This window comes from Ramlibacter sp. (assembly GCA_019635435.1).
Taxonomy (GTDB): domain Bacteria; phylum Pseudomonadota; class Gammaproteobacteria; order Burkholderiales; family Burkholderiaceae_C; genus JAHBZM01.
In genome coordinates this window covers 2758695-2872629 of record JAHBZM010000001.1, presented here as the reverse complement: position 1 = coordinate 2872629, position 113935 = coordinate 2758695, and the positions used below count along the sequence as shown (strand labels likewise).

The following is a 113935-nucleotide window of genomic DNA, read 5'->3' as shown; positions in this document are numbered from 1 at the left end:
GCCGAAGACCGCCTCAAGTTCAAGGACGCCATGACCCGCATCGGGCTGGGCTCGGCGCGCTCGGGCATCGCGCACAGCATGGACGAAGCCTGGGCCGTGCAGAAGACCGTGGGTTTCCCCACGGTGATCCGCCCCAGCTTCACGCTGGGCGGCACCGGCGGCGGCATTGCCTACAACCCCGAAGAGTTCGAGACCATCTGCAAGCGCGGCCTTGAAGCCTCGCCCACCAACGAGCTGCTGATCGAAGAGTCGCTGCTGGGCTGGAAAGAGTACGAGATGGAAGTGGTGCGCGACAAGGCGGACAACTGCATCATCGTTTGCTCGATCGAGAACCTGGACCCCATGGGCGTGCACACCGGGGACTCCATTACCGTGGCGCCGGCGCAGACGCTGACCGACAAGGAATACCAGATCATGCGCAATGCCTCTTTGGCGGTGCTGCGCGAGATTGGTGTGGACACGGGCGGCTCCAACGTGCAGTTCTCGGTCAACCCGAAGGACGGCCGCATGATCGTGATCGAGATGAATCCGCGTGTCTCGCGGTCCTCGGCACTCGCGTCCAAGGCCACGGGTTTCCCGATTGCCAAGGTCGCGGCCAAGCTGGCCGTGGGCTACACGCTCGATGAACTGCGCAACGAGATCACCGGTGGCGCCACGCCGGCGAGCTTCGAGCCCAGCATTGACTACGTGGTTACCAAGATCCCGCGCTTTGCGTTCGAGAAGTTCCCCCAGGCCGACAGCCGCCTGACCACCCAGATGAAGTCGGTGGGCGAAGTGATGGCCATGGGCCGCACCTTCCAGGAGTCTTTCCAGAAAGCCCTGCGCGGCCTGGAAGTGGGCGTGGACGGCCTGAACGAAAAAACCCAGGACCGCGAAGTGCTGGAAAAAGAGCTGGGCGAGCCCGGCCCCGAGCGCATCTGGTACGTGGGCGACGCCTTTGCCATGGGCTTGTCGGTGGACGAGGTGTTCGAGCTCACCAAGATCGACCGCTGGTTCCTGGTGCAGATCGAGGAAATCGTCAAGATCGAGCTCGAGCTGGAAGCCAAAACGCTGGATGACATCGACGAGCCCACCCTGCGCGTCCTCAAGAAAAAGGGCTTCTCCGACCGCCGCCTGGCGCGCCAGCTCAAGACCACCGAACAGGTGATCCGCGACAAGCGCCATGCGCTGGGCGTGCGCCCGGTCTACAAGCGCGTGGACACCTGCGCCGCCGAATTCGCGACCAACACCGCCTACATGTACTCGACCTATGAAGACGAGTGCGAGGCCGAGCCCACCAGCAACAAGAAGATCATGGTGCTGGGCGGCGGCCCCAACCGCATCGGTCAGGGCATCGAGTTTGACTACTGCTGCGTGCACGCGGCGCTGGCCATGCGCGAGGACGGCTACGAGACCATCATGGTCAACTGCAACCCCGAGACCGTGTCCACCGATTACGACACTTCCGACCGTTTGTACTTCGAACCTGTGACGCTCGAAGACGTGCTGGAGATCGTGGACAAGGAAAAGCCCGTGGGCGTGATCGTCCAGTACGGCGGCCAGACGCCGCTCAAGCTGGCTTTGGGCCTGGAGGCCGCCGGCGTGCCCATCATCGGCACCAGCCCCGACATGATCGATGCGGCTGAAGACCGCGAGCGCTTCCAGAAACTGCTGCACGAGCTGAAGCTGCTGCAGCCGCCCAATGCCACGGCCCGCACCGAGGCTGAAGCGCTGGAAAAAGCCGCCGCGCTGGGCTACCCGCTGGTGGTGCGCCCCAGCTATGTGCTGGGCGGCCGCGCGATGGAAATCGTGCACGAGCAGCGCGACCTGGAGCGCTACATGCGCGAAGCCGTCAAGGTCAGCCACGACTCCCCCGTGCTGCTGGACCGCTTCCTCAACGATGCCATCGAATGCGATGTGGACTGCCTGCGTGACCCCACGGGCAAGACCTTCATTGGCGGCGTGATGGAACACATCGAGCAGGCGGGCGTGCACAGCGGCGACTCGGCCTGCTCGCTGCCCCCGTACTACCTGTCCAAGGCCACGGTGGACGAACTCAAGCGCCAGTCCGCCGCCATGGCCGAAGCCCTGAACGTGGTGGGCCTGATGAACGTGCAGTTCGCCATCCAGGAAGTGGACGGAAAGGACGTGATCTACGTGCTGGAAGTGAACCCCCGCGCCAGCCGCACCGTGCCGTTCGTCAGCAAGGCCACGGGCATCCAGCTGGCCAAGGTGGCGGCGCGCTGCATGGCCGGCCAGTCGCTGGCCGCGCAGGGCATCACCAAGGAGGTGACGCCGCCGTATTTCAGCGTGAAGGAGGCCGTGTTCCCCTTCGTCAAGTTCCCGGGCGTGGACACCATCCTGGGCCCCGAGATGAAGTCCACGGGCGAGGTCATGGGCGTGGGCAAGACCTTTGGCGAGGCTTTCGTCAAGAGCCAGCTCGGCGCCGGTACCAAACTGCCGCGCCCCCTGGACGCCGAAGGCCGGTCCACCGGCAAGGTCTTCCTCACGGTCAAGAACAGTGACAAGCCGCGGGCCGTGGAGCTGGCGCGCCAGCTTGCGGCCATGGGCTTTGAACTGGTGGCAACCAAGGGCACGGCGGCGGCAATCAGCGCGGCCGGCATTGAGGTGCAGACGGTCAACAAGGTCACCGAAGGCCGGCCCCATGTGGTCGACATGATCAAGAACAACGAGATCGTGCTGGTCATCAACACGGTGGAGGAGCGGCGCAATGCCATTGCCGACTCGGGCGCGATTCGCAAGTCGGCCCTGCTGGCGCGCGTGACCACCTTCACCACCATCGCCGGTGCCGAGGCCGCGGTCGAGGGCATGCAGTACCTGGACCACCTGGACGTGATCTCGGTGCAGGAAATGCACGCACAACTGCTCGCCTGAGCCGGGAGGCGGGTGGCCGCCCTCGGGCGGGTCCGCTTGTCAGGCCACGTGTGCTCACGTTAAATGGCGGCCATGGATCTGGCCGCCATTTCTTCTTCTGCGCCCGCGCCGGCCTTGCGCCGCTGGTCCACCGACGCCGTGGCGCCAGCGCAGCGGCTGGACTACTGGGTGGGCGCGATCTGCGAGGCCTTCCTGGAAATGGACTGCAGCTCGCGCGAGGCAGGCTCATTTGACGGATCGTTGACCAGCCTGGCGCTGGACACCATCAGCTTCAACCGCGTGGTGGCCTCGACCCAGGATGTGTACCGTACGCCAGGCGCCATCGCGCGGGGCCGCCAGCATCCGTTCTACCTCATCACGCAACTGGAAACGGCCTGGCATGTGCGCCAGGGTGGGCACCTTGCCCAGCTGCGGCCCGGCGACGCGGTGCTGGTCGATGCGGCCCAGGCCTACGAGCTGCATTTCCCGCACTCGGTGGCTTGCCTGTCGGTCCAGATGCCACGCGCCTGGGTCGGCCGCTGGCTGGCCCGGCTCGATCACCGGGCGCCGCGCGTGGTGGCGCGTGACCAGGGCTGGGGCCGGGCGCTGTCGGCGCTGTGCCTGCAGCTGGGCGACGACCCGGGCCTGGCCGTTCAGTACCCCCAGGCCGTGCTGGCCGACCAGATCGGCGCCATGCTGTCCTCGGCGCTGGAGCCGGGGGCGCCTGAGCGCCAGACGGCCAGCGACGGGCTGACTGCCAGAGCCCTGAAGCTGCTGCGCGAGCAATTGGCCCAGCCCGGCCTCACCGCCGACCGCGTGGCGCAAGAGCTGGGCGTCTCGGCGCGAACGCTGCACCGCGCCTTCGCAAGCCAGGACACGACCTTCGCAGGCCACCTGAGGGCGTTGCGCGTGGCCGAGGCCGCCCAGTTGCTGGCGCAGCCGCGCCTGGCCCGGCTCACGGTGGCCGAAGTGGGGCGGCGCAGTGGTTTTGCCGACGCCTCGCACTTTGTGCGGGAGTTCCAGCGCGCCCACGGGGTCACCCCGGCGCGCTGGCGGCGCCTTCGCCTCGGCGGCTGACCGGCCGCTCCCACCCCCTCACCGGCCCGCTGGCACAAACCGGCCATCAGGGCGGCGCGAACGCGCCATTTGTCTTGCCAGGTGGCGCCTAACCTTGGTTGCCGTCCGCCGTTGCGGGGGCCGATTTCAAACCAAGGAGACATTGATGGCAGATACCTATGTTCTGGTTCACGGTGCCTGGCACACCGGTGAACTGATGGAGCCCGTGGCCAGCCACATGCGCGCCATGGGGCACACCGTGCACTGCCCCACGCTGGCCGGCAACCGGCCCGGGGATGACCGCGCCACGTCCGGCCTGAGCGAGGCCGTCCAGTCGCTGGTGGACTTTCTGGAGAAGAACGACCTGCGCGACGTGCGGCTGGTGGGGCACAGCTACGGCGGCATGGTCATCAGCCAGGCGGCCGTGCGGGTGGCGGCCCGCCTGCGCCGGCTGGTGTACTGGAATGCCTTTGTTCCGCTGGATGGCGAATGCCTCAATGACATGGTGCCGCCACACTACAAGGCGCTGTTCGATGGCGTGGCCGCGGCCGGCGGCAATGCCGTGATGCTGCCTTACCCGGTCTGGCGCGAGGCCTTCATCAACGATGCCGATGCCGCGCTGGCCCAAAGCAGCTTTGACCGCCTGAACCCCCAACCCTACCGGACCTTTACCGAGCCGGTGGCGCTCGCGGGCGAACTGGCGGCGCTGGAGCTCGGCAAGAGCTACCTCAATTTCCAGCAGGACGCCGCCATGCCCCACAGCCTGCCCTGGCATCCCCGGCTGTCGGAGCGCCTGGGCCTGTTCCGGCTCGTGGAGGGGGAGGGCAGCCACGAGGTCTGCTTCACCAACCCGGCGCTGGCCGCCCGGAAAGTGGTCGAGGCCGGCCGCGACTGAACCCCCGGGGAGCTTGCCGGGCGGGGGCTTGAAGCCCGAGCCAATCGCGGCATAATTGATGCCTACACACACCGCCGAGCGGAAACGCCCGGCGGTTTGCTTTTGGAGAGCGAGAAACATGGCCACCATCCCCATCACGAAACGCGGCGCCGAGAAACTCAAGGCCGAACTGCATGAGCTCAAGACCGTCCAGCGCCCCTGGGTGATCAACGCGATCGCCGAGGCGCGGGCCCAGGGCGACCTGAGCGAAAACGCCGAATACGAGGCTGCCAAGGACCGCCAGGGCTTCATCGAAGGCCGCATCCAGGAAGTGGAGGGCAAGCTGTCGGCAGCCCAGATCATCGACCCCGCGGCGCTGGACGCCGGTGGCAAGGTGGTGTTTGGCGCCACCGTGGAACTCGAGGAAGAAAGCACGGGCGAGGCCGTCAGGTACCAGATCGTGGGCGAGGACGAGGCCGACCTCAAACAGGGCCTGATCAACATCTCCAGCCCGATCGCCCGCGCGCTGATCGGCAAGGAAGAGGGCGACACCGCCGAGGTGCAGGCGCCCGGTGGCATCAAGCGCTACGAGATCGTGGCCGTCCACTACCTCTGAACTGGCGCCTGGCCGTGAACGTCCGTGAACGCCTGCCGGTCCTGCTGGCGGCCCTGTGGTGGGGCAGCCTGAGCACCGTGGGGTTTCTGGTGGTTCCTCTGCTGTTCGCCCACCTGCCCACGCCGGCCATGGCCGGCGGCATGGCCGCCAGGCTCTTCACCGCCCAGACCTGGGTTTCGGTGGCCTGTGGCCTGGTCCTGCTGCTGGCTTTGAAGCCAAAAGATGCGGTAGTCCACGCCAGCTGGGCACAGCGCGCTATGGTTTTCATAGTGGGCGGGCTGCTGCTGGCGCTGCTGGCGGAGTTTGCGGTTGCGCCGCGCATCGTGGCGCGCGAGAACCTCAGGCTGTGGCATGCCGTGGGCAGCGGCATGTACCTGCTGCAGTGGCTGTGCGCGGGCGTGGTGCTGTGGAAGACCAGCGCCCGGGCCAGCTGATCAGTCGGGCCGGACCTTCTTGACCGACTTTTTCTTGGGTTTGGCGCGCTTGATCTGGCCACCCGGCGTCAGGCGCTGGTTGCCCAGCACGCGCAGGGTCTTGATCTCGGGGCGCTGGCCCGGGCGCTTGCTGTATTTGACGACCTTGACGTCGCGCGGGCCGGGCATCCGGTCCTCGTCGTCGGCCCGTTCCCTGGCCGGCTTGGGCCGCCAGAGCACCAGCAGCTTGCCGATGTGCTGGATCGGCGCGGCCTGGAGCTCGTCGGCCAGCGCGAGGTACATGGCTTCGCGCTGGGCCCGGTCGTCACCGAGCACGCGGATCTTGATGAGTCCGTGGGCGTTGAGCGCCGCGTCGGTCTCCTTCTTCACCGCGGCGGTCAGGCCATCGTTGCCGATCATGACCACCGGGTTCAGGTGGTGGGCCTCGGCGCGGTGTTCCTTGCGTTGGGCGATGGTGAGTTGAATGGCAGGCATGGCCGTATTATCCCTGTCAGCGGTAACCCGATGAAAACCAATCCCAAAGGCAAGAAGGTCAACAAGGCGTGGTTGCATGACCACATCAACGACCCGTACGTCAAGCTCGCCACCCGCGAGGGCTACCGCGCACGCGCGGCCTACAAGCTCAAGGAGATCGACGACACCCTGGGGCTGATCCGGCCCGGGCACCTGGTGGTGGACCTGGGCTCGACCCCGGGCGCCTGGAGCCAATACCTGCGGCGCAAGCTGTCGCCCGAGGGGGCCGCGGCGGGCGCGCTCAACGGCACCATCATCGCGCTGGACATCCTGCCCATGGAGCCGATCGAGGGGGTGGATTTCCTGCAGGGCGACTTCCGCGAGCCGCAGGTGCTGGCCCAGCTGGAAGCCATGGTGGCCGGGCGCAAGGCCGATGTGGTGGTGTCCGACATGGCGCCCAACCTCTCGGGCATCGCGTCAGCCGACGCCGCGCGCGTCGAACACCTGGTCGAATTGGCCGTGGATTTTGCCCGCCACCACATGAAACCCGAGGGCGCCCTGGTGGCCAAGGTGTTCCACGGCAGTGGTTACAACCCGGTCGTCAAGCTGTTCAAGGAGGCGTTCCGGGTGGTCAAGCCGATCAAGCCCAAGGCCTCGCGTGACAAGTCTTCCGAGACTTTTCTGGTGGGAATGGGGCTCAAACCGCTGCCATAAGCCGCTGCGATCAGCGCCCATAAGCCTTGCTGGCTCAATGGCCTCCGTAGCGAAAATACATCATGCAGGCGCTTGAAAGACCTAAAATGGGTCGCACGTAGTCCTAGTCTTCCTATCGGAGCCCCAGTTGAACAATCAGTGGTTCTCAAAAATTGCAGTGTGGATGGTGATCGCCCTCGTGCTGTTCACCGTCTTCAAGCAATTCGACACACGCGGTGCAGCCGGCGCCAGCACCATCGGCTATTCGGAGTTCCTGCAGGAAGTCCGCAGCAACCGCATCAAGAGCGCCGTCATCCAGGAAGGCCAGGGTGGCACCGAGATCGTCGCCACCACCACCGATGACCGCCGCATCCGCACCACCGCCACCTACCTGGACCGCGGCCTGGTGGGCGACCTGATCACCTACAACGTCAAGTTCGACGTCAAGCCACGCGAGGAAGGCTCGCTCCTCATGACCCTGCTGGTCAGCTGGGGGCCGATGCTGCTGCTGATTGGCGTGTGGATTTATTTCATGCGCCAGATGCAGGGTGGCGGCAAGGGCGGCGCCTTCAGCTTCGGCAAGAGCAAGGCACGCATGCTCGACGAGAACAACAACCAGGTCACCTTTGCTGACGTGGCGGGCTGCGACGAGGCCAAGGAAGAAGTCAAGGAGGTCGTCGACTTCCTGAAAGACCCGCAGAAATTCCAGAAGCTGGGCGGCCGCATCCCGCGTGGCCTGCTGCTGGTCGGCCCCCCGGGCACCGGCAAGACCCTGCTGGCCAAGGGCATTGCCGGCGAGGCCAAGGTGCCGTTCTTCAGCATCTCGGGTTCTGACTTTGTGGAAATGTTCGTGGGCGTGGGCGCGGCCCGCGTGCGCGACATGTTCGAGAACGCCAAGAAGAACGCCCCCTGCATCATCTTCATCGACGAAATCGACGCCGTGGGCCGCCAGCGTGGCGCGGGCCTGGGCGGCGGCAATGACGAGCGCGAGCAGACGCTGAACCAGATGCTGGTCGAGATGGATGGTTTTGAAACCAACCTCGGCGTGATCGTCGTCGCGGCCACCAACCGGCCCGACATCCTCGATGCCGCCTTGCTGCGGCCCGGCCGCTTTGACCGGCAGGTCTATGTGCAGCTGCCCGACATCCGCGGCCGCGAACAGATTCTCAACGTGCACATGCGCAAGGTGCCGATCGGCCAGGACGTCAACGCCAGCATCATCGCGCGCGGCACGCCCGGCATGTCGGGCGCCGACCTGGCCAACCTGTGCAACGAGGCCGCCCTGATGGCCGCGCGCCGCAATGCGCGCGTGGTCGAGATGCAGGACTTCGAGAAGGCCAAGGACAAGATTTTCATGGGCCCCGAGCGCAAGAGCATGGTCATGCCCGAGGAAGAGCGCCGCAACACGGCCTACCACGAGTCCGGCCACGCCCTGATCGGCAAGATGCTGCCCAAGTGCGACCCGGTCCACAAGGTCACCATCATTCCCCGGGGCCGCGCGCTGGGCGTGACAATGAGCCTGCCCTCGCAGGACCGCTACAGCTACGACCGCGACTACATGCTCAACCAGATCAGCATGCTGTTTGGTGGCCGCATTGCCGAGGAGGTCTTCATGAACCAGATGACCACCGGCGCCAGCAACGATTTCGAGCGCGCCACCTCCATTGCCCGCGACATGGTCATGCGCTACGGCATGACCGACGCGCTGGGCCCCATGGTCTATGCCGAGAACGAGGGCGAGGTGTTCCTGGGCCGCTCGGTCACCAAGACCACCAACATGAGCGAGCAGACCATGCAGAAGGTCGATGCCGAGGTGCGTCGCATCATCGATCAGCAGTACTCGCTGGCCCGCAAGCTGATCGAGGACAACAGCGACAAGATGCATGCCATGGCCAAGGCCCTGCTCGAGTGGGAAACCATCGACAGCGACCAGCTCGACGACATCATGGCCGGCAAGGAGCCGCGCCCGCCCAAGGACTGGACCCCGCGCACGCCGCCCTCGGGCAGCAGCGGTGGCGGTTCGGGTGGCGCGCCCGTGGCCACCGATCCGGCGCCCACGGCCGCCTGATCTCGACCGCGAGCCATCGCGATGCAGGGGGCCTTCGGGCCCCTTTTTCATGCCCGCCGCAGGTGACAATCAGGCCATGCAGCACTGGCAGACCTCCCGCTTTCGCATCGATCTTTCGCAGCCCCAGGTGATGGGCATCGTCAACGTCACGCCCGACTCGTTCTCGGATGGCGGACAGCACGAGGACGCTTCGGCCGCGCTGGCCCATTGCGAGAGGTTGCTCCGGCAAGGCGCGCACATCCTGGACATTGGCGGCGAATCCACCCGCCCCGGCAGCCCGGCCGTGCCGCTGGATGAGGAACTGGCCCGGGTGCTGCCCGTGGTGCGCGGTGCGGTCGCGCTGGGCGTGCCGGTGTCGGTGGACACCTGCAAGCCCGAGGTGATGCAGGCCGTGCTGGACCTGGGCGCCGACATCATCAACGACGTATGGGCGCTGCGCCGCCCCGGAGCGCGCGAGGTCGTGGCGCGCCATGGCCAGTGTGGCGTTTGCCTGATGCACATGCACCGTGATCCCCAGACCATGCAGGTCTCGCCCATGAGCGGCGACGTGGTGCCCCAGGTGCTCTCATTTTTAGAGCAGCAAACGGCCGCCCTGATTGGACTCCAGGCCCAAAGGGACCGGATTGTGTGGGACGCGGGCATTGGCTTCGGCAAGACCGTGGCGCAGAACTTCGCGCTGCTGGCGCGCCAGGACGAACTGCTGGCCGCCGGCTACCCGCTGCTGGCCGGCTGGTCGCGCAAGTCATCCCTGGGCGCGGTGACGGGGCTGGAGGTGCAGGACCGCCTGGTGCCCAGCGTGGCGGCCGCCCTGCTCGCGGTGGACCGCGGCGCGCGCATCGTCCGGGTGCATGACGTGAAGGACACCGTGGCCGCGCTGCAGGTGCTGGCCGCTACAATTTCAGGAGCAGTCAATACAAAAGGGACAAGGCCATGAGCAGGAAGTACTTTGGCACCGATGGCATCCGGGGCACCGTGGGCCAGTTGCCCATCACACCCGATTTCGTGCTGAGGCTGGCCCATGCCGTGGGCCGCGTGCTCAAGCGCACCGAGGACAGGCCGACGGTGCTGATCGGCAAGGACACGCGCATCTCGGGCTACATGCTGGAAAGCGCGCTTGAGTCAGGCTTCAACTCGGCCGGGGTCGATGTGGTGCTGCTCGGGCCCCTGCCCACGCCGGGCGTGGCCTACCTCACGCGGGCCCAGCGCGCCTCGCTGGGCGTGGTCATCAGCGCCAGCCACAACGCCTACCCCGACAACGGCATCAAGTTCTTCAGCGCGCAGGGCACCAAGCTCACCGATGCCTGGGAAGAGGCGGTGGAGGCCGCGCTGGAGGAAGCGCCCGTGTGGGCCGACTCGGCCTCGCTGGGCAAGGCGCGCCGGCTGGACGACGCGGCGGGCCGCTATGTCGAATTCTGCAAGAGCACCTATGCCAGCGACCTCACGCTCAAGGGGCTGAAGATCGTGGTCGATGCCGCGCATGGCGCGGCCTACCAGATCGCGCCCATGGTCTTTCACGAACTGGGCGCCGAGGTGATCTCCATCGGTTGCGCGCCCGATGGCCTGAACATCAACCACGAGGTGGGTGCCACCCATCCCGAGGCGCTGGTGCGCGCGGTCAAGGCCAACCATGCCGACTACGGCGTGGCCCTGGATGGTGACGCCGACCGCCTGCAGGTGGTCGATGGCGCGGGGCGCCTGTACAACGGCGACGAGCTGCTCTACCTCATGGCCAGCGAGCGGCTGGACCGCCAGCCCGCCAACGGCCCGGACGTGAATGGCGGCCTGGGTGGCGTGGTGGGTACGCTCATGACCAACATGGCGGTCGAGGTGGCGCTCAAGGCGCGGGGCCTGCAGTTTGTGCGCGCCAAGGTGGGCGACCGCTATGTGCTGGAAGAACTCGAGAAGAACCGCTGGATCCTGGGCGGCGAAGGCTCGGGCCACCTGCTGGCGCTGGACAAGCACACCACGGGCGATGGCCTGATCAGCGCGCTGCAGGTGCTGCAGGCCTGCGTGCGCAGCGGCCGCACGCTGGCGCAGCTGCTGGCCGACGTGACGCTGTTCCCGCAGACGCTGATCAATGTGCGCCTGCGCCCTGGCCAGGACTGGAAGGCCAACACCTTGCTGGCCAGCGAAACCCGCGCCGTCGAGGCAGAGCTCGGCAACACCGGCCGCGTGCTGATCCGTGCCAGCGGCACCGAACCCCTGCTGCGCGTGATGGTCGAGGCGCGTGACGAAGCCCAGGCCCAGGCCTGTGCGCAGCGGCTGGTGGACGCGGTCAAGGCGGGATGAGCCGACCTGCCGCGACTGTCCTGGCTCTGCATCAGAGTGCGGAGCATGGATTCAGCAAAGCCAGCAGGCCGCAGATCCGTCTGCTGGCTGGCCTGGGGGGGGAGGGGGATGCCCATGCGGGAGTGACCGTGCAGCACCGCTCGCGCGTTGCCCGTGACCCGACGCAGCCGAACCTGCGCCAAGTCCATCTGCTGCATGCCGAACTGCTCGAGGAACTGTCCGGACGGGGTTTCGATGTCGCGCCCGGATCGCTCGGTGAGAACGTCACCACATCCGGCCTGGATTTGCTTGGCCTGCCTGCGGGGACCTTTCTGCGCATCGGTTCCGAAGCGGTGCTCGAAATCACCGGCCTGCGCAATCCCTGCCAGCAGATCAACCGCTTCCGTGCGGGCCTGATGAACGCGGTGCTGGACCGCGATGCGGCGGGTGGTTTGGTGCGCAAGGCGGGGGTGATGGCCGTCGTGCGCATCGGCGGCGACCTTCGCGTGGGAGACAGCATTGACGTGATGCTGCCCGCGCTGCCCCATCAGGCGTTGCAGCCGGTTTAGGCCTGACGCCTCAGCCGCGCCGTGCCAGGCGGTCGCGCAGCCGCCAGGCCTGCAGGCTCGCGAACTCGCCCAGGCCGCGCACCACGGCGAGCGAGAGGGCGGCGATTTGCAGTGGCAACAAGGGCAGGTGCTTCATGGCGGCTTTCAGGGGAACTGGCCCCACCCTAGCGCCTGAACATGACAAAACCATGTCAAGCAAACGCGCCCGCGTGCAGTAAGCTGCGCCCACTTTCGCCGCATGACTGTGCCCCTTGCCCACCCCTGGCCTGCCTGAACTTGACGACCTTGAACGTGCCATCGCGCTGGGCGGTGCTCGCCTTGCCGTGTCCAGTGTGCCCAGCAGCGCGCAGGCCGATGGCAGCCAGCTGCCGATCTACACGGTGATGCTGGGCAACCCCGCGCCGGATGCGCCGGCCGTGGGCTTTTTTGGCGGTGTGCACGGGCTGGAGCGCATCGGCTCGCAGGTGGTGATTGCCTACCTGCACACCTTGCTGATGCGCCTGCGCTGGGACGCCACGCTGCACCACCTGCTGGAACAGGTGCGCCTGGTGTTCATGCCCATCGTCAACCCGGGCGGCATGCTGCGCCACACCCGTGCCAATCCGAACGGCGTGGACCTGATGCGCAACGCGCCGGTGGACGCGCCGGGCCCGGTGCCCTTCCTGGTGGGCGGGCAGCGCCTGAGCGCGGGGCTGCCCTGGTACCGCGGCGCGCGCGGTGCGCCGATGCAGGCCGAGAGCACGGCGCTGTGCAGCCTGGTGACGCGCGAGCTGCAGGGCCGCCCGTTCAGCCTGGTGCTGGACTGCCATTCGGGCTTTGGCCTGCGCGACCGCCTGTGGTTTCCCTATGCCCACCGGCGCAGCCCCATGCCGCATCTGGCCCAGCTGCATGCGCTGCATGAGGTGTTCCTGCAGAGCCACCCGCACCACGCCTACATGTTCGAGCCGCAAAGCCTGCAGTACCTCGCGCATGGCGACCTGTGGGACCACCTGTACCTGCAGGCCTGTGCCCGCGGCGACGGGGTTTTTCTGCCGCTCACCCTGGAGATGGGCTCTTGGCTGTGGGTCAAGAAGAACCCGCGCCAGCTGTTTTCGCGCCGCGGCATCTTCAACCCGCTGATCGCGCACCGCCAGCAGCGGGTGCTGCGCCGGCACCTGCCGCTGCTGGACTTTGCGGCCCGTGCCGCGGCCGGCTGGCGCCACTGGCTGCCCGAGGGCGAGCCGGCGCAGCAGCACCGCCTCGCGGCGCTGGCGCGCTGGTATGCGCCCGATGCAGGGGCGTTCTGACCCCTGACAACCTGAAGCGCGGGGGTGCGCTATCCTTGCGCGCATGCCATCCATGCTTTCGGTGACCCACCTCTCCAAGAACTACGCCTCGGGCTTCAGCGCGCTCAAGAACATCAACCTCGAGATCGAGTCCGGGGAGATTTTCGCGCTGCTGGGCCCCAACGGGGCCGGCAAGACCACGCTGATCAGCATCATCTGCGGCATCGTCAATGCCAGCGAGGGCACGGTCACCGTGGGCGGGCACGACAATGTGCGCGACTACCGCGCCGCGCGCGCCATGATCGGCCTGGTGCCGCAGGAGCTGACCACCGACGCCTTCGAGTCGGTCTGGGACACCGTGAGCTTCAGCCGTGGCCTGTTCGGCAAGCCGGCCAACCCGCAGCACATCGAGAAAGTGCTGAAGTCGCTGTCGCTGTGGGACAAGAAGGACAACAAGATCCGCACGCTGTCGGGCGGCATGAAGCGCCGGCTGCTGATTGCCAAGGCGCTGTCGCATGAGCCGCAGGTGCTGTTCCTGGACGAGCCCACCGCGGGCGTGGACGTGGCGCTGCGTCGTGACATGTGGGAGCTGGTGCGCTCGCTGCGCGACACCGGCGTGACCATCATCCTGACCACGCACTACATCGACGAGGCCGAGGAAATGGCCGACCGCATCGGCGTGATCAGCCACGGCGAGCTGATCCTGGTCGAGGAAAAGGCCGAGCTGATGCGCAAGCTGGGCAAGAAGCAGCTCACGCTGAACCTGCAGCAGCCGCAGACAGCGTTGCCGGCCGCGCTGGCGGGCTACCAGCTGGCGCTGTCGGCCGATGGCAACGAACTCACCTACACCTACGACGCGCACGACCAGCGCGTGGACATCGTGGCGCTGCTCAAGGCCATCAGCGACGCGGGCATCGCGTTCAAGGACCTGCAGACCTCGCAGAGTTCGCTGGAGGACATTTTTGTGGATCTGGTCAAGGACAGGAGCGCCACCGCATGATTTTGGGCCTCAACTGGCACGCCATCCGTGCCATCTACCAGTTCGAGATGGCGCGCACCTTCCGCACGCTCACGCAAAGCATCATCTCGCCCGTGATCTCGACCTCGCTGTACTTCGTGGTGTTCGGCGCGGCCATCGGCTCGCGCATCCCGCATGTGGAGGGCATCAGCTACGGCGCCTTCATCGTGCCGGGCCTGATCATGCTGTCGCTGCTCACGCAGAGCATCTCCAATGCCTCGTTCGGCATCTATTTCCCCAAGTTCACCGGCACCATCTACGAGCTGCTCTCGGCACCGGTGTCGTACCTGGAAATATTGCTGAGCTACGTGGGCGCGGCGGCCACCAAGTCGATGATCGTGGGCCTGATCATCCTGGCCACGGCCGCGCTGTTCGTGCCGCTGCACATTGAGCACCCGCTGTGGATGCTGCTGTTCCTGGTGCTCACGGCCGTGACCTTCAGCCTGATCGGCTTCATCATCGGCATCTGGGCCGACGGCTTCGAGAAGCTGCAGGTGGTGCCGCTGCTGATCATCACGCCGCTGACCTTTCTGGGCGGCAGCTTCTATTCCATCAGCATGCTGCCGCCGGTGTGGCAGACCGTGGCGCTGTTCAATCCCGTGGTCTACCTGATCAGCGGCTTTCGCTGGGCCTTCTATGGCCTGTCCGACGTGAGCCTGGCCCTGAGCCTGGGCATGACCACGCTGTTCCTGGTGGTGGCGCTGGGCATCGTGACCTGGATCCTCAAGACGGGCTACCGCCTCAAGACCTGACCGGTGGCTCCAGCGGCGCCTGGTGCGAGACCGGTGCCAGCCAGCGCGCCAGCAGCGTCCCGGCCACGGCGCCCGCGCACTGGCCCAGCACGAACCCGGGCGCGCTGGACGGCGCGATGCCGGCAAAGCTGTCACTGAGCAGGCGGCCCAGCACGGCGGCCGGGTTGGCGAACGAGGTGCTGGCCGTGAACCAGTAGGCCGCGCCGATGTAGCAGGCCACCAGCCCCGCCACCTTGCCCGGCGGCGAGCGCAGGATGACCAGCACCAGGCCGGCCGTGGCCACGGCTTCGGCCAGCCACTGCGGCGGGCCACTGCGCAGCTTGCTGCTGAGCTGCAGCAGCTCCATGCCGAACATGGCGTGGGCCAGCAGCGCGCCGGCAACCGCGCCTGCGAGCTGGCTTGCTATGAAAACCGTAGCTGAAAGTGCCCGCCGGTCCTGGACTACAGCCTTGTTTGACATCAAAACCAGGGTCACCACGGGGTTGAAGTGCGCGCCACTGACCGGCCCCAGGGTTTCGATCAGCACATACAGCGCGAACACGGTGGCCAGGGTGTTGGCCAGCAGCGCCACGGCCACGTTGCCGCCGGCCAGCCGCTCGGCCATGATGCCCGAGCCGATCACCGCGCACAGCAGGCCGGCCGTGCCCACGAACTCGGCTAGCGCCCGGCGCGCCAGGGGTGCGGGAATGTCTGCCGCGCTCATGGTTTGCAGCAGGCCGGGCTGAACATCGAGAGCACCTGCGCAAAAAACGGCTCGCGCGCAGGGTAGCGGCTCGGGCCGTACAGGCCCACCTGAGCCGGCGCCCCGTGCTGCGGCGCGCGGTAGGTGCCAAACACCTGGTCCCAGATCACCAGTGCGCTGCCAAAGTTGCTGTCGCCCTCGCCGCGCTGGCTGGAATGGTGCCAGCGGTGCAGCGCGTTGGTGCTGAACACGTGGTTGAGCCAGCCGTGGCGCAGGGGCAGGTTGACGTGCTGGAGCATCTGCACCGGCTGGCTGAGCGCGATGTAGCCCAGCAGGGCGTCGGCGGGCGCGCCCAGCCACATCAGCGGCAGCAGGCTGAGCAGGTGCTTGAGGGCGTATTCCAGCGGGTGCACCCGGAAGTTGTTGATGGCGTGCAGCCGCTCGCTGCCGTGGTGCAGGGCGTGCAGCCACCACAGCGCGGGCACGCTGTGATGCCAGCGGTGCGCCCAGTACCTGCCCAGCTCGGCCAGCAGGGTCACCACCAGCACCTGCAGCGCGAAGGGCAGGCCGGCAAGAAAGTCCTGGGGCGGGCCCGTCCAGCGGTACAGCGCCAGCACCGCCAGCGGTGAAGCCCATTTCAGCAGCGGCTGGACCGCGCCCACCAGCACGGCAAAGCTCAGCCAGTCGGTGGTGGTGTCGGTGGGGGAGTCACCCCGGGGCTGGTTCCAGTCGCGGCGGTAGGGCACGCGGCGCTCCAGCCACAGGGCCAGGCCCAGCGCGGCCAGGCTGGGCACCAGGATGGCCAGTTCCATGGGGCCGCCGGTGGCGCGCGCCCAGGCAAAGGCGCCCAGGCTGGCCAGCACCGAGGCCGGCAGTAGAAGGGTCAGCAGCAGGTTCATGGCGCGGGTTCAGACGGTGGCGGGCGTGGCGAGCTCACGCGCACGGGTTTGCAGCGCGAGTTTGTCGATGCCGCCGGCCGGCAGGCTCACCAGCAGGTCGAGCCGGCGGCGGATGGCATGCAGGGTCTGGCGGAAGGCTTCGAGCTTCTGCTCGTCACTGCCCTCCAGCGCCGAAGGGTCGGCGTAGCCCCAGTGGGCCGTGGCCGGCTGGCCGGGCCAGTAGGGGCAGGTTTCGCCCGCCGCGTTGTCACAGACGGTGATGACCAGGTCCATGTGCGGTGCATCGGGCAGGGCAAATTCATCCCAGCTCTTGCTGCGCAGGCCGTCGGTGGCAATGCCCGCGGCCTGCAGGACTTTCAGGCCCAGCGGGTTGGGCTGCTGGTTCTCGCGCGGGCTGCTGCCGGCGGAGAAGCCCCTGAACCGGCCGTGGCCGATGTGGTTGAGCACGGCTTCGGCGAGGATGCTGCGGGCCGAGTTGTGGGTGCACAGGAACAGCACGTTGACGGGGGTCTGGCTCATGGCGTGACCCTCAGCAGCAGGCTTTGGCCGGAGCGCCGGCGGGCGCGCTGGCCCTGGCGGGGCCGGCGCAGCAGGCGGCGGCCGCAGTCGCTGGCCGGGCCTCGCTGAACACGGGAATGGTGTCCAGCGTCTGGAACTGCTCCCAGGCAATGCCTTGCGGGTCGGTCAGCCAGTATTTGTCGCTGCGGGCATAGCAGCAGGTGGTTTCGCCTTCGTCCAGCAAGGCCATGTCGGCGCGCGCGGCCCGGCCCTTGAGAGCCGCCAGTTCCTCGGGCGAACCCACCTGGATGCCCAGATGGTCCACGCCGGGCTTGTCGCCGCGCGTGGAGATGGCAAAGTTCACCGGCGGGTCCTCGAGCATCCATTTGGCGTAATCGTTTTCCGTGCGCGCCGGCGGCTGGTCGAACATGGCTGAATAAAAGGCGATGTTCTTGGCAAGATCGTCCACATGGACGTGAACATGGAAGCGTTTCATCGAAGGGCTCCTCAACAGGTGGAACAGGGGGTGGATTCGGTGACCGCGCAGCTGGCGCCCTGGCAGCAGTGCTCGGTCAGGTAGGCGAGCAGGGCGTTCATCTGCTCGAAGCTCGCGCGGTAGATCAGGTTGCGGCCGCGGGGTTCGCTGCTGACCAGGCCGGCATGGGTCAGCTCCTTGAGGTGAAAGGACAGGGCGCTGGGCGCCACGCCCAGCTGTTCGGCGATGGCGCCGGGCGTCAGGCCGTCCGGCCCGGCCACCACCAGCGCCCGGAACGCCCGCAGCCGCTGGGGCTGCGCCAGCGCGGCCAGCGACTTCACGGTGGTGGCTTCGTCAACGGCGAGTACAGTGCTTGTTATTTCCATATTTCAATAATAGTTGAATTATGGAATCTTCTCAAGCCAGCAACCGATGACCGTCGATGTGCTTCCAATTTCATAGCGAACAGTGCCCGCCAGTCCTGGACTCCAGCCTGTTTTTGTCATGAATCTGCCATGGTTTTGACATGGCGGTGTCACCACGCGATCACACACTTGCCGCATCAACAGCGACAAGGAGAAGCCATGAACGCCCTGATCCAGACGCCCAGGCTGTGCCGCAAGGAGGCCCGCGCATGAACGAACTGCCCAACCCCACGCTGCCGCTGTCGCCCGTGTCCTTGCCCAGGGGGTCACTTCACCGCCGCGATCGTCAAGTCGTCCCTGAAGCTGGGCGCAGCGGTATTTCGGTTTCGTGGGCGCAGCACCAGGACGAAGTCCGCCAGGCGCAGCGCCTGAGGCACCTGGTTTTCGCCCAGGAAATGGGTGCGCGGCTGAACAGCCCGCTGGCCGGCCACGACATTGACCTGTTTGACGACTATTGCGAGCACCTGCTGGTGCGTGACATCGAGACGCTGGAAGTGATCGGCACCTACCGCGTGCTCACGCCCGCGCAGGCCCGCCGCGTGGGCAGCACCTACAGCGACACCGAGTTTGACCTGACCCGCCTGCGCGCGCTGCGCGAGCGCATGGTGGAACTGGGCCGCAGCTGCGTGCACCCTGACCACCGTCACGGCGGCGTGATCCTGGCGCTGTGGGGCGCGCTGGCCGAGTTCATGGTGCGCAACCAGCTGGACACCATGATCGGCTGCGCCAGCATCCCCATGCTGCACAACGGCGTGGTCAGTGGCGACTTTGCCGCCAGCATCTGGCACCAGGTGCGCCAGACCCATCTGGCGCCCATCGAATACCACGTGCGGCCGCGGCTGGCGCTGCCAGTGGAGGTGCTGGACGGTTCGCTCGACATCGAAGCCCCGGCCCTGATCCGCGGCTACCTGCGCCTGGGCGCCAAGGTGCTGGGCCCGCCGGCCTGGGACCCGGACTTCAACACCGCCGACCTGCCCATGCTGATGCGCATTGCCGACCTGCCGCCGCGCTACCGCAAGCATTTCCTGGGGGGGCAATGAGGGCATTGACCGGCCCGATCGCCTTTGACGCCCTGGGCAGCTGGGGCGGCTTTGGCGCCGATGGCGGCGCCGACCGCGACGAAGACTCTGGCCGCCCGCTTTACCGGGCGGTTTTCATATCGGACCTGCATCTGGGCACGCCGGGCTGCCAGGCCGAGGCGCTGCTGGACTTCCTCAAGGCCTACCCGAGTGACTACCTCTACCTGGTGGGCGACATCGTGGACGGCTGGCAGCTGCGCCGGCGCTGGTACTGGCCGCAGGCGCACAACGATGTGGTGCAGAAGCTGCTGCGCCGTGCCCGCAAGGGCTGCCGCGTGGTCTACGTGCCTGGCAACCATGATGAGTTCGCACGGGAATTCATTGGCCATCAGTTTGGCGGCATCGAAGTGATCGACGAGGCCGTGCACCAGACGGCTGACGGCCGCAAGCTCTGGGTCATCCATGGCGATTACTTCGACGGTGTGATCCAGTGCGCCAAGTGGCTGGCCTACGTGGGCGACAACCTCTACGAGTTCACGCTCAAGCTCAACCGCTACCTCAACAACCTGCGCGGCCGCCTGGGCCTGCCGTACTGGTCGCTGTCGGCCTACCTCAAGCACAAGGTCAAGAAGGCGCTGAACTACGTGACCGACTTCGAGGTGGCGGTGGCCAGCGAGGCGCGCAAGCGCGGCCACCAGGGCGTGGTCTGCGGCCACATCCACCGTGCCGAGATGCGCGAGATCCACGGCACGCTGTACTGCAACGACGGCGACTGGGTGGAAAGCCGCACCGCGCTGGTCGAGCACCTGGACGGCCGGCTCGAGCTGGTGCACTGGGAAACTCCCCAGCCCGCGCGGCAGGCCGTGGCGCGGGCGGTGGCGTCATGAAGATCGCGCTGGTCACCGATGCCTGGCAACCCCAGGTCAATGGCGTGGTCACCACGCTGGTGGAACTGGTGCGCGAGCTCCAGCGGGCCGGGCATGAGGTGACGGTGATCCACCCGGGCCTGTTCCGCACGCGGCCCTGCCCGGGCTATGCCGGCATTGACCTGGCCGTGCGGCCCCGCCGTGCGCTGGCCGAGCAACTGGACCGCCTGCAGCCCGAGGCCGTGCACCTGGCCACCGAGGGCCCGCTGGGCTGGGCCGGGCGGGCGCACTGCCTGGCGCGCGGGTGGCGCTTCACCACGGCCTTTCATACCAAATTCCCGGAAATCCTGAATGCGGCGCTCAAGGTGCCGCTGGCCTGGGGCTACGCGCTGTTCCGCCATTTTCACCGGCCCTCCGCCGGCGTGATGGTTCCCACCCACGGCGTGCTGCGCATGCTGGAGGCACGCGGCTTCCGCAACCTGAGGGCCTGGACCCATGGCGTGGACACCCAGCTGTTCCGCTACGAGTCCCTGCCTCAGGAGCACGAGCTCATGGGCAGGCTGCCGCGCCCCGTGGCCTTGTTTGTGGGGCGGGTGTCGTATGAGAAAAACATCGAGGCCTTCCTGCAACTGGAGTTTCCGGGCACCAAGGTGGTGTGCGGGGTGGGGCCGCTGGAGGCCCAGCTCAAGCAGCGCTTTCCCAAGGTGCGCTGGCTGGGGCTGTTGCCGCGCGATGAGCTGGCCCGCGTTTACGCGGCGGCCGACCTGTTCGTGTTCCCCAGCCGCTCCGAGACCTTTGGCCTGGTGATGCTGGAAGCCATGGCCACGGGCACGCCGGTGGCCGCCTACCCCGTGGACGGGCCGCTGGAGGTGCTGGGCGAAACCCCGCAACAGGGCGGTGTCCTGCACGAAGACCTGCTGCACGCCTGTTACGCTACGCTGGCCGTCCCGCGCCACGAGGCCCGGGCCCGGGCGCTGGCGTTCAGCTGGGAACAGGCCACGCAACTGTTTGCCAGTTACCTTGTGCCGGTGTCACAGAGCTGTCATCAAACCACGGAACACTGTCAAAAAACAGTCATCCCACTGTCACCGTAATGTCTCAAGTCCCCGGCGTTCCGTTTCTGGACCGCGACCACAGCATCCTGGCTTTCAACGAGCGCGTGTTCGACTGGGCACGCCGGCCGGATGTCCCGCTGCTCGAGCGGCTGCGCTACCTGTGCATCGTGTCGTCCAACCTCGATGAGTTCTTCGAGGTGCGGGCCGCGCCGCACCTGACGGCGGCCCAGTCGGGCGCGCTCAAGGGCCTGTACACGGTGGGGACGTACACCGAGCTGTCGCGGGCCGCCCACGACCTGGTGGCGCGCCAGTATGCGCTGTACAACGACGAGCTGATGCCCACATTCAAGAAGCATGGCATCGAGATCGTCTCGCATGGCGACCGCGACCCGGCCCAGAAGAAGTGGGTGGACGACTATTTTGAGCGCGAAGTGCGCCCGCTGCTGATTCCCGTGGGGCTGGACCCGGCCCACCCGTTCCCCCAGGTGGCCAACAAGTCGCTGAACTTCATTGTGCGGCTGGGCGGCAAGGACGCCTTTGGCCGCCACAACGAGATCGCCATCGTCAAGGTGCCTCGGGTGCTGCCGCGCCTGATCCGCATGCCGGCGCGGGTGTCGGGCAAGAAAACCCTGTTTGTCTCGCTGTCCAGCGTGATCCGCGCGCACTTGCACAACCTCTTCCCGGGGCGCGATGTGGGCGAGTTCTCGCAGTTCCGCGTGACACGCCATTCGGATCTGGCCGTGGACGAAGATGACGTGCGCAACCTGCGAACCGCCTTGCGCCAGGGGCTGCAGCAGCGGCACTATGGCCAGGCGGTGCGGCTCGAGGTCTCGGCCGGCTGCTCGGAATACCTTTCGGCCTTCCTGCTGCGCCAGTTCAGTCTGCCCGAGGCGGCGCTGTACCGCGTGCACGGACCGGTGAACCTGGTGCGCCTGACCCAGCTGGTGGACCTGGTCAACGACCCGAAGCTGCTGTTTCCGGCCTACGCCGCCGCATACCCTGTCCAGCTGCTCGACGGGGCCAGCTTTTTCGAGCGGCTCAAGCAGGGCGATGTGCTGATCCACCAGCCCTATGAAAGTTTTGACGGTGTGCTGGATTTCCTGCGCGAGGCCGTGAACGACCCGCAGGTGCTGGCCATCAAGCAAACCATCTACCGCACGGGCACCGACCCGGTGCTGATCGACCTGCTGCGCGAGGCCGTGCGCCTGGGCAAGGAAGTGACCGCGGTGGTGGAGCTCAAGGCCCGCTTTGACGAAGAGGCCAATATCAACTGGGCGGAGTCGCTCGAGGCCGTGGGCGCGCAGGTGGTGTACGGCGTGGTGGGCCTCAAGACCCACGCCAAGATGCTGCTGGTGACGCGGCGCGAGGGCGCCCAGTTGCGCCGCTATGGCCACCTGTCCACCGGCAACTACAACCCGCGCACGGCGCGCCTGTACACCGACCTGAGCTACCTCACGGCCGACGCCCAGCTCACGGCCGACATGGACGCGTTGTTTGTCCACCTGGCCAGCCAGAGCCGCCTGCCCCGACTGCACAAGCTGTGGCTGGCGCCGTTTTACCTGCACAAGCGGCTGATCGAGAAGATCGACGCGCTGGCGGCAGCGGCGGCGCAGGGTCAGGGCGCGCGCATCGTGGCCAAGATGAACGCGCTGACCGACGAGGCCCTGATGAACGCGCTGGTGCGCGCCGGGCAGCAGGGCGTGAAAATCGACCTGATCGTGCGCGGCGCCTGCATGCTGCCGGCCCAGGTGCCCGGGGTGACCGACAACATCCGGGTGCGCTCCATCATCGGGCGCTTCCTGGAGCATTCGCGGGTCTTCTATTTCCGCTGCGGTGAGGAAGAAGACCTGTACCTGGCCAGCGCCGACTGGATGAACCGCAACATGCTGCGCCGCATCGAGCTGGCCTGGCCCGTGACCGACCCGGCGCTGCGCCAGCGCGTCATCGACGAATGCCTGGTGGCCGGTCTGCACGATGGCCGCGATGCCTGGGACCTGGGGCCCGACGGGAGCTACCGGCGGGTGGACCCGGATGTGCCGGGCCATGGCTCGCAGGCCGCGCTGATGGCACGCTACACCGCGCGGGCGCGCACGACGGGCGCATGATCATGGACCTGATTTTGTGGCGCCACGCGGAAGCTGAAGACTGGGTGGAAGGCTGCAATGACCTGGAGCGCTCGCTGACCTCGCGTGGCGAGAAGCAGGCCCTGCGCATGGCGCAATGGCTGGACCGGCAGCTGCCCGAAGGCACGCGCATTCTCTGCAGCCCGGCGCGCCGCTGCGAGCAGACGGTGCTGGCGCTGGGGCGCAAATACAAGCTGCGGCCCGAGCTGGCGCCCGAAGGCTCGGCCGCGCAACTGCTGGACGTGGCGCAATGGCCCGCCTCGCGCGTGCCGGTGCTGGTGGTGGGGCATCAGCCCACGCTGGGGGAGGCCGTCGCGCAGCTGCTGGCCATGAAGCACGGGACCTGCCCGGTGCGCAAGGGCGCGGCCTGGTGGATCCGCAACCGTGAGCGCGATGGCCACGCGCAGACCATGGTGGTGGCCGTGCAGTCGCCCGACGCGCTCTGAGCCACGGTGCAGCCCCGGACGGATCCGGGGCCGTCTTTCAGGCCGACTTGGGACGGCCCGTCTTGATGGCTGGCACGGCCGAGAGCGCGGCCTTGAACGCCACATCCGACATGGCGGCCAGCGCCTTGATGCCGGCACGCAGCAACTCGCTCTTCTTGGCCGGCGTGCCCAGCTTGGCGGCCCGCTGCTTCAGATCGTCCAGCACCGTGAACTCGGCCTTGGGGATGGTGAAGCTGTCACGCACCAGCTTGGGCTTCTTGGGCTTTTCCGGCTTGACGGGTTTGGCGGCCTTGGGCTGCGTCGCCTTGGGCGTGGCTGCGGGCTTGGCCGCCGGCTTGGTCGCCGGCTTTGGCGCAATGGCCTTGGCCTTCTTGGCGGGCGCCTTGGGTGCCGGCGCCTTCGCGACGGGGGCCTTCACCGCGGGCGCTGCCGCGGGCTGAACCGGCGCTTTGACCGGGGAGGGGGTGGGTTTTTTCGCAGTTGCCATGGGTGCTGTTCTCGGAGATTAAACGGTATATACAGTTTATATTGTTTTCATTCCGGCAGGCAACCGCGAGGGCCGTCAGCCCAGCGCCAGCGTCCACGGCATCTTCTGCCAGGCCACCACTTCCTCGCGCAGCAGGTGGGCCGACTGCGGGAAGGCCGTGGTCCAGTCGGACCGGCAGGCGAGCCGGACGCGGCGCGCCGCCCGGTCGCTTTGCAGCTGCATGCCTTTGAGGTCGGGCTCGCGCCGGGCGTGGCACAGCAGCACTGCCAGGCGCAGCGCCAGCAGCTGGTGGACGAACACTTCGTCTTCAAAGTCAGCGTCGAGCTTGCGTAATTTGCCGCGGTGCCCGAGCACCAGCAGGCCCAGGCGGTGCAGCTCGGGCAGGGCAAAGCCCGGCGCATCGGCGTTGTCAAGAATGTAGGCGCCGTGCTTGTGGTAGTCGCTGTGCGAGATCTGGCTGCCGATCTCGTGCAGCTGGGCTGCCCATTGCAGCTTGCGCTGGCAGCGCTCCAGCTCCTCCGCGCTGTCGCCGGCGCGCAGCTGGCGCAGCAGCAGGGCAGCGGCCTTGCCAACGCGCTGGGCCTGGGCCGCGTCCACGTCGAACTTGAGGGACAGGCGCTGCACGGTGTTGGAGCGCACGTCGGTCTCGCCGTGCTGGCGGTCCAGCAGGTCGTACAGCACGCCATGTCGCAACGCGCCCTGCGCGGCCTGCATCTCGACGATGCCCAGCAGCTCGAACACCGCGCGCAGCACGCTCAGCCCGCCGCCGATCACGGCGCGGCGGTCTTCCTTGAGGCCGTCCAGCCGCACCCGTTCGGCGCTGCGGGCCTCCAGCAGGCGGGCCAGCAGCCAGTCCAGGCCGTCGAGCGTGACGGTGCCGGCAGGCCAGCCGGCCGCCGCGAGCACATCGCCGACCGCCCCGATGGTGCCTGACGATCCGTAGGCCACCTCCCAGGTGTCCGGTCGGTAGGCATTGAGTGCCTCGTCCAGCACCGCCTTGGCGGCGATCTCGGCCATCTGGAAGGCATGGGGGGTGAACTGGCCGTCGGCAAAGTACTTCATGGACCAGGCGACGCTGCCCACGCGAAACGATTCCATGACCCTGGCGTCCAGGCCCTGGCCCAGGATGAGCTCGGTGGACCGGCCGCCGATGTCCACCACCAGCCGCCGTTCATCTGACTGGGGCAGCAGGTGGGCCACGCCCTGGTAGATCAGCCGCGCTTCCTCGCGGCCCGAGACCACGTCGATCGGGAAACCGAGGACCTGGCGCGCCCGGGCCAGAAACTCGTCGCGGTTGCGCGCCTCGCGCAGGGTCTGCGTGGCCACCGCGCGCACCTGGGCCTTGCGAAAGCCCGCCAGGCGCTCGCCAAAACGGGCCAGGCAGTCCCAGCCACGCTGCATGGCCTGGGGGGTGAGGTTGCGCTCCGCATCCAGGCCATTGCCCTGGCGTACGGTTTCCTTGAGGTATTCGGTCCGGTGGATCTGCCCGTGGTCGAGGCGGCCGATTTCGAGGCGGAAGCTGTTGGAGCCCAAGTCCACAGCGGCGAGGCGGGTACCGTTTTGCATGTTGGCTGTTGTCGTTGCCGGGCCAGCATAGCAAACGTGGCGGGCAGGCGCGGCGCGGCGGGCGCGCCGCGTGTCCATCTTCACCGGCTTATCCGATCACGCGGCCGTCGGAAGTCAGCATGCTCTGGGTGACATAGGTGGCGCTGCGCCGCTGCGGGTTGAAGACCACGCGGTAGCCGCCCACATCCACGGTCTCGCGCCGCTGGAAAGCGGTCAGCGCGGTCTGGCGGGTGAGGTTGCCCTCGAGGTCATTCAGTACTTCATAGGTGTAGCGCGCGGCGATGAAGCCGGCCAGGCTGAGCGAGACCGGGGGCTCGTCAAACAGGCGGCCCATGGTCTCGCGGTAGGCGCGCACCACCGGGAGGCTGGCGTTGGTCAGCGGCACGGCCTGCGTGGCTATGACCGGGGTGCTGCGCGCGCCGCCCATCTGGATCATGGTCTGCAGGTTCACGTCGGCCAGCGCCACCACATAACGCTGGCGCTGCTGCTTGTCCAGGCCCTGGGTGAACTGGACCAGCTCAGGGGTGCCCCCCACGAACAGCAGGATGGCCGGGGTGCCCGGGGTCAGCACCTGGCCCAGACGCGAAAGATCGCCGTTGGCGCGATAGGACTGCAGCCGCAGGCTCATCCCGCTGGCAATGCGCTCCAGGTCCTCGTGGTATTGCGCATGGTCCTGGGGCGTGCCATAAATGGCCCCCAGCTCCTTGACGCCCATGACGGTGAGCGACTTGAGCGCATGGCCAATCTGCTCCTGGCGAGCCGCGAAGATCGGGAAGGTGCGCTCATCAACCTCCACGCTCGAGTTCTGCAGCCAGGGCGCGACGTGGGCGATGCCGGCGTTCTGCCGGCGCAGTTCGGCCACCACCTGCGCCGCGGCGGGGTCGCCGGCGGTGCCGGACAGCACCACGCAGGCCGGGTTGTCGAGCAATGGCTTGAGCGCCGCGCGCACGCCCTCGGGCGTGCCGTCCACTTCCACGGACACATGCTGCACCAGCCGCCCGCGCACGCCGCCTCGGGCATTGATGTCCTGCCAGGCCGCGCGCGAGCCGATCAGGAAGTCCTTGGACACATCCTGTTGCGCGGCCGAGGTGTCAAACAGCTGGGCCACGATCAGGTTGCGCGTGCCGGCGCCGGCTTTGCCTGGCTGGGCCCAGGAGATGGCCGGCGCCGCAGCCAGTGCGGTCAGTGCCTGCAAAGTGCGGCGGCGGCTTGCAGAAAGGGGTAGGTCAGTCATGGGGGGCGATGGGGGGCGCGTCACTTCTTGGGCGGCATCAGCACGCGGTCCACGGTGTGCACCACGCCGTTGCTGGCGTTTTTGTCGGCGGTTTGCACCATCGCGTCTTCCACCGTGACGAAGTCACCCGCACGGGCCAAGTGCACGTCCGCGCCATTGGCCGTTTTGGCCTTGCCCAGCTGGATGTCCCTGGCCATGACCTTGCCCGGAACCACATGGTAGGCCAGCAGGGCTTTCAGGTGCTCGGGGTGCCGGGCCAGATCGTCCATGGTTTTGGCCGGCACCGCCTTGAAGGCCTCGTTGGTCGGCGCGAACACGGTGTAGGGGCCCTGGGCCTTGAGCATGTCGCTCAGGCCGGCCTTGACCACCAGACCGTTGAGGGTGCTCAAGGAGGGGTCGTGCGAGAGGGTGTCAGCCACCGACATGGGGGCCTGGTCTGGCGTGGCGCAGGCGGTGACCAGGGCGGTGAGGGCGACGGCGGCGAGTGTGCGGCGATGAAACATCTGGTTTTCCCGGAGTAGTAAGAAGTTCACAGGCTATGCGGGCCTTATGACGCCCAAATGACGGAAATTTGACTTTTCCGTGACGCTTTTTCGGGGTTTTCGGGGGAGCGGCGCTGTCATGGATGTCATATCAATGTCACAAAAGCTTCTTACAGTCCGCTCAAACCTTCCTCAACCCTTGTTCTCAAAGGTACTTCCATGAACATGAAATTCCGCTTCGCCACCCTTGCTCTTGTCGCTGCGGCGACGATGTCCTACGCCGGTATCGCCGGTGCGCAATCCAAGGAAGTGACCGGCGCCGGCGCCAGCTTCCCCGCACCCCTGTATTCCAAGTGGGCGGCCGACTACAACAAGGCCACGGGCGTGCGCATCAACTACCAATCCGTGGGTTCTGGCGCCGGCATCAAGCAGATCGACGCCAAGACGGTCGATTTCGGCGCTTCCGACATGCCCCTGAAGGACGAAGACCTGACCAGCAAGGGCCTGATGCAGTTCCCCACCGTGATCGGCGGCGTGATCCCCGTGGTCAACATCAAGGGCATCGCCCCCGGCCAGCTCAAGCTCAATGGCCAGGTGCTGGGCGACATCTACCTGGGCAAGATCACCAAGTGGAATGACCCGGCCATCAAGGCCCTGAATGGCTCGCTGGCCCTGCCGGATGCCGCCATTGCCCCCGTGCGCCGCGCTGACGGCTCGGGCACCAGCTTCATCTTCACCAACTACCTGAGCAAGGTGAACAAGGAGTGGAGCGAGAAGGTGGGCGTGGGCACCGCCGTGAACTGGCCCGTGGGTGCGGGTGGCAAGGGCAATGAAGGCGTGGCCGCGTTTGTCGGTCGCCTGCCCAACTCCATCGGCTACCTCGAATACGCGTACGTCAAGCAGAACAAGCTGACCTACGCACAGCTGCAGAACGCCGAAGGCAACTTCGTGTCGCCTGACGACAAGGCCTTCAAGGCCGCCGCTGCCGGTGCCGACTGGGCCAAGAGCTTCTACCAGATCCTCACCAACCAGCCCGGCAAGGATTCCTGGCCCATCACCGGTGCCACCTTCATCCTGATGCACAAGACCCAGGACAAGCCGGCCCAGGCCACCGCTTCGCTGAAGTTCTTCGAGTGGGCCTACAAGAATGGCGACAAGACCGCCGACGACCTTGACTACGTGCCGATGCCCGACGTGGTGAAGGCCCAGATCGCCAAGGCCTGGGATGGCATCAAGGACGGCTCGGGCAAGACCGTCGCCTACAAGTAAGCCACTTTCGCCAACCGACCTGAAGGGCCTCCAGCGTGTCCTCTACACTTCCCGCCAAAGAGGCTCCTTTTCACCTCGCCGGCACGGTTGCCGGCAAGGGGCCGGTGCGCGACATGACCACTCCTCCTCCTGTTAGGCCCGCGCGGGCCGGCTCCCTGGCTGACCGGCTCTTTGGCTGGGCCGCCAAGGGGGCCGCCCTGGTGACCCTGGGCCTCCTGATCGGCATTCTGCTGTCACTGATCACGGGGGCCTGGCCGGCCATTGCCAAGTATGGGTTGGGTTTCCTGACCAGCAGCGTCTGGGATCCGGTCAAGGACGAGTATGGCGGGCTGGTGATGATTTACGGCACGCTGGCGACGTCCTTCATCGCGTTGCTGATTGCCGTGCCAGTGAGCTTTGGCATTGCGTTGTTCCTGACGGAACTGTCCCCGGCCTGGCTCAAGCGGCCGCTGGGAACGGCGATTGAGCTGCTGGCCGCGGTCCCTTCCATCGTCTATGGCATGTGGGGCCTGCTGGTGTTTGGCCCCATCCTGGCCACCTATGTGCAGCAACCGCTGCAAAGTCTTTTTGCCGGCGTGCCTTATCTGGGCGCGCTGGTGTCGGGCCCACCCGTGGGCATCGGCATTCTCTCGGCCGGCATCATCCTGGCCATCATGGTGATTCCGTTCATTGCCTCGGTGATGCGCGATGTCTTCGAGGTCACGCCCGTGCTGCTCAAGGAGTCTGCCTACGGGCTGGGCGCCACCACCTGGGAAGTGGTTTTCAAGGTGGTGCTGCCTTACACCAAGGCGGGCGTGGTGGGCGGCATCATGCTGGGCCTGGGCCGCGCGCTGGGCGAAACCATGGCAGTCACCTTCGTCATTGGCAATTTCAACCAGTTGGACACCCTGTCGCTGTTCCAGGCGGCCAACAGCATCACCTCGGCGCTGGCCAACGAGTTCGCCGAGGCGGGCGAGGGCCTGCACCAGTCGGCCCTGATCTACCTGGGCCTGGTGCTGTTCTTCATCACCTTCGTGGTGCTGACTTTCTCCAAGCTGCTGCTGGCCCAGCTGCGCAAGAACGAAGGGGCCAAGTCATGAGCACCGGTACCGGACAACGGCTTCTGGCGGCGGCCGATCTGGCCGCCACCCGCCAGACCAAATACAACGCGCGCAAACGCGTCAACCAGATCGCGTTGACCCTGTCGCTGATGGCCATGGCCTTCGGCCTGTTCTGGCTGGCGTGGATCCTGTTTGAGACCGTGCGCCTGGGGATTGGCGGCATTGCCATCGCCACCTTCACCCAGTCGACGCCGCCACCCAACGAGGTGGGCGGGATCGCCAACTCGCTGTACGGCTCGTTCCTGATGGTGTCGCTGGCCACCTGTGTGGGAACCCCGGTGGGCATCATGGCGGGCATTTACCTGGCCGAATACGACCCGAAGGGCTGGCTCGCCGAGGTGACCCGCTTTGTCAACGACATCCTGCTGTCGGCGCCGTCCATCGTGATCGGCCTGTTTGTCTATGCGGTGATCGTGACGCGGTTCAAGACCTTCTCGGGCTGGGCCGGTGTGATCGCGCTGGCGCTGATCGTGATTCCCGTGGTGATCCGCACCACCGAGAACATGCTGAACCTCGTGCCGCCCGGCCTGCGCGAGGCCGCCTACGCTCTGGGCGCGCCCAAATGGAAAGTCATTATCAGCATCACCTTGCGCGCGGCGCGCGCGGGGGTGGTGACCGGGGTGCTGCTGGCCGTGGCCCGCGTGGCGGGCGAAACCGCGCCGCTGCTGTTCACCGCGCTGAACAACCAGTTCTGGACTTCCAACCTCGGTGAGCCGATGTCCAGCCTGCCGGTGACGATCTTCAAGTTTGCAATGAGCCCTTACGAGAACTGGCAGCAGCTGGCCTGGGCCGGTGTGTTCCTGATCACGCTGGCGGTCCTGGGGCTGAACATCCTCGCGCGGGTGCTGACCCGCAACAAGACCTGATGCGCGTGGCGCGACCGAAAGAAACGACATGAATACCCTGACCACCCACGCAGAAACATCCAAGATATCGGTCCAGAACCTGGACTTCTATTACGGGAAGTTCCATGCCCTCAAGGGCATCAACCTCGAAATCCCAGAGAAGAAGGTGACGGCCTTCATCGGCCCGTCGGGTTGCGGCAAATCCACGCTGCTGCGCATCTTCAACCGCATGTACGAGCTGTACCCCGAACAGCGCGCGGAGGGCAAGGTGGTGCTGGACGGCGAGAACCTTCTGACCTCCAAGCAGGACGTGGCCCTGATCCGCGCCAAGGTCGGCATGGTGTTCCAGAAGCCCACGCCGTTCCCGATGTCGATCTACGACAACATCACCTTTGGCGTGCGCCTGTTCGAGGACCTCAGCGCGACCGACATGGAGGAGCGCGTGGAATGGGCGCTGCGCAAGGCCGCGCTGTGGACCGAGGTCAAGGACAAGCTGCACCAGAGTGGCGCCAGCCTGTCGGGCGGTCAGCAGCAGCGGCTGTGCATCGCTCGCGGCATTGCGATCAAGCCCGAAGTCCTGCTGCTTGACGAACCCTGCTCGGCGCTGGACCCGATCTCCACCGCCAAGATCGAGGAACTGATTGCCGAGCTCAAGAGCGACTACACCGTGGTCATCGTGACGCACAACATGCAGCAGGCCGCTCGCTGCAGCGACTACACCGCCTACATGTACCTGGGCGACCTGGTCGAATTTGGCGAGACAGAACAGATGTTCTTCAAGCCCAAGCGCAAGGAAACCGAAGACTACATCACCGGAAGATTCGGATGACAGCCCCGAAGCGGCCTGCGGCCGCCTCCCCCTTGAGGGGGCAGCACCAACTGCCTGGCAAAGCCGGTCCCGACGTGTTGCCCGGAAAGTCATTTTGGAAAATCATCAGGAGCAACCATGCCCGATAAGCATTTGTCCACCCAGTTCGACAGCGAGCTCAACGGCGTTTCCTCGCGCGTGATGGAGCTGGGCGGCCTGGTGGAGTCCCAGATCCGCCAGGCCATCTACGCGCTGTCGCAGTTCAGCGCCGAGGTGGCCGGCCAGGTCATGGAAACCGAGGCCCGCGTCAATGCCATGGAAGTGGACATTGACCGCGAGCTGTCATCCATCATCGCGCGGCGCCAGCCGACGGCGCGCGATCTGCGCCTGCTGATCGCCATCTCCAAGACAACGGCCAACCTCGAGCGGGTGGGCGACGAGGCTGAAAAGATCGCGCGCATGGTCAAATCGATCATCGAGAGTGGTTCTTCGCGGTCGCTGCCATCATCCGAGCTGCGCGTCGCGGCCGACATGGCTTCGGCCCTGCTGCGCAAGGCGCTGGACGCGTTCGCGCGCCTTGACACCACCACGGCCGTGTCCATCCTCAAGGAAGATGACCTGATCGACAAGGAGTTCGACGGCTTCGTGCGCAAGCTCATCACCTACATGATGGAAGACCCGCGCACCATCTCCGCCAGCCTGGACCTGTTGTTCCTGGCCAAGGCCATCGAGCGCATTGGCGACCACGCCAAAAACATTGCAGAATTCATCATCTACATCGTCAAGGGCGCCGATGTGCGTCACACGACCATGGAAAACGTTGAATCCGCGGTTCAATGAGTTTGTTCCCTGTTTCCCAATGAGCCTGCAGCCCCGCGTCCTGATTGTTGAAGACGAATCGCCCATTGCCGAGCTGATTGCCGTCAACCTGCGCCACAACGGCTTCCAGCCGGTCTGGGCCGAAGATGGCGTCTCGGCCCAGCGCGAAATGGACGCCGTGCTGCCCGACGTGATCCTGCTGGACTGGATGCTGCCGGGCCAGAGCGGCATTGTGCTGGCCAAGAAATGGCGTGCCGACGCGCGCACCCGTGGCATTCCCATCCTGATGCTGACCGCGCGTGGCGACGAACCCGACCGCGTTGCGGGCCTGGATGCCGGCGCGGATGACTACATCACCAAGCCGTTCTCCACCCAGGAAATGCTGGCGCGCATCCGCGCCGTGCTGCGCCGCCGCGCGCCGGAGCAGGTGAGTGACAGCGTGGCCATTGGCGCGCTCACGCTGGACGCGGCCACCCACCGCGTGTCCTGGCAGGGCCAGGCCCTCAAGGTCGGCCCGACGGAATTCAAGTTGCTGCACTACCTCATGAAGCACTCCGAGCGCGTGCACAGCCGCTCCCAGCTGCTGGACAAGATCTGGGGTGACCATGTCTTTATCGAGGAGCGCACGGTTGACGTGCATGTCAAGCGGCTGCGCGAGTCCCTGGGGGCCGCGGGCACCATGGTGGAGACCGTGCGCGGAGCGGGTTACCGGCTGACCGCCCAGGTGTGAGGGTGTGGCCGGGAGGCCGTGCTAACGTAGGGCCATGATCATCCGCTTTGCTCTTCTTTTGATAGCGGCCTGTGCAGTTGCGGCGGGGGCCTGGCAGATTTTTGGTGTTGAATACGCGGCGCTGGGCGCGCTTGTGGTGGTGGTGGCCCGGCTGGCATTCGACTACTGGCGGGCCCATCGCCTGATGGCCGCCTTGCGGGCCGACGCCGTGCCGTCACTGGCCTCCCCGGGCGGCGGCCTGTGGGGGGAACTGGTTCAGCGGATCGCCCGGCTGCTGCGCGAGCGCGAAAGCCGCGCGCGGTTGAGCGAGGCGCGTTTGCAGGAGTTTCTGGTGGCACTGGAAAATTCACCCAACGGCGTGGTGCTGCTGGACGAGAAGGCCCGCATCGAATGGTGCAACCAGACCGCGGCCACGCATTTCGGCATTGACGCCCAACGTGACCATCTTCAGTACATCGGCAACCTGGTGCGCGAGCCGGCATTCGCGGCCTACCTGGCCTCCTGGAACTACAGCCGCGACGTGGTGCTCAGCGGCGCCGCGGCGGCGTCGTCGCCGGTGCGGCTGTCGGTGCAGGTCCACCCCTACGAAGGCAACCGCCGGCTCCTGCTCAGCCGTGATGTGACGGCCGTGGAGCAGGCGGAAGCCATGCGGCGTGACTTTGTGGCCAATGTGTCGCATGAGATCCGCACGCCGCTGACGGTGCTCGCGGGTTTCGTGGAAACGCTGCAGAACCTGCCGCTGGATGAGGACGACAGGCGGCGCTATCTGGGCCTGATGGCGCAGCAGGCCCACCGCATGCAGACCCTGGTCAATGACCTGCTGACGCTTTCGCGGCTGGAGGGCAGCCCGCCCCCGGGCAGTGCCGAATGGACGCCCCTGGCGGTGCTGCTCAGCCAGTGCGAGCAGGAGGGGCGCTCTCTGTCTGCCCTGCTCGCGCCCACCCGGCCGCACGAGATGCATTTCACCAAGGCGCCCGCTGCCGAACTGGCGGGTTCGCCCAGCGAGCTGCTCAGCGCCATGTCCAACCTGCTGAGCAACGCCATCCGCTATACGCCCGCGGGCGGGCGGATCGAGGCGGGCTGGCAGATTCTGGGCGACGGTCGGGGAGAGTTCACGGTGCGCGACACGGGCCCCGGCATTGCGGCCGAGCACCTCTCGCGCCTGACCGAGCGCTTCTACCGCGTGGACCGCAGCCGCTCGCGCGAGACCGGTGGCACCGGCCTGGGCCTGGCCATCGTCAAGCACGTGATGCAGCGCCATGGCGCCGAACTGAAGGTCAGCAGCACCCCGGGTTCAGGGTCCACCTTCACACTGCTGTTTCCGGCCAGCCGTGTGCGCGCCGTGGTGGCGCCGGCCCCGCCTGCTGCGGTGGAGGCCGGGGTCAGCGCGTCGTGATCACCTCGACATCATTGTCGTAGACGTCGATCCGCTTGTCATACAGCGGGATGGTGGTGCCGTTGACGCGGTTGCTGATGAGCTTGCCCAGGTCCACGTCGGCAATCACGATCTGCTCCATGTTGGGCACGCCCTCGGCGGCGATGCCGTCCCGCGCGAACGGAAAATCCGAGGGAGTGATGATGGCGGCCTGGCCGAAATGCAGGCCCAGACCTTCCACGGCCAGGTTGCCCACGGTGCCCGTCACCGCCACGTAGACCTGATTTTCAATCGCGCGCGCATGGCAGCAGTAGCGCACCCGCCAGAAGCCCTGGCGGTCGTCGGTGCATGACGGCACGAAGATGATGTCGGCCCCTTGTTCGCAGACCTTGCGCGAGAGTTCGGGGAACTCGATGTCATAGCAGATCAGGATGCTGATGCGCCCGTGCGGGGTGTCGAACACGCGCAGGTGGTGCCCCGGGTCGCCTTTCCATTTCTCCTTTTCCCAGCGGGTCAGGTGGATCTTGTCCTGGGTGAACACCTTGCCACCGGGGGTGAACAGGTAGGCGGTGTTGAGCAACTGGCCATCGGTGATGGTGGGGTGGCTGCCGCCGACAATGTGAACCCCCCAGTGCGCGGCCAGCTCGGTGAACAGGTCCACGTACCGCGAGGTGTAGTCGTTCATGTTGCGCACCGCGCGGCGCAGATCGCTGGTGTCCATGAAGGACAGCAACTGGGTCGTGAAGATCTCGGGAAACACCACGAACTGCGGCTTGTAGTCGCCCGCGGCCTTCATGACGAAGCGCACCTGGTTCTCGAAACCGTTCCAGTCGTTGATGGAGCGAAGGAGGTACTGCACCGCCGCGATGCGCACCGTGTTCTGGGTGGGCTTGTGCGCCGGGTCCTTGGCAAGGTCGGGGTGTTGCTGGCTCATGGGGGCGACTCCGTTGCGCCGCTTGCAGCGCGTTGAAGCGCGGTGCCCTGCGACGGGTCATAGTCCGGATTGATCCAGACGATCAGTGACGCATGGCCACTGGATTCATGGTCATCCGGCAGATAGTTTTTCATGATACCGCAGTACCTGAATCCCTCGCGTAACTGGAAGCTCAGCACGGGGTCGAACAGATCGCCCCACAGCACCTTCCTGGCGTACAGCTCGATCGACATCTGGTCGGCCACGGCCGCATAGCCGGGCAGGCGGCCGCAGGCGATGATGCGCCGCAGGTTCAGCTGCTTGCACAGTTTGCGGCGCCCCTCATACAGCATGTGGCCCACGCGTTTGCCACGCAGGCGCGGGTCGACGAAGACCTCGGCGCCGTAGAGCGTGAGTCCCTGGGGGGTGTGGGTGTCGAACGTGCCCGAGGCGGTGATTTCACTCCAGGTGTGTTCGTCGGCCCATTCATCCCAGAGGATCACCAGCGAACTGGCGCAGCCGACGATCCGGCCATCGAGCTCGGCGACCAGCTGGCCCTCGGGAAAGAGTTCGATCTGATGGGCGAGCTGGTCCTGTTTCCAGGGAGCGATGCTCGGGTAGACATGCGCCTGCAGACGCAGCAGTGGCGCAATGTCGGCTGACGCCGTGGGGCGGACGATCAATTTGGCCATGCAGTCATTATCACGGGCTGTTGCGCCTGAACAGCAGGACGTTGTCGGCCGCGTCGGCCGGAGGGTGCAGGTTGGCCTGCAGCGCCCAGCGCCGCATGTCCAGGGCAAGGGTCAATGCGTCAAGGGAACTGGCGCCCACCACGAGCCAGGAACAGGTGGGCGTCAGTCCGACGGGGCGTAACTTGAGCCGGCTGTGGTACTGCAGGGCGGCGATCTGGCCACGGCTCAGGCCATGGACTTCAAGGCAGTCGGCCCCGCCCGTCTGCCGGACCACCTGCCTGACAAGCGGCGTGTAGCCACGCGCGTAGTCCAGCAATGGCATCCACAGCGTCATCAGCAGCAGCCAGCACAGCGCCGCGCCGCCGGCCGGCAGCACCAGGCTTTTCCAGATCGCGGCGCGATGCCGGCCAGCCCGCCAGTGCACCAGCCACGCCCAGCAGAGGGTGGCCGCGAGCGCGACCACGAAGGCCAGCATGGAGAAACTGGGCACGAAGCCCGGGGCCAGCCGGGCAACATTGGCGGCCGGCTTGGCGGGCACGCCCGTCTGCATGGCGATCCAGACCACCCAGATCACCAGCGCGCAGCCGCTGAAGAACAGCAGGGTGAACCAGTCGATCAAGGCGGCGACGCTGCGTTGTAGCGTGGGCAGCGCGAAGGCGGCCAGCGCGGCCAGCGCGGGCAGGCCCAGCAGCAGGGAGCGGTCGGACGACGGCGTGACCAGCGTGGTGATCAGGGAGGCCGCGACAAAGACCAGTGGCAGGGCCACGTGCCGGCTGCCGAGCTGGCGGCGCCAGCGCCACAGGGTCCAGCAGGCCAGGGGCCAGGCAGGCCAGGTGAACCACAGCAGCAGCCGCGCCAGGCTGCGCCAGTCGCCCGATGGCTGGCCGACGCGCCAGTGGAAGGCATCGAGCGTCCAGGCCAGTGCGGCCACGCCAACGGCCACGAGCAGGACGAAGCCGGCCCAGCGGCGGCTGCGCGCCCTCACGTCGGCCTCGGGCGATGGGTCCAGCAGCGACAGCGTGGCTCCTCCCGCGGCAAACAGCAGGGCCATGGTGGGGGCGCCGCTGAGCGCCAGCCCCGCGAGGCCGGCCACCAGGCCCACCGCGGGTTGCCAGGTTCGCCAGGGGGTGGCGGCCAGCGCATAGAAACTCAGCGCGGTGAACCCCACCTGTGCCAGCGCGGGCGTGGTTTCGTGGGAGAGCTGTGCCAGGCCCAGGCAGGCAATCAGCGCCAGCAGCCCGCCGTCGGCCATGGCGCGGGCATAGTCGGTCGGTTGGGCTTCGCCGCCAAATGCAAAGGTGACGGGCTGGGCCTGGGGGCTGCGGGCGAGGTAGTAGACGCCATACCAGGTCGCCACCAGGGTCAGTGCCAGCAACAGCGCAAACGGGATGCGTGCCGCGAAATCACCCGGTACCCAAGGGGGGGCGAGCTGAATCGCCCAGGCGCCGAGCCAGTAGGGCAGCAGCGCGTCGAACTCAGGGGGTTGGCCCAACAGCGTGGGGCTGAGCCAGTGGGCCGCGCCAGAGGCCAGTTCGGCCATGTAGCCAAACGCCGTCATGTCGGCATTTTTCCAGGGCTCGCGGCCGATGAAGCCGGGCAAGACGTAGGCAAGGCAGAACAGCACCAGGGCCAGCCGCGGCAATCGGCGCACGGCGGTCTGGGTCACGATGGCAGGGGTAGGCTGGTTCACGCGGGGAATTATGAGCCCCTGTATCGGGGGGCGATCCACCGGCGGCGGGCGCGACGGACCAACAAAAAGGGCAGCGCGGTGACCCGGGCTGCCCTGGCTCTGGCGGAGCGCGGCCTATCAGGCAGCGGTCTTGCCGGCTTCTTCGGTCTTGCCCGCGGGCTTGCCGAACTTCTTGAAGAACTTGTCGACGCGGCCACCCATGTCGTTGACCGACTTCTGCGTGCCGGTGTAGAACGGATGCGATTCGCTGGAGGTGTCCAGCTTGAACAGCGGCAGCTCGCGGCCGTCGTCCGTCTTGCCCATTTCCTTGGTGTTCACGCAGGAACGGGTCACGAACTTGAAACCGTTGGACAGGTCCACGAAGAGCACTTCGCGGTAATTGGGGTGAATGCCTTCTTTCATGATCTTCCTTGAGTCAGCTGCGGGAGCCGGGCCGGACCGTCCAGCCTACTTTCCGCAAAAAGCCCTCGATTATACAATTAAATCAAGGACTTGGAGCCGGATCAGCCGCCGCGGCGCATCATGTCGAAGAACTCGACGTTGGTCTTGGTGGCGCGCATGCTCTTGAGCACCATTTCCATGGACTCGATCTCGTCCATGTTGTACATGAACTGGCGCAGGATGCGGGTCTTTTGCAGGATCTCGGGGGCCAGCAGCAGTTCCTCGCGGCGGGTGCCGCTGCGGTTGAGCTGGATCGAGGGGAACACGCGCTTTTCGTACAGGCGGCGGTCTAGGTGGATTTCACTGTTGCCCGTGCCCTTGAACTCTTCAAAGATCACTTCGTCCATGCGGCTGCCGGTGTCGACCAGCGCGGTGGCGATGATGGTCAGCGAGCCGCCTTCTTCCACGTTGCGGGCCGCGCCCAGGAAGCGCTTGGGGCGCTGCAGGGCATTGGAGTCCACGCCGCCGGTCAGCACCTTGCCCGACGACGGCACCACGTTGTTGTAGGCGCGGGCCAGGCGGGTGATGGAGTCCAGCAGGATCACCACGTCTTTTTTCAGCTCGACCAGGCGCTTGGCGCGCTCGATCACCATTTCGGCCACGTGCACGTGGCGGGCGGCGGGCTCATCAAAGGTGGAGGCAATCACCTCGGCCTTGACCGAGCGCTGCATTTCGGTCACTTCCTCGGGCCGCTCGTCCACCAGCAGAACCATCATGTAGCTGTCGGGGTAATTGGCCGCGATGGCGTGGGCGATGTGCTGCATCATCACCGTCTTGCCGCTCTTGGGCGGGGCCACCAGCAGGGCACGCTGGCCCTTGCCGATGGGAGCGATGATGTCGATCACTCGGCTGGTGATGTTTTCCTCGCCCTTGAAGTTGTCACGCTCCAGCTTCATCTGCTCCTTGGGGAACAGCGGGGTCAGGTTCTCGAACATGACCTTGTGCTTGTTCTGCTCCGGAGGCCCGCCGTTGACCATGTCCAGCTTGGTCAGCGCGAAATAGCGCTCGCCGTCCTTGGGGATGCGCACTTCGCCCTCGATCATGTCGCCGGTGTGCAGGTTGAAGCGGCGCACCTGGCTGGGCGAGATGTAGATGTCGTCGGTGCTGGCCGTGTAGCTGGTGTCGGGGCTGCGCAGGAAGCCGAAGCCGTCGGGCAGGATTTCGAGCACGCCGTCGGCAAACACCTGTTCGCCGGCCTTGGCGCGTTTCTTGATGATGGCGAACATCAGCTCCTGCTTGCGCATGCGGCCGGTGTTTTCGATCTCAAGCTCTTCGGCCTGCTTGAGGACTTCAGACACGTGCAGTGCCTTGAGTTCGTTTAAGTGCATGGAGTGACCCCTTTGGGGGAGTTCTGGGAAAGTCTTGGGGGAGGGGGGATGTGAGGCAAGAGGAGCCTCACAGACCTGGAACTCGAACCAGCCGCCCGGGGCGCGCTGGTGAACTGAGAACAATTATGACAGGAAAATCACGTGAAAACGGGGCCGCGAGGGCCCCGTCATTTTTTGTGTCGCAATGCGTTCAGGCCAGTTGCTGGTCGATGAACGCGGTCAGTTGCGCCTTGCTCATGGCGCCCACCTTGGTGGCGGCCAACTGGCCATCCTTGAACAGCATCAGCGTGGGGATGCCGCGGATGCCGAACTTGGCGGGGATGTCGCGGTTCTCGTCCACGTTCATCTTGGCGATCTGCAGCTTGTCACCGTAGGTGCCGGCCACTTCGTCGAGGATGGGCGCGATCATCTTGCAGGGGCCGCACCACTCGGCCCAGTAGTCCACCAGCACGGGTTTGCCGGCCTGCAGCACATCGGCCTCGAAGCTGGTGTCGGAGATATGTTTGATGAGGTCGCTGGCCATGGTGGTTCCTTGGATGTCAGTTGGCGGTACAGCTAAAGTGGGGGAATTGTGACAGAAACCAAGTCCCCCTACAGGCCGTGCAAGAGGCCCCGCGTGCTATGGATGCGATAGCGCAAAACCATCAGGCGCAGGGCTCGCTGGCCGCCCTGATGGGGCATGTGGCGCAGCTGCTGCGCGGGCGTGGCGCGCATCCCGCCCGCACGGTGGTGCTGGTCCCGTATGCCCAGTTGATGGGGCAGGCACGCAAGGCCTGGGCCTGCGCGGTGCCCGATGGCTTCGCCCCGCGTTTTGAGACCACCATGAACTGGACCCGCAGCCGCGGCGGCTTCCTGCCAGGCCCGCAGGACCTGTGCTTTGACACCGCGCGTGACCTGCTCACCGCCCAGGGGCTTCTTGAACAGGCCGGCCTGGCGGCCCAGCGCGAACTGCTCGCGGGCCGCCTGGTCGAAGCCGCGTGCCAGCTTGCGGGCCGCGTCGCGGCCGTGCCGCCGGCGCAGCGGCCGGCGTGGGCCCATCGGGCCCGCGGCGCGGTGGTGGCCGGGCTGGAGGCGCCGGCGCTCGCCCTGGAGGCGGCCGTGGCCCGCATCGCGCTGGAATGGGCCTTGGCGTCAAGCTATGCCACCGACGCGTTGCTGACCGATGACCTGGATGCCGAGCTTGATTGCCTGGTGGTGCTCGAGGGTTTCCAGGCCGAGCCCCTGGTTGATCAGATCCGCGCGCGGCTGGCGCACAAGGCGGTGGCTCTGCCGCTCATGGGCACGCCGCCTGCGGGCCAGGTGGCCTGGCATGAAGCGCAGGGCCCTGAGGACGAAGCGGAACGCGCCGCCGCCTGCGTGCTGCGGCACCTGGAGGCAGGCCGCGCGCCGGTGGCGCTGGCCGCCACCGACCGGGCCCTGACCCGCCGCATCCGCGCCATGCTGGGCGCCCAGGGGGTGCGGCTGCGTGACGAGACCGGCTGGAAGCTGTCGACCACCCGCGCTGCCGCCCACCTCATGACGGCGCTGCAGGCCTGTGCCTGGCAGGCGTCCAGCGACACGGTGCTGGACTGGCTCAAACATGCCCCGGCGTTCGACGCCGGCGCCGTGCGGGCGCTTGAGAAAGCCCTGCGCGACGCCGGTCTGCGCGACTGGGCGTCGGCCTCGGCCCGGCTCGGCCCTCTGCCGCGCCATGCCACGCTGGTTCCTGCGCTGGACCTGCTGCGCGAAGGCCTGCAACGCCCGCGCGCCCTCGTGCACTGGTTGCAGGGCCTGCGCGAACTGCTGCAGGCCGGTGGCCAGTGGCCGCTGCTGCAGGGGGACGCGGCCGGCGACGCGGTGCTGGCCGCGCTCGGACTGGCCGAGGACGGTCAGGCCCTGTGGGCCAGCCTGCCGCAGGGCGGGTGCCGCATGGGCCTGGCGGACTTCAGCGCCTGGGTCCGCGACGCGCTGGAGGCGGCCAGCTTCAAGCCCCGTCACCCGCGCGACGAGCAGGTCGTGGTGCTGCCGCTGGAGCAGATGCTGGCCCAGCCGTTCGCGGCCGCCGTGCTGCCGGGCTGCGACGAGGCGAACCTGCCCGCGTCGCCCGAGCCGCCCGGGCCCTGGACGACAGCCCAGCGCGAGGCGCTGGGCTTTGATTCGCGCGCCACCCTCGAAGCCGCGCAGCGCGCTGCCTGGCAGCAGGCGCTGGGCATGGCCCACTGCGACGTGCTGTGGCGCCGTGGCGATGCCGCGGGCGAACCGCTGCTGCCCAGTGCCCTGGTTCAGCAGATGCAACTGGCCGGGCTGGGCCAGGCCGGGGCCGACCCCCGCGCGCTGCGACCGGTGGCGCCATGCCCGACGCCGCGGCCGCAGCCGCGCGCGCCGCAACTGCCCGTGCCGGTGCTCTCGGCCAGCGCCTATGAGGACCTGCGCCGCTGCCCCTACCGGTTCTTCGCGCTGCGCCAGCTCGGTTTGCGGGAGTCGGATGAGCTGGACGCCGACATCGACAAGCGCGACTTTGGCAACTGGCTGCATGCCGTGCTGCGCGACTTTCACCGGGCCCTGGCGGCCGGGCCCTTGCCGCCCGGCCCGGCGCGCCAGGCCTTGCTCGACGCCGTGGCCGAGGCCCAGACGCGAGAGGCCGGCCTGCCCGAGGATGAGTTTTTGCCTTTTTCCGCCGGCTGGCCGGGCCTGCGCGATGGCTACCTGGCCTGGCTGGAGAGCCATGAGGCCCAGGGGCTGCAGTTCAGCCAGGCCGAGAGCGAGGCGCGGGTCCAGCTTGGCCCGGTCCAGCTCATGGGCCGCATTGACCGGGTGGACAGTGATGCAGCCGGGCTGCGCATGGTGGTGGACTACAAAACCGAGAATCTTCAGGTTTCGCGCGACCGCGTCAAGGCGCCCACCGAGGACACCCAGCTCGCGTTCTACGCCGCGCTGCTCGAAGACGACACGCTGCGCGCCGCCTATGTGAACGTGGGCGAGCGCGAGACCCGGACCGTGGAGCAGCCCGAGGTGGTGGCCGCCCGCGACGCGCTGGTCGAGGGCATGCTGCACGACCTGGCGGCCATCGGCGATGGCGCGGCGTTGCCGGCGCTGGGCGAGGGCCGGGTCTGCGACTTCTGCGCGGCGCGCGGCCTGTGCCGCAAGGACTTCTGGGCATGAGCGGCGAAACCTCCTTGCAGGCCGGCGGGGCGCCGACGGGTGCCCCCCAGGGCCTGGCCTACGAGCTCAACGGTCGGCCGGTGAGCCGGGCCGAGTTTTACGCCGTGGCCTGTGACCCACGCCGCAGTGTGGCCGTGGAAGCCTGCGCGGGCGCGGGCAAGACCTGGATGCTGGTCTCGCGCATCCTGCGCGCCCTGCTGGACGGTGCCCAGCCCCAGGAAATCCTGGCCATCACCTTCACACGCAAGGCCGCGGGCGAGATGCGCCAGCGCCTGCAGGAGTGGTTGGCCCGGTTTGCCCAGGCCTCGCCCGATCAGCTCGAGCAGGAGCTGCTGATGCGCGGAATCGCCCCGCAGCCCGCACGGGACCTGCGCGAGCCGCTATCCAATCTGTATCAAACCCTGCTCGCATCGGGCCGGCCGGTACAGGTGCGGACCTTTCACGGCTGGTTTGCGGCCCTGCTGCGCAATGCACCGCTGGCCATGCTGCAGCAACTGGGCCTGCCGGCCCAGTACGAGCTGCTGGAGGACGACAGTGAGGCTGTCGATGCGATCTGGCGCCGCTTTCATGGCGCGGTGGTGCGCACGCCCGAAGCCCGGCAGGACTACCTGCACGCCGTGGCGGAGCACGGGCGTTTCCAGACGCAGAAGGCGCTGCTGGCAGCCCTGTCCAAGCGCGTGGAGTTTGCCCTGGCCGATGCGCAGGGCGTGGTGGACCGGTCGATCCAGCCTTTTGACGGCCCGTTTCCCGAATTCGCGGGCCTGGCAACGCCTGAGGAAGCGGTGCTGGCGCAGGGGGCGCTGGCCGCGGTGGCCTGGGACGCGGCGCGGGCCCTGGGGCGGGCCTCGGCACCCACCTTCGCGGCCAAGGGCAGCGAGCTCGAGCAGGCACTGACGGCTGGCGATGCACCGGCCGCGCTGGCGGCGCTGCTCACGCAAAAGGGCGAGCCGCGCAAGTTCAGCGACAAGCTCGCGGGCATCGAGCAGGTCCGGGCCGCGCAGGCCGTGGCACTGCGGCTGCTGGGCGCGCGCGAGCAGCATCTGGCCTGGCAGCACCAGCAGCGCATGGCGCGGCTGTCGCGGCTTCTGATCGACGAGTTCTCGGTGCTCAAGCGCGAGCGTGGCTGGATCGACATGAACGACGTGGAGCGGGCCGCGCTCACCATGCTGTGCGACCCGGTGCTCAGCGGCTGGGTGCAGGAGCGGCTGGACGCGCGGGTGCGCCACTTGCTGATCGACGAGTTCCAGGACACCAACCCGCTGCAGTGGCAGGCGCTGGGCGCCTGGCTCTCGGGCTATGCCGGCGCCGGCGCGGCGCCCAGTGTGTTCATTGTGGGCGACCCCAAGCAGAGCATTTACCGCTTTCGACGCGCCGAACCCCAGGTGTTCCGGGCGGCGCAGCAGTTCGTGGTCCAGGGCCTGGGCGGCGACCTGCTGAGTTGCGATCACACCCACCGCAACGCGCAGCGGGTGATGGCCGTGGTCAACGAGGTCATGGCCCAGGCGCAGGAGGCCGGCGAGTACACCGGCTTTCGCCGCCACACCACCGAATCGGCCGAGCCGGGCGCCGTGGCCCGGCTGCCGCCCATCACGCGCGAAGCCGTCGCCACCGACGCCAGCCCTGCCGACCCGCTGGCCTGGCGTGACAGCCTGAGCGTGCCCAGGGAACTGCCCGAGGACACCCTGCGCACCCTGGAATGCCGGCAGGCCGCGCACTGGGTGGCCGCGCAGCTGTCCGCCGGCCGGCCAGCCGGCGACATCATGGTACTGGCGCGCAAGCGCGACCGGCTGTCCCTGATGCAGGACGAGTTGCGGGCCCTGCAGGTCGCGGCCCAGCAGCCCGAGAAAAACGATCTGGCCGACGCCCCCGAGGTGCAGGACATCGTGGCCCTGCTCGACGTGCTGGTGTCGCCGGCCCACGATCTCTCGCTGGCGCGGGCCCTGCGCTCGCCGCTGTGGAGCGTGGCCGATGCCGACCTCGTGCAACTGGCCCTGCGCCGGCGCGACGCGCAGGCCGCGGGCCGCTCGCCCGGCTGGTTCGATTTGCTACAAAAAGAAGAGCAGCTACCGCCCGCCCTGATTGGACTCGGGGCCATTTTGACCCGATGGCAGGGCTGGGTCGCGGCCTTGCCGCCGCATGATGCGCTGGACGCGATCTACCACGATGGCGATGTGCTGGCCCGCTTTGCCGCGGCGGCGCCCGGGCCGCTGCGCGCGGGGGTGCTGGCCAACCTGCGCGCGGTGCTGGGCGCGGCCCTGCAGATCGACGGGGCGAGGTTTCTCACGCCTTACGCCTTGGTGCGTGCGCTGCGCGCGGGCGGGGTGCGCGCGCCCCGGCTGGCCCAGACCGATGCCGTGAGCCTGCTCACGGTGCACGGTGCCAAGGGCCTGGAGGCGCCCGTGGTGCTGATGCTGGACACCGATGCGCCGGCCCCGCGCGCCGAAACCATGGGCGTGCTGGTTGAATGGCCCGGCGAGGAGGCCGCGCCCGTGCGCTTTGCCTTTCTGGCCAGCGAGACCCGGGCGCCCGCCTGCACGGCGCTGGCGCTGGAAGCCGAACGCGCGGCGCGCCAGCGCGAGGAACTCAATGCCCTGTATGTGGCCATGACGCGGGCACGCCAGATGCTGGTGCTGTCATCGGTGCAGCCCCACCAGGCGGCGGCCGGCAGCTGGTGGCAGCGCTTGCAGGACCTTGCCGAGCCGTTGCCGCCGCCTCCGGTGCCCCTGGCCGCCAGCGGGGGGGCGCAGGGGCCCGACACCGCGTTTTACATGTCAAATCTTCCTGAAGTCCAGGCCAGCCGGCCATCTGATGCTACTGAAACAATAGCGGATGATGATGAAGACACACCTGCATCGCGGCTGGGCAAGGCCATGCACCGCCTGCTGGAGTGGGCTTCGCCGGCCGGGCCCGGCCCGACGGCGCCCCAGCTGCATGCCGTGGGGCGCGAGTTTGGCCTGCCCGGCGGCGAGGTGCAGCGGGCCGCCGCCGCGGCCCGGCGCATACTCGCGGGCCAGGGCGCCTGGGCCTGGGATGCCGGCGTGGTCGACTGGCAGGGCAACGAGGTGCCGCTGCACCACCAGGGCCAGTCGCTGCGGCTGGACCGGCTGGTGCGCCGGCGCGACAACGGCGAGTGGTGGGTGCTGGACCACAAGCTCGCCTCGCAGCCTGAACGCCAGGCCGCGCTGCGGGAACAGATGACGATGTACGTGGCGGCTGTGCAGGCCGCCCATCCGGGCGCGGCCGTGCGGGCCGCGTTTCTCACAGGCGAAGGAAAGCTGGTGGAATTTTGACGACAAGCGTGATGGTGGTGGGCGCCGGGCCGGCCGGCCTGATGGCGGCCGAAGTGCTGGCGGGCGCCGGCGTGTCGGTCGATGTGTATGACGCCATGCCCTCCGTGGGGCGCAAGTTCCTGCTGGCGGGCAAGGGTGGGCTGAACCTGACGCATTCAGAGCCTCTGGCGCTGTTTGAGCAACGTTATGGCGCACGACAGCCGCAGCTGGCGCGCCTGCTGGCCGGCCTGGGCCCGGACGAACTGCGCGCCTGGGCGCTGGGCCTGGGCATTGAGACCTTTGTGGGCAGCTCCGGCCGCGTGTTTCCCACCGACATGAAGGCTGCGCCGCTGCTTCGCGCCTGGCTGCACCGCTTGCGCGAGGCAGGGGTGCGCTTTCACATGCGGGAGCGCTGGACGGGCTGGGACGACGCCGGGGCACTGCGCTTTGCCACGGCCCAAGGCGAGCGCGCGCGGCAGGCCGATGCCGTGGTGCTGGCCCTGGGCGGCGGCAGCTGGGCCCGGCTCGGGTCCGACGGCGCCTGGGTGCCGCTGCTTGCGCAGCGCGGTGTTACCGTGGTGCCGCTCGTGCCCGCCAACTGCGGCTTTGACAAGGCTGGCGGCTGGACCGACCTGTTTGCCAGCCGCTTTGCCGGCCAGCCCTTCAAGAGCGTGGCCATCCGCTGCGTCGGCCCGCAGGGAGAGGTTTTCGAGCGCAAGGGCGAATTCGTGGCCACCGCCACCGGCGTGGAGGGCAGCCTGGTCTACGCGGCCTCGTCGCTGCTGCGTGACCAGATCGCCGCCACCGGCCAGGCCACGCTGAGCATCGACCTGCTGCCCGCGCGCTCGGCGCAGCAGGTGCTGGCCGAGGTCACGCACCCGCGCGGCTCGCGGTCCCTGTCCAGCCACCTCAAGAGCCGCCTGGGCCTGGACGGCATCAAGGCCGCGATCCTGCACGAGGTGCTGGACAAGGCCGCCTACCACGACGGCGCGCGCTTGGCTGAAACCATCAAGGCCGTGCCCCTCACCTTGTCCGCCGCGCGGCCAATGGACGAGGCCATCAGCACCGCCGGCGGCGTGCCTTTTGAAGGGATGGATCAGGGGCTGATGCTGCGCGAGCTGCCCGGTGTGTTCTGTGCGGGCGAAATGCTCGACTGGGAAGCGCCAACCGGCGGTTACCTGCTAACCGGCTGCTTTGCGAGCGGGCGCGCGGCGGCGCAGGGCGTGCTGGCCTGGCTTCAGAACCGCGCGCGGTAGTACAGCACCGACTGGTTGCTCTTGAGCGATGCGCCGCCGCCGTTGACCTGCAGCCCGATGGCGCTTTGCTGGGGCTTGAAGCCGAAGGTGTTGAGCGCGTCAAACTGCATCTCCACATTCGTGCCATAGATTGGGTCGGTGCTCAGGCCCAGCGGTTCGGCCTGGGCATGGGTGCGCCGCCAGGCCGCGAGGTCCAGGCGCGATGAACGGCTGAGCGCTGTCTGCCAGCGCAGGCCCAGGTCCACGCTCGTCACGGCCGGTCCGCGCAGCGGGGGCACCAGGCCCGTGCCCTGGGGCGTGGACACATCAAAGCTCAGGCCGAGCACCGAATGGGGGGAGTTGAAAGCCCAGCCCGTGACCCCGGCGCGGACGGTGGGCGTGGCCTGCAACGGCTCGAAGCGCGGCGTGATGGACGGGGAGAGCTGAAATTGCCAGCGCGGGGCCGTCGGGGCGGTTTGCGCCAGCGCGCTGGTGCAGGCCAGCGGGAACAGCAACGGCAGCAACGCGCGCAGGGCCTGAACCCGCGATACGGATCCAGCGAGCCGCAACCTTGGGGATATGACGTCGTTTTTCATTGCTGCCACCTCCGGTTTTCAGGCCATGGTACTCGCGTGGCGCGCGTTTGGCACCTGGCGTGGCATTTGGCCGGATGCCCGGAGGGGAAAGAGAAGGGAGGTTGACGAGCCTTACCCCCGGCACTGGCTTCACAGTTAGGGCTGCTTGGTTCCCCACCTGACCCGGTTGGCCGCTTCACCATGCGGGGAGGCCCGTCAGCGGATATTGTAGGCGAGGCGGGTCAGCCTTCGCTGTGGCAAGGGCATCTAGAATCGGATCAATGTCGTACCTCGTGCTTGCCCGCAAATACCGGCCCCGGAACTTCACCGAAATGGTGGGCCAGGGCCATGTGGTGCAGGCCCTCACCAATGCGTTGTCGACCCAGCGCCTGCACCATGCCTACCTGTTCACCGGCACGCGGGGCGTGGGCAAAACCACGGTTTCTCGGATCCTCGCCAAGTCGCTGAACTGCCAGGGGCCAGACGGGCAGGGTGGCATCACCGCTACGCCCTGCGGCGTGTGCCAGGCCTGCACCGACATCGACAGCGGCCGCTTCGTGGACTACACCGAGCTTGATGCCGCGTCGAACCGCGGGGTGGACGAGGTGCAGAGCCTGCTGGAGCAGGCGGTTTACAAGCCGGTGCAGGGGCGCTTCAAGGTCTTCATGATCGACGAAGTGCACATGCTGACCAATACGGCGTTCAACGCCATGCTCAAGACGCTGGAGGAGCCGCCCGAGTACCTCAAATTCGTGCTGGCCACCACCGATCCGCAGAAGGTGCCGGTCACGGTGCTGTCGCGCTGCCTGCAGTTCAACCTGCGGCCCATGGCGCCCGAGACCGTGCTGGAGCACCTGCAGCACGTGCTGCAGGCCGAAGGCGTGGCGGCCGACACCCAGGCACTGCGCCTGCTGGCACGCGCGGCGCGTGGCTCCATGCGCGACGCGCTGAGCCTGACCGACCAGGCCATCGCCTTTGGCAGTGGCCAGCTGGAGGAGGCCACGGTGCGCCAGATGCTGGGCAGTGTGGACCGCAGCCATGTGTTCCGGCTGATCGACGCGCTGGCCCAGTCCGATGGCAAGGCCGTGGTGGACACCACGCAGACGCTGCGGGTCAATGGCCTGAGCGCGGCGTCCACGCTCGAGGAAATGAGCGCTGTCCTGCAGCGCATGGCGGTGCTGCAGGCCGTGCCTGGCCCGACCGACGACACCGACCCCGAGGCCGCGGAGCTGGCGCGGCTGGCCGCTACCCTGCCCGCCGATGAAACGCAATTGCTCTACAGCATGTGCCTGCACGGCCGGGCCGAGCTGGGGCTGGCGCCCGACGAATACGCGGCGCTGACCATGGTGCTGCTGCGCCTGCTGGCGTTCAAGCCCGGCGCCTCGCAGGGCACGGCTGAAAAAAAAACTCTGACTGAACCCCGGCCGGCCGCGCCGGCCCCCGCCGCGGCATCGGCCGCCGTGCGCAGCCCGGTGGCGGCATGGGCGCCCGCGCCTGCGTCCGTAGCGCCGCAGCTGCCGGCCCCGCGGCCCCAACCGGTCCCGGCCGTTGGCGCTCCGCCGGGCCAGGTGCTTGCGGTGGTCGAGCCGGCCGCGCCCCGGGCGAACCCGCGCGCCGTGGCCTCAGCGCCCGGCCAGCCCGCGAGCCCGGTGATGGGCGTGCCGGTGCGCGTGCAGCCCGAGTCCCGCCAGGATGCCGCCGTGGCATCGCGCAGCGCCGGCCCGCTGGTGCTGACGGAGGAAGGCGATTTCTGGCACGCGACCGTGCAGCAACTGGTGCAGGCCGAGAGCATCACCGCGCTGGTGCGCGAGCTGGCGCTGCAGTCGCAGTTGGTGGCGCGCGACACGGGCCACTGGATGCTGCGCGTGGAGCGGGAGTCGCTGAACCAGCCGGCCAGCCGCGAACGGCTGCAGAACGCGCTGAAGGCGGCGGGCCATGAGGTGAGCCTGAGCGTCGAGGTGGGCAGCGTGGGCGACAGCCCGGCGCGCCGCAACGCCGCCGCCGCCGCCGAGAAGCAGCGCGCGGCCGAGGACATCATCCTCAATGACCCTTTCGTCCAGGCCATGATGCGCGACTTTGGCGCGAAAATCGTGCCTGGAAGCATCAAACCCACCGTTTAACCACAGGACCCATTCCATGTTCAACAAAGGACAACTCGCCGGCCTCATGAAGCAGGCCCAGGCGATGCAGGACAACCTCAAGAAGGCGCAGGACGAGCTGGCCTTCATCGAAGTGACCGGCGAGTCCGGCGCCGGTCTCGTCAAGGTGCTGATGACCTGCAAGCACGACGTCAAGCGCGTGACCATCGACCCCAGCCTGCTGGCCGACGACAAGGACATGCTCGAAGACCTGGTGGCCGCTGCGTTCAACGCAGCCGTTCGCAAGGCCGAGGAAACCTCGCAGGAAAAAATGGGCAAGCTCACGGCCGGCATGCCGGGCCTGCCCGGCGGCATGAAGTTCCCTTTCTGACCCGCTGACGGGTGGCTGATTCCAACTCGCTCGAGGCGCTGGTCCAGGCGCTGCGGCGCTTGCCGGGCGTGGGCATCAAGTCGGCCTCACGCATGGCGTTCCACATGCTGCAGCACGACCGGGAGGGCGCGCAACTGCTGTCGCAGGCGCTGCACCAGGCGGCGCTGACCGTGCGGCATTGCGACCATTGCCACACCTTCACCGAAGCCGACATCTGCGGCACCTGCCTGAACCCCCAGCGCGACCGCAGCAAGCTGTGCGTGGTGGAGACACCGGCGGACCAGTCGGCGGTGGAGCGGACATCGGCCTTCAAGGGGCTGTACTTCGTGCTGATGGGCAAGCTCAGTCCGCTCGATGGCATTGGCCCGCGCGACATCGGCCTGCAGAAGCTGTTTGCGCGGGCCCTGGACGGTACCGTGCAGGAGGTGATCCTTGCGACCAACTTCACCGCCGAAGGTGAAGCCACCGCGCATGTGATTTCCGAAGCACTCAAGGCCCGCGGCCTGCAGGTCACGCGGCTGGCGCGTGGCGTGCCCGCGGGCAGCGAACTTGAATACGTGGACCTGGGCACGATCGCGCATGCCCTGGTGGACAGGAGATAACAAAGATGAACTACGCCCGATTTACCGTTGCTTACTGGTGTGTGCTGCTGGCTGCATTGATGCCGATTGCCTGTGCCTGGCTGGCCAAGTCCGGCCAGCTCGGCAAGCCGCGCAAGGACGGCGGCTTTGACAACCATGACCCGCGCGGCTGGATGGCCCGCCAGAAGGACTGGCGGGCGCGCGCCAACGCCGCGCAGGCCAACAGCTTCGAGGCACTGCCGTTCTTCATGGGCGCCGTGATCATTGCCCACCAGCTGGGCGCGCCGCAGGCCCGGCTCGACATCCTGGCCTTTGTTTACATCGTGTTGCGAATGATCTATGTCGTGCTCTATGTGGCGGGCCTGCCCACGGCGCGCTCGGCGGTCTGGGCACTGGCGCTGCTGGTGAACGTGGGCATTCTTTTCGTCGGCTATCGCTAACCTGTTGCTGCTTACGTACAAACCCGCACGGGATGATCCTGATGCGGTGCGAAGGGGCGCTCGGTAACCTGCGCGCAGTAGAGAAAAGAGAGGTTTGTACCGTGAACAACATTCATGTCCGCCGCCGGACTTTCGCCTCGCTGGCCGCACTCGCGGCCACCTGCGTGGCCGTCCCTTCCCTGCGTGCCCAGGGCAAGCCGGAGAAGACCAAGGTCTCGATCGCGGTGGGTGGCAAGGCGGCGTTTTACTACCTGCCCCTGACCATCTCGGAGCAGTTGGGCTACTTCGAGGCCGAGGGCCTGGACGTCGAGATTTCGGACTTCGCTGGCGGCTCGCGCGCGCTGCAGGCGGTGGTGGGCGGCTCGGCCGACGTGGTCAGTGGTGCCTACGAGCACACCATCAACCTGCAGAGCAAGAACCAGATGTTCCAGGCGTTCGTGCTGCAGGGACGGGCGCCCCAGATCGCGGTCGGCGTGTCGACCAAGGCCATGCCGGCCTACCGCGGCGTGGCCGACCTGCGCGGCAAGAAGATCGGTGTGTCCGCGCCGGGCTCGTCGACCAACATGGTGGCCAACCTGGTGCTGTCGCGCGCGGGCATCAAGGCCAGCGACGTGAGTTTTGTCGGGGTCGGCACCGCGGCCGGCGCGCTTGCCGCGCTGCGTTCGGGCCAGATCGACGCGATGAGCAACACCGACCCGGTGATGACCATGCTCGAGCAAAAGGGCGATGTGCGCATCATCAGCGACACGCGCACGCTCAAGGGCACGCTGGACGTGTTTGGCGGCCCCATGCCCGCGGCCTGCCTCTATGCCCCGATGGAGTTCGTGCAGAAGCACCCCAACACCTGCCAGGCGCTGGCCAATGCCATCGTCCATGGGCTCAAGTGGCTGCAGACGGCGGGGCCGAGCGACATCATCAAGACCGTGCCCGATGCCTACCTGCTGGGCGACCGCGCACTGTATCTGGCGTCGTTCAACAAGGTGCGCGAAGCCATCGCGCTGGACGGCATCATCCCCGAAGAAGGGACCAGGACCGCGCTCAAGGCGCTGTCGAGCTTCGACGCGCACATCAAGGCCGACAAGATCGACCTGGGCAAGACCTTCACCAACGAATTTGCCCGGCGTGCCAAGGACAAGTTCAAGGCCTGACCGTGGGCGACGCTGAAAGGCCGGCCCGCGACCCTGCCGCGGACGCGGGGCAGGCTCCGGCCGCGGCCGAATTCGCGCTGGAGCTGATCAACCTCAGTGTCACGTTCCGCTCGCGCGACGCCGCCGGCCAGCGCTACACGGCCGTGGCCGACACAACGCTGCGCATCCGCGCCGGCGAGTTCGTCTCGGTGGTGGGGCCCACGGGCTGCGGCAAGTCAACGCTGCTGAACGTCGCGGCGGGCCTGCTGGCACCTTCGTCAGGCGAGGTCCGGGTGTTTGGTGAGCTGCTGAACGGCATCAACACGCGCGCCGGCTACATGTTCCAGACCGAAGCGCTGATGCCCTGGCGCAGCGCCATCGACAACGTGATGATGGGCCTGCAATACCGCGGCGTGCCCGAGGCCCAGGCCCGCGCCGAGGCGCAGGGCTGGCTCGAGCGGGTGGGGCTGGGTGAGTTCGGCGACCGTTACCCGCACCAGCTGTCGGGCGGCATGCGCAAGCGCACCGCGCTGGCGCAGACCCTGGTGCTGGACCCCGACATCATTCTCATGGACGAGCCGTTCTCGGCACTTGACATCCAGACCCGGCAACTCATGGAGAACGAGGTGCTGGCGCTGTGGTCGGCGCGCCGCAAGGCGGTGCTGTTCATCACCCACGACCTTGACGAGGCGATTGCGATGAGTGACCGCTTGGTGGTGCTGTCGGCGGGGCCGGCCACCCGGCCGCTGGGGGAGTTCGACATCGACCTCGCCCGGCCGCGCGATGTCGCCGAGGTGCGGGTGAATCCGCGCTTCGTGCAGCTGCATACCCGGATCTGGGGGGTGCTGCGCGACGAGGTGCTCAAGGGCTATGCCCAGCAACTGCGCAAGGCCGCCTGATGTGGCAGGTGCTCAAGCCCTCTGAGCGCAACCTGCGCTACTGGCAGCTGGCGGTGCTGGTGCTCATGCTCGCGGTCTGGCAGGCGTTGTCCCGCAACGAGCAGTACGCGTTCTTCCTGGGCGAGCCCGTGAAGGTGGCCGGCCGCATCTGGAGCTGGTTCATGCCATTCGGCCTGGGCGAAAGCCTGCTGTTCCCCGAGGGGCTGCCGGGGCGGGCCGACATCTACCGCCATCTGGGCGTGACCCTGCTGGAGACGGTGCTGGCGTTTGGCCTGGGCACGGTGCTGGGCCTGGTGTTTGGCCTGTGGCTGGCGCTGGCCCCGACGGCTGCGGCCATTCTCGACCCCTACATCAAGGCGGCCAACTCGATGCCGCGCGTGATCCTCGCGCCGATCTTTGCGCTCTGGTTTGGCCTGGGGATCTGGAGCAAGGTGGCACTGGCGGTCACGCTGGTGTTCTTCATCGTCTTCTTCAACGTCTACCAGGGCGTGAAGGAGGTCAGCCCGGTGGTGCTGGCCAACGCCCGCATGCTGGGCGCCAACCAGCGCCAGTTGCTGCGCACGGTCTATCTGCCCAGTGCCACGAGCTGGGTGTTCTCGAGCCTGCACACCTCGGTGGGCCTGGCGTTCGTGGGGGCCGTGGTCGGGGAGTACCTGGGGTCCGCGCGCGGGGTGGGCTACCTGATCCTTCAGGCCGAGGGCACGTTTGATGTCAACACGGTGTTCGCGGGCATCGTCGTGCTCACCGCCTTTGCCCTGATGCTCGATGGCCTGGTCGGCCGGATCGAGAAGCGGCTCATGACCTGGCAGCCCCGCCAGGGCGAGACCGAGAAGCTCTGAACCTCCCCTTGGCGGCCCCGTCAGGTCGCGCGCACCAGGGTTCGGTTGCCGCTGCCAGGCAGCATCAACCAGGCGGGGCTCGCGGATTTGCTGAAGGAGTTTTGCAGCACCGAGCTGACAAATACCCATTCACCGCGAACGGCCTCGGGCGTGACGGTCAGCAACAGGTAGCCCCGGCTGGTGGTCTCCGCGTACTGCAGGTCGGGCATGATGCGAACGAACGAATCCGCCAGGAACTGGCGGCCCACCTTGAGGTGCGCCACTTCCAGGCCGGTCGAGGTGACCGAGGGGGTGGCGAACTCGACGCCAATGGCCGTGCCGGCGGCGTCGCGCAGGTTGTTGGCCCAGGCGTTGTGGCTGTCGCCCGAGACCACGACCAGGTTCTTGTCGAGGCTGCGCGCGGTGCTCAGGACCTGTTCACGCGCGGCTTCAAAGCCATCCCAGGTGTTCAGGTCGTGGGCAATGAAGGGTTGCGTGACCAGCGCACGCTGGCGCTCGGTGCGCATGGCCTCGGCCGTGTCCACCGCCTGCAGGTACTCGTTGATGCTGTCTTCGGTGAAATTGTCGAAGATGCTCAACGGCAGTTTCATGCGACCGAACAGCACCTGCTGCCCGATGATCTGCCAGGTGGCCGTGGACGCCTGCATCCTGGCGGCGAGCCAGTCCGACTGGACCGGGCCCATGAGCTGGCGCGCCGGGTCACTGGCCGCGCCGGCCAGATGGGCGTCGCGACCGAGCGGGGCGTCGCGTCCGATCACCCGGGTGTCCAGCATGTGCAGTGACAGCAGGTTCCCGAAATCGAAAGACCGGTAGATGGTCATCTCGTCAGGCATCGTGGAGGTTCGCGTCGGCAGCCACTCGTGGTAGGCCTGGATGGCCGCCGCGCGTCGCAAGGCAAAGCTGCCCTCGGTGGCCGGGTCGTGGCCCCCCGCGCCATCGCGCCAGGTGTCGTTGACGATTTCATGGTCGTCCCAGACCGCGATGACCGGGATGGTGGCATGGAAGGCGCGCAGGCTGGAGTCGGTGTGGTACTGGGCATAGCGCGCGCGGTACTCGGCGAGCAGGTGCAGTTCGCCCTTGGGGTCCATCTTGCGGCCGATCAGGGTGGCGGCGATCTGCTCCGCGTCATTCAGGCCGGTCTCGTAGATGTAGTCACCCAGGAACAGGGCGACGTCGATGTCACCCCGGTCGGCGGCGTCCGCGTAGACATGGAACTGGCCCAGGGGAAACGCGGCGCACGAGAACACGCCAATCTTGGCGTAGGGGAGGTAGCCCGACGCCAGGGTTTTGGTGCGGCCGGTGGCGGACATCTCGGTGCCATGGCGGAAGCGGTAATAGTAGTAGCTGGCCGGGCTCAGGCCGGTCACGTCGACCTTGACCGTGAAGTCGTGGACCGAACCCGTCACGGCCGTGCCCGACCGCACCATGGTCTTGAACTGCGGGTCGCTCGCCACTTCCCATTGCACCTGCGTCGGGTCCTCGCCCGGCTTGTTCACGCGCGTCCAGATGATCACGCGATCCGCCAGCGGGTCGCCGCTGGCGACACCGTAGCCAAAGCGCTGCTCGGCTTCCTCGTTGCCGCCGCCGCAGCCGCTGAGCCCCAGGCCCGAGCCCATCGTGAGCGCCACGCCGCCCGCGGAGCCCAGGACAAAGCGGCGGCGTGAACTGTCTTGGTGGTCTTTTGACATGGGGTCTCCCGGTTTGTGAGCAGCTGGCAGATGCATGCTGTCATGCAGTGTGCCCGGCAGGCGGTGGAGCTGAGATTACAGACCTCCATCCATTCGCATGTAGGTTAACGCGCCACCCGCGTGTAGGCCGCGAGCGCGTCATCGCGATGGACGGAATTTGTTCCTAGTGCTGCTTGTACTCGACGGCCATATTGTCATCGGTGATCAATTGCCGGCCTTGCCGTTGCAAGACGGTTTGTTGAATATCAGTCAATGGACTGTTAGAGAGCCTGGCAAGGACCTTTCGATGTTCTTCATCCGAATCGAGAAGCGGTCTACCGTCCCTTCCAGCAAACTTCAGCAGATTCGCGCGCCTTTCGGCAGGCGTCATGTCGAAGGGATGGTCGCTGGCCGCGACAAATGTTGAATATCGGGTGACATGCCTGAATCCGTGAGCGGCGGTAAAAACCACATCATCTGCTCCCGTCGTGTTGTAGTAAAGAACGCCTCCGGGCTTGAGGTGCTGCTTGCACAATTTCAGGAATTCAAGTGAGAGCAGACTCGTGGCGTTGCTTCGCCAGTGAAGCGTATTGTTCATCACAATCACGTCGAAGCTTTCATCCGGGTTGCTGCGCAGCCAGCGCCGGCCATCATCGATCAAAAGGCGGACCTTGGGACTTTCCAGTGCGCTGGCCATCTCCGGATAGTTCCTCACGATGGCCGGGTAGCCCTTGTTGATCTCCACCACAGTGAGTGAGCCGACCGCGGTGTGTGACGAAAGCACGCGGGTCCATGATGCCGTGCTCAGGCCGATCTCGAGCACTTTTTGTGGTTGCCGGTGAAGCGCGGCGACCATGAATGCCCGATCGATCAGGTTGGTGTTGCTCACGGGGTCAATATTGAACCTTCCATCGTAGATGCCATGGCCATACATGACATCGGCGGCGGCCTCTTCCACCGTGAGGACTCCGCTGCGATTCTCTAGCGTGTATTTGAAGGGCTTGAACACACTGGATGCGTATTGCATTTTCTCCAGGTGATTTTCATATGCCCGGTCGTGGAAAAGAACGGCAGCAACCGTCAATCCGGCGGCGAGGCTTGCATACTTGAATCGATGCCCGGGTTGCGTGGATGGTGCCAGGAACAGCACCGTGAGTGCCAGGAGCAAGGTCAGGCCAGACAGCGCGGCGACGTTGGCCTCGAGCGACAGGACCTCGAGCGCAATGAAGCCGGTCAGCAGTGGTCCAACAGCCGAGCCAAGGATGTTGGAAAAGTACAGCCATGACGCTGTAGCCAGGGAATTTCTGGCACCACGCGTACCCAGGTGAATGGCCACGGGCAGAACCCCCCCGCAAAGGCAGGCCACGAGTGCCACCAGAAGGTACCCGCACAGCAAGGCAGGACCGGACCCGGCCCATTCGGCAACGAACGCGATCATGGGAACGCCGGCATAGAAAACGAGGGCGGCGGCCAGAAGGGAAGTCACAAGAAATTGGAAGGCCGAGGCGCCGGATGTCGCCAGGTTCCTGGCGCGAATGGACCCCCATCCGACGCCTGCGAGAAAGGCTGCGAGCAACATGCCAAATACCTGCGGACGGCTTCCCGTCAGAAAGCCGAGAATCCGGAACCAAAGAATCTCCTGGCTCAGGGAGATGAATCCAATGAGCGCAAGCAGGGCGAACGCCTGTGATGCCGTTAGTCTTTCGCCGGCGAAGGAAGCCTGAGAGGGCTGCACCGTGTCCGCAGCCTGACGAAGTTCCAGATGACGGCTGGCGTGGAAAATCAACCCGGCGGTCACGAGGTTGCATGCGACCGCGACGAAGACACTGGCCTGCAAGCCCGTAAGTACAAAAAGGATCTGCACCGTGGCGAAGGCCGCGATGGCAGAGCCGAACGTATTGAACGCGTAAAGCAGCCCGACCGTGCGGCCCATGTTCTGGATGCGACGCTCCAGATAGCCCACCAAAACAGGCAGGGTTGCACCCATCAGTAGCGTCGGAAGGGCAAGCACCGCATAGACGCGCAGCAGGAGTGTCAATGTGGACACGGGAACAGAGCTCTGCCCGACCCAGTCAATCAGGGCCACGCTGAAAATGCCAAAGACACCGATGCCAATCTCCAGAGCCAGAAAGACATGCAGCAGGTGCTGGCGAAACCTGAGCAGCAGATAATTCCCGGCAATGGCGCCGATGCCCAGGCCAAACATGAAGGTAGAGACTATGGCCGTCACGGACTCGGTGTTGACGCCAAAGGTGGTGAACAGGACACGTTGCCAGACCACCTGGTAAATCAGCGCCGAGAAGCCAGATATCAAGAACAGCAACCCGATGTAGGTGTCTGTGGATACGGCTTTCAGACGGTTGCCGCGCCCCATCACTGCAAAAAGAATGAGGATCTGCAAGAGGCCGATGGCCACCCAGGTTGCAAGCGCCACCGCGTGGTTGGGGGTGACGGGGCCGAGGAAAGCCGCGGCAACCAGGCAAGGGGCATAAGACAGTTTCTCCAGGCGGAAGAATCTGGATTCAAAGGATGGGAAGTCGGGCAGTCGCCTGGCAAACGAGGAAACAAGATGCCTCAGGAGGAGCAGGCTTGCAGGCATCAGGGCGATCAGGGCGAGTCCGTCGATCAGCATGACCGAAGGCGCCGACGCGGTGATCCATGGCTCCTTGTAGCCGCGCATGGCGTAGAAAGCGCCAAAGAACAGCCCTGTTGCCACCGGAAAAAATAAATGGAATCCTGGCAGTTTCCGGCCGCTCATAATTTGTCTCCATCAACGGTTTCACCAAGTCGACGTTTCACCCAGCGAATTCGGTTGCCGGGCCGCTGCCGGCCCAGGTCCACAACTTGTGGACGAGGCTCTTCGTAGTGGATGTTTGCGGCTCCCAGAAGAGTGGGAATCAGGTCTCCATGCATTGCATGGGCCTTCCGGTTCGCGCCCAGCGCACGCCACCAGGAATCGTGGCTGACCTTCCAGGTTTTGTTGGCCCACAGGATGGCCGGCACGCGCGTGTCCCATGGAGTTGGTGTGGCCAAGGCGTGCTGAACGAGGTTTCTTCCATCGTCCAGCAGATTTTCTCCGTGATCGGATGTGTAGAGAAGGACCGTCTCTGCATCGACGGAATCGATCACGTCAATGACCGCGTCCACAAAGGCTAGCGACTCAGAAATGGCATTGTCGTAGCTGGAAAGCCATTGGGGTCGGGTGGGCCTGTCTGGCAACGCACCCAAGCCACGGCAGTCGACGGCCTGCAATGCGTGTTGGGGCCGATAGCGGTCGCAGTAGTTGAAATGTGCTCCATAGCCGTGCAGAACGATGAGCTTCTTGAGGCCGGGGGCGGCAAGGGCGTGCTTCAGGGGCCCGATGAGAGTTTCGCGGTCCGGCGCAGAAGGGGACAAATAGGTGGAGTGCATCGCGTCGGGCCATGCAATGGATTGATCCTGTACAGAGAGCCAGTAGGTCTCAAACCCGACTTCTTCAAAGGCCTTCATGAAGGTCGCGTCGCTGCTGACCCTTGGGGCACTGTCAGCAGAGTCACGCGAAATCAGAAGAGGAACCGACAGATGGGTCCCGCTGGCCCCGGATATGACATCGCAAAACGTGATCGCTTCATGCCTCAAAGCCAGAAGTGCGTTCCCCCCGCACGGGCCAAGCCGGTCCGCCCTCACGCTTTCACCGATGATCAGGATGTATGTCTCGCGACCAGAAGGCGCGCCCGATGGGCGTGAGGCCTTCCATGTCTGACCGGCAGCGCGGGGGTTGATTGCGCCATAGGGCAGGGCCGTTGCCAGAAAATCCCGCTTGTCGAGAAGTTTGGCCAGCGCCAGACTCATGACATTCACAGGCCATGCGCGAAAAAAGGTCATCGGCATGGCAAAGCCCAGGGCGCAACCCGCCGCCACCAACCATGCGATTGCTCGCAGCCGGGGCCTTGGCGACCGCGTCGGCAGCGAGCGGATCGCACCGGCGGCCACGAGCGCCAGAATCAATGCAGCGAGCAGGATTCCCATCCAGTAGGGGCTCAAGGCTGCCAGGGCTTCATGCCTTTCAGGTCCACCCGAGAGAAGCAGGATCTCCAGCAAATCGGCCTGCCGCATTGCGCCGGCCCAGGCAGCGCACAGGCCGAACAGCGCGAACGGATAGGTCAGCACGAAGAAACCCGTGGGGCCGGCGGCAAACCATGTTGATGCGATAGCCCAGACGGTCACCATGAGGAGGGCCAGCGGGGAAACATCCCAGCTGTTCGACGGCGAGAAGGCGACGACCGCGGGCAGGACCAATAGCACCCACCAGATGGCAACGAGCCCGAGGCCCAACCGCTTGCCTGACCTCATGGGCTGGCGCGATCAGGGCCGACGCTTGCTGCGCCTGCCGCTGGACACCCCTGATTTCCGTTTCACGGATGTGCGTGCTTTCGCAGCCCGAACCGGCAGGAACACCACCACCTTCTCCCCCGCCTTGAAAGCGGCCGTGGGGCTGACGTCGTTCCAGCTGGCCACGTTGCCGGGGCTCAGGCGGTAGCGCCGGGCGATGCTGGCCACGGTGTCATGCCGGCCGGCCTTGACCAGGGTGCGCCGGGTGACGACTTCAGGGGCGAGGCTCAGCTGGGCGTTGTCGGCAATATGCTCGGCCACGTCGTTCTGCACCTTGGCGGAACGGGGCACCAGCACGGTGGAGCCGGCCTTGATGAGCATGCGCGGCGGGATCTGGTTCACGGCGCGGAAGTCGGCCTCGCTCATGCCGGCCTTCTTGGCGGCCACCGCTGCGCTCATCGTGGAGGGTGCCGTCCAGGCGGTCCAGCTTGCGTACTGGCCTTCGGTGTAGGCCTCGAAATTGCGGCGGAAGACGGTGGCGTTGTCCCAGGGCAGCAGGATCTGCGGCGTGCCCGCTGCGAGGATCACCGGGCGGTTGGCCGAGGGATTGAGGGCCTTGAAATCCTCGATCTTGACGTCGGCCAGCCGGGCCGCCAGTTCCACGTCAATGTCGCGCGCAATGTCGACCGACTGGAAATAGGGGTGGTTCTCGATCAGCGGCAGCTCCGTGCGGAACGCGTCCGGATTGGCGACGATGTTTTTCACTGCCTGCAGCTTGGGCACGTAGTTGCGCGTCTCGTTGGGCATGTTGAGATCGGTGTAGCCGCCCCCCAGGCCGCTGCGCTGGTTCTTCGCAATGGCGCGGCCCACGCTGCCTTCGCCCCAGTTGTAGGCGGCCAGCGCGAGGTGCCAGTCGCCAAACATGTCATGCAGCTTCTGCAGGTAGTCCAGCGCCGCGCGGGTCGAGGCCAGCACATCGCGGCGGTCGTCGCGGAACACGTTCTGCTTGAGGTCGAACGACCGCCCCGTGCTGGGTATGAACTGCCACATGCCGGCGGCCTTGGCGGTGGACATGGCCTGCGGGTTGAAGGCGCTCTCGATGAACGGGAGCAATGCCAGCTCGCTGGGCATGTTGCGCCGCTCGAGCTCCTCGACGATGTGGAACAGGTACTTGCGCGAGCGCTCGGTCATGCGCTGGATGTAGTCGGGCCGGCTCGCGTACCACTGCTCCTGCGCACGCACGAGGTCGGTGTCGAGGTTGGGCATGGCAAAGCCGCGCCGGATGCGCTCCCACAGGTCGGCCGGGGGGGCCAGCCGCGCGACCCCGCGCGACGCCGCTTCCGAGGCCGTGATGGGCTGCAAGGGGCCACTCGGAATGATGGCCACGTGGGGGGGAGGGGAGGGTTCGGGCGCGGTGATCGGGGGGCCGGCAATGGCGCCCGGTTCGGCGGGGGCGTTGGGGCCGGTGGCGCAGCCGGTCAGCCAGATCAGGCACGACAGGCTGGCGAGGTGAAGCAGCTTCATCTGAATTCGTTCTTCCATTGGCGGATGGCGGCGAACACACTGGTTTCGTCGCCGGCCTGTTTGTCAAAGCCGCGGGCCGCCCGCACCACACCGGGTTCCCGGCTGCGCAAGAACGGATTGATCTGCAGTTCCAGCGACAAGGTGGACGGCAGGGTCGGTTCGCCGCGCTCGCGCAGCGCCTCGCAGCGCCGGCTGTAGGCGGCGAGCTCGGCATTGTCGGGTTCGACGGCGCGTGCGAACCGCAGGTTGGCCAGGGTGTACTCATGAGTGCAGCAGACCCGCGTGTCACCGGGTAGCCCGGCCAACGCGTCGAGCGAGGCCAGCATTTGCGCTGGCGTGCCCTCGAACAGGCGCCCGCAGCCGCCAGAAAACAGGGTGTCGCCGCAAAACAGCAAGGGCGTCCCGCCCAGCCGGGAGTCCCCCGGCGCGGGCTGGTGGAAATAGGCGATGTGCCCCGCGGTGTGGCCCGGCACGTCGATCACGCGGAATTGAAGGCCCAACGCCTCGCAGGCATCCCCGCCTTGCAGGCGCACCAGCGGCTCGGGAATGCGCTCGCGCGCGGGGCCGAACACCCGCGCGCCCGTGGCGTCGCGCAGGGCGTCCACGCCACCCACGTGGTCAGGGTGGTGGTGCGTGACTAGAATCGCGGACAACTGCAGTCCCAGCGTGCGCAGGGCATCGAACACCGGCTGCGCGTCCCCCGGGTCCACCACCACGGCGTGATGTGCGTCGTGCAGCATCCAGATGTAGTTGTCGGTGAAAGCGGGCAGTGGGATCAACTTCATGAGTGCCGAAATTATAGGTTTGCATCAGTGGCTGGAAACGCCGCCTGGCAGATATCTGCTCGAATGGGAGCGCCAGCATTTTGACCAAGCCGTGGCCGATGTGTTCGGGTACCACGCGCTGCAGCTTGGGCTGGCCGGCCTGGACACCCTGCGCACCAACCGCATGCCGCACAAATGGCTGGGGGTCCAGGAGGGCGGGGTGGCTGCGGCATTCATGACCGACTTTGCCGCCTTGCCGTTTGCCGAAAGCAGCCTGGACCTCGTCGTGTTGCCCCACACTCTGGAACTGAGCGCGGACCCCCATGCGGCGCTGCGCGAGGTCGAGCGGGTGCTCGTGCCCGAGGGTCGCGTGGTCATTTCATGCCTCAACCCCGCCAGCCTCTGGGGCCTGCGCCAGCGCCGCGCCCGCCTGTACCGGCGGATGGGCTTTGGCCAGCTGTTCCTGCCCGAGGCGGGCGACTTCATCGGCTACTGGCGTCTGCGCGACTGGCTGCGCCTGCTGAGCTTCGAGGTGGAGTCGTCCCAATTCGGCTGCTACCGGCCCGCCTTGCGCAGCGACCGGTGGCTGGGCCGGTACGCCTGGATGGACCGTGCGGGCGAGCGCTGGTGGCCGATCCTCGGCGCCGCCTATTTCATCGTGGCCGTCAAGCGCGTGCGTGGCATGCGGCTGCTGGGGCCTGCCTGGAAGAACGCCAAGGCGCTTTCGGCTGCTCCTGTTTCTGTAGCAAACAAGGCCCACCGGGCAAGGACTGACGAGGGATTTGATCTTGAACTCCATTGATATCTACACCGACGGCGCCTGCAAGGGCAATCCGGGGCCCGGCGGCTGGGGTGTGCTGCTGACCTCGGGCGACACCGTCAAGGAGCTGTTTGGCGGCGAGCTGGGCACCACCAACAACCGCATGGAGCTCACCGCGGTGATCGAGGCGCTGGCGGCCCTGAAGCGGCCCTGCGCCGTGACGCTGCATGTGGACAGTCAGTACGTGCTCAAGGGCATCACCGAATGGCTGCCCGGCTGGAAGGCCAAGGGCTGGCGCACGGCGGCCAAGCAGCCCGTTAAGAACGTGGACCTGTGGCAACGCCTGGATGCGCTGGTGGCAGGCGGTGGCCACCAGATCGACTGGCGTTGGGTGCGCGGGCACAACGGGGACCCGGGCAATGAGCGCGCCGACGCGCTGGCCAACCGCGGCGTTGAGCAGGCGCTGGGCCGGGCCTGACACCGGCCAATGTAAAGCGCGGGTAAATGCAGCGTGCGCACCACGCGAACAGGGGGGTGGGCGCGAGGTTTTTGGCGGTTTTGCAGCGGTGTCCTGCTACATTGGAAAGCGCACTGGCCAGCCCGCCAGCGCCCTTGCCCATGAACCCCTTTAGCAGTGCCCCCCCATGGCGTCAAAACCTATTTACCTTGCGGTTGCCGTCGTTGGCATTGCCGTGGCTTCCGGTGCAGCCTGGTGGGTCCAGCACCGGCCCGCGGCGGGGCATGAGGGCCAGGGGCCGGCAGCCTCTGCGGGCTCGGCCGGCAGCGGGGCGGGCGCCAAACCCCCGGCCGTGGAGGTGGCCCGCGTCGAAGTGATGAAGCTCACCGACGATGCCCAGGCCGTGGGCAGCCTGCGCTCGCGCCAGAGCGTGGTGCTGCGGCCCGAGGTCAGCGGACGCATCACCCAGATCAATTTCCGCGACGGTGAGCGGGTCCGCAAGGGCCAGCTGCTGGTGCAGCTGGATGACCAGTTGCCGCTGGCCCAGGTGCAGCAGAGCCAGGCCGAGCTGTCGATCGCGCAGGCCAACCACAAGCGCAACCAGGAGCTGGTGGCCCAGAACTTCATCAGCCAGCGGTCGGTGGACGAAAGCTCGGCCAACCTCGAAGTGGCCCAGGCCAAGCTGGCGCTGTCGCGCGCCACGGCGGCGCGGCTGCGCATCGTCGCGCCGTTCGACGGCATTGCCGGCATCCGCAGCGTGAACATCGGCGACTACCTCAAGGACGGCGCCGACATCGTCAACATCGAGGACATGGAGGCGCTGTATGTGGACTTCCGGCTGCCCGAGCGCTACCAGACCAAGGCGCGCCGTGGCCAGCAGGCGGTGGTCGCAGTGGACGCGCTGCCGGGGCGCAAATTCAGCGCGGTGGTGCAGGCGATCGACCCGCTGGTCGACGCCAACGGCCGCTCGGTCGGCCTGCGCGGCTGCATCGACAACCGGCAACTTCAGCTGCGACCGGGCATGTTTGCCCGCGTGACCAGCGTGTTCGGCCAACGCGAGAACGCGCTGGTGGTGCCCGAGGAGGCCATCGTGCCGCAGGGTGGACGGCAATTCGTGTTCCGGCTGGTCGATGGGCCCGACCGCGACAGCAAGCTGGCCCAGCGGGTCGAGGTCAAGGTGGGCATCCGCCAGCCGGGCCGGGTGGAAATCGTGCAGGGTCTGGAGCCCGGCGACCTGGTGGTCACCGCGGGCCAGCAGCGGGTGCAGAAAGACGGCATGGCGGTGCGGGTGGTTGAAGTCAACAAGCCCGGCAATGGTGCGGGCCCCGGCGCCCCCAAAGCGGGGGCAGGTACCGTCGCGCCCCCCGCCGCAGTACCACCAGGTGCCGGTGCACCACCAGTCGCCTCGGCCAGCGCCGCCGCGCCGGTCGCCAAGGGGGGGGCCGCTGCACCGCCGCGGCTGCAGGGTCCCAATCCCTGTCTGGCCGGGCTTTCGGGCGGGGCGGGCGCGCCAGCGGGCGCTGGCGCCGCGCGCAAGGCCGCTTCCTGAACGACCAGGAGCCTCGCCATGCAGCTTGCTGAAATCTCGATCCGCCGGCCGGTGTTTGCCACCGTGCTGTCCCTGCTGGTGGTGCTGGTGGGCGCCGTCAGCTTCAACCGCCTGTCGGTGCGCGAATACCCCAAGATCGATGAGCCGGTGGTCACCGTGAGCGTCAAGTACGCCGGCGCCTCGGCCGAGGTGATCGAATCGCAGGTCACCAAGCCGCTGGAGGATTCGATTGCCGGCATTGATGCGGTCGATGTCATCACCTCCATCAGCCGGGCCGAGCAGAGCCAGATTTCCGTCAAGTTCCGCCTCGAAAAGGACGCCGATGCCGCCGCCGCCGAGGTGCGCGACCGCACCTCGCGTGTGCGCAACAAGCTGCCCCAGGCCATTGACGAGCCAGTGATTGCCAAGGTCGAGGCCGACGCCTTTCCCGTGATCTGGCTGGCCTTCACCAGCGACACGCTCAGCCCGCTGCAGATCAACGACCTCGTCAACCGCATCGTCAAGTCGCGCCTTCAGACCGTGACCGGCGTGGCCGATGTGCGCATCTTCGGCGAGCGCAAGTACGCCATGCGGGTCTGGCTCGACCCCGACAAGCTCGCGGGCTACCGCCTGACCACGCAGGACGTGGAAGACGCCATCCGCCGCAGCAACCTCGAGCTGCCGGCCGGGCGCATCGAGTCGCAGCAGCGTGAGTTCAGCGTGACCTCGCAGACCGATCTGGTGCGGCCGTCCCAGTTCGCCGAGATCGTCATCAAGAACGTCAACGGATTCCCGGTCCGGGTGCGCGATGTGGCGCGCGTGCAGGAGGCCGCGGCCGACGAGCGCAGCCAGGTCCGGCTCAACGGCAAGGTGGCCATTGGCGCCGGCGTGATCCGCCAGGCCACGGCCAACCCGCTGACGCTGTCGCAGGGCGTGCGCGACATGATTCCCAAGCTCAAGGCCGACCTGCCGCCCGATGTGAGCATCGACGTCGCCAATGACAACTCGCTGTTCATCGACCGCTCGGTGAAGAACGTCTACCAGACCATCGCCGAGGCCATCGTGCTGGTGGCGCTGGTGATCTTTGTGTTCCTGCGCACGGTGCGCGCGTCCATCATCCCCATCGTGACCATCCCGGTGAGCCTGATCGGCACCTTTGCCATGATGGCGCTGGCCGGGTTCTCGATCAACACGCTCACGCTGCTGGCGCTGGTGCTGGCCATCGGTCTGGTGGTGGACGACGCCATCGTGATGCTCGAGAACATCTACCGCCACATCGAGGAGGGCCTGGACCCGTTCTCGGCGGCCATCAAGGGCGCGCGTGAAATCGGCTTTGCCGTGATCACCATGACCTTGACCCTGGTGGCGGTGTATGCGCCGCTGGCCTTCACGCCGGGGCGCACCGGCCGGCTGTTTGGCGAGTTCGCGCTGGCGCTGGCAGGGGCGGTGGTGGTGTCGGGCTTCGTGGCGCTCACGCTCACGCCCATGATGTGCGCGCAGTTGCTGCGGCACAACCCCAACCCCAACTGGTTTGACAGCCACATGGAGCGCTGGCTCACCGCCATCTCGGACCGCTATGGCCGGCTGCTGCGCTGGCTGCTGCTGGCGCGCTGGCGCCCCGCCACAGGCCCCGGTGGCTTGCGGGGTTGGCTGCTGCAGGCGCGCTGGATCGTGGTGGGCACCATGCTGGCGAGCGCGGTGGCCATCACGCTGGTCTGGCCCACGATGAAGCAGGAGCTGTCACCGCTGGAGGACCGCGGCACCATCCTGGCCACGGTCAACGCACCCGATGGCTCGACCTTCGAGTACACCAACCGCTACGCCCAGGCGCTGGAGAAGATGGGCCAGCCCTACAAGGAGTTTGACCGCATCTTTGGCAGCATCGGCAATCCCACGGTGTCGCAGGCCAGCGTGATCTACCGGACCGTGGACTGGGAAAACCGCAAGCGCACCACGCTGGAGCTGGCGCGCGAGCTGGGCCCCAAATTCAGTTCGCTGCCGGGCGTCAACGCCTTTCCCATCACGCCGCCCTCGCTGGGCCAGGGCTTTCGCGAGCGGCCGATGAACTTCGTCATCCAGACCTCGGACAGCTACGAGAACCTGAACCGCGTCACGCGCCAGATGATGGACGAGATCGCCAGGAACCCCGGCATTGTCTCGGCCGACGTGGACCTGCGCCTGAACAAGCCCGAGCTGCGCATTGACGTGGACCGCGAAAAGGCCGCCGACCTGGGCGTGAGCGTGGAGGTGGTGGCCAAGGCGCTCGAAACCATGCTGGGCGGACGCAACGTGACGCGCTACAAGCGCGACGCCGAGCAATACGACGTGATCGTCCAGACCGAGCCGCGCGGGCGCACCACGCCCGAGGACATCGACAGCATCAACGTGCGTGGCCGGGGCGACACCATGATCCCGCTGTCGGCGCTGGTGAAGGTGCGCGAGAGCGTGAGCCCGCGCGAGCTCAACCACTTCGGCCAGCGCCGCTCGGCCTCGATCACGGCCAACCTGGCGCCCGACTACTCGCTGGGCCAGGCCCTGACCTTCATGGACGAGACGGCCAGCAAGGTGCTCAAGACCGGCTACACCACCGAGCTCAACGGCACTTCGCGCGAGTTCCGCAACTCACAGGGCGCGCTGGCCATTACCTTTGTGCTGGCGCTGCTGTTCATCTTCCTGGTGCTGGCGGCGCAGTTCGAGAGCTTTGTCGATCCGCTGGTGATCATGCTGTCGGTGCCGCTGTCGATGATTGGCGCGCTGCTCGCGCTCAAGTGGTCGGGCGGCTCGCTCAATGTCTATTCGCAGATCGGCCTGATCACGCTGGTGGGCCTGATCACCAAGCACGGCATCCTGATCGTCGAGTTCACCAACCAGCTGCGCGAGCAGGGCATGGAGGTGGTGGACGCGCTGGTCAAGGCCGCCTCGCAGCGGCTGCGGCCCATCCTCATGACCACCGGCGCCATGGTGCTGGGCGCGTTGCCGCTGGCGCTGGCCCACGGCGCGGGCGCCGAGAGCCGGATCCAGATCGGCTGGGTGATCGTGGGCGGCATGTCGCTGGGCACGGCGCTCACGGTGTTTGTGGTGCCCACCATGTACCTGCTGTTCGCGCGTGGCACCGTGCCCGGGGCCAACAAGGCCGAGGCCCGCGAGTTGCCGGGCCATGACCTGCCGCCTCACGGGGTTGAAGCGGTCCCCGTCAAGTAGCGGCCTGCCGCAGCTCGGCCAGGGTGTTGACGTTGACGAAGGCGTCGCCGTCGCCGGGCTGGTCAAACAGCACGGGGCTGGCCGGCTGCGACTGCAGCCACTCGCTCACCCGCCGGCCGCCCGCATCAAGATAGGCCTGCAGGCTCCCGCGCCATTGCACGCTCAGCAGGCAGAACACGGGCTGCATGCGGGGTTCGCCTTGGGCATCAGGCAGCGTGACGACCGCGCCCTGATGGGGGCCGAGATTGGCGCCCAGCCGTGCCACCAGATCGGTCGGGAAAGCCGGCGCGTCACAGGGCACGCAGGCCAGCCAGGGCGTGGTGCACTGTGTCAGGCCTGCGAGCAGCCCTGCGAGCGGCCCGGGGTACCCGGCCGAGGCATCGCAGACCACGGGCACCCCCCATTCACGGTACTGGTCAAGGTGGCGGTTGGCGCTGAGCAGCAGCGGGCCCACCTGGGGTCGTAGCCGGTCCAGCGCCCTTTGCGCCAGGGGGGGCCCATCCAGCAGGGCCAGGCCCTTGTCCAGGCCGCCCATGCGCCGGCCCTGGCCGCCCGCGAGCACCAGGCCCGTGATGTCCGCCCGGGCGACCAGCTCAGCCCCCGATGTAGCTCATCTCGACGCGGCGGCCGGCCGGGGCCAAGCGGTCGGGCGGTTGCGAGCCGCGCAGCTGTGAGTAGCGGTCGGTCCGCCCCTGCCAGATGTGGCCGATGGCCGACGCCAGCGCCGCGTCGTTCGCGCCGCCGCGCAGCAGCGCGCGCAGGTCGTGCCCCTGGCTGGCGAACAGGCACAGGTAGACCTGGCCCTCGGTGGACAGGCGGGCGCGGTTGCAGTCACCGCAGAAGGCCTGCGTCACGCTGCTGATCACGCCGATTTCACCCGTGCCGTCGGCATGGCCCCAGCGCTCGGCGGTCTCGCCAGGCGCCGAGGGCTGCAATGGGACCAGGGGCAGCTCGGACTGGAGGCGCTGGATGACCTCGTCCGACGGCAGCACCTCGTCCATGCGCCAGCCATTGGTGGCGCCCACATCCATGTACTCGATGAAGCGCAGCACCGTGCCCGTGCCCTTGAAGTGGCGTGCCATGGGCAGGATTTCGTGGTCGTTGGTGCCGCGCTTGACCACCATGTTGACCTTGATCGGACCCAGGCCCGCCTCGCGTGCCGCCTCGATGCCTTCCAGCACCTGCGCAACGGGGAAGTCAACGTCGTTCATGCGCCGGAACACCGCGTCGTCCAGGCCGTCCAGGCTCACGGTCACCCGTTGCAGGCCGGCGGCCTTGAGCGCCCTGGCCTTGCGCGCCAGCAGCGAGCCATTGGTGGTGAGGGTGATGTCCAGCGGCGCACCGTCCACCGTGCGCAGGGCGGCCAGCTGTTCGATCAGCACCTCGATGTTCTTGCGCAGCAGGGGCTCGCCGCCGGTCAGCCGGATCTTGCGCACGCCGTGGGCCACGAACTGCCGCGCCAGGCGGGTGATTTCCTCGAAGGTCAGCAGCGAGGCGTGCGGCAGGTAGGGGTAGTCCTTGTCAAAGACTTCCTTGGGCATGCAGTAACTGCAGCGGAAGTTGCAGCGGTCGGTCACGCTGATGCGCAGGTCGCGCAGCGGGCGGCCGAGGGTGTCCGCCAGCAGGCCGGTGGCCGCCACGGGCCGCGAGGGCAGGGCGGCGGCCAGCGCATGGCGCTGGTCAACCAGGGGGATCACGCGTTCGGCCATGCCCGCATTGTCAACGCTCAGACACAGCGCGCGCCATCGACCTCGATGCAAACCCCTGAAATGAATGCGGCTTCATCGCTGGACAGGTAGAGGCAGGCATTGGCCACGTCCAGCGCGGTCGAGAAGCGGCCCAGCGGAATCGTGGCCAGGAACTTGGCACGGCGTGCCTCGTCCACCGGCCCGCCCGCGAATTCGGCCGACAGGCCGGTGTCGGGGTTGAACACGGGGTTGACGCAGTTCACGCGGATGTTGTCGGGCCCGAGTTCGGCCGCGAGCGACTTGCTGGTGGTGATGACGGCGCCCTTGGAGCCGTTGTACCAGGTCAGGCCCGGACGCGGCCGCACGCCGGCCGTGGAGGCGATGTTGATGAAGCTGCCGCCCTTGTTGGCGCGGAACACCGGCGTGGCATGGATGGTGGCCAGGTAGATGCTCTTCATGTTGACGGCGTAGCACTTGTCGAACTCGTCCTCGCTCACTTCGAGCGCGGGCCGGTTGCGGTGGGTCCAGCCGGCGTTGTTGACCATCACGTCGAGCCGGCCGTGGCGCTGCACGGCCGCTTCGACCAGGGCCTTGACGTCGGCCGACTTCGTCACATCGGCCGCGAAGAACGAGGCCGTGCCGCCGGCTGCGGTGATGTCGGCCACCACCTTCTCGCCCAGCGCCGCGTTGATGTCGTTGACGATGACCTTGGCGCCTTGCTCGGCCAGCCGTTTGGCAATGCCCTCGCCGATGCCGCCGCCTGACCCCGTGACGATGATGACCTTGTCCTTGACCCGCATGAATCTGTCTCCTGTTTGCTCTTGATTTGATAGCTGAAAGTGGCCGCCAGTCCTGGACTCCGGCCCTGTTTGGCTTGAAAGCCGGCTTATCCGTGGCGGATTGCGACGGTTTTGAGGGTGGTGAAGCCCAGCAGGGCTTCAAAGCCCTTCTCGCGGCCATAGCCTGACGACTTGACGCCGCCGAACGGCAGCTCCACGCCGCCGCCGGCGCCATAGTTGTTGATGAAGACCTGGCCGCTTTTCACGCGTTTGGCCATGCGGAACTGGCGCGCGCCGTCACGCGTCCAGATGCCGGCCACCAGGCCGAACTGCGTGGCATTGGCCAGCTCCACCGCGTGGTCCTCGTCCTTGAAGCTCATGGCCGCGAGCACCGGGCCGAAGACTTCTTCCTGGGCAATCCGGTGGTATACGGGCACGTCGCGCAGCAGCGCGGGGGCCTGGTAGAAGCCGGCCTCGGGCGCTTCGTCCACGATCTTGCCCTGCGCCACGATGGGGATGTTGGCCGCGTGCGCGTCGCTCAGGAAATCCCACACGCGCTGCTGCTGGCTCTGGCGGATCAGCGGGCCCACGTCCAGGTCCATCGTGGCCGGGCCGACGCGAAGGTTTTCAAAGGCCTGGCCCAGCCGCTCGAGCAGGGGCTCGTAGATGGCCTGGTCCACCAGCAGGCGCGAGCCTGCGCTGCAGGTCTGGCCCGCGTTCTGCACGATGGCGTTGATGACCATGGGCAGGGCGGCGTCCAGGTCGGCATCGGCAAAGATGATCTGCGGGCTCTTGCCACCCAGCTCCAGCGTGACCGGGCAATGGCGCTCGGCCGCCACCTGCTGGATCAGCGTGCCGACCTTGGGGCTGCCGGTGAAGCTGATGTGGTCGATGCCTTCGTGGCGCGCCAGCGCGTCGCCCACCTCGTGGCCATAGCCCGTGACGATGTTGATGGCTCCCGCAGGAAAGCCCACCTCGGCCGCGAGCTGGGCCACGCGGATCAGCGACAGGCAGGCGTCCTCGGCCGGCTTGACCACGCAGACGTTGCCGGCCGCCAGCGCGCCGCCCACGCTGCGCCCGAAGATCTGCATCGGGTAGTTCCAGGGAATGATGTGGCCGGTCACGCCATGCGGCTCGCGCCAGGTCAGCACGCTGTAGCCGTCCAGGTAGGGAATGGTGTCGCCATGCAGCTTGTCGCAGGCGCCGGCATAGAACTCGAAGTAGCGCACCAGCGCCACCGCGTCGGCGCGGGCCTGTTTGGTGGGCTTGCCGCAGTCGCGCTGCTCGATGGCGGCCAGCTCGTCGGCATGCTCGGCCACCTTGGCCGAGAGCTTCATGAGCAGGCGCCCGCGCTCGGCGGCGTTGAGCTTGCTCCAGACCGCGTCATGGCACTTGCGCGCGGCATGGACGGCCGTGTCGATGTCGTGCGCGTTGCTGCGTTGCAGCTCGTCAAAGGCCTGTCCGTCGGACGGATCGATCACGGGAAGGGTGCGGCCCGAAGCGGAGGGCACCGAGGTGTTGGCGATGTAATTCAACTGCATGCGGCGATTTTGCTCCAAACCCCGCGCGTCCCGCACACAGGTGTAAAAACCGTCTCCAGACCGCATACAGATTGCACATCAAGCTATTGTTTTGATAGCGTGCGCGGTATCATCACGGCTCCCCGGGCTTCAGTGAAAAGCATGCGTACGTTTAAGAAAGTTCTCATCGCGGCCCTGCTTCTGCTGGCCGTGGCGGCCGCCGGACTGGCCTGGCTGGTGCAGCAGCATCCCTCGCTCACGCCCTATGGCGCGCTGGGCTGGCGCGGCACCGAGCCCATCCGGCCCGCACCGCGGATCAGCTTTCTTGGCGTGGCCACGCTGCTGCTGGACGATGGCGAGACCGCACTGCTCACCGACGGATTTTTCTCGCGCCCGGGCAAGGTCAAGGTGCTGCTGGGCAAGGTCGAGCCCGACCTGGATGCCATCACCCGCGGCCTGCTGCGCGCGGGCATTCCGGGCAAGACCGGCCGGCTTGCCGCGGTGATCCCGCTGCACTCGCATTACGACCATGTCATGGACGCGCCCGAGGTGGCGCGGCGCACCGGCGCGCTGTTGCTGGGCTCGCCGTCCACGGCCAACGTGGGCCTGGGCTGGGGCTTGCCGCCCTCGCAGATCCGCGTGCCCGTGCTGGGCGTGCCCATGCAGTTCGGCCGCTTCACGCTCACGTTCTACCCCGGGCGCCACTCCCCCACGGGCTTCACGGGGGGCGAGATCACCCAGCCGCTGAAGCCGCCGGTGCGCGCCAGCGCCTACCAGGAAGGCATGAGCTACATCCTCGTGGTCGAGCATGGCGGGCGGCGCGTGCTGATTGCCGGCAGTGCGGGCTTCGAGCCCGGCGCGCTCAAGGGAGTGCAGGCTGATGTGGTGATGCTGGGCATCGGCGCCCTGGGTTTGCGCGACGACGCCTACCGCGATGCGCTGTGGCGCGAGCTGGTGAGCGGGGTGGGGGCCCGGCGCGTGATCCCGATCCACTGGGACGACTTCTGGGTGCCGTCGCAGCCGCCCATGCAGCCCATGCCGCCACCGCTGGACCGTTTTGACGTGACCATGGAGTTCCTGCGCGAGCGTGGCGCCCGCGAGGGCGTCGACGTGCGCCTGCCGCTGCAGTGGCAGCCCATGGATGTCTGGACGGGGTTAAGCAAATGACCTAAGCCATGCCGGACCCTGCATGCTCCAATCCCGGGTCGGCCCGCGAGCGGGCAGGGGATGTCCTGTTCCCGCGTGGGCAGGCCCTCCAGGAAGGTGTGTGGATTGAAGGACTTCGCTGACAGCGTTTTTTCGCACTCGAGCGCCCGCGTCAGCGGCGTGAGTTCGCGCGTTGTGGCCTTGTGCCTGGTCGCGCTGGCCGTGGTGCCACTGCTGCTGGTGCTGGGCGTGGCCTGGCAGGTGCAGCAGCGAAACCTCGCCGGGCGCGCGGCCGGCGACATCGCCGCACTGGCCAGCCTGCTGGCCGCGGGCCAGGAACAATCGGTTGAGGGCACGCGCCAGTTGCTGCTGAGCGTGAGCAGCGCCGCGCCCGTGATGGCCGGCGACTGGCCTGCCTGCAATGCCTTCCTGGAGCGGCTCAATGCCCGCCTGCCCAACTATGTCTCGCTCGGCGTCACCGACATCGATGGCTTGCTGGTCTGCCGGTCCACGTCGTCGCGGGCGCCGGTCAACCTGTCCGACCGCAGCTACTTCCGCCAGGTGCTGCAGGGCAGTTCCTTTGCGGCCGGCACCTACCTGGTGGGGCGCGTCACCGGCAACAAGACCGTGCCCTTTGCTGTCCCGGTCAAGGACGCGGCTGGCGCGTTGCGCGGCGTGGCGTTCGTTGGCATGGACCTGGGGCTGCTGGAGCAGCGCCTGCTGGCCGTGCCGCTGCCCGCGGGCGTCTCGGCCTGGGTCACCGACGCGCAGGGTGCCGTGCTCGCCAGCACGGTGGCCGGCACCTCGGGCGCGGGGGCGCAGGTGGCCGATGAAATCCTGGCCAGCGCACTGGTTGGTGGCCGCGCGGGCCCGCTGGCCACGAGCAGCGCCAGCGGGCAGTCCTGGCTGCATCACGTGGTGCAGATTCCGGTGGCGGGTGCCCGGGGCCTTCAGGTCGCCGTGTCGGCGGATCTGGACACGGTGGTCGGGCCCTCCACGCGCCAGCTGGGCTTGCTGATGGCCGCCCTGCTGGGGCTGCTTGCGGTGTTCGCGGCGGTGCTCAGCTTCGTCGGGCGGCGCTGGCTGCTGCAGCCGCTGGACGATCTGGCGCAGGCCATGCGACAGATCGAGCTGCGCGGCTACCAGGGGCCCCGGCCGCAACGCAAGGAGCGGGTGCGCGAGATCCGCATGCTGCAGCGCGGGCTGGATGCCATGTGGGCCGGCCTGACCCGGCGGGCCCAGCAGCGCGACGAGGCGCTGGCCGAATCGCGCGCGGCCCACAGCGAACTCAATGCCGTGCTGAACCAGATGGACGACGGCTTCCTGGTGCTGGACGCGGGCTGGCACATCAAGTTCTGCAACCGGCGGGCCGCCGAACTGGTGCTCAAGGACGCGGGGGAACTCGATGGGCGCGACTTCTGGGCCCTGTTCCCCGACGACCGCAACCACAAGATGCGCGCGGCCTGCGAACAGGCGGTCAAGGAGGGCCTGGCGTTCGAGTCGGAGGAGTACCACGCGCACTACAAGCGCTGGTTCGAGATCCACTTCTTCGCCTCCGAGGGGGGCATCGGCGTGTTCCTGCGCGACAGCACGCCGCACTGGGAAATGATTGACGAGCTGCGCGAACGCGAGCGGCGCTACCGCGAGCTGTTCGAGGCCAATCCCAATGTGATGTGGATCTTCGACACCCAGACCCTGGAATTCCTCGCCGTGAACGCGGCCGCGGTGCGGCGCTATGGCTACACCGAGGCCGAGTTCCTGGCCATGCGGGCCACCGACATCCGGCCCGCGGACGACCGCGAGCAGTTCGTGGAGCAGGTCAACCGCGCCTCGGCGGCCACCTCGCTGCGCGATGAGCCCGGCATCTGGCGCCACCTGACCAAGAGCGGCGAACTGCTGCTGGTGGATGTGGCCCACCATGCCATCACCTTCAAGGGCCGTTCGGCCCGGCTGGTGATGGCGGCCGACGTGACCTCGCGCCTGGCCGCCGAGTCCCGGCTGCGCGACAAGCTGGAGAAGCTGGCGCGCCGCTACGGCGAGGCCACCAGCGCGCTCAAGGCCTCGCGCCAAATCCTCAGCGGCTACATCCGCACCCTCAACGACGACGTGCTGCCCACGCTGCGGCGCGTCGGCGCGCTGGACGCCCAGGCCCCCGACGACCTGGAGCGGCTGCGCCGCAAAGGCCTGCGCGTGGCGGCCATGCTGGAGGAGATGCTGCGGCTCACGCAGATCGGGCGCGCGCCGTTCGAGCGCGAACCGCTGGACCTGTCGGCGCTGGCCACCCAGATCCTGCGCTCACTGCACGAGCGTGAGCCGCAGCGCAACGTGCATGTGGACGTGGAGCCCGGCATGACCTGTCGCGGTGACGCGGCGCTGGTGCGCCTGCTGCTGCAGGCCCTGCTGGACAACGCCTGGAAATTCACGGGGCAGGCCGCCAGCGGCTGGATCCGCGTGGGCCAGGTACCGGTGGCCGAAGGGCAGACGGGGGTGGTGCCGGCCTGGTTTGTGTCCGACAACGGCGTGGGCTTTGAGGGCGGGCAGGAAGATCGCTTGTTTGTGCCGTTCATGCGCCTGCATTCGGCGGCTGAGTTTCCGGGCCAGGGCCTGGGGCTGGCCACCGCGCGTGCCGTGGTGGCGCGCCACGGCGGGCGCATCTGGGCCACATCCACGCCGGGGCAGGGCGCCACCTTCACCTTTGAACTGGAAGCCAAGCCCGTGCCCACCGGCCTGTTCGTGAGCGAAGTGGTGATCGAAAGCCTGCCCGCCTGGGACGACTGAGCCCGCGGCCGGGCCTGCCGGCTGACCTGCGCTTCAGGACGCGGCGTGCAGGTCGCGCTTGCGCACCGGGCCCACCCGGGCTTCGATGGCACCCAGCAGGTCGGCGCGCAGGCCCAGCGCAAACACGACCTCGGCCACCACAAACAGCGGGCCGATGAACAGGCCCACCAGGTCGTCCACGAACGCGGGTTTCTTGCCCTCGTAGTAATGGCCGACGAACTGGAACACCCAGCCCACCACGAACAGGGCCACGCCCGAGGTCAGCCACACCGAAGTGGCCTGCGCGGCCAGCCACTGGGCCAGCCACAGGTTCAGCGCCATCAGCACGGCCATCAGCAGGCCCATCCGCAGCTCGAGCCGCAGGTAGTAGATCACCGTGCCGGCGGTCAGCAGCAGGGCCGGTGTGAGCGCCAGGCCGCCCGCCATCACCGCGGGGCGCGAGAGCAGCGTGGCAATGGCCAGCACGATCATCGGGATGCCGACGAAGTGGGTCGCGATGTTGCGCGGGTCGCGGTGGTAGGCCGCGTACTGCGCGAGTTGGTCGGTCAGGGTTTTCATGGGCGTCTCCTGGTTCTGGTGTGGCGAGAATTCTCTGGCGGGCTTGCGCCAGGGTCTGTCGTGTACCCGACACAACCCGCAGTTTGCTTCTTTTCCATGCCCGAATCCAATCCCCGACCGGAACCCCTGCCGCCGTCCACGGAAACCCGCCACTGGGTGCCGCTGCTGGACAGCGGGGCCTGGTTTGCGGGGCTCTCGCCGGCGCTGCGCGAAGCCTTGCTGGCACCGGCCCGGGTGCGCCGGCTGGCACCCGGACAGGCGCTGTTTCGCCGGGGTGACGCGCCCTGCGGCCTCTACGCGGTGCTGGAGGGCGCGATCCGCATCTCGGGCATTGGCGGGCCCGGGGAAGACAGCCGCGAGGTGCTGCTGACCCTTCTGGAACCGCCGCACTGGTTTGGCGAGGTCTCGCTGTTTGACGGCGAGCCCCGCACCCATGACGCCGTGGCCGAGGGGGCTGCCGCCGTGCTGCAGGTGCCGCAGCCCGCGCTGGCGCAACTGCTCACACAGCAACCAGCGCACTGGCGCGAACTGGGCCTGCTGATGAGCCACAAGCTGCGCCTGGCCTTCGTGGCGCTGGAAGAGGCGGCCTCGCTGCCCGTGGCGCAGCGCCTCGCGCGGCGCCTGGTGCTGATGGCCGGAGGCTATGGCGTGCGGCGCGATGCGCCACAGGGCGTCAGCCGGCGCGCCATCGCGGTGTCGCAGGAGCAGCTGTCGATGATGCTGGCCGTGTCACGCCAGACGGTGAACCAGGTGCTGAAGGACCTGGAAGCGCGTGGCGTGGTCCGGCTGGGCCGCGGGGAACTGGAGATTCTTGATCTGCCGGCGCTGCGCCGGCTGGCCGGTCAGGCGCCGACCACTGCATAGCGGCCGCGGTTGTCGGCCAGCCAGTCCACCGAGCGCTGGCTGTCCTGCTGGCTGGGATGGAAACCGGCGCGCTTGTATTCGCGCCAGGGCCGGTAGGTCTGGCGGATCAGTCCGCGCCGGCCAAACAGGTAGCTGGCCGCGCTTTGCCAGGTTGACCAGCGCCACAGCGTGCCGTCGCGGCGCAGGTTTGCCACTGTCTGGCGCAGCGTGTCGCCAAGAAACACCAGGGTGATGCGGCGGAACCACTTCAGGCGCCATTCGTCGTTGCCGCCCAGCGCCTGGTACAGGTCGAACGCCGTGCTCTTGTGCTCGGATTCCTCGGCGCTGTGCCACAGCCACAGGGTCTTCAGACGCTCCTCGCTGCTGTCCAGCAGATCGTGGTTGCGCAGCATCCAGTCGGCCAGGATGGCCGTGAAGTGCTCATTGGCGGCGGTGATCGCCACGTGGTGGCGCGGGTCCAGGCCTTCGAGCAGTTTCAGGCGCTCCTTGGCGCGTGGCGCCCAGTCATTGACCAGGCCCTGTTTTTCAAGGTGCTCGTTGAACAGCGCGTGGATGCGCCGGTGGGTGGCCTCCTGGCCCACAAAGCCCTGCACCTCGGCCCTGAACTTGTCCTGCAGGTCGGGCGGCAAGGCCTTGTGGCCGTTGCGCACGGAATCGATGAAGAACTGTTCCCCCACGGGGAAGCTCATGGACAGCGCGTTGAACAGCGCCGAGCGGAACGCGTCGCCACCGCACCAGTGGCGCTCAAAAGGGGCCTGCAGGTCAATCAGCAAACGGCGAACAACGAGATCGGTCATGGGAATCCGGTGAAGGCTGGTACCAATTGGTACCAAAGCCAGAACATCATCAACATTCTTTCAGGTACTGTCAAGTATCGCGCTGTAAACCCGCACAATGGTGACATGACAGAGACAGATTTCCCTGTAAGCACGACCACCGCCTCCGAACACCGCAGCCGGCTGCTCGAGGGCATGGCCCAGGCCGTGGCCAAAAAGGGCTACGCCGACACCACCATCGCCGACGTGGTGCGCGAGGCCTCGGTGTCGCGCCGCACCTTCTACGAGCACTTCGACACCAAGGCCGAATGCCTGGTGGCGCTTTACGAGGCCACCAGCCACAACACGCTGCGCGTGCTGCGCGGCTCGATCGACCCGCAACGCGACTGGCAGGCCCAGCTCGAGCAGGCGCTGACCGCCTACCTGGGCAGCATGGCGCAAAACCCGGTGCTGTTGCGCACCCTGTTCATTGAAATCCTGGGCCTGGGCGCCACCGGACTGGCCGCGCGCCGGCGCACCCACAACGAGATCGCTGGTTTTATCCTTGAAGTGGTCAATGCGGGCGGGCGCCAGCAGATCGACCCCCAGATGGCCATGGCCGTGGTGGGAGGCGTCAATGAACTGGTGCTGCAGGCCATCGAACGCGAGCGCCCCGACGAGATCCTGGCCGCCGTGGGCACGGCCAGCGCCTTCGTCAAGGCTGTCACCAACCGGGCCTGAGCCGGGGCTGACCTGGCCGGGGGCAGGGCTTCCCCGGTAACCCTGAAGACATTCCGCCTCTAGCATGGCGGCAGGACGCGCGGCCCTGGGCTTCGCGCGCCGTTTGAACTTCAAGGAAACCGCATGCCCAACCCCAAACTGATACTCGACTACGTCTACGACCATGAGACGGCCCGCGCCCAGCAGGTCTGCCTGACCCAGCCCATTGGCCGGGGCCAGGTGACCGACTACACCTGGCAGCAGATGATGGACCAGGCGCGCCGCATGGCGACGCACCTGAAGAGCCGGGGCTTTGCGCCCGGCGCGCGCATCGCCATCCTGTCCAAGAATTCCGCGCACTTCCTGATGGCCGAACTGGCAATCTGGATGGCCGGCGGCACCACGGTGGCGATCTTTCCCACCGAATCGGCCGAGACCGTCAAGTACGTGCTCGAGCACAGCGAGGCCAGCCTGCTGTTCGTGGGCAAGCTGGACAGTTGGGCGCAGCAGCAGCCGGGCATTCCGGTGGGGCTGCCCTGCATCGCGCTGCCGCTGTCGCCCAGCACGCCCTACGACACCTGGGACGCCATCGTGGGCGCCAACGAGCCCATCGCCGGCAAGCCCGAGCGTGCGGGGACTGACCTGGCACTGCTCATGTACACCTCGGGCTCCACCGGCACGCCCAAGGGCGTGATGCACAGCTTCGAGCGCGTCACGCGCGCCAGCGAAGGCATCGTGGCTTACCAGGAGAGGGAACTGGGCGCGGGCTTCACCTATCGCGTGCTGTCCTACCTGCCGCTGGCACACATCTTCGAGCGCGCCTGGGTCGAGTGCGCGGGCTTTGTGCTGGGGCGTGGCCACATCTTCTTTGCCGAGTCGCTGGACACCTTTGTGCAGGACCTGCAGCGCGCGCGGCCCACGGTGTTCATCTCGGTGCCGCGGCTGTGGCTCAAGTTCCAGCAGGGCGTGTTCACCAAGATGCCCGCGAAGAAGCTGGACCGGCTGCTGTCCATCCCCATCCTGGGCAAGATCGTGGCGCGCAAGGTGCTCACGCAGCTGGGCCTGAACGAGGTGATCCAGGCCGGCAGCGGCTCGGCGCCCATTCCCCCCGCGCTGATTGCCTGGTACCGCCGGCTTGGCCTGCACCTGGTCGAGGGCTACGGCATGACCGAGGACTTTGCCTTCTCGCACACCACCACCAAGGCGCTCAAGGACCCGGGCTATGTGGGCATTCCGTTCCCCGGTGTGGAGCGCCGCATCGAGGACGATGGCGAGATCCTGATCAAATCGCCGGGCACCCTGGTGGGCTACTACAAGCGGCCCGAGCTCGACGAAGAGGCGTTCACCGCCGACGGCTTCTTCCGCACCGGTGACCTGGGCGAAGAGGGCCCCGGCGGGCAGCTCAAGCTCACGGGCCGCAAGAAGGAACTGTTCAAGACCGGCAAGGGCAAGTACGTGGCGCCCGCGCCGATTGAAAACCTGATCAACGAGTGCCCGCTGCTGGAGCTGTCGCTGGTCTCGGGCGTGGGCCAGCAGGCGGCCTACGCCATGGTGGTGCCGGCCGAGGCGGTGCGCCCCAAGCTGGCCGATCCGGCCTACCGGGCCGAGTTCGAGCAGCAGATGGCCGCCGTGCTCAAGCGCGTCAACGAGAACGTGGCCGACTACGAGCAACTGCGCATGATCGTGGTGGCGCGCGAGCCCTGGTCCATCGAAAACGGCTGTCTCACGCCCACCATGAAGATCAAGCGCAACCGCATCGAGGCGGTCGTCGGCCCGCAGGTCGACCAGTGGTTTGCTGCCAAGGGGCCCGTGGTCTGGGCATGAAAAAGGCCTGGAGTCCAGGCGGGGCGGCCACTTTGTGCTATTGATCCTGTAGCAATCCCGCCCGCAAAAAAGCCCGCCGAAGCGGGCTTTTTTATGGGGCAGGCCTGGCTCAGCCCGCGTGGAACTTCACCACCAGCGGCACGATCAGCAGCGCCACGATGTTGATGATCTTGATCAGCGGGTTGATGGCGGGGCCGGCCGTGTCCTTGTAGGGGTCGCCCACGGTGTCGCCGGTCACGGCGGCCTTGTGGGCCTCGGAACCCTTGCCGCCGTGGTGGCCGTCTTCGATGTACTTCTTGGCGTTGTCCCAGGCACCGCCGCCGGTGCACATGGAGATGGCCACGAACAGGCCGGTCACGATGGTGCCCATCAGCAGGCCGCCCAGCGCCTTGGGGCCCAGCACCAGGCCGACCACGATGGGCACGACCACCGGCAGCAGCGACGGGATCATCATTTCCTTGATCGCGGCCTTGGTCAGCATGTCCACGGCCACGCCGTATTCGGGCTTGGCCGTGCCTTCCATGATGCCCTTGATCTCGGCGAACTGGCGGCGCACTTCCACCACCACTGAACCGGCGGCGCGGCCCACGGCCTCCATCGCCATGGCACCGAACAGGTAGGGGATCAGCCCGCCGATGAACAGGCCCACGATCACCATCGGGTCAGACAGGTCAAAGGTGATGGCGCGGCCATAGGTCTCCAGCTTGTGGGTGTAGTCGGCAAACAGCACCAGCGCGGCCAGGCCGGCGGAGCCGATGGCGTAGCCCTTGGTCACGGCCTTGGTGGTGTTGCCCACCGCGTCCAGCGGGTCGGTGATGTCGCGCACGCTGGCGGGCAGCTCCGACATCTCGGCAATGCCGCCGGCGTTGTCGGTGATGGGGCCGTAGGCGTCCAGCGCCACCACGATGCCGGCCATGCTCAGCATGGAGGTGGCCGCGATGGCAATGCCGTACAGGCCGGCCAGGCTGTAAGCCGCCAGGATGGCCAGGCAGACAAACACCACGGGCCAGGCCGTGGAGCGCATGGACACGCCCAGGCCGGCAATGATGTTGGTGCCGTGGCCGGTGGTCGAGGCCTGCGCGATGTGCTGCACCGGCGAGTACTGGGTGCCGGTGTAGAACTCGGTGATCCAGACCAGCGCGGCCGTGAGCGCCAGGCCCACGAAGCAGGCGCCAAACAGCTTCATCTGCGCGCCCGTGCCACCGAAGGCGTTGTCCGGAATGATCCAGGTCGTGACGAAGTAAAAGGCGATCAGCGACAGCACGCCGGCCACCGCCAGGCCCTTGTACAGGGCCGGCATCACGTTCTTCATGCCCGGCGAGGCCCGCACGAAGAAGCAGCCGATGATGGACGCCACGATGGACACCGCGCCCAGCACCAGCGGGTACAGCACCGCATTGACCGGGGCCGCGGCCACCAGCAGGGCGCCCAGCACCATGGTGGCGATCAGCGTCACGGCATAGGTCTCGAACAGGTCGGCCGCCATGCCGGCGCAGTCACCCACGTTGTCGCCCACGTTGTCGGCGATCACGGCCGGGTTGCGCGGGTCGTCCTCGGGGATGCCGGCTTCGACCTTGCCCACCAGGTCGGCGCCCACGTCGGCGCCCTTGGTGAAGATGCCGCCGCCCAGCCGCGCGAAGATCGAGATCAGCGACGAGCCAAAGGCAAAGCCGATCAGCGGGTTGAGCATGGCGGCCAGCGCCTTGCCGTCACCCGTGGGCGTGCCGCCCGTGAGAAACCAGTAGAAGCCGGCCACGCCCAGCAGCCCCAGGCCCACCACCAGCATGCCGGTGATGGCGCCGCCGCGGAAGGCCACGTCCAGCGCCGGGCCGATGCCCTTGGTCGCGGCCTGGGCCGTGCGCACGTTGGCGCGGACCGAGACGTTCATGCCGATGAAGCCGCAGGCGCCCGACAGCACCGCGCCGATCACGAAGCCAATGGCCGTCTTGCCGTCCAGAAAGATGCCGATCAGCACGGCCAGCACCACGCCGACGATGCCAATGGTCTTGTACTGCCGTGCAAGGTAGGCCGCCGCACCGGCCTGGATGGCCGCCGCGATCTCCTGCATGCGGGCGTTGCCCGCGTCCTGGGAAAGAATCCAGCCGCGGGCCCAGAAGCCGTAAGCCACCGCGATGAATCCGCAGACGAGCGCCAGAATCAGCGCCGAGTTGCCTGTCATATGAGAATCTCCTTCGTTGTTTTCGCTTGGAGGGGGCCAACGCACCGGTTGATCCCCCGCTGCGTTGCTTCCTCGCAGCTCCACAAGGGGAGACGATTGGCCAACTGGCGCAATGTACCGTGAAAAACCGCACACGGCGAGGCCGGCAAGGTCCATGAAAGTAAAATCAGGGTTAATCCTTATCTTCATCTCCCTGTCTTAATTTTTCAGAAGCAATCCATGTCCCTCGACAAAGTCTCCGCCGGCAAGAATGTTCCCGAGTCCTTCAACGTGATCATCGAGATCCCGATGAACGCCGACCCCATCAAGTACGAAGTGGACAAGGAAACCGGCGCCATCTTCGTGGACCGCTTCATGAGCACGTCCATGCACTACCCGACCAACTACGGCTATGTGCCCAAGACCATCAGCGGCGACGGTGACCCGGTTGACGTGCTGGTGATCACGCCCGTGCCGCTGATCCCGGGCGTGGTCGTGCCCTGCCGGCCGATCGGCATCCTGAAAATGGAAGACGAGGCCGGGCAGGACGGCAAGGTGCTGGCCGTGCCCATCGACAAGGTGCTGGCCATCTACACCCAGTGGCAAAAGCCCGAAGACCTGAACCCGCTGCGCCTGAAGACCATCTCGCATTTCTTCGAGCACTACAAGGACCTGGAGCCCGGCAAGTGGGTCAAGATCCTCGGCTGGGAAGGCCCCGAAGCCGCCCGCAAGGAAGTGATGGACGGGATCGCCAACTACGAGAAGGCCCAGCAGGGCTGATTCTCAGGGGCCCTGCTTGCAGTTCTGGTGAAGGCCTGCCGGGGCGGCGCCGTGTTGGCGAGTGACCCATCGGGCGGCCCGAGCGCTCGAAGCCTGACGCGAGGGGGTGAGGCCTGGGCCACCGATCAAGAGTCCCGGGCGCGAAGCGCGCAAGAGCGGGCTGACGGGCTTGAACATACCGGGCGTCAATCGCGTGCCCATCAGGTGTGCCCGCTCTGAGCACTGCAGCGGCTCACCCGAAGGGGCCGGGGCTCTGGTGGCCCAGGCCTCACCCCCTTGCGTCAGGCGTGCACGCTTAAAAAGAAGGACGGGCATCCCCGTCAACGATGCGGGTCCGGATACAGCAACCCCTTGAGCCCGAACAGCCCGCTGCGGTCAAACGGCTGCCATTGGCTTTCGGGCTGGGCCAGCCGGTCGGCCACGGCCCACCAGGCGCTGGGGTTCAGGCCAATGCCGATGTGGCTGGCCACGACCTCGATGTTTTCGGTGTGCGGGTTGTGCGGCGCCGGCTTCTGGAAGCTGCCCTGCCAGGCCACGATGCCGTCTGAGCGCGAGAAGATGCTGGTGGTGGGCACCGGCGGCGCCTCGGGCAGGTTGTAGTTCTCGGCTTCGCGCTCGATGGTGCGGCCGCTGGTGAGCTCGTAAATGCGCCAGGCGTTGGTGGACTTGGGCGGGCCGGCAAACGGCGTGCCCAGCGTGATGACGCCGCGCACGCTGCCGGGCAGTTCCTTGGCCAGTTCACGTGCATAGACCCCGCCCAGGCTCCAGCCGATCAGGCTGACCTTGCGGCCCGTGGCCTCATGGCGTTCCAGGACCTGCCGCTTGGCGGCCTCCAGCACACCGGCCCGGGGGCCGAAGTTGAATCCCTGGGTCCAACCCTGCACGTCGTAGCCGAGCGAGCCCAGGTAGCGCCGCAAGGGGATGGTGGAGGCATCGCTGGCGCTCAGGCCGGGGAAGACCACGACCGAATGCCCGTCGCCGGCCGGGGCGCGCTGCAGCGCGGGCCAGGCGGGCAGCAGGGAGCCAAACTCCCAGGGGGCGCGAAACTCAAGCGCGAGCAGTGCGAGGCTTGGCGGCGGCAGATCGTCGAGGGGCAGGTCTTGTCGCTGGGTGGCCATGAGCATCGGTTGCCTTCTTTCCCGTGGTTGTTTTGCTGCCCCGCACGGTAGCAGCTTTGGCGGTTTTCGCTGCGGGGGATGTTCCGGGTTTAGAGTCGCGCGTCTTCGATTGCGTCGCCTTGGCGACCGGGGGTGCAGGGGTTACTACCGAGGGCTGGGCCATGGCGTACAACTTTTGTGCTTCTTCAAAGGCCGCCTCGAGCGCATCGGCCAGGTCCTGCACATGGGGCACGGCCTTCTTGTCGGCGATCACGCCGAAGTCCACGCTGCCCGCATAGGTCTGGATGGTGATGTTGAGCGCCAGCCCGTGCATCACGATCGACAGCGGGTGAAAGGTCAGCATGCGCGCGCCAGCCAGGTACAGCGGCACCTGCGGGCCCGGCACATTGCTGATGGCCAGGTTGGCGATGGATGGCAGGCGGTCGGCCACGCCGCTGCGGCCATAGGTCTTGAACACGGCGCGCGCCGCGCCGCCCACCACCCAGGGCGAGAGGAACGAGGGGTAGTCGGTGGGCAGCACCGACTTGAGGTTGATCAGCGCCTCCTTGACCTTGCTGGTGGACGCCATGATGGCGTTCATGCGCTTCATGGGGTGGGCCAGGTGGGTGCCCAGGTCGACCACGGTGATCGAGGCCTGGTTGTTGAGTTCCTTGTTGCTTTCCTCGCGCAGGCTTACCGGCATGGCGGCAATCAGCGGCTTGCGTGGCAGGGTGGCGTGCTTCGTCAGGTAGTTGCGCAGCGCCGTGGAGCAGATCCACAGCACGATGTCGTTGAACGAGCCGCCCACGGCCCTGGCCATGGCCTTGCACTCGGCAAAGGGCACGCTGGCGGTGGCAAACACGCGGTCGCGCGTGATGCCGGCGTTGAAGATGGTCTTGGGCGCCAGGCTGATCGGCGACTTGGGCCGCAGGCTGGTCAGGCCCTTGTCGCCGCCCTTGACCGACTGCCGGGCCACCGCGCCGCCCAGCGAGCCCGCGGCCGCGGGCAGCGAGCGCGCCAGCTTGGCGTACTGCGCGAGCGAGTTGGAAAATACCGCGCCAATCATCTCGCCGATCTTGAGGTCGCCGGCCGTGCGGCGCTTGCGGGACAGGTCGGGCGGCGCCACCTCGCGCGGCACGGGCGCCACGTCGAGCATGGCGTTGGCCAGCACCGTGCCGCCCTTGCCGTCGAGCGCGGCGTGGTGGATCTTGGAATAGAAGGCCACCAGCTTGCCCTCGATGGCCATGTCGGGCGGCGGCGTGATGCTGTCAAACACATAGAACTCCCATAGCGGGTGTTCGCGGTCGATCAGCTGGCCGTGCAGCTGGGCGGCCATGGCCTCCACCTGCTTGACGCTGAGCTTGCTGCCCTTGACCTTGCGGATGTGGAAGTCCAGATCGACTTCGTCGGCCTCGACCCAGATCGGGTGGCCCAGGTCCAGTGGCATGAAGGCCAGGCGGCGGCTGAAGATGGGCGCCAGGTGCATGCGCCGGCCAATGTGCTCCTGCAGCGCCTTGTGGAAGCTGCCCTTGAAGCCGCGCGGCAGCTCATAGAGGTTGAGCGAGCCCACGTGCATGGGCGTTTCCGGGGTTTCGAGGTACAGGAAGGTGGCGTCGAGGCCGCTCAGTGATTTCATGGGGTGGGTGTCTCCGTGGACGCCCACCTTAACCCGGCCGATTGCGCCCGCGCACTAGGGTTTGTCTTGCCTGAACGGGCTGCGCGCGTCCAGGTGTTCGATGTAGTCGCTGATGCCATCACCCTCGCGCTCCAGGAAGCGCTGCACCGCGTCGGCAAAGGCCGGGTGGGCCAGCCAGTGGGCGCTGGTGGTCCTGACCGGCATCAGGGCCCGCGCCATCTTGTGCTCGCCCTGCGCGCCGCCCTCAAAGGTCTGGTAGCCGTGCTGGATGCACCAGTCCAGCGGCTGGTAGTAGCAGGCCTCGAAGTGCAGGCAATCCACGCGCTCCAGCGCGCCCCAATAGCGGCCGTAGGCGGTGGCGGGCCAGGATTCAGAGCCATTTTGGCCTGGAGTCCAGGACTGGCGGTCATTCAGTGCTATCAAACTCGTAGCAATCGGCTGGCCGTTGCGCTCGGCCACAAACAGCAGCCAGTGCTCGGGCATGGTCTGCGCCATGCGCCGGAAGAAGTCGCGCGTGAGGTAGGGCGCGTTGCCGTGCTCCAGGTAGGTGCGCTCGTAGCAGCGGTAAAAGAAGTCCCAGTCAGCGGGCGTGATGCCGGCGCCGCGGGCCCAGCGAAAGTGCACGCCGGCCTCGGCCACCTTGCGCCGCTCCTGGCGGATCTTCTTGCGCTTTTCCTGGTTCAGGCTGGCCAGAAAGGCGTCGAAGCTGGCGTAGGGCGCCTGGGCATTCTTCCAGTGGAACTGCACCGTGTGGCGCAGCATCAGGCCCGCGTCTTCGCAGGCGGCAATGTCGTCGCCGGCCCCAAACAGCAGGTGCAGCGACGACAGCTTCTGCGTCTGGCACAGGGCCAGCAGGGTGCGCACCAGCACGGCGCGCGCGGCGTCGGTGCGCGCCAGCAGGCGGGCACCGGGCACCGGTGTGAAGGGCACGGCCGCCACCGCCTTGGGGTAGTAGGCCAGGCCATGCTGCTCGTAGGCGTTGGCCCAGGCCCAGTCAAATACATATTCGCCATAGGAGTGGTTCTTGAGGTACAGCGCGCAGGCCGCGTGCAGCTCCGTGCCCTGCCAGAGCGTGACAAAGCAGGGCGCCCAGCCGCTGTCGGGCGTGGCGCTGCCGCTGTGGTGCAGGGCGGCCAGGTACTCGTGGCGCATGAACGGGCCGGGCTGGCCCTGCAGCGCGAGCAGGCCGTTCCATGCGGCGGCATCCACCTCCAGCGGCGAGGCCAGCACCCGGGTGACATAATCGTTCGAGCTATTTTTCACTCTTGGTATGACTCTCAAACTCTGCGTCGCCCAGCTCAATTTCGTGGTGGGCGACATGCCGGGCAACGCCGCCAAAATCATCGAGGCGGCCCGGTCCGCCCACGCGGACGGCGCCCGCCTGCTGCTCACGCCCGAACTGTCCATCTGCGGCTATGCGGCCGAGGACCTGTTCCTGCGGCCCGCCTTCATCGCGGCCTGTGATGATGCCGTGAAAACGGTGGCCCGCGAACTCGCCGGGTTAAAGGACATGACCGTGGTGGTGGGCCACCCCACCGGGGGCGACCAGCGCACCCGCAGCGTGGCCGTGCAGCAGCGCCACAACGCGGCCAGCGTGCTGCGCGAGGGCCGGGTGCTGGCCACCTACGCCAAGCGCGAGCTGCCCAACTACCAGGTGTTTGACGAGCGCCGGTATTTCACGCCGGGGCAGGACACCTGCGTGTTCGAGGTGCAGGGCGTGCGCATCGGCCTGCTGATCTGCGAGGACGCCTGGTTCGAGGAGCCGGCCCGGCTGGCCCGCGAGGCCGGCGCCGAGCTGCTGGCGGTGATCAACGCCTCGCCGTTCCATGCGGGCAAGGGCGGCGAGCGCGAGGCCACCATGCGCGAGCGGGTGCGCGCCTGCGGGCTGCCGCTGGTCTACGCCCACCTGGTGGGCGGGCAGGACGAGGTGGTGTTCGAGGGCCGGTCGTTCGCCATCGGCGCTGACGGCCAGGTCGCGGGCCGGGCCCCGAGTTTTGAAGAGAATCTGTTTGCAGTCCAGGCGGGGCGGGCGCGCGGCGCTATCAATCTGGTAGCAGAACTGGCGCCCGAGCCCCACGCCGACGCCGACCTGTGGAGCGCCCTGGTGCTGGGCGTGCGCGACTACATCGGCAAGAACGGCTTCCCCGGCGTGCTGCTGGGCCTGTCGGGCGGGATCGACTCGGCGCTGGTGCTGGCCATTGCGGTCGATGCGCTGGGCGCCGGCCGGGTGCGCGCGGTGATGATGCCCTCGCCCTACACGGCCGACATCTCCTGGATTGACGCGCGCGACATGGCGGCCCGCCTGGGCGTGCGCTATGACGAGATCTCCATCGTGCCGCAGTTCGAGGCCTTCAAGACCTCGCTGGCGGGCGAGTTCAAGGGCCTGCCCGAGGACACCACCGAGGAAAACATCCAGGCCCGCATCCGCGGCACGCTGCTGATGGCGCTGTCCAACAAGTTCGGCAGCATCGTGCTGACCACGGGCAACAAGAGCGAGATGGCCACGGGCTACTGCACGCTGTACGGCGACATGGCCGGCGGCTTTGCCGTGATCAAGGACCTGCTCAAGACCGCGGTGTTCCGCCTGGCGCGCTGGCGCAACGCGCACGACCCGTTTGGCACGGGGGCCAACCCCATTCCCGAGCGCATCATCACGCGCCCGCCCAGCGCCGAGCTGCGGCCCGACCAGAAGGACCAGGACAGCCTGCCGCCCTACGAGGTGCTGGACGCCATCCTGGAGCGCTACATGGAAAACGACCAGTCGGCCGCCGAGATCGTGGCCGCGGGTTATCCGGCCGCCGACGTGGCGCGCGTCACGCGGCTGATCAAGATCAACGAATACAAGCGCCGCCAGTCGCCCGTGGGGATTAGGGTCAGCCACCGCAGCTTCGGCAAGGATTGGCGCTATCCTATAACCAGCAAGTACCTTTAACCAACAGGGCGGGGCGTAGCGGTGCAGCCGCCGGCCCGGCCCATCACCCTGGGGACACCATCCATGAAGCAGATCACCGCCATCCTCAAACCGTTCAAGCTCGAAGAGGTGCGCGAGTCGCTCGCCGAGTGCGGCGTGACCGGCCTCACGGTCACCGAAGTCAAGGGCTTCGGCCGCCAGAAGGGCCACACCGAGCTGTACCGCGGTGCCGAGTACGTGGTCGATTTCCTGCCCAAGGTCAAGGTGGAGGTGGTGGTCAAGGACGACGACGTCGAGCGCTGCGTGGACGCCATCGTCAAGGCCGCGCGCACGGGCAAGATCGGCGACGGCAAGATCTTCGTGACCAGCGTGGAGCGCGTGGTGCGCATCCGCACCGGCGAAACCGACGAATCGGCGGTCTGAGCCCCGCCAGGGCTCAATCCGGGGCGTGACGCCCCAGCGTGAAGCGGAAGGTGGCGCCCTGGCCGGGCGCCGATTCACCCCAGACCCGGCCGCCATGCATGGACACGATGCGCCAGACATTGGCCAGCCCGATGCCGGTGCCCGGGAACTCATCCTGGCGGTGCAGGCGCTGGAAGGCGCCAAACAGCTTGTCCGCATAGGCCATGTCAAAGCCCACGCCGTTGTCCGACACCCGGAAGACGGCTTCGCCGTTCGCACCTTGCTCCACCCCGACGCTGATCACCGCGCAGTCGGTGTGGGCCGAGAATTTCCAGGCGTTGCCAATCAGGTTGTCCATGACCAGTTGCAGCAGGCGCGGGTCGCCCCAGATGCGGATCTGGTCGGGCACCTGCAGCATCGCCTGCCGGCCGCTGTCATGCTGGCGGCAGGCGTCGAACGCGGCGCGCGCCAGGGGCACGAGGTCCATGGACTCCCAGCGCAGCTCCGCGCGCGACACGCGTGACAGCGCCAGCAGCGCGTCGATCATGTCCTGGGTCTGCACCAGCCCGGCGCGCATGCGGGCCAGGTAGTGGCGCATCTTGTCTGTCACCGCATCGCCCAGTGATTGCTCCAGCGCGTGCTGGAATCCGCTGATGGCCGCCAGCGGTGAACGCAGGTCGTGCGCCACCGAGTACGAGAACGCGCTGAGCTCGCGGTTGGCGGCCTCGAGCTGGGCGGTGCGCTCGCCCACGCGCTGCTCAAGCTCGGCGTTCAGCCGCAGGATCTCGTCCTGCGCCTCGTGGCGCGCGCTGGCGTCGCGAAAGTAAATGGTCAGGCCCTGGGGCGACGGGCAGGCGTGCACTTCGAGCCAGGCACCCAGCGGCTCGTAGAAGTCCTCGAACTCCACCGTCCGCTGCTCGCGGATGGCGCGCTGGTACTGCTGTTCAAAAATCGAGCCCTTGCCGTCAGGAAACTCCACCCACATGTTGGCGCCCAGCAACTCGTGGCGCGGTCGCTTGAGCACCCTTTCGGCCTCGCGGTTGATATAGGTGAAGCGCCACTGGGGGTCCACGGTGACCAGCGCGTCGGTCATGCTTTCGAGGGTTTCGGCCAGGCGGGCCGCGAGTTGCCGGGTTTCGTCCTCGGCCGCCTTGCGCGCGGTCACGTCGCGCGACACGCTCAGCACGCTGTCCACGCTGCCGTCCTCGGCGCGCAACGGGACCGAGTGGTTGTCCATCCAGCGGACGGCGCCGCTGCGCGTGAGCGCGCGGTACTCGAGCTGGCCGTTGCCGCCCGCGGCCACCCGGTCGTGCAGGGTCCGGTAGTCGCTCTGGTCCTCGGGGTGGATGAAGCCCAGCACCGGCAGCCCGCGGACCGCCTCCAGCGACGGGGCCTCGATGGCGCGCAGGCCGGCGGGGTTGATGTCGAGCACGCGGGCGTCCAGCGAGATGGTCTTCACGCACTCGGGTTCGGCGTTGATGAGCGCGCGCAGGCGCGCTTCGCTGGCCCGCAGGGCGGCTTCGGCCTGGCGCCGCTGGACGTCGCGCTGGCGGGCCTGGACGGCGAACGAGAAATTGTCCGCCAGCGCCGTGAGCAGAGACAGCTCGTCGGCATCGAAATACCCGGGTTCTGCGGCGTAGACCAGGAACACCCCCACGGACTGGTCCGAGAACCGGATGGGAAAGGCGCCGCAACTGCGAAAGCCCCGAGCCAGGGCCTGGTCGCGCGAGCCGAAGAACTGGCCACTGGCCTCGATGTCATTGCACACGGAGGGCCGGCCGGTGCGGAAGGCCTCGCCACCGGGGCCCTGGCCCGCAAGCTGGGTGGCATCGGTGGTGACCTGAACGGCCTCGAGGTAGCCGTCGTCACGGCCCCAGCGGGCCACCACCCGAAGCGTCTCGCCGGGAACGGACGCCAGCCCCACCCAGGCCATCAGCAGGCCGCCGTCTTCCACCGCGATGCGGCAGGCTTCCTCATAGAGCAGGGTCTCGTCGGCAATGCGGACAATCGCCTGGTTGATGCCGCTGGAAACGGCATACAGGCGATGGATTCTGTGAATCTTGTCAGCACTGGACATGGTGGCCCGATCGCTGCCTTTCCCTGGAAAGAGTCATTCTTTCACCAGCGCAGTATAGGCTTGCGGGGCCATCCCGGGCGACTATTTGGACGCCGGCCCCGGGGCACGGCGGCGGTTCAGATCTGCGAAGCCTGCAGCCGGCCGGTGGACTGGCCCGCTGCCTGCACCACGGCTTCGAGCAGCCGCTGCGCATCGGTGTCCACCTTCAGCAAGCCCATCTGCCAGTCGCCCATGAAGCCCTGCTGCACGGTGGACTGCAGGAACGCAAGCAGGGCGTCGTAGTAGCCCCCGGCATTGAGCAGGCCCACGGGCTTGTCGTGGTAGCCCAGCTGGCGCCAGGTCCAGACCTCGAACAGCTCCTCGAAGGTGCCGATGCCCCCGGGCAGCGCCACAAAGGCGTCGGCGCGCTCGGCCATCATGCGTTTGCGGTCATGCATGCTCTCGACCACATGCAGTTCGGTGCAGTCGCGCTTGGCCCATTCCTTCTCGACCAGCGCCCTGGGAATGATGCCCACGACGCGGCCGCCGGCGGCCAGGGTGGCGTCGGCCACCACGCCCATCAGGCCGTTGTTGCCGCCGCCATAGACCAGTTGCCCGCCGTGTCCGCCGATCCAGGTTCCGACCACGCGGGCCACGGCGGCAAAGGCCGGGTCCGTGCCTGGCCGCGAGCCGCAATAGACGCAGACTGAAAAGGCCGGGTTCATGCCGCGAAACGGTGCCACAGGGCCGCGGCCCAGATGCCCGCGCACATCAGCAGGCTCAGCAGCACGGCGGCGCTGCCCATGTCCTTGGCGCGCTTGGACAGGTCGTGCCATTCGGGCCCGATCCGGTCAATGGCGGTCTCGATGCCGGTGTTCAGCAGTTCCACGATCATGAGGATCAACACCGAGCCCGCCAGCAGCGCCACCTCGACCCAGCTGCGCCCCAGCCACAGCGACGCGGGCAGCAGCACGATGGCCGCGATGGCTTCCTGGCGGAATGCGGTTTCGCCCCAGCCGGCGCGCAGGCCCTCCAGTGAGTAGCCGGTGGCGTGCCAGACGCGGTTGAATCCGGTCCGGGCCTTTTGGGGATTGACGTCGATCATGGCGGGATTGTCGCGCAGCCAGATGACGGCCTCATTTGCTCAGGGGAGGCGAGGAGACCAGGCGCGTGCCGGCCAGCGCGTCGTGCCAGAACTGCTGCTGCGGATGAAAGCGGCTCAGCAGGGCCCAGACCGCCACCCAGCCGCCGAGGATCACCACCGATTCGCCACCGGACAGGCTGAACGGGGCGATGGCCGCGAGCGGCGGCAGGAACCAGAGCCAGCACAGCGCATAGCGCGCCAGTGCCCGCCACTGGCTGACCGGTTGGCCAGCGGTGTCCACCACACGGATGTCCCAGGTCTTCATGGCCAGGGTCTGGCCGTGGGCCCAGAACCAGGTGAAATAGATGCCGAACACCACGAACAGGAAGGCCTGCAGCAGGTGCCGGCGCTCGTCCATGGCATTGCGCATCTGCCCCAGGGTGCTGAACAGCCAGCCCGCAACGAAGACCACGGCGAACAGCAGGATGCCTTCGTAGAGCCAGCAGGCCATGCGCCGGCGCAGCGGGGGCGCGGCGAGTGCGGGTCGGGAAGAAGGCGTGTCAGGTCCGGGCGCCGGGGCGGGCCCGTCAGTCAGGTCGGTCATCAGTGGTTGCAGGGCTCAGTGGGTCTGCGCAGGGGCAGCCGGTGTCGAGCCAGGCGGCTGTTGCGGCAAGAGCGTATTGTGATCGACCGGCCCCGGGCCGGCCGCGGCGGGGGCTTTCGGGTCGGCGCCTCGGTCCTTGCCGATCTTGGCCAGTTTCTGGGGAGGCACAGGCTTGACCGCGGCGGCCACGCCCTTGGGTTTGGGGTCCGCGCGCGCAGCGAGCTTCTGCTTTTCTTCGGCGCTGAGCGACTGGTAGGCCGCCCATTTGGCCTTTTTATCGTCGGGCGAGAGGCGCTTGGTGTTGGCAAAGTTCAGCCGGGCCTGGGTGCGCTGCTGGGGGCTCAGGGCCACCCACTCGGTCATGCGGCTGTGCAGCTTGGCCTGTTCGTCGGGGGCCAGCTTGGGGTAGTTCCTGGCCAGGGCAATCCACTTGCGTTTCTGGCCCTCGCTGAGCTTGTCCCACTGCGCGGCCAGCGGCTGCAACGATTGCTGCTGCGCGGCAGAGAGCTCTTTCCAGCCGGAGCCGACGGGTGCCTTGGCCGGTCGCGGCGCCGAGGCTCGGGCAGCGGCTGGCCTGGCCACCGTGGCGGGCATATTGGTCGCGGGCGGCGTGGCCGGGCTTGGGGCTGGGGATTGCGCAAGCACGCCGGTCGAGGCGCCTGCCAGCAGCAGCGCGCCCACCGCCAACGACAGGGCAGGGACAGGGCGGCGCAAGGCAGTAGCGGCGGCACAGGCCGCGGCGGAAAGGACCATGGTGCCTACAGTTCCCGCTCGCCGCCGGCCTTGAGGAACTGGATGAAGCCCGGATCGGCGTAGGCCGACGGGGGCAGGTCGTCAATCAGCAGGGCGGCGTCGACCTCGGCCACCTCCTGCGCGCGGTTTTCATTCTGGATGACATTGATGGCGATCAGGCCCGCCGCCAGCATGACCAGGGGCAGGGTGGAGGCCACGCGGCCCCACCAGCCGAGGTGGTCGCCGTCAAAACCCAGGGTGGCGGCGCCGCCGGACATCGATACCACGCGCACGGGGCGTACCTTGAGCACCTTGCGCTGCGCCAGCGCCCGCACGCGCGAGGCACGCAGGCGCTCGGCGATGTCGTAGGGCAGGTCGTCGGCGCCCTCGGACAGGCGCGCCGCCAGGCGCAGGCCAAGGCGGTCCTGCTGCAGCTGGGTCTGGTGTTGGATCGAATTGCTCATGTCTGGATTCCCTTTGCCTTCAGAGCCTTGCTGAGGGCCTGGACTGCCCTGGAGCAGTGCGTTTTGACACTGCCTTCGGAACAGCCCATGGCCGCGGCCGTTTCCGCCACGTCCATCTCCTCCCAGTAACGCAGGAGGAAGGCTTCCCGTTGACGACCGGGCAGTTGTTGTATTTCAGCCTCGATCTCACGCAATATCTGGGCCCGGCCCAGCGACTGCTCGCTGCTTTCAGCGCCTTGAGAGCCGTCGGAGGCTGCATAAGTTTCCAGCAAATCGAAATCCCCGTCATCCGACCCGGATTCGAAGTCGCTCATGTTCGAAAACAGGGCGTTGCGCGTTTTCTGGCGCCGGAACCAGTCCAGCATGCAGTTGGACAGGATGCGCTGGAACAGCATGGGCAGCTCGGCCGGCGGCTTGTCGCCATAGTGCTCGGCCAGCTTCATCATGCTGTCCTGCACGATGTCCAGCGCCGCCTCGGTGTCCCTGACGTGGTACAGGGCGCGCTTGAAGGCCCGCTTTTCAACGCTTTTGAGGAGCTCGGAGAGTTCTTGTTCGGTAGCCAAAGGTCGGCAGCTGGGCAGCGTTCTCGGAGGGAGGGCCTTGATCCTGTTCCGGCGGCAAGGGCCCCGGACAGCGTGCGGGAAACCGCAAATTATGGCATCGCCCCGGGCGGTTTGTGGCGCTACGGGCGCGGCAGTGCGATAATCGGCGCTGCAAGTCAAAAGGCAAACGAGCCCTGATCCGGCGGTGCAAGCAGCCCGCCCATGGTTTTGGCTCTAAGTCCCGACCCACTCCACAAGAGCACGGCAAGGGGCACCCAAGGTTTTTCGTCAGAGAAATTCACAAAGGTTGATCATGGAAATTTCAAAGGCCGAAATCTCGGCGGCAGCGGCATCCGCTTCATCCCATTCGCAGGAACTGCGCGGTTCCGAAATCCTCGTCAAGGCGCTTCAGGCTGAAGGCGTCAAGTACATCTGGGGTTACCCGGGTGGCGCGGTCCTGCACATCTACGACGCGTTCTACAAGCAGGACACCATCCAGCACGTGCTGGTGCGCCACGAGCAGGCCGCCGTGCACGCGGCCGACGGCTATGCCCGCGCCACCGGCGACGTGGGCGTGGCGCTCGTTACATCGGGGCCCGGCGTGACCAACGCCATCACCGGCATCGCCACCGCCTACATGGACAGCATCCCGATGGTGATCATCACCGGGCAGGTCCCGGTGGCCGCCATTGGCCTCGATGCGTTCCAGGAATGCGACACCGTGGGCATCACGCGTCCGATCGTCAAGCACAACTTCCTGGTGAAGGACGTGCGTGACATGGCCATGGTCATGAAAAAGGCCTTCCACATCGCCCGCAGCGGCCGTCCCGGCCCGGTGGTGGTGGACATCCCCAAGGACGTGTCGTTCAACAAGACCACCTATGCCGGCTACCCGGAATCGGTGGAAATGCGCTCGTACAACCCCGTGCGCAAGGGCCATGGCGGCCAGATCCGCAAGGCGCTGCAACTGCTGCTCAATGCCAAGCGGCCCTACATCTACACCGGCGGTGGCGTGCTGCTGGGCAATGCCACGCAGGAACTGCGCACCCTGGTGGACCTGCTGGGCTATCCCTGCACCAACACGCTGATGGGCCTGGGCGCCTACCCGGCCAGCGACCGCAAGTTCCTGGGCATGCTGGGCATGCACGGCACCATCGAAGCCAACAACGCCATGCAGAATTGCGACGTGCTGCTGGCCGTGGGCGCGCGCTTTGACGACCGCGTGATCGGCAACCCCAAGCATTTCGCGCAGAACGAACGCAAGATCATCCACATCGACATCGACCCGTCGAGCATCTCCAAGCGCGTCAAGGTGGACATCCCCATCGTGGGCGACGTCAAGGAAGTGCTGGCCGAGCTGATCGCCATGGTGCGCGAGAGCGATATCAAGCCCGACGCCGGTGCCCTGGGGGGCTGGTGGGAAACCATTGACGGCTGGCGCAAGCGCGACTGCCTCAAGTACGACCGCAACAACAAGGAAGTCATCAAGCCCCAGTACGTCGTCGAGACGCTGTGGAACATGACCAGGGACGCCGACACCTACATCACCTCCGACGTGGGCCAGCACCAGATGTGGGCGGCCCAGTACTACCGCTTTGACGAGCCGCGCCGCTGGATCAATTCCGGCGGCCTGGGCACCATGGGCGTGGGCATCCCCTACGCCATGGGCATCAAGCTCGCCAAGCCCGACAGCGAGGTCTATTGCATCACCGGTGAGGGCTCGGTGCAGATGTGCATCCAGGAACTGTCCACCTGCCTGCAGTACAACACGCCAATCAAGATCGTCTCGCTGAACAACCGCTACCTGGGCATGGTGCGCCAGTGGCAGGAGCTGGACTACGAAGGCCGCTACAGCCACAGCTACATGGACGCGCTGCCCAACTTCGTGAAGCTGGCCGAGGCCTATGGCCACGTCGGCATGCTGATCGAGCGGCCGCAGGACGTGGAGCCCGCGTTGCGCGAGGCGCGCAAGCTCAAGGACTGCACGGTGTTCATGGATTTCCGCACCGACCCCACCGAGAACGTGTTCCCGATGGTCAAGGCCGGCGCCGGCATCACCGAAATGCTGCTGGGATCGGAAGATCTTTAGGCCTGGATATAAAATGGGGCTGTAGTCCGCGTCCAGCGGGCATATTCAGCTATCAGTTCAATAGCAAACCCGGACGAATCTATTGCTTGCCAAGCCCGTGCATTACCGTGCATGGGGGAGGGCGGCGAAAAGAGGAGTCTTCAAATCATGAAACACATCATTGCTGTCCTGCTGGAAAACGAGCCCGGCGCTCTTTCCCGCGTGGTGGGCCTGTTCTCGGCCCGTGGCTACAACATCGAATCGCTCACCGTGGCGCCGACCGAGGATGCCTCGCTGTCGCGCATGACGATCCAGACCACCGGTTCGGACGACGTGATCGAGCAGATCACCAAGCACCTGAACCGCCTGATCGAAGTGGTCAAGGTGGTCGACCTGACCGAAGGCGCCTACACCGAGCGCGAGCTCATGATGGTCAAGGTGCGCGCGGTGGGCAAGGAGCGCGAGGAGATGAAGCGCATGGCCGACATCTTCCGCGGCCGCATCATCGACGTGACCGAGAAGAGCTACACCATCGAACTCACGGGCGACCAGGGCAAGAACGACGCCTTCCTTGAGGCGATTGACCGCAGCGCCATTCTCGAAACCGTACGCACGGGCTCCAGCGGCATTGGCCGGGGCGAGCGCATCCTGCGCGCCTGAACATTCTTTTCACATCAACGATTTCAACAGGAGAAACCATGAAGGTTTATTACGACAAGGACTGCGACCTGAGCCTGATCAAGGGCAAGACAGTCGCGATCATCGGCTACGGTTCGCAGGGCCATGCCCATGCGCAGAACCTCAACGACAGCGGCGTCAAGGTCGTGGTCGGCCTGCGCAAGGGCGGGGCTTCGTGGCCCAAGGTCGAGAAGGCAGGCCTGAAGGTCGCGGAAGTGGCTGACGCGGTCAAGTCGGCCGACGTGGTCATGATCCTGCTGCCCGACGAGCAGATCGCCAACGTCTACAAGAACGATGTCGAGCCCCACATCAAGTCCGGTGCTTCCCTCGTGTTCGCCCACGGCTTCAATGTGCACTACGGATTCGTCACGCCCCGCGCCGACCTGGACGTGTGGATGGTGGCCCCCAAGGCCCCGGGCCACACCGTGCGTGGCACCTACGCCCAGGGCGGCGGCGTGCCCCACCTTGTGGCCGTGCACCAGGACAAGAGCGGCAAGGCCCGTGACCTGGCCCTGTCCTACTCCATGGCCAATGGCGGCGGCAAGGCCGGCATCATCGAGACCAACTTCCGCGAAGAAACCGAAACCGACCTGTTCGGTGAGCAGGCCGTTCTGTGCGGCGGCACCGTCGAGCTGATCAAGGCGGGCTTCGAGACGCTGGTGGAAGCCGGCTACGCGCCTGAAATGGCGTATTTCGAGTGCCTGCACGAGCTCAAGCTGATCGTGGACATGATCTATGAAGGCGGCATCGCCAACATGAACTACTCGATCTCGAACAACGCCGAGTACGGCGAGTACGTGACCGGCCCGCGCATCGTGACGGAAGAGACCAAGAAGGCCATGAAGCAGTGCCTGAAGGACATCCAGACCGGTGAGTACGCCAAGAGCTTTATCCTGGAAAACAAGGCCGGCGCCCCGACGCTGCTGAGCCGCCGCCGCCTGACGGCCGAGCACCAGATTGAAACCGTGGGCGAAACCCTGCGCGCGATGATGCCCTGGATCAAGAAGAACAAGCTGGTGGACCAGACCCGCAACTGATCCTTGCGCCTGCAGTCAATGAAAAGGAAAGGCCACCCCCGGGTGGCCTTTTGACATTTTCGGGCGGCGCTGACTTAAACTCATCGAATGAACAACGATCCCCGGCACACCGTGGTGGATGGCGTGGTGGTGCGCAAGCGCCGCAAGGGCATCTACATCCTGCCCAACCTGTTTACCCTGGCCGCACTGTTTGGCGGCTTCTACGCCGTGGTGATGGCCATGAACGGGCGCTTTGACATGGCCGCGGTCGGCGTGTTCGCGGCCATGATCCTGGACAGCCTGGACGGCCGCGTGGCCCGCATGACCAACACCCAGAGCGCGTTTGGCGAGCAGATGGACTCGCTGTCCGACATGGTCTCGTTCGGCGCGGCGCCCGCGCTGATTGCCTATGAGTGGGCGCTCAAGGGCCTGGGCCGCTGGGGCTGGTTCGCGGCCTTTGTCTACTGCGCCTGCGCGGCGCTGCGGTTGGCGCGCTTCAACGTCAACACCGGCGTGGTCGACAAGCGCTATTTCCAGGGCCTGCCGTCTCCGGCGGCCGCCGCCCTGGTGGCGGGTTTCATCTCGCTCATGACCGAACTTGGCGTCAAGGGCTACGACGCCGCCTGGTTCATGTTTGCCTTTGCGCTGTATGCCGGGCTGACCATGGTCACCAACGTGCCGTTCTACAGCTTCAAGGATGTGCAGATGAAGCGCAGCGTGCCGTTTGCCGTGATCGTGCTGATCGCGCTGGGCATCGCGGTGATCAACATCCACCCGCCCACGGTGCTGTTCAGCCTGTTCGTGGTCTATGGCCTGAGCGGCTATGTGGTTTATGGCTGGCGCCGCTTCAAGGGCCAGCAAACCAGTGTGATCAGCACGTCGACCGACGAGCCTGACGAGCGCGGCCTGCACAAGTGAAGAACGGCCGGACTGTTGACATGCGCCAACTTGTGCTAAAGTAATTCGATGCACCACATTTCGCTGGCCCTACTGCTATCCCCCAACGGGCGGAGACGGTAGCGCACGCGCATTTCCCGATCAACGGCCCGTTTGCACCAGCAGCGGGCCGTTTTTCTTGGGCTGCTGGTTTTTTGAACCGAGAACCCACCATGTTGAAACAACCAGCCAGCAAATACCCTTCGTTCAAGCCCATCGGCCTGCGCGACCGGACGTGGCCGGATGCGGTCCTTACCCAGGCCCCCATCTGGCTCAGCACGGATCTGCGCGACGGCAACCAGGCCCTGATCGAGCCCATGGACCCGCTGCGCAAGCTGCGCATGTTCCAGATGCTTGTGAAGATCGGCTTCAAGGAAATCGAGGTCGGCTTCCCGGCGGCCTCGCAAACGGACTTTGACTTTGTCCGCAAGCTCATCGACGAAAATCTCATTCCCGACGATGTGACCATCCAGGTGATGACGCCGGCGCGCGAGGAGTTGATCGGTCGCACCGTCGAGTCGCTGGCCGGCGCGCGACGGGCCATCGTGCATGTGTACAACGCCGTGGCACCGGTCTGGCGCCGCGTCGTGTTTGGCCTGGAAGTGCCTGAGGTCATGGCGTTGATCGAGCACCATGTCACGATGATCCGGCACCTGACCGACCAACAGCCCGACACCGAGTGGGTGTTGCAGTACTCGCCCGAAACCTTCTCGATGGCCGAGCTCGAGGTCTCGCTGCAGGCCTGCGAGACCGCCATCGCGGCCTGGGGGCCGGGCCGCCCGATCATCCTGAACCTGCCCACCACGGTGGAAAACGCCACGCCGAACATTTTTGCCGACCAGATTGAATGGATGTGCAGAAAACTCAAGCACCATGCTGGCGTGGTGATCTCGGTGCACCCGCACAATGACCGCGGAACCGGCGTGGCGGCCGCCGAGCTCGCGTTGCAGGCGGGCGCGCACCGTGTCGAGGGCTGTTTGTTCGGCAATGGTGAACGCACGGGCAATCTGGACCTGGTCAATGTGGCGTTGAACCTCTATACCCAGGGCGTGTCGCCCGGACTGGACTTCTCCGACATTGATTCGATCCGCAGCACCGTGGAGTACTGCAACCAGTTGCCGGTGCATCCGCGCCACCCCTATGCGGGGGACCTGGTTTACACCTCGTTCTCGGGCTCGCACCAGGACGCCATCAAGAAGGCCTTTGCCGTGCGCAGGGACAGCGATGCCTGGGACATTCCATACCTCCCCATCGACCCGAAAGACCTGGGGCGCAGCTACGAGGCCGTGATCCGGGTCAACAGCCAGTCGGGCAAGGGCGGCATTGCCTACCTGCTCGAAAGCGAATACGGGCTCGAGTTGCCGCGCCGGCTGCAGATCGAGTTCAGCCAGGTGGTGCAGGGCGTGACCGACACCTCGGGCAAGGAGCTCACGGGCCGGGATCTGTGGCAGCTCTTCGAGCGTGAATACGGCCTGGATGGCACCGCGGCGCCGCACCACAAGGTCACCGAGCAGGCGGATGGCAGCGTGGTCATGACCGCGAATGTGCTGCTCAACGGGCAGCACCATGAATTCGAGTGCGGTGGCACCGGTCCCATCGACGCATTTGTGAGCGGCATGGCGCAGTCCACGGGCCAGGCCATCCGCGTGCTGGACTACCACGAGCATGCGGTCGGCGAGGGCGCGGATGCGCGGGCCGTGGCCTACCTGGAGTTGCGCGTCAACGACCGCACCCTGTTCGGCGTTGGAATGGACACCAACATCGTGGCCGCATCGCTCAAGGCCATACTCTCGGGTTGGCAACGCGCACAATCCATGGCTTCGACGGCCCCCGCCGATGCCATGGCGGGTTGACAGGCCCGGGACAGAGACAGCAGAAAGAGGAACTCCCATGACCGACAAACTCATCATTTTTGACACCACCCTGCGCGACGGCGAACAGTCGCCCGGGGCCTCCATGACCAAGGACGAGAAGCTGCGCATCGCGCGCCAGCTGGAGCGCCTGAAGGTGGACGTGATCGAGGCCGGCTTTGCCGCCAGTTCGAATGGCGATTTTGAAGCCGTGCAACTGATCGCCAACGCCATCAAGGACTCGACCATCTGCTCGCTGTCGCGGGCCAATGACCGCGACATCTCGCGGGCCGCCGAGGCCCTCAAGGGTGCCAACCGGGCCCGCATCCACACCTTCATTGCCACGTCGCCGCTGCACATGGAAAAAAAGCTGCGCATGACGCCCGAGCAGGTGCTGGAGCAGGCCAGGCAGTCGGTGCGCTTTGCCCGCAACCTGTGCGCTGACATCGAGTTCTCACCCGAGGACGGCTATCGCAGCGAGATGGACTTTTTGTGCCGTGTGCTCGAGGCGGTGATCGCCGAAGGCGCCACCACCATCAACGTGCCTGACACCGTGGGCTACGCCGTGCCCGAGCTGTATGGCAGCTTCATCAAGACCCTGCGTGAACGCGTGCCCAACAGCGACAAGGCGGTCTGGTCGGTGCATTGCCACAACGACCTGGGCATGGCCGTGGCCAACTCGCTGGCCGGCGTGAAGATCGGCGGCGCGCGTCAGGTCGAGTGCACCATCAATGGCCTGGGCGAACGCGCGGGCAACTGCTCGCTTGAGGAAATCGTCATGGCGGTGAAGACCCGCAAGGACTACTTCAACCTCGAGATGAACATTGACCCGATCCACATCGTGGCGGCCAGCCGCATGGTCAGCCAGACCACCGGCTTTGTGATCCAGCCCAACAAGGCCGTGGTGGGCGCCAATGCCTTCGCGCATGCCTCAGGCATCCACCAGGACGGTGTGCTCAAGGCCCGTGACACCTACGAAATCATGCGCGCCGAGGACGTGGGCTGGAGCGCCAACAAGATCGTGCTGGGCAAGCTCAGCGGCCGCAATGCCTTCAAGCAGCGGTTGCAGGAACTGGGCGTGGCCATGGAGAGCGAGGCCGACATCAACACCGCCTTTGCGCGCTTCAAGGAACTGGCCGACCGCAAGAGCGAGATTTTTGACGAAGACATCCTGGCCCTGGTGAGCGACGAAAGCGTCACGCACGAGAAAGAGCAATACGGTTTTGTCTCGCTGTCGCAACACAGCGAAACCGGCGAGCGACCCCATGCGGCGGTGGTCTTTACCGTGGGCGGCAAGGAAGTCCGTGGCGAATCCGATGGCAACGGCCCTGTCGATGCCTCCCTCAAGGCCATTGAAACGCACGTCAAAAGCGGCGCTGAAATGGTGCTCTATTCGGTGAACGCCATCAGCGGTTCCACCGAGAGCCAGGGGGAAGTGACGGTGCGCCTGCAGAACTCGGGCCGGGTGGTCAATGGCGTGGGAGCCGACCCGGACATCGTGGTTGCATCGGCCAAGGCTTATCTGAGCGCGCTCAACAAGTTACAAAGTAAAGCTGATCGTGTGGCGGCCCAAGGCTAGGGTAACTACGTAGAATTGATCCCCTGGTTTAGGAAAGTCGCGCAAGTCTTTGATCTTGCGCGACTTTTTTTGGGGATGTAAACTCCGACCGTTCCCGCAGCGTTGAGGAGTTTCGTCAATGGTCCATCATGCCGCCACCGCATCGAGAAAAACTTTGAATCGCCTCCTACACATCCTTGCAATAGTCACTCTGGGCACCGCACTGGCCGTGCCTTCGGCGCAGGCGGCGGGCCGAGACAAAGCGGGCGTCAAGAAAAGCAGCAAGAGCAGCATCGTGTCCAAGCGGCGCGTGTCGCGCACGCTGCCCGTGGTCAAGCGCCGTCATGTGATCCGTGCTGCCGTGCCGGCACGGCCTTCATTCGGGCAACTCGCGGGCCTGCACTCCACCGAAGACCTGCTGGACCTCAAGTCCAGTGTGGCTCTGGTGATCGATCAGGACACCCGTGAAGTGCTGTTGAGCAAGAACGACTCCGCGGTCCTGCCCATTGCGTCCCTCACCAAGCTCATGACCGGCCTGCTGCTCAGCGAGGCCAAGCTGCCGATGGACGAGATGATCACCATCACGCAGGATGACGTTGACACAGAAAAAGGCAGTTCCTCGCGCCTGCGCGTGGGCACCACGCTCAGCCGCGGTGAGTTGCTGCATCTGGCCCTGATGTCCAGCGAGAACCGCGCCGCGCACGCGCTGGGCCGCACCTACCCCGGTGGCCTGGATGTGTTCGTGGGCCTGATGAATGCCAAGGCGCGCCAGATCGGCATGCATGACACGCGCTACGTGGAACCCACGGGCCTGTCCAGCCAGAACCAGTCCAGCGCCAAAGACCTCGCCACGCTGGTGAATTTTGCGTACAACGACCCGCTGCTGCGTGAACTGTCCACCTCGCCGGGCTACCAGGTGGCCGTGGGCAACCGCACCCTGCAATACAACAACACCAACCGGCTCGTGAAGAACCCCGACTGGGACATTGGCCTGCAGAAAACCGGCTACATCTCTGAAGCGGGCCAGTGCCTGGTCATGCAGGCGAAGATCGCCGGGCGCAAGCTGATCATGGTGTTTCTGGATTCGGCCGGCAAGCTGAGCCGCCTGGGCGACGCCGAGCGCGTGCGCCGCTGGGTGGAGTCCAACCCGCCCGTCATCGCGCCCAGCACGATGATCCGTCAGGTCAGCGGCTAGGTTCCTTCGCGGGTAAAGACCGGCCGGCGCCGATCGCGCCGCCAATTCAACGGGCCCTAGCGGCCCGTTGCTGTTTTGTAACCCAGCGCGGCCGAGATTTCAGCCGCCGTGGTCTGCAGCTTGGGCAGCCAGCCTTCGTCCAGCCGGTCGGCCGGCGCCGAGATCGACAGGCCAGCCACCAGCTTGTTCTGGTCGTCGTAGATGCCGGCCGCCATGCAGCGCACGCCCAGCTCCAGTTCCTCGTTGTCACGCGCCAGGCCGTACTGGCGGGCCTTGGCCAGTTCGCGCTCCAGCACGGGCAACTGCGTGATGCTGTTGCGCGTGTGGCCTGCCAGGCCGGTGCGCGTGGCGTAGGTGCGCACGCGTTGGGGGTCATCGGCGGCCAGGAACAGCTTGCCGGTGGAGGTCAGGTGCAGCGGCGCCCGCCCGCCAATGGCGCGCACCACCTGCATGCCCGAGCGCTCGCTGTAGGCGCGTTCGATGTAGACGATCTCGTCGCCCTGGCGCATGCTCAGGTTCACCGGTTGCTGGATCAGCTTGTGCAGCTCGCGCATGGGCACAAGGGCGGCATCGCGCACGTTCAGGCGCCCCTTGACGAGGTTGCCCAGCTCCAGCAGGCGCATGCCCAGCCGGTAGTTGCCGGCCTCGGGCCGGTCCACAAAGCGGCCGGTGGCCAGGTCGTTCAGGATGCGGTGGGTGGTGGACGGGTGCAGCCCCGTTTTCTCGCTGATTTCCTTGAGCGAAATCGCCTCCTCGCGCGACGCCAGCACATCGATCAGCGAAAACATCCGCTCGATGACCTGGATGGTGGGCGTGGCTGGAACGCTCGGATCAGACTTTCTCATGGGCTTCCCAGATTTGGACAGCCGTGATTTTACCTTGTGAAATTATAAGGGGTTGTGACACTGTGCCAAGACCCCGGGCCGGGCTCAGCTGGCCGGTGCGTCGCCCGCCATGGATTCGGCCATCCATTGGCCATCCACCAGCGTTTCGTGGGGCCGAAAACGCGCCTTGTAGTTCATCTTGGGGCTCTGGCCGATCCAGTAGCCCAGGTAAACATGGGGCAGGTTCAGGCGGCGTGCCTGCTCGATCTGCCACAGCACGCTGAAGGTGCCATAGCTGGCCGCCGCGTCGGGCTCATAGAACGTGTACACGGCTGAAATGCCGTCGTTCAGCACGTCGAGGATGGACACCATGCGCAGCGCACCCGTGCTGCCGTCCGCCGTGGCATCGCGAAACTCCACCAGCCGCGAGTTGACCCGGCTTTGCAGCAGGAACTGGGTGTACTGGTCGATGCTGTCGTGGTCCATGCCGCCGCCCGCGTGGCGCCCGGTCTGGTAGCGCAGGTACAGGTGGTAGTGCTCGGGCACAAAGCACAGCTTGAGCACCCGGGCCTGCAGCCCGCTGTGCTGGGTCCAGGCGCGGCGCTGGCTGCGGTTGGGCGCAAAGGTTTCGGTGAGCACACGCAGCGGCACGCAGGCGCGGCAACCGTCGCAATAGGGGCGGTAGGTGAACATGCCGCTGCGCCGGAACCCGCCCGTGACGAGGTCTGAATACGTGTCGTTGTGGATCAGGTGGCTGGGTGTGGCCACCTGCGAGCGTGCCTGCCTGCCCGGCAGGTAGCTGCACGGGTAGGGCGCCGTTGCATAAAACTGCAAGGTCTGGAGCGGAAGATCCTTGAGGTGCGTCACGCTGAAACCGGAGGTTGCAGGAGGTGCGTCCAGTATACGGGCTCCCACCGCCAGACCGGCCCCGGCTGCGTGCGGGCTTTTGCCACATGCGTCACGAAACCGGCGCGCGGCACCTCGTGCGCGCCCAACGAGGCCAGATGGCGCGTGTTCTGCTGGCAGTCCACCCGCGTGATGCCGTGCGCGCGGCAGAACGCCACCAGCGCCGCCAGCGCCACCTTGGACGCATCGGGCACCCGTGTGAACATCGACTCGCCAAACACCGCGCGGCCCAGTGCCACGCAATACAGCCCGCCCACCAGCTCGCCGTTCAGCCAGGCCTCCACGCTGTGCGCAGACCCGGCCGCGTGAAACGCCTGGTAGGCCTGCACCATGTCCGGCACGATCCAGGTGCCGTTTTGCCCCGGCCGCGGGCTGCCCGCGCAGGCGCGGATCACCTCGTCAAAGGCACTGTCCATGCGGATCTCGAACGCCGGGTCATCACGCAACCGCGCCAGCGTCTTGCGCAGCGAGCGGTGGAGCCGGAACGAGCTGACGTCCAGCACCATGCGCGGGTCCGGGCTCCACCAGAGAATGGGCTGCCCTTCGCTGAACCAGGGGAAGATGCCGGCGCCATAGGCGCGCGCCAGTGTGGGCACATCCAGCGTGCCACCGGCGGCCAGCAGGCCGGGGGCGGGATCGCCGGCACCCCAAGCCAGCGCAGTGTCTGGAAACGGGTCGCCGGGGTCGAGCCAGGGCAGGGGTGGTTGCATCGAACGCATAAAAAGCCTGCAACGACTGCGTTGCAGGCCTTATTGTGGCGGCTGCCGCCGCCGGTCTTGCGGGTCATGAAGCCTTGCGGTGGGCGAGGCTCGCCCGCCATGGTTTCTCTTTCGACCCGAGCCACTCTTGTTGCCGCCCCCGCTGTCCTTGTTGACCGTGGCCCACGCGCGTCGTTCGGCTTCGCTGGATGCGATCCCGTGCCTCTTGTATCCGTCTTCGATATGCTGCGCCTTGCGCTTCTGCTTGTCGGTGTAGGAAGATTTGTCGCCCTGAGGCATGGTGCTCTCCTGAATGTGGATGAATATTCAGGGTAGTTTGCACCTTGGGATGAGGACGGCAGAGACGCACCCTCCTGCATGTCAGGCGCGGCCGACAAACGGCTGCGAACCGAATTTGAATGCAATCCATGTTGTCCCATCTCGATCACATTTCAGTCATCGCGCCAAGCCTTGAAGCTGGTGCCGCCTGCGTCAAGGACTGCCTTGGCATCCTGATCGCCCAAAGAAAAAGCCAACACAGTTCGCAATGAACAGATGTTGGCTTCTGGTGGTTTTGCCCTTGAGAATCCGTTCTCAAAAGGCGATTGACTCTGGCTCCTCGACCTGGGCTCGAACCAGGGACCTACGGATTAACAGTCCGGCGCTCTACCGACTGAGCTATCGAGGAACAGCCTCAGATTATAGCGTCATTTTTCGCCGTTTTTAAAGTGCGACGGTCATCGAGAGGCGAATTGTGCGTGCGGCCCCCGGGTACAGGTACACGTGGCCAAACTGGTAGGGCGATTCTTTCCAGAAGCGCTTGTCAAAAACGTTTTCGATGCCCATGGTCCAGGTGGTGGCGCGGCCGGCGGTGTGGGTCTGGTAGCGCAGCGCCGCATCAATGCGGTTCCACGCGGGCAGCATGATGGATTCGTCAGGCAGCACGGCGCGCTTGCCCTCGTGCGACAGCTGGCCCTGCAGCTCCAGCCCTTGAACGGCGGGCACCTTCCACGCCACCATGGCACGCACCACGTTGTCGGGCACGTTGGTGGGGCGCTTGCCATTGATGGCGGGCTCGGCCACGCTGCCCTGGCGTTTGGCGCTGAGCAGGGTCACCCCGCCGCCCAGGCGCCAGGGGCCGCTGGCCCATTGGGCATTGGCCTCCAGGCCGCGGTGCACGGCCTCGCCGTCGTACTGGCCCAGGCAGGGCGTGATGCCCAGGCGGCTGCAGGCGTCCAGGTTGCTCATGGGGCGCTTGATCTGGAAGGCGGCCACTTGCCAGTTGAAGCCGTTCTGACCGCCCTTCAGGCCCAGCTCAAGCTGCTTGGACTTGAGCGCGGGCAGGGCCACGCCGGCATTGCTGTACTGCGCGGCGCGGTTGGGCACCACCTGCGACTCCACGCCTTCGCCATAGCTGGCGTACACGGTGGCGTCATTGGCCAGCTTGTAGCTGGCGGCCAGCCAGGGGGTGGTCAGGCCGTCGCTGTACGAGGTGGCGCGCGAGCCGTTGGTGCGGATGCTGTCGCGGTCCAGCCGGGTGTGGCGCAGGCCCAGCCAGGTGGTCAGGCGCGGCGTCCAGTGGATGGCGTCCTGCATCGACAGCTCCAGCGACTTTTCATCGCGGTTGGTGCTCTCGTCGGTCAGCGACGGGTCGGCTGGCACCACGGCCGTGCCTTGCACATTGCCGGTGCCCACATAGTTGAAGGCCTGCTGCTGGAAGCGGTTGCGCACCGTGCTGTGCTGCAACCCGAACGACAGGTCGTGCTGCACGGTGCCGCTCTTCACGCTGCCCTTCAGGCCCAGGCTCGCGGCCTGCTGGCGGCGGCGCTCGTTCTCGCTGCGAAAGTCATAGAAGTCAAAGGTGCCGTCGGAGCAATAGCGGTCGTAGTTGCCCTCGGTGCCGCAGCCAAAGGCGTAGGCCAGCCGGTCGTTGGTCTTGAGCGTCTGGCTGCCCAGCTGGGCCGACCAGCGCCACTGGCTGTTGATGGCCTGATCAAAGCGCAGCGTGCCGGTCAAGGCGTCAAAGTCCGACGGCTGCGACCACGGCTGGTTGTTGAAGTTCAGGCGCGGGTCCACGGGCGCGGGCAGGCGGTTGCCCAGCAGGCTGAAGCCGGCCTGGCTGGGCTGGGACTTGTGGCTCCACTCCACTTCGGCGGCCAGCACCGAGTCGGCGTTGATGCGCCAGTCGGTGGCCAGCGCCACAAGCTGGCGGTTGCCGTCGAGCGCGCGGGTCAGCGGGCGCAGGTTCTCGCTGGCCACATTGAGGCGGTAGCCAAAGGCACGGCCGGTACCAAAGCGTCCGCCCAGATCCACCGCGGCCAGCACGCTGGAGCGGCTGGTGGCCTCGAGCGTGACCTCGCGCAGGTTATTGTTGGTGGGGCGCTTGACCACGTAGTTGACCAGGCCGCCGGGCGCGCTGGTGCCGGCCTGGATACCACTGGTGCCCTTGAGGATTTCCACGCGCTCCTTGTTGTCCAGCGGGATGGTGGTCTCGGCGCTGATGGGCAGGCCCTCGCGCCGGTAGTTGAAGCGGTTGTCCAGCGTGAAGCCGCGGATGCTCAGAAAGTCCCAGTAGCCGGGCGAGTTGTAGGCGTCGGTCACCGACGAATCAAACTGCGTGAGGTCGGCCAGCCGCCGCGCGCCGCTTTGCTGCAGTTGCTCGCGCCCCACCACGGTGGCCGACAGCGGCACGTCCTTGAGCGGCAGGTCGCCAAAGCCGGTGATGTCGGCCTGGGGCGGCGCGGTGAGCTCGTTGACGGTCACGGCCTTGAGCGTGGCGTCTTGCGCGGCCGCGGGGTTTGCTGTCAGGAATGTAGCAGCCAGTGCCGATGCAATGGGCGCTAGCGGCCAGTTGGGCCTGGAAGAGTGGCGGAATGCGGGCTTCAGATGTGCCATGACGTTTGTCTTTCAACGCAATGGCAGGTCGGCTTGCTGTGACGGAGGAATGCCCGGGAGAAATGGGCGCCGCCTGTGAGCTTGCTTCCCTGCGCGAGGATTACCTCAATCAGGTTCAAAGGGACTTTCTCAGTCGCTGCGCTGCAATTTGCAGTGCGGCAACACCCCTAGCGAATGCGTTCTTGTGAACGCGGTGCAAATTATAGAGGCCGTGAACCGGCCTCAGTCGAACACCGGGCTCTCCACCCCCAGCACCTTGTGCAGCTTGGGGCTGGTGGTGGTGTACTGCAGGTGGACTTTCTTGTCCGGGAACACGAAAGGCGCGGCGCCAAAGGCGGCCAGCGCGCATTCATGGAAGCCGCTGAGGATCAGCTTCTTCTTGCCCGGGTAGGTGTTGATGTCGCCCACGGCAAAGATGCCGGGCACGCTGGTGGAAAACTTCTCGGTGTCCACCTTGAGCTGCTTGCGCTCGATGTCCAGGCCCCAATCGGCGATGGGGCCAAGCTTGGGGCTCAGGCCAAAGAACACCAGCAGCATGTCCAACGGCACCACGCGCGTCACGGCGTCGGAGCCCGTGACCTTGACGCCGGTGAGGCGGCCGTCTTTTTCCTCGTAGCCCGTGACCTGGCCCACGATGAACTGCATCTGCAGCGCCTCGCACAGCGCGTGCATTTTGGCCACGCTGGCGGGCGCGGCCTGGAAGCCGTCGCGCCGGTGGACCAGGATCACGCTTTCGGCCCGGTGCGGCCCGTCCTTGGCAAACTCCAGCGCCCAGTCCAGCGCCGAGTCACCGCCGCCCAGGATCACGAGGTTTTTGCCGGCAAAGTCGGCCGGGTTTTTCACGCGGTAGTGCAGTTGCGTGCCTTCGAACCGGTCCAGGCCATCGACCTTGAGGGTGCGCGGCTGGAACGCGCCCACGCCCGCCGCGATGAACAGCGTGCGGGTGATGAACTGCGTGCCGCGCGAGGTGGCCACAAAAAACCGGCCGTCGTCCTGGCGTCGCACCGTGGTGACTTCCTGGCTGAAATGGAAGGTCGCGCCAAACGGCTCGATCTGCTTGAGCAGGCTGTCGGTCAGTTCCTGGCCGGTGCACACGGGCACGGCGGGGATGTCGTAGATCGGCTTGTCGGGGTACAGCTCCACGCATTGCCCGCCGGGGTAGGCCAGCGAGTCGATCACATGCGCCTTGATTTCCAGCAGGCCCAGCTCGAACACCTGGAACAGGCCCACCGGGCCCGCGCCGACGATCACGGCGTCGGTCTCGATCGGGCCGTCGTGGGCGGCAGCGGTGTTGATCACTTCCTGGCTGAGTTGGGGTTCCATGGATCCGCGGGCAACCGGGGGCTCAGCGCACGAGTTCGCTGAGCTTGCCGGTCTTGTCCTTCCAGTCGTCGGCGTCGGGCAAGGGTTCTTTGCGCTTGGTGATGCTTTTCCAGCCGGCCTGCTGGGCCAGCTCGGCGTTGAGCTTGATGAAGGGGATCTGGTCGGCCGGCACGTCTTCCTCGGCGTAAATCGCGTTCACCGGGCACTCGGGAATGCAGACGGCGCAGTCAATGCACTCATCGGGGTCGATGGTGAGGAAGTTCGGCCCCTCGCGGAAACAGTCCACGGGGCAGACGTCCACACAGTCGGTGTATTTGCAGCGGATGCAGGCTTCGGTGACGACGTGGGTCATTGGAGTTTGGGGTGCTTTGGGGGGAAACCCTTGATTTTATTGGGTTTCCCCCGCAGGAGGATGAAAGCGTAGCCTCGTTGCCCGAGGGGTCGCTTGATGCAGGTCAGTGAATCAGCACGGCGCCGGCCGTTTTGTGGCTGGCGGTGTCCACCAGCACCAGCGAGCCGAGCACCCGCGAGCGGGTGTAGGGCAGGGTGGCCAGGGGCTCCTGCAGCGCGATTTCCACATGGCCGATGGCGTTGGGTGGCAGCTCGGTGGCGTCTTCCTCGGCCAGGGTGTTCACGTCGAGCCGGTGCACGATGCGCTTGATCCTGGCCTTGACCCAGCGGTGGCCGTGCAGCGCCCAGTAGACGCGGCCCGCCACCAGCGGCTCGTCATCAAGCCAGGCCACGGTGGTGCTGATCTCGCGGCGCGGCTCGAAGGCCGGCGCGCTGCTGCCTTGCGGAGCGGCCAGCAGCCAGTCGCCGCGCGACACGTCGACCTCGCGGTCCAGCACGATGCCGGCGCTGTGGCCGGCCGCAATGGCCTTGGGCTGGCGCGCATGGTCCAGCACCTGGGCCACGGTGGCGGTCTGCCCGCCGGGCAGCACCGTGACCTGCTGGCCCGGCTGCACGCCACCCGTGGCCACGCGGCCCCAGAACACACGGCGGCCCTGCGAGGTGTCGGACGACGACGAAAATTTTTCCACCCACTGCACCGGGAAGGCAAAGGCCTCGGTGGTTTCGGTGGGCGTGGCGGGCAGTTGCTCCAGCAGCTCCAGCAGCGACAGGCCCTCATAGCCGCACCAGCCCGGCTCGGGCGTGACCACGTTGTGGCCCTTGAGCGCCGAGATCGGCACCACGGCGCGCACCGGGATGCCCGCGGCCTGGGCGAAGCGCTGCAGCGCGGCACCGATGTGGGCAAAGGCCAGCGCCGGGTCGGCCACGGCGTCGAGCTTGTTGACCGCGAACACGATGGACGGCACGCGCAGCAGGTTCACCAGCAGCGAGTGGCGGCGGGTCTGCGGCAGCAGCTCGAGTGCCGGGTCGGCCCAGGCGAGCTTGGTGGCGTCCACCAGCACCACGGCGGCGTCGGCGCTGGAGGCGGCCGTGACCATGTTGCGGGTGTACTGCTCGTGGCCCGGCGCATCGCCAATGATGAACTTGCGCCCCGGCGTGGCGAAGTAGCGGTAGGCCACGTCGATGGTGATGCCCTGTTCGCGCTCGGCGCTCAGGCCGTCGGTGAGCAGGGCCAGGTCGGTCTCGCCGGCGCGCTGCACGCCGGCCAGCTGGTCCTGCAGCACGGCCTTGCTGTCCACCAGCAACCGGCCGATCAGGGTGCTCTTGCCGTCGTCCACCGACCCGCAGGTGATGAATTTCAGCGCCGCTTCATGGTCGTGGACCTGACCCGTTCGGGCTGAGCCGGTCGAAGCCGCGGCTTGCCCTTCGACAGGCTCGGGGCGAACGGTGGTGTTGGCAGTCATCAGAAATACCCGTCTTTCTTGCGCTTCTCCATCGAAGCGTCGGAAGTCTTGTCGTCCATGCGGGTGGCGCCGCGTTCGCTCACGTCCACCGACAGGGTCTCGATCACCACGTCGGCCGCGTTGGCGGCCGGGCTGTCCACCGGGCAGGTGCAGGTGATGTCGCCCACGGTGCGAAAGCGCACGGTGCGGGTCTGCACCTGCTCGCCCGCGCGCGGCGGCGTGAGTCCGGTCACGGGCACCAGCAGGCCCTTGCGTTCCACCACCTCGCGCTGGTGGGCGTAGTAGATCGAGGGCAGGGCAATGTTCTCGCGCTCGATGTACTGCCACACGTCCAGCTCGGTCCAGTTGCTGATCGGGAACACGCGGAAATGCTCGCCCGGGTGCAGCCGGGTGTTGAACAGGGTCCACAGCTCGGGCCGCTGGGCCTTGGGCTGCCACTGGCCAAAGCTGTCGCGGTGGCTGAAGATGCGCTCCTTGGCGCGGGCCTTTTCCTCGTCGCGGCGGGCGCCGCCGATCAGCGCGTCAAAGCGGAACTCCTCAATCGCCTCGAGCAGCGTGACCGACTGGTGCACGTTGCGGCTCTCGCCCGGGTGGGCCAGCCGCACGGTGCCGCGGGCCATGGAGTCTTCCACGCTGCGCACGATCAGCTCGGCGCCCAGCTCCCTGGCGCGCAGGTCGCGGAAATCGGTCACTTCCGGGAAGTTGTGGCCGGTGTCGATCATCAGCAGCGGGTAGGGGATGCGGCCCTTGCCAAAGGCTTTTTCGGCGCACTTGAGCATCACCAGCGAGTCCTTGCCGCCCGAGAACAGCAGCGTGGGCCGCTCGAAGGCGGCGGCGACCTCGCGCAGGATGAAGATGGCTTCTTCTTCCAGGGCGTCCAGGTGGCGGTTGCTCAGATGGGTCAGCAATTGGGGTTCGGTACGCGCGTTCATGCCGCAGTTTCTTCCTGAGTATCTATGTTTTTCACGTGCAGGCCGCACTCCTTGGCGGCTTCGTCTTCCCACCACCAGCGCCCGGCGCGGAAATCCTCGCCCAGGCTGATGGCGCGGGTGCAGGGCGCGCAGCCAATGCTGGGGAAGAACTCGTCATGCAGCGGGTTGTAG

General features: G+C 66.8%; 102 protein-coding genes, 1 tRNA gene, 1 other RNA gene, 1 pseudogene and 1 riboswitch (2 of these 106 only partly in view). Of the genes and pseudogenes, 54 read left to right on the top strand and 51 right to left on the bottom strand.

The genetic code is table 11. The features are described from left to right. The 5 genes from carB to KF796_13825 form a co-directional block, all read left to right on the top strand. Nucleotides 1-2874, top strand: partial view of a carbamoyl-phosphate synthase large subunit gene (gene carB / locus KF796_13845; GenBank protein MBX3587716.1) — the 3' portion only. The gene continues 375 nt to the left of window position 1, outside the view; 2874 of the gene's 3249 nt are visible here — the last part of the coding sequence; the start codon falls outside the window, past its left edge; its stop codon occupies nt 2872-2874. A gap of 78 nt (nt 2875-2952) precedes the next feature. Next, nucleotides 2953-3930 carry a helix-turn-helix domain-containing protein gene (locus KF796_13840; protein MBX3587715.1) on the top strand — a complete coding sequence of 326 codons (978 nt, stop codon included), beginning with the start codon at nt 2953-2955 and terminating at the stop codon, nt 3928-3930. Nucleotides 3931-4075: 145 nt separating this feature from the next. Continuing rightward, entirely contained in the window at nt 4076-4804 is a 729-nt protein-coding gene (locus KF796_13835) for an alpha/beta hydrolase (protein MBX3587714.1), read from the top strand. Between the two features lie 118 nt (nt 4805-4922). Beyond that, on the top strand, nt 4923-5399 hold the full coding sequence (gene greA / locus KF796_13830) for a transcription elongation factor GreA (protein ID MBX3587713.1): 477 nt from the start codon (nt 4923-4925) through the stop codon (nt 5397-5399). 14 nt (nt 5400-5413) lie between these two features. Then, nucleotides 5414-5833, top strand: coding sequence for a DUF4149 domain-containing protein (locus KF796_13825; protein MBX3587712.1), 420 nt, complete (start codon nt 5414-5416; stop codon nt 5831-5833). Here KF796_13825 and KF796_13820 read toward each other — a convergent pair whose 3' ends face one another. Further along, nucleotides 5834-6307 (bottom strand): YhbY family RNA-binding protein, encoded by a 474-nt coding sequence (locus KF796_13820; protein MBX3587711.1) that lies wholly within the window; start codon nt 6305-6307, stop codon nt 5834-5836. 30 nt (nt 6308-6337) lie between these two features. Here KF796_13820 and KF796_13815 point away from each other — a divergent pair, with 30 nt between their 5' ends. The 8 genes from KF796_13815 to KF796_13780 all read left to right on the top strand — a co-directional run bounded on the left by KF796_13815 (nt 6338) and on the right by KF796_13780 (nt 14919). Beyond that, a complete protein-coding gene (locus tag KF796_13815; GenBank protein ID MBX3587710.1) occupies nt 6338-7000 on the top strand; it encodes an RlmE family RNA methyltransferase in 663 nt (220 codons plus the stop codon). 127 nt (nt 7001-7127) lie between these two features. After that, entirely contained in the window at nt 7128-9047 is a 1920-nt protein-coding gene (gene ftsH, locus KF796_13810) for an ATP-dependent zinc metalloprotease FtsH (GenBank protein MBX3587709.1), read from the top strand. Nucleotides 9048-9123: 76 nt separating this feature from the next. Continuing rightward, nucleotides 9124-9981 (top strand): dihydropteroate synthase, encoded by an 858-nt coding sequence (folP, locus tag KF796_13805; GenBank protein ID MBX3587708.1) that lies wholly within the window; start codon nt 9124-9126, stop codon nt 9979-9981. Beyond that, the gene (gene glmM, locus KF796_13800; protein MBX3587707.1) at nt 9978-11336 is read left to right on the top strand and encodes a phosphoglucosamine mutase; all 1359 of its coding nucleotides are present in this window, start codon (nt 9978-9980) and stop codon (nt 11334-11336) included. The genes folP and glmM overlap by 4 nt, the downstream gene beginning before the upstream one ends. After that, the gene (locus KF796_13795) at nt 11333-11884 is read left to right on the top strand and encodes an MOSC domain-containing protein (GenBank protein ID MBX3587706.1); all 552 of its coding nucleotides are present in this window, start codon (nt 11333-11335) and stop codon (nt 11882-11884) included. The genes glmM and KF796_13795 overlap by 4 nt, the downstream gene beginning before the upstream one ends. Nucleotides 11885-12135: 251 nt before the next feature. Further along, nucleotides 12136-13170, top strand: coding sequence for a DUF2817 domain-containing protein (locus KF796_13790; protein ID MBX3587705.1), 1035 nt, complete (start codon nt 12136-12138; stop codon nt 13168-13170). A 43-nt stretch (nt 13171-13213) separates the two neighbouring features. Next, nucleotides 13214-14149, top strand: coding sequence for an ABC transporter ATP-binding protein (locus KF796_13785; protein MBX3587704.1), 936 nt, complete (start codon nt 13214-13216; stop codon nt 14147-14149). Continuing rightward, a complete protein-coding gene (locus KF796_13780; GenBank protein MBX3587703.1) occupies nt 14146-14919 on the top strand; it encodes an ABC transporter permease in 774 nt (257 codons plus the stop codon). Before KF796_13785 ends, KF796_13780 begins: the two co-directional genes overlap by 4 nt. Here KF796_13780 and KF796_13775 read toward each other — a convergent pair. The 5 genes from KF796_13775 to KF796_13755 are packed head-to-tail and all read right to left on the bottom strand — an operon-like array spanning nt 14909 to nt 17859. Next, the gene (locus KF796_13775; GenBank protein MBX3587702.1) at nt 14909-15622 is read right to left on the bottom strand and encodes an aquaporin family protein; all 714 of its coding nucleotides are present in this window, start codon (nt 15620-15622) and stop codon (nt 14909-14911) included. The genes KF796_13780 and KF796_13775 overlap by 11 nt on opposite strands. After that, nucleotides 15619-16500 (bottom strand): sterol desaturase family protein, encoded by an 882-nt coding sequence (locus KF796_13770; GenBank protein ID MBX3587701.1) that lies wholly within the window; start codon nt 16498-16500, stop codon nt 15619-15621. The genes KF796_13775 and KF796_13770 overlap by 4 nt, the downstream gene beginning before the upstream one ends. Nucleotides 16501-16509: 9 nt before the next feature. Continuing rightward, nucleotides 16510-17019 carry an arsenate reductase ArsC gene (locus KF796_13765; GenBank protein MBX3587700.1) on the bottom strand — a complete coding sequence of 170 codons (510 nt, stop codon included), beginning with the start codon at nt 17017-17019 and terminating at the stop codon, nt 16510-16512. Between the two features lie 10 nt (nt 17020-17029). Further along, nucleotides 17030-17494, bottom strand: a complete 465-nt coding sequence (locus tag KF796_13760; GenBank protein MBX3587699.1) for a glyoxalase/bleomycin resistance/dioxygenase family protein — start codon at nt 17492-17494, stop codon at nt 17030-17032. Nucleotides 17495-17505: 11 nt separating this feature from the next. Next, the gene (locus tag KF796_13755) at nt 17506-17859 is read right to left on the bottom strand and encodes a helix-turn-helix transcriptional regulator (GenBank protein MBX3587698.1); all 354 of its coding nucleotides are present in this window, start codon (nt 17857-17859) and stop codon (nt 17506-17508) included. A gap of 248 nt (nt 17860-18107) precedes the next feature. Between KF796_13755 and KF796_13750 the strand changes: the two genes are divergently transcribed. Genes KF796_13750 through KF796_13730 form a run of 5 tightly spaced genes read left to right on the top strand, consistent with a single transcriptional unit; the run spans nt 18108 to nt 23407 of the window. Continuing rightward, complete coding sequence (locus KF796_13750; protein ID MBX3587697.1) at nt 18108-18938, top strand: GNAT family N-acetyltransferase; 831 nt, start codon at nt 18108-18110, stop codon at nt 18936-18938. Then, entirely contained in the window at nt 18935-19804 is an 870-nt protein-coding gene (locus KF796_13745; protein ID MBX3587696.1) for a UDP-2,3-diacylglucosamine diphosphatase, read from the top strand. The genes KF796_13750 and KF796_13745 overlap by 4 nt, the downstream gene beginning before the upstream one ends. Continuing rightward, entirely contained in the window at nt 19801-20877 is a 1077-nt protein-coding gene (locus KF796_13740; protein MBX3587695.1) for a glycosyltransferase family 1 protein, read from the top strand. Before KF796_13745 ends, KF796_13740 begins: the two co-directional genes overlap by 4 nt. Next, nucleotides 20877-22943, top strand: coding sequence for a polyphosphate kinase 1 (gene ppk1, locus KF796_13735; protein MBX3587694.1), 2067 nt, complete (start codon nt 20877-20879; stop codon nt 22941-22943). The genes KF796_13740 and ppk1 overlap by 1 nt, the downstream gene beginning before the upstream one ends. Before the next feature lie 2 nt (nt 22944-22945). Beyond that, the gene (locus KF796_13730) at nt 22946-23407 is read left to right on the top strand and encodes a histidine phosphatase family protein (protein MBX3587693.1); all 462 of its coding nucleotides are present in this window, start codon (nt 22946-22948) and stop codon (nt 23405-23407) included. Between the two features lie 37 nt (nt 23408-23444). On the opposite strand, the gene KF796_13725 is transcribed toward KF796_13730, so the two are convergent. The 4 genes from KF796_13725 to KF796_13710 all read right to left on the bottom strand — a co-directional run bounded on the left by KF796_13725 (nt 23445) and on the right by KF796_13710 (nt 27197). Continuing rightward, nucleotides 23445-23894 carry a hypothetical protein gene (locus KF796_13725; protein MBX3587692.1) on the bottom strand — a complete coding sequence of 150 codons (450 nt, stop codon included), beginning with the start codon at nt 23892-23894 and terminating at the stop codon, nt 23445-23447. A 75-nt stretch (nt 23895-23969) separates the two neighbouring features. Then, on the bottom strand, nt 23970-25460 hold the full coding sequence (gene ppx, locus KF796_13720; protein MBX3587691.1) for an exopolyphosphatase: 1491 nt from the start codon (nt 25458-25460) through the stop codon (nt 23970-23972). A gap of 88 nt (nt 25461-25548) precedes the next feature. Next, complete coding sequence (locus tag KF796_13715; GenBank protein ID MBX3587690.1) at nt 25549-26694, bottom strand: ABC transporter substrate-binding protein; 1146 nt, start codon at nt 26692-26694, stop codon at nt 25549-25551. A gap of 20 nt (nt 26695-26714) precedes the next feature. Further along, nucleotides 26715-27197 (bottom strand): fasciclin domain-containing protein, encoded by a 483-nt coding sequence (locus KF796_13710; GenBank protein ID MBX3587689.1) that lies wholly within the window; start codon nt 27195-27197, stop codon nt 26715-26717. A 198-nt stretch (nt 27198-27395) separates the two neighbouring features. On the opposite strand from KF796_13710, the gene pstS reads away from it, so the two are divergent. From pstS to phoR, 7 genes are all read left to right on the top strand, one after another. Next, nucleotides 27396-28445, top strand: a complete 1050-nt coding sequence (pstS, locus tag KF796_13705) for a phosphate ABC transporter substrate-binding protein PstS (protein MBX3587688.1) — start codon at nt 27396-27398, stop codon at nt 28443-28445. 113 nt (nt 28446-28558) lie between these two features. After that, complete coding sequence (gene pstC, locus KF796_13700) at nt 28559-29524, top strand: phosphate ABC transporter permease subunit PstC (protein MBX3587687.1); 966 nt, start codon at nt 28559-28561, stop codon at nt 29522-29524. Continuing rightward, on the top strand, nt 29521-30411 hold the full coding sequence (gene pstA, locus KF796_13695; protein MBX3587686.1) for a phosphate ABC transporter permease PstA: 891 nt from the start codon (nt 29521-29523) through the stop codon (nt 30409-30411). The genes pstC and pstA overlap by 4 nt, the downstream gene beginning before the upstream one ends. A gap of 28 nt (nt 30412-30439) precedes the next feature. Continuing rightward, nucleotides 30440-31219 carry a phosphate ABC transporter ATP-binding protein PstB gene (gene pstB, locus KF796_13690; protein ID MBX3587685.1) on the top strand — a complete coding sequence of 260 codons (780 nt, stop codon included), beginning with the start codon at nt 30440-30442 and terminating at the stop codon, nt 31217-31219. A 117-nt stretch (nt 31220-31336) separates the two neighbouring features. Continuing rightward, on the top strand, nt 31337-32038 hold the full coding sequence (gene phoU, locus KF796_13685) for a phosphate signaling complex protein PhoU (protein MBX3587684.1): 702 nt from the start codon (nt 31337-31339) through the stop codon (nt 32036-32038). 19 nt (nt 32039-32057) lie between these two features. Further along, nucleotides 32058-32747, top strand: coding sequence for a phosphate regulon transcriptional regulator PhoB (gene phoB / locus KF796_13680; protein ID MBX3587683.1), 690 nt, complete (start codon nt 32058-32060; stop codon nt 32745-32747). A 34-nt stretch (nt 32748-32781) separates the two neighbouring features. Further along, nucleotides 32782-34143, top strand: coding sequence for a phosphate regulon sensor histidine kinase PhoR (gene phoR, locus KF796_13675; GenBank protein MBX3587682.1), 1362 nt, complete (start codon nt 32782-32784; stop codon nt 34141-34143). On the opposite strand, the gene KF796_13670 is transcribed toward phoR, so the two are convergent. The 6 genes from KF796_13670 to trxA form a co-directional block, all read right to left on the bottom strand. Continuing rightward, complete coding sequence (locus KF796_13670) at nt 34130-35056, bottom strand: carbon-nitrogen hydrolase family protein (protein MBX3587681.1); 927 nt, start codon at nt 35054-35056, stop codon at nt 34130-34132. The genes phoR and KF796_13670 overlap by 14 nt on opposite strands. Continuing rightward, nucleotides 35053-35727, bottom strand: coding sequence for a GNAT family N-acetyltransferase (locus KF796_13665; GenBank protein ID MBX3587680.1), 675 nt, complete (start codon nt 35725-35727; stop codon nt 35053-35055). The genes KF796_13670 and KF796_13665 overlap by 4 nt, the downstream gene beginning before the upstream one ends. A 10-nt stretch (nt 35728-35737) precedes the next feature. After that, nucleotides 35738-37417 carry a hypothetical protein gene (locus KF796_13660; protein ID MBX3587679.1) on the bottom strand — a complete coding sequence of 560 codons (1680 nt, stop codon included), beginning with the start codon at nt 37415-37417 and terminating at the stop codon, nt 35738-35740. Between the two features lie 117 nt (nt 37418-37534). Continuing rightward, nucleotides 37535-37819, bottom strand: coding sequence for a type B 50S ribosomal protein L31 (locus tag KF796_13655; GenBank protein ID MBX3587678.1), 285 nt, complete (start codon nt 37817-37819; stop codon nt 37535-37537). Nucleotides 37820-37920: 101 nt separating this feature from the next. After that, on the bottom strand, nt 37921-39186 hold the full coding sequence (rho, locus tag KF796_13650) for a transcription termination factor Rho (protein MBX3587677.1): 1266 nt from the start codon (nt 39184-39186) through the stop codon (nt 37921-37923). Between the two features lie 190 nt (nt 39187-39376). Next, nucleotides 39377-39709, bottom strand: coding sequence for a thioredoxin TrxA (gene trxA / locus KF796_13645; GenBank protein ID MBX3587676.1), 333 nt, complete (start codon nt 39707-39709; stop codon nt 39377-39379). 98 nt (nt 39710-39807) lie between these two features. Between trxA and KF796_13640 the strand changes: the two genes are divergently transcribed. Genes KF796_13640 through KF796_13630 form a run of 3 tightly spaced genes read left to right on the top strand, consistent with a single transcriptional unit; the run spans nt 39808 to nt 46852 of the window. Continuing rightward, a complete protein-coding gene (locus KF796_13640; GenBank protein ID MBX3587675.1) occupies nt 39808-42327 on the top strand; it encodes a PD-(D/E)XK nuclease family protein in 2520 nt (839 codons plus the stop codon). Beyond that, entirely contained in the window at nt 42324-45617 is a 3294-nt protein-coding gene (locus tag KF796_13635; GenBank protein ID MBX3587674.1) for a UvrD-helicase domain-containing protein, read from the top strand. Before KF796_13640 ends, KF796_13635 begins: the two co-directional genes overlap by 4 nt. Nucleotides 45618-45628: 11 nt before the next feature. Continuing rightward, nucleotides 45629-46852, top strand: coding sequence for a TIGR03862 family flavoprotein (locus KF796_13630; protein MBX3587673.1), 1224 nt, complete (start codon nt 45629-45631; stop codon nt 46850-46852). Here the strand turns inward: KF796_13630 and KF796_13625 are convergent. Then, nucleotides 46834-47427, bottom strand: coding sequence for a hypothetical protein (locus KF796_13625; GenBank protein ID MBX3587672.1), 594 nt, complete (start codon nt 47425-47427; stop codon nt 46834-46836). The genes KF796_13630 and KF796_13625 overlap by 19 nt on opposite strands. 100 nt (nt 47428-47527) lie before the next feature. Beyond that, nucleotides 47528-47624, bottom strand: an RNA gene (ffs, locus tag KF796_13620) — signal recognition particle sRNA small type. Nucleotides 47625-47687: 63 nt separating this feature from the next. On the opposite strand from ffs, the gene dnaX reads away from it, so the two are divergent. The 7 genes from dnaX to KF796_13585 are packed head-to-tail and all read left to right on the top strand — an operon-like array spanning nt 47688 to nt 53761. Continuing rightward, nucleotides 47688-49526 carry a DNA polymerase III subunit gamma/tau gene (gene dnaX / locus KF796_13615; GenBank protein MBX3587671.1) on the top strand — a complete coding sequence of 613 codons (1839 nt, stop codon included), beginning with the start codon at nt 47688-47690 and terminating at the stop codon, nt 49524-49526. A 16-nt stretch (nt 49527-49542) separates the two neighbouring features. After that, nucleotides 49543-49875 (top strand): YbaB/EbfC family nucleoid-associated protein, encoded by a 333-nt coding sequence (locus tag KF796_13610; protein ID MBX3587670.1) that lies wholly within the window; start codon nt 49543-49545, stop codon nt 49873-49875. An 11-nt stretch (nt 49876-49886) separates the two neighbouring features. Next, nucleotides 49887-50477 (top strand): recombination mediator RecR, encoded by a 591-nt coding sequence (gene recR / locus KF796_13605; GenBank protein MBX3587669.1) that lies wholly within the window; start codon nt 49887-49889, stop codon nt 50475-50477. A gap of 5 nt (nt 50478-50482) precedes the next feature. Then, nucleotides 50483-50896 (top strand): MAPEG family protein, encoded by a 414-nt coding sequence (locus KF796_13600; protein MBX3587668.1) that lies wholly within the window; start codon nt 50483-50485, stop codon nt 50894-50896. Nucleotides 50897-50937: 41 nt separating this feature from the next. Next, nucleotides 50938-52044: an ABC transporter substrate-binding protein gene (locus KF796_13595; GenBank protein MBX3587667.1), complete on the top strand. Its 1107-nt coding sequence runs from the start codon at nt 50938-50940 to the stop codon at nt 52042-52044. Between the two features lie 2 nt (nt 52045-52046). Next, nucleotides 52047-52922 (top strand): ABC transporter ATP-binding protein, encoded by an 876-nt coding sequence (locus tag KF796_13590; protein MBX3587666.1) that lies wholly within the window; start codon nt 52047-52049, stop codon nt 52920-52922. Next, nucleotides 52922-53761, top strand: coding sequence for an ABC transporter permease (locus KF796_13585; GenBank protein ID MBX3587665.1), 840 nt, complete (start codon nt 52922-52924; stop codon nt 53759-53761). Before KF796_13590 ends, KF796_13585 begins: the two co-directional genes overlap by 1 nt. A 20-nt stretch (nt 53762-53781) precedes the next feature. Here KF796_13585 and KF796_13580 read toward each other — a convergent pair whose 3' ends face one another. The 5 genes from KF796_13580 to gloB all read right to left on the bottom strand — a co-directional run bounded on the left by KF796_13580 (nt 53782) and on the right by gloB (nt 62048). Then, entirely contained in the window at nt 53782-55449 is a 1668-nt protein-coding gene (locus KF796_13580; protein MBX3587664.1) for an alkaline phosphatase D family protein, read from the bottom strand. A gap of 163 nt (nt 55450-55612) precedes the next feature. Beyond that, nucleotides 55613-58186 (bottom strand): fused MFS/spermidine synthase, encoded by a 2574-nt coding sequence (locus tag KF796_13575; GenBank protein MBX3587663.1) that lies wholly within the window; start codon nt 58184-58186, stop codon nt 55613-55615. Next, nucleotides 58183-59712: a phosphoethanolamine transferase gene (locus KF796_13570; protein ID MBX3587662.1), complete on the bottom strand. Its 1530-nt coding sequence runs from the start codon at nt 59710-59712 to the stop codon at nt 58183-58185. Before KF796_13570 ends, KF796_13575 begins: the two co-directional genes overlap by 4 nt. Nucleotides 59713-59772: 60 nt before the next feature. Beyond that, nucleotides 59773-61263 (bottom strand): transglycosylase SLT domain-containing protein, encoded by a 1491-nt coding sequence (locus KF796_13565; GenBank protein MBX3587661.1) that lies wholly within the window; start codon nt 61261-61263, stop codon nt 59773-59775. Further along, the gene (gene gloB / locus KF796_13560; protein MBX3587660.1) at nt 61260-62048 is read right to left on the bottom strand and encodes a hydroxyacylglutathione hydrolase; all 789 of its coding nucleotides are present in this window, start codon (nt 62046-62048) and stop codon (nt 61260-61262) included. The genes KF796_13565 and gloB overlap by 4 nt, the downstream gene beginning before the upstream one ends. On the opposite strand from gloB, the gene KF796_13555 reads away from it, so the two are divergent. The 4 genes from KF796_13555 (at nt 62047) to KF796_13540 (ending at nt 67973) form a co-directional block, all read left to right on the top strand. Further along, complete coding sequence (locus KF796_13555) at nt 62047-62829, top strand: class I SAM-dependent methyltransferase (GenBank protein MBX3587659.1); 783 nt, start codon at nt 62047-62049, stop codon at nt 62827-62829. The two genes, gloB and KF796_13555, sit on opposite strands and share 2 nt — an antisense overlap. Continuing rightward, nucleotides 62816-63265: a ribonuclease HI gene (gene rnhA / locus KF796_13550; protein MBX3587658.1), complete on the top strand. Its 450-nt coding sequence runs from the start codon at nt 62816-62818 to the stop codon at nt 63263-63265. Before KF796_13555 ends, rnhA begins: the two co-directional genes overlap by 14 nt. A gap of 166 nt (nt 63266-63431) precedes the next feature. Beyond that, the gene (locus KF796_13545; protein MBX3587657.1) at nt 63432-64793 is read left to right on the top strand and encodes an efflux RND transporter periplasmic adaptor subunit; all 1362 of its coding nucleotides are present in this window, start codon (nt 63432-63434) and stop codon (nt 64791-64793) included. Between the two features lie 18 nt (nt 64794-64811). Next, nucleotides 64812-67973 carry an efflux RND transporter permease subunit gene (locus tag KF796_13540; protein MBX3587656.1) on the top strand — a complete coding sequence of 1054 codons (3162 nt, stop codon included), beginning with the start codon at nt 64812-64814 and terminating at the stop codon, nt 67971-67973. On the opposite strand, the gene mobA is transcribed toward KF796_13540, so the two are convergent. The 4 genes from mobA to KF796_13520 form a co-directional block, all read right to left on the bottom strand. After that, the gene (mobA, locus tag KF796_13535) at nt 67966-68565 is read right to left on the bottom strand and encodes a molybdenum cofactor guanylyltransferase (protein MBX3587655.1); all 600 of its coding nucleotides are present in this window, start codon (nt 68563-68565) and stop codon (nt 67966-67968) included. The genes KF796_13540 and mobA overlap by 8 nt on opposite strands. Before the next feature lies 1 nt (nt 68566). Further along, nucleotides 68567-69682, bottom strand: coding sequence for a GTP 3',8-cyclase MoaA (moaA, locus tag KF796_13530; protein ID MBX3587654.1), 1116 nt, complete (start codon nt 69680-69682; stop codon nt 68567-68569). A 17-nt stretch (nt 69683-69699) separates the two neighbouring features. Continuing rightward, nucleotides 69700-70461 (bottom strand): SDR family oxidoreductase, encoded by a 762-nt coding sequence (locus tag KF796_13525; GenBank protein MBX3587653.1) that lies wholly within the window; start codon nt 70459-70461, stop codon nt 69700-69702. Between the two features lie 86 nt (nt 70462-70547). After that, a complete protein-coding gene (locus KF796_13520; GenBank protein MBX3587652.1) occupies nt 70548-71981 on the bottom strand; it encodes an aldehyde dehydrogenase family protein in 1434 nt (477 codons plus the stop codon). Nucleotides 71982-72122: 141 nt separating this feature from the next. On the opposite strand from KF796_13520, the gene KF796_13515 reads away from it, so the two are divergent. Together KF796_13515 and KF796_13510 are read left to right on the top strand one after the other, a co-directional pair. Beyond that, nucleotides 72123-73127, top strand: coding sequence for an MBL fold metallo-hydrolase (locus tag KF796_13515; GenBank protein MBX3587651.1), 1005 nt, complete (start codon nt 72123-72125; stop codon nt 73125-73127). Between the two features lie 159 nt (nt 73128-73286). Beyond that, nucleotides 73287-75884 (top strand): PAS domain S-box protein, encoded by a 2598-nt coding sequence (locus KF796_13510; GenBank protein ID MBX3587650.1) that lies wholly within the window; start codon nt 73287-73289, stop codon nt 75882-75884. A 33-nt stretch (nt 75885-75917) separates the two neighbouring features. On the opposite strand, the gene KF796_13505 is transcribed toward KF796_13510, so the two are convergent. Then, nucleotides 75918-76442, bottom strand: a complete 525-nt coding sequence (locus KF796_13505; protein MBX3587649.1) for a DUF962 domain-containing protein — start codon at nt 76440-76442, stop codon at nt 75918-75920. 96 nt (nt 76443-76538) lie between these two features. Here KF796_13505 and KF796_13500 point away from each other — a divergent pair, with 96 nt between their 5' ends. Then, entirely contained in the window at nt 76539-77306 is a 768-nt protein-coding gene (locus KF796_13500) for a Crp/Fnr family transcriptional regulator (GenBank protein MBX3587648.1), read from the top strand. On the opposite strand, the gene KF796_13495 is transcribed toward KF796_13500, so the two are convergent. Beyond that, nucleotides 77285-78103 carry a metal-dependent hydrolase gene (locus KF796_13495; GenBank protein MBX3587647.1) on the bottom strand — a complete coding sequence of 273 codons (819 nt, stop codon included), beginning with the start codon at nt 78101-78103 and terminating at the stop codon, nt 77285-77287. The genes KF796_13500 and KF796_13495 overlap by 22 nt on opposite strands. 105 nt (nt 78104-78208) lie before the next feature. On the opposite strand from KF796_13495, the gene KF796_13490 reads away from it, so the two are divergent. Both KF796_13490 and KF796_13485 read left to right on the top strand, forming a co-directional pair. Next, on the top strand, nt 78209-78802 hold the full coding sequence (locus tag KF796_13490; protein ID MBX3587646.1) for a TetR/AcrR family transcriptional regulator: 594 nt from the start codon (nt 78209-78211) through the stop codon (nt 78800-78802). Between the two features lie 123 nt (nt 78803-78925). Then, the gene (locus KF796_13485) at nt 78926-80605 is read left to right on the top strand and encodes an AMP-binding protein (protein MBX3587645.1); all 1680 of its coding nucleotides are present in this window, start codon (nt 78926-78928) and stop codon (nt 80603-80605) included. A 109-nt stretch (nt 80606-80714) separates the two neighbouring features. Here the strand turns inward: KF796_13485 and KF796_13480 are convergent, their stop codons facing one another. Then, nucleotides 80715-82784: a sodium-translocating pyrophosphatase gene (locus tag KF796_13480; protein ID MBX3587644.1), complete on the bottom strand. Its 2070-nt coding sequence runs from the start codon at nt 82782-82784 to the stop codon at nt 80715-80717. Nucleotides 82785-83003: 219 nt separating this feature from the next. Between KF796_13480 and ppa the strand changes: the two genes are divergently transcribed. Continuing rightward, entirely contained in the window at nt 83004-83543 is a 540-nt protein-coding gene (gene ppa, locus KF796_13475; protein MBX3587643.1) for an inorganic diphosphatase, read from the top strand. Between the two features lie 320 nt (nt 83544-83863). Here the strand turns inward: ppa and KF796_13470 are convergent, their stop codons facing one another. Genes KF796_13470 through KF796_13460 form a run of 3 tightly spaced genes read right to left on the bottom strand, consistent with a single transcriptional unit; the run spans nt 83864 to nt 87596 of the window. Continuing rightward, nucleotides 83864-84667 carry an alpha/beta fold hydrolase gene (locus tag KF796_13470; GenBank protein ID MBX3587642.1) on the bottom strand — a complete coding sequence of 268 codons (804 nt, stop codon included), beginning with the start codon at nt 84665-84667 and terminating at the stop codon, nt 83864-83866. Then, nucleotides 84591-86276: a wax ester/triacylglycerol synthase family O-acyltransferase gene (locus KF796_13465; protein MBX3587641.1), complete on the bottom strand. Its 1686-nt coding sequence runs from the start codon at nt 86274-86276 to the stop codon at nt 84591-84593. The genes KF796_13470 and KF796_13465 overlap by 77 nt, the downstream gene beginning before the upstream one ends. 54 nt (nt 86277-86330) lie before the next feature. Beyond that, nucleotides 86331-87596, bottom strand: coding sequence for an N-acetyltransferase (locus KF796_13460; protein ID MBX3587640.1), 1266 nt, complete (start codon nt 87594-87596; stop codon nt 86331-86333). On the opposite strand from KF796_13460, the gene KF796_13455 reads away from it, so the two are divergent. Further along, nucleotides 87547-89208 carry an NAD+ synthase gene (locus tag KF796_13455; GenBank protein ID MBX3587639.1) on the top strand — a complete coding sequence of 554 codons (1662 nt, stop codon included), beginning with the start codon at nt 87547-87549 and terminating at the stop codon, nt 89206-89208. The two genes, KF796_13460 and KF796_13455, sit on opposite strands and share 50 nt — an antisense overlap. A 63-nt stretch (nt 89209-89271) precedes the next feature. Next, nucleotides 89272-89610: a P-II family nitrogen regulator gene (locus KF796_13450; protein ID MBX3587638.1), complete on the top strand. Its 339-nt coding sequence runs from the start codon at nt 89272-89274 to the stop codon at nt 89608-89610. Nucleotides 89611-89623: 13 nt separating this feature from the next. Here the strand turns inward: KF796_13450 and KF796_13445 are convergent, their stop codons facing one another. The 7 genes from KF796_13445 to KF796_13415 all read right to left on the bottom strand — a co-directional run bounded on the left by KF796_13445 (nt 89624) and on the right by KF796_13415 (nt 95092). Continuing rightward, on the bottom strand, nt 89624-91666 hold the full coding sequence (locus KF796_13445; protein ID MBX3587637.1) for a PAS domain-containing protein: 2043 nt from the start codon (nt 91664-91666) through the stop codon (nt 89624-89626). 116 nt (nt 91667-91782) lie between these two features. Next, nucleotides 91783-92370 (bottom strand): TIGR00730 family Rossman fold protein, encoded by a 588-nt coding sequence (locus KF796_13440; protein MBX3587636.1) that lies wholly within the window; start codon nt 92368-92370, stop codon nt 91783-91785. After that, the gene (locus tag KF796_13435) at nt 92367-92750 is read right to left on the bottom strand and encodes a diacylglycerol kinase (protein MBX3587635.1); all 384 of its coding nucleotides are present in this window, start codon (nt 92748-92750) and stop codon (nt 92367-92369) included. The genes KF796_13440 and KF796_13435 overlap by 4 nt, the downstream gene beginning before the upstream one ends. Before the next feature lie 31 nt (nt 92751-92781). Next, nucleotides 92782-93333 carry an RDD family protein gene (locus tag KF796_13430; GenBank protein MBX3587634.1) on the bottom strand — a complete coding sequence of 184 codons (552 nt, stop codon included), beginning with the start codon at nt 93331-93333 and terminating at the stop codon, nt 92782-92784. 15 nt (nt 93334-93348) lie between these two features. Beyond that, nucleotides 93349-93927 carry a DUF3106 domain-containing protein gene (locus KF796_13425; GenBank protein ID MBX3587633.1) on the bottom strand — a complete coding sequence of 193 codons (579 nt, stop codon included), beginning with the start codon at nt 93925-93927 and terminating at the stop codon, nt 93349-93351. 164 nt (nt 93928-94091) lie between these two features. After that, nucleotides 94092-94529, bottom strand: coding sequence for a DUF3619 family protein (locus KF796_13420; GenBank protein ID MBX3587632.1), 438 nt, complete (start codon nt 94527-94529; stop codon nt 94092-94094). After that, a complete protein-coding gene (locus KF796_13415; protein MBX3587631.1) occupies nt 94526-95092 on the bottom strand; it encodes an RNA polymerase sigma factor in 567 nt (188 codons plus the stop codon). The genes KF796_13420 and KF796_13415 overlap by 4 nt, the downstream gene beginning before the upstream one ends. Before the next feature lie 292 nt (nt 95093-95384). On the opposite strand from KF796_13415, the gene KF796_13410 reads away from it, so the two are divergent. The 7 genes from KF796_13410 (at nt 95385) to KF796_13380 (ending at nt 104372) form a co-directional block, all read left to right on the top strand. Further along, the gene (locus tag KF796_13410; GenBank protein MBX3587630.1) at nt 95385-97160 is read left to right on the top strand and encodes an acetolactate synthase 3 catalytic subunit; all 1776 of its coding nucleotides are present in this window, start codon (nt 95385-95387) and stop codon (nt 97158-97160) included. 147 nt (nt 97161-97307) lie between these two features. Then, nucleotides 97308-97799, top strand: coding sequence for an acetolactate synthase small subunit (gene ilvN, locus KF796_13405; GenBank protein ID MBX3587629.1), 492 nt, complete (start codon nt 97308-97310; stop codon nt 97797-97799). Between the two features lie 38 nt (nt 97800-97837). After that, the gene (gene ilvC / locus KF796_13400) at nt 97838-98854 is read left to right on the top strand and encodes a ketol-acid reductoisomerase (GenBank protein ID MBX3587628.1); all 1017 of its coding nucleotides are present in this window, start codon (nt 97838-97840) and stop codon (nt 98852-98854) included. Between the two features lie 87 nt (nt 98855-98941). Next, nucleotides 98942-99751: a CDP-diacylglycerol--serine O-phosphatidyltransferase gene (gene pssA / locus KF796_13395; protein MBX3587627.1), complete on the top strand. Its 810-nt coding sequence runs from the start codon at nt 98942-98944 to the stop codon at nt 99749-99751. A 191-nt stretch (nt 99752-99942) separates the two neighbouring features. Continuing rightward, the gene (gene leuA / locus KF796_13390; GenBank protein ID MBX3587626.1) at nt 99943-101622 is read left to right on the top strand and encodes a 2-isopropylmalate synthase; all 1680 of its coding nucleotides are present in this window, start codon (nt 99943-99945) and stop codon (nt 101620-101622) included. A gap of 37 nt (nt 101623-101659) precedes the next feature. Continuing rightward, the gene (locus KF796_13385) at nt 101660-103198 is read left to right on the top strand and encodes a 2-isopropylmalate synthase (GenBank protein ID MBX3587625.1); all 1539 of its coding nucleotides are present in this window, start codon (nt 101660-101662) and stop codon (nt 103196-103198) included. 118 nt (nt 103199-103316) lie between these two features. Further along, nucleotides 103317-104372 carry a serine hydrolase gene (locus tag KF796_13380; protein MBX3587624.1) on the top strand — a complete coding sequence of 352 codons (1056 nt, stop codon included), beginning with the start codon at nt 103317-103319 and terminating at the stop codon, nt 104370-104372. A gap of 56 nt (nt 104373-104428) precedes the next feature. Here KF796_13380 and KF796_13375 read toward each other — a convergent pair whose 3' ends face one another. The 11 genes and pseudogenes from KF796_13375 to KF796_13325 form a co-directional block, all read right to left on the bottom strand. Further along, on the bottom strand, nt 104429-105217 hold the full coding sequence (locus KF796_13375) for an IclR family transcriptional regulator (GenBank protein MBX3587623.1): 789 nt from the start codon (nt 105215-105217) through the stop codon (nt 104429-104431). Nucleotides 105218-105301: 84 nt separating this feature from the next. Then, nucleotides 105302-106063 (bottom strand): arginyltransferase, encoded by a 762-nt coding sequence (locus KF796_13370; GenBank protein MBX3587622.1) that lies wholly within the window; start codon nt 106061-106063, stop codon nt 105302-105304. Then, nucleotides 106060-106812 (bottom strand): leucyl/phenylalanyl-tRNA--protein transferase, encoded by a 753-nt coding sequence (gene aat, locus KF796_13365; GenBank protein ID MBX3587621.1) that lies wholly within the window; start codon nt 106810-106812, stop codon nt 106060-106062. Before aat ends, KF796_13370 begins: the two co-directional genes overlap by 4 nt. A 114-nt stretch (nt 106813-106926) precedes the next feature. Then, nucleotides 106927-107100 (bottom strand): annotated as a pseudogene (locus KF796_13360) (plasmid stabilization protein). Between the two features lie 312 nt (nt 107101-107412). Continuing rightward, nucleotides 107413-107488, bottom strand: a tRNA-Asn gene (locus KF796_13355). A gap of 35 nt (nt 107489-107523) precedes the next feature. After that, nucleotides 107524-109695 carry a TonB-dependent siderophore receptor gene (locus KF796_13350; protein ID MBX3587620.1) on the bottom strand — a complete coding sequence of 724 codons (2172 nt, stop codon included), beginning with the start codon at nt 109693-109695 and terminating at the stop codon, nt 107524-107526. Nucleotides 109696-109764: 69 nt separating this feature from the next. Then, nucleotides 109765-109874: riboswitch (TPP riboswitch) on the bottom strand. Between the two features lie 43 nt (nt 109875-109917). Continuing rightward, nucleotides 109918-111018: an NAD(P)/FAD-dependent oxidoreductase gene (locus tag KF796_13345; protein MBX3587619.1), complete on the bottom strand. Its 1101-nt coding sequence runs from the start codon at nt 111016-111018 to the stop codon at nt 109918-109920. A 22-nt stretch (nt 111019-111040) separates the two neighbouring features. After that, nucleotides 111041-111370, bottom strand: a complete 330-nt coding sequence (locus KF796_13340) for a ferredoxin family protein (protein ID MBX3587618.1) — start codon at nt 111368-111370, stop codon at nt 111041-111043. A 103-nt stretch (nt 111371-111473) separates the two neighbouring features. Then, nucleotides 111474-112832: a sulfate adenylyltransferase gene (locus KF796_13335; protein ID MBX3587617.1), complete on the bottom strand. Its 1359-nt coding sequence runs from the start codon at nt 112830-112832 to the stop codon at nt 111474-111476. Continuing rightward, a complete protein-coding gene (gene cysD / locus KF796_13330) occupies nt 112832-113764 on the bottom strand; it encodes a sulfate adenylyltransferase subunit CysD (GenBank protein ID MBX3587616.1) in 933 nt (310 codons plus the stop codon). The genes KF796_13335 and cysD overlap by 1 nt, the downstream gene beginning before the upstream one ends. Further along, nucleotides 113761-113935, bottom strand: the 3' portion of a protein-coding gene (locus KF796_13325) for a phosphoadenylyl-sulfate reductase (GenBank protein MBX3587615.1). The gene runs 572 nt beyond the window's last position; only the last 175 of its 747 coding nucleotides appear in the window; the start codon falls outside the window, past its right edge; it ends in the stop codon at nt 113761-113763. The genes cysD and KF796_13325 overlap by 4 nt, the downstream gene beginning before the upstream one ends.

Bases quoted from the DNA above. Each gene is read 5' to 3' on its own strand.
- KF796_13835 (MBX3587714.1), top strand. From the start codon at position 4,076: ATGGCAGATACCTATGTTCTGGTTCACGGTGCCTGGCACACCGGTGAA.
- greA (MBX3587713.1), top strand. From the start codon at position 4,923: ATGGCCACCATCCCCATCACGAAACGCGGCGCCGAGAAACTCAAGGCC.
- KF796_13820 (MBX3587711.1), bottom strand. From the start codon at position 6,307: ATGCCTGCCATTCAACTCACCATCGCCCAACGCAAGGAACACCGCGCC.
- KF796_13815 (MBX3587710.1), top strand. From the start codon at position 6,338: ATGAAAACCAATCCCAAAGGCAAGAAGGTCAACAAGGCGTGGTTGCAT.
- folP (MBX3587708.1), top strand. From the start codon at position 9,124: ATGCAGCACTGGCAGACCTCCCGCTTTCGCATCGATCTTTCGCAGCCC.
- glmM (MBX3587707.1), top strand. From the start codon at position 9,978: ATGAGCAGGAAGTACTTTGGCACCGATGGCATCCGGGGCACCGTGGGC.
- KF796_13795 (MBX3587706.1), top strand. From the start codon at position 11,333: ATGAGCCGACCTGCCGCGACTGTCCTGGCTCTGCATCAGAGTGCGGAG.
- KF796_13785 (MBX3587704.1), top strand. From the start codon at position 13,214: ATGCCATCCATGCTTTCGGTGACCCACCTCTCCAAGAACTACGCCTCG.
- KF796_13780 (MBX3587703.1), top strand. From the start codon at position 14,146: ATGATTTTGGGCCTCAACTGGCACGCCATCCGTGCCATCTACCAGTTC.
- KF796_13775 (MBX3587702.1), bottom strand. From the start codon at position 15,622: ATGAGCGCGGCAGACATTCCCGCACCCCTGGCGCGCCGGGCGCTAGCC.
- KF796_13770 (MBX3587701.1), bottom strand. From the start codon at position 16,500: ATGAACCTGCTGCTGACCCTTCTACTGCCGGCCTCGGTGCTGGCCAGC.
- KF796_13765 (MBX3587700.1), bottom strand. From the start codon at position 17,019: ATGAGCCAGACCCCCGTCAACGTGCTGTTCCTGTGCACCCACAACTCG.
- KF796_13760 (MBX3587699.1), bottom strand. From the start codon at position 17,494: ATGAAACGCTTCCATGTTCACGTCCATGTGGACGATCTTGCCAAGAAC.
- KF796_13755 (MBX3587698.1), bottom strand. From the start codon at position 17,859: ATGGAAATAACAAGCACTGTACTCGCCGTTGACGAAGCCACCACCGTG.
- KF796_13750 (MBX3587697.1), top strand. From the start codon at position 18,108: ATGAACGAACTGCCCAACCCCACGCTGCCGCTGTCGCCCGTGTCCTTG.
- KF796_13745 (MBX3587696.1), top strand. From the start codon at position 18,935: ATGAGGGCATTGACCGGCCCGATCGCCTTTGACGCCCTGGGCAGCTGG.
- KF796_13740 (MBX3587695.1), top strand. From the start codon at position 19,801: ATGAAGATCGCGCTGGTCACCGATGCCTGGCAACCCCAGGTCAATGGC.
- ppk1 (MBX3587694.1), top strand. From the start codon at position 20,877: ATGTCTCAAGTCCCCGGCGTTCCGTTTCTGGACCGCGACCACAGCATC.
- KF796_13730 (MBX3587693.1), top strand. From the start codon at position 22,946: ATGGACCTGATTTTGTGGCGCCACGCGGAAGCTGAAGACTGGGTGGAA.
- KF796_13725 (MBX3587692.1), bottom strand. From the start codon at position 23,894: ATGGCAACTGCGAAAAAACCCACCCCCTCCCCGGTCAAAGCGCCGGTT.
- ppx (MBX3587691.1), bottom strand. From the start codon at position 25,460: ATGCAAAACGGTACCCGCCTCGCCGCTGTGGACTTGGGCTCCAACAGC.
- KF796_13715 (MBX3587690.1), bottom strand. From the start codon at position 26,694: ATGACTGACCTACCCCTTTCTGCAAGCCGCCGCCGCACTTTGCAGGCA.
- KF796_13710 (MBX3587689.1), bottom strand. From the start codon at position 27,197: ATGTTTCATCGCCGCACACTCGCCGCCGTCGCCCTCACCGCCCTGGTC.
- pstS (MBX3587688.1), top strand. From the start codon at position 27,396: ATGAACATGAAATTCCGCTTCGCCACCCTTGCTCTTGTCGCTGCGGCG.
- pstC (MBX3587687.1), top strand. From the start codon at position 28,559: ATGACCACTCCTCCTCCTGTTAGGCCCGCGCGGGCCGGCTCCCTGGCT.
- pstA (MBX3587686.1), top strand. From the start codon at position 29,521: ATGAGCACCGGTACCGGACAACGGCTTCTGGCGGCGGCCGATCTGGCC.
- pstB (MBX3587685.1), top strand. From the start codon at position 30,440: ATGAATACCCTGACCACCCACGCAGAAACATCCAAGATATCGGTCCAG.
- phoU (MBX3587684.1), top strand. From the start codon at position 31,337: ATGCCCGATAAGCATTTGTCCACCCAGTTCGACAGCGAGCTCAACGGC.
- phoB (MBX3587683.1), top strand. From the start codon at position 32,058: ATGAGCCTGCAGCCCCGCGTCCTGATTGTTGAAGACGAATCGCCCATT.
- phoR (MBX3587682.1), top strand. From the start codon at position 32,782: ATGATCATCCGCTTTGCTCTTCTTTTGATAGCGGCCTGTGCAGTTGCG.
- KF796_13670 (MBX3587681.1), bottom strand. From the start codon at position 35,056: ATGAGCCAGCAACACCCCGACCTTGCCAAGGACCCGGCGCACAAGCCC.
- KF796_13665 (MBX3587680.1), bottom strand. From the start codon at position 35,727: ATGGCCAAATTGATCGTCCGCCCCACGGCGTCAGCCGACATTGCGCCA.
- KF796_13655 (MBX3587678.1), bottom strand. From the start codon at position 37,819: ATGAAAGAAGGCATTCACCCCAATTACCGCGAAGTGCTCTTCGTGGAC.
- rho (MBX3587677.1), bottom strand. From the start codon at position 39,186: ATGCACTTAAACGAACTCAAGGCACTGCACGTGTCTGAAGTCCTCAAG.
- trxA (MBX3587676.1), bottom strand. From the start codon at position 39,709: ATGGCCAGCGACCTCATCAAACATATCTCCGACACCAGCTTCGAGGCC.
- KF796_13640 (MBX3587675.1), top strand. From the start codon at position 39,808: ATGGATGCGATAGCGCAAAACCATCAGGCGCAGGGCTCGCTGGCCGCC.
- KF796_13635 (MBX3587674.1), top strand. From the start codon at position 42,324: ATGAGCGGCGAAACCTCCTTGCAGGCCGGCGGGGCGCCGACGGGTGCC.
- KF796_13630 (MBX3587673.1), top strand. From the start codon at position 45,629: ATGGTGGTGGGCGCCGGGCCGGCCGGCCTGATGGCGGCCGAAGTGCTG.
- KF796_13625 (MBX3587672.1), bottom strand. From the start codon at position 47,427: ATGAAAAACGACGTCATATCCCCAAGGTTGCGGCTCGCTGGATCCGTA.
- dnaX (MBX3587671.1), top strand. From the start codon at position 47,688: ATGTCGTACCTCGTGCTTGCCCGCAAATACCGGCCCCGGAACTTCACC.
- KF796_13610 (MBX3587670.1), top strand. From the start codon at position 49,543: ATGTTCAACAAAGGACAACTCGCCGGCCTCATGAAGCAGGCCCAGGCG.
- KF796_13600 (MBX3587668.1), top strand. From the start codon at position 50,483: ATGAACTACGCCCGATTTACCGTTGCTTACTGGTGTGTGCTGCTGGCT.
- KF796_13595 (MBX3587667.1), top strand. From the start codon at position 50,938: ATGCGGTGCGAAGGGGCGCTCGGTAACCTGCGCGCAGTAGAGAAAAGA.
- KF796_13585 (MBX3587665.1), top strand. From the start codon at position 52,922: ATGTGGCAGGTGCTCAAGCCCTCTGAGCGCAACCTGCGCTACTGGCAG.
- KF796_13580 (MBX3587664.1), bottom strand. From the start codon at position 55,449: ATGTCAAAAGACCACCAAGACAGTTCACGCCGCCGCTTTGTCCTGGGC.
- KF796_13575 (MBX3587663.1), bottom strand. From the start codon at position 58,186: ATGAGCGGCCGGAAACTGCCAGGATTCCATTTATTTTTTCCGGTGGCA.
- KF796_13565 (MBX3587661.1), bottom strand. From the start codon at position 61,263: ATGAAGCTGCTTCACCTCGCCAGCCTGTCGTGCCTGATCTGGCTGACC.
- KF796_13555 (MBX3587659.1), top strand. From the start codon at position 62,047: ATGAGTGCCGAAATTATAGGTTTGCATCAGTGGCTGGAAACGCCGCCT.
- gloB (MBX3587660.1), bottom strand. From the start codon at position 62,048: ATGAAGTTGATCCCACTGCCCGCTTTCACCGACAACTACATCTGGATG.
- KF796_13545 (MBX3587657.1), top strand. From the start codon at position 63,432: ATGGCGTCAAAACCTATTTACCTTGCGGTTGCCGTCGTTGGCATTGCC.
- KF796_13540 (MBX3587656.1), top strand. From the start codon at position 64,812: ATGCAGCTTGCTGAAATCTCGATCCGCCGGCCGGTGTTTGCCACCGTG.
- moaA (MBX3587654.1), bottom strand. From the start codon at position 69,682: ATGGCCGAACGCGTGATCCCCCTGGTTGACCAGCGCCATGCGCTGGCC.
- KF796_13525 (MBX3587653.1), bottom strand. From the start codon at position 70,461: ATGCGGGTCAAGGACAAGGTCATCATCGTCACGGGGTCAGGCGGCGGC.
- KF796_13520 (MBX3587652.1), bottom strand. From the start codon at position 71,981: ATGCAGTTGAATTACATCGCCAACACCTCGGTGCCCTCCGCTTCGGGC.
- KF796_13515 (MBX3587651.1), top strand. From the start codon at position 72,123: ATGCGTACGTTTAAGAAAGTTCTCATCGCGGCCCTGCTTCTGCTGGCC.
- KF796_13505 (MBX3587649.1), bottom strand. From the start codon at position 76,442: ATGAAAACCCTGACCGACCAACTCGCGCAGTACGCGGCCTACCACCGC.
- KF796_13500 (MBX3587648.1), top strand. From the start codon at position 76,539: ATGCCCGAATCCAATCCCCGACCGGAACCCCTGCCGCCGTCCACGGAA.
- KF796_13495 (MBX3587647.1), bottom strand. From the start codon at position 78,103: ATGACCGATCTCGTTGTTCGCCGTTTGCTGATTGACCTGCAGGCCCCT.
- KF796_13490 (MBX3587646.1), top strand. From the start codon at position 78,209: ATGACAGAGACAGATTTCCCTGTAAGCACGACCACCGCCTCCGAACAC.
- KF796_13485 (MBX3587645.1), top strand. From the start codon at position 78,926: ATGCCCAACCCCAAACTGATACTCGACTACGTCTACGACCATGAGACG.
- KF796_13480 (MBX3587644.1), bottom strand. From the start codon at position 82,784: ATGACAGGCAACTCGGCGCTGATTCTGGCGCTCGTCTGCGGATTCATC.
- ppa (MBX3587643.1), top strand. From the start codon at position 83,004: ATGTCCCTCGACAAAGTCTCCGCCGGCAAGAATGTTCCCGAGTCCTTC.
- KF796_13470 (MBX3587642.1), bottom strand. From the start codon at position 84,667: ATGCTCATGGCCACCCAGCGACAAGACCTGCCCCTCGACGATCTGCCG.
- KF796_13465 (MBX3587641.1), bottom strand. From the start codon at position 86,276: ATGAAATCACTGAGCGGCCTCGACGCCACCTTCCTGTACCTCGAAACC.
- KF796_13455 (MBX3587639.1), top strand. From the start codon at position 87,547: ATGACTCTCAAACTCTGCGTCGCCCAGCTCAATTTCGTGGTGGGCGAC.
- KF796_13460 (MBX3587640.1), bottom strand. From the start codon at position 87,596: ATGTCGCCCACCACGAAATTGAGCTGGGCGACGCAGAGTTTGAGAGTC.
- KF796_13450 (MBX3587638.1), top strand. From the start codon at position 89,272: ATGAAGCAGATCACCGCCATCCTCAAACCGTTCAAGCTCGAAGAGGTG.
- KF796_13445 (MBX3587637.1), bottom strand. From the start codon at position 91,666: ATGTCCAGTGCTGACAAGATTCACAGAATCCATCGCCTGTATGCCGTT.
- KF796_13440 (MBX3587636.1), bottom strand. From the start codon at position 92,370: ATGAACCCGGCCTTTTCAGTCTGCGTCTATTGCGGCTCGCGGCCAGGC.
- KF796_13435 (MBX3587635.1), bottom strand. From the start codon at position 92,750: ATGATCGACGTCAATCCCCAAAAGGCCCGGACCGGATTCAACCGCGTC.
- KF796_13430 (MBX3587634.1), bottom strand. From the start codon at position 93,333: ATGACCGACCTGACTGACGGGCCCGCCCCGGCGCCCGGACCTGACACG.
- KF796_13425 (MBX3587633.1), bottom strand. From the start codon at position 93,927: ATGCCCGCCACGGTGGCCAGGCCAGCCGCTGCCCGAGCCTCGGCGCCG.
- KF796_13420 (MBX3587632.1), bottom strand. From the start codon at position 94,529: ATGAGCAATTCGATCCAACACCAGACCCAGCTGCAGCAGGACCGCCTT.
- KF796_13410 (MBX3587630.1), top strand. From the start codon at position 95,385: ATGGAAATTTCAAAGGCCGAAATCTCGGCGGCAGCGGCATCCGCTTCA.
- ilvN (MBX3587629.1), top strand. From the start codon at position 97,308: ATGAAACACATCATTGCTGTCCTGCTGGAAAACGAGCCCGGCGCTCTT.
- ilvC (MBX3587628.1), top strand. From the start codon at position 97,838: ATGAAGGTTTATTACGACAAGGACTGCGACCTGAGCCTGATCAAGGGC.
- pssA (MBX3587627.1), top strand. From the start codon at position 98,942: ATGAACAACGATCCCCGGCACACCGTGGTGGATGGCGTGGTGGTGCGC.
- leuA (MBX3587626.1), top strand. From the start codon at position 99,943: ATGTTGAAACAACCAGCCAGCAAATACCCTTCGTTCAAGCCCATCGGC.
- KF796_13385 (MBX3587625.1), top strand. From the start codon at position 101,660: ATGACCGACAAACTCATCATTTTTGACACCACCCTGCGCGACGGCGAA.
- KF796_13380 (MBX3587624.1), top strand. From the start codon at position 103,317: ATGGTCCATCATGCCGCCACCGCATCGAGAAAAACTTTGAATCGCCTC.
- KF796_13375 (MBX3587623.1), bottom strand. From the start codon at position 105,217: ATGAGAAAGTCTGATCCGAGCGTTCCAGCCACGCCCACCATCCAGGTC.
- aat (MBX3587621.1), bottom strand. From the start codon at position 106,812: ATGCAACCACCCCTGCCCTGGCTCGACCCCGGCGACCCGTTTCCAGAC.
- KF796_13350 (MBX3587620.1), bottom strand. From the start codon at position 109,695: ATGGCACATCTGAAGCCCGCATTCCGCCACTCTTCCAGGCCCAACTGG.
- KF796_13345 (MBX3587619.1), bottom strand. From the start codon at position 111,018: ATGGAACCCCAACTCAGCCAGGAAGTGATCAACACCGCTGCCGCCCAC.
- KF796_13340 (MBX3587618.1), bottom strand. From the start codon at position 111,370: ATGACCCACGTCGTCACCGAAGCCTGCATCCGCTGCAAATACACCGAC.
- KF796_13335 (MBX3587617.1), bottom strand. From the start codon at position 112,832: ATGACTGCCAACACCACCGTTCGCCCCGAGCCTGTCGAAGGGCAAGCC.
- cysD (MBX3587616.1), bottom strand. From the start codon at position 113,764: ATGAACGCGCGTACCGAACCCCAATTGCTGACCCATCTGAGCAACCGC.